This is a genomic window from Bordetella ansorpii (assembly GCF_900078705.1).
Lineage (GTDB): Bacteria > Pseudomonadota > Gammaproteobacteria > Burkholderiales > Burkholderiaceae_B > Bordetella > Bordetella ansorpii_A.
Map to the genome: position 1 here is coordinate 221,543 of NZ_FKIF01000002.1, position 112,467 is coordinate 334,009.

103 protein-coding genes, 2 tRNA genes, 2 pseudogenes and 1 riboswitch (2 of these 108 only partly in view) are annotated in these 112,467 nt (G+C 67.7%); of the genes and pseudogenes, 46 read left to right on the forward strand and 61 right to left on the reverse strand.

From position 1 onward, the window contains the following. From A6745_RS04685 to A6745_RS04700, 4 genes are all read left to right on the forward strand, one after another. A protein-coding gene (locus tag A6745_RS04685; RefSeq protein WP_066124302.1) for a cytochrome c1 crosses the window boundary here: on the forward strand, window positions 1-566 show its 3' portion. It extends 283 nt beyond the left edge of the window; 566 of the gene's 849 nt are visible here — the last part of the coding sequence; the start codon falls outside the window, past its left edge; the stop codon is at window positions 564-566. A 161-nt stretch (window positions 567-727) separates the two neighbouring features. Further along, entirely contained in the window at window positions 728-1,339 is a 612-nt protein-coding gene (locus A6745_RS04690) for a glutathione S-transferase N-terminal domain-containing protein (RefSeq protein ID WP_066124305.1), read from the forward strand. A 1-nt stretch (window position 1,340) separates the two neighbouring features. Next, entirely contained in the window at window positions 1,341-1,829 is a 489-nt protein-coding gene (locus tag A6745_RS04695; protein WP_066124310.1) for a ClpXP protease specificity-enhancing factor, read from the forward strand. Between the two features lie 90 nt (window positions 1,830-1,919). Then, window positions 1,920-1,995, forward strand: a tRNA-Thr gene (locus tag A6745_RS04700). Window positions 1,996-2,123: 128 nt separating this feature from the next. On the opposite strand, the pseudogene A6745_RS04705 reads toward A6745_RS04700, so the two are convergent. Beyond that, window positions 2,124-2,417: pseudogene (locus A6745_RS04705) on the reverse strand (IS630 family transposase); the annotation flags it as partial. 14 nt (window positions 2,418-2,431) lie between these two features. Here A6745_RS04705 and A6745_RS04710 point away from each other — a divergent pair. Continuing rightward, window positions 2,432-2,833, forward strand: a complete 402-nt coding sequence (locus A6745_RS04710; RefSeq protein WP_066124314.1) for a Sir2 family NAD-dependent protein deacetylase — start codon at window positions 2,432-2,434, stop codon at window positions 2,831-2,833. 27 nt (window positions 2,834-2,860) lie between these two features. Further along, the gene (locus A6745_RS27640) at window positions 2,861-3,337 is read left to right on the forward strand and encodes a type II toxin-antitoxin system RelE/ParE family toxin (protein WP_082852891.1); all 477 of its coding nucleotides are present in this window, start codon (window positions 2,861-2,863) and stop codon (window positions 3,335-3,337) included. Here the strand turns inward: A6745_RS27640 and A6745_RS04715 are convergent. After that, window positions 3,273-4,148 (reverse strand): LysR substrate-binding domain-containing protein, encoded by an 876-nt coding sequence (locus tag A6745_RS04715; RefSeq protein WP_066124316.1) that lies wholly within the window; start codon window positions 4,146-4,148, stop codon window positions 3,273-3,275. The genes A6745_RS27640 and A6745_RS04715 overlap by 65 nt on opposite strands. A gap of 201 nt (window positions 4,149-4,349) precedes the next feature. Between A6745_RS04715 and A6745_RS04720 the strand changes: the two genes are divergently transcribed. From A6745_RS04720 to A6745_RS04745, 6 genes are all read left to right on the forward strand, one after another. Beyond that, window positions 4,350-6,044, forward strand: a complete 1,695-nt coding sequence (locus tag A6745_RS04720) for an acyl-CoA dehydrogenase family protein (protein ID WP_066124318.1) — start codon at window positions 4,350-4,352, stop codon at window positions 6,042-6,044. A 139-nt stretch (window positions 6,045-6,183) separates the two neighbouring features. Continuing rightward, on the forward strand, window positions 6,184-7,167 hold the full coding sequence (locus A6745_RS04725; protein ID WP_066124320.1) for a Bug family tripartite tricarboxylate transporter substrate binding protein: 984 nt from the start codon (window positions 6,184-6,186) through the stop codon (window positions 7,165-7,167). A 10-nt stretch (window positions 7,168-7,177) separates the two neighbouring features. After that, the gene (locus tag A6745_RS04730; protein WP_066124322.1) at window positions 7,178-8,320 is read left to right on the forward strand and encodes a CaiB/BaiF CoA transferase family protein; all 1,143 of its coding nucleotides are present in this window, start codon (window positions 7,178-7,180) and stop codon (window positions 8,318-8,320) included. A gap of 91 nt (window positions 8,321-8,411) precedes the next feature. Continuing rightward, window positions 8,412-8,487: transfer RNA gene (locus A6745_RS04735), tRNA-Asn, on the forward strand. A 172-nt stretch (window positions 8,488-8,659) separates the two neighbouring features. Further along, window positions 8,660-9,052 carry a YkvA family protein gene (locus tag A6745_RS04740; protein WP_066124324.1) on the forward strand — a complete coding sequence of 131 codons (393 nt, stop codon included), beginning with the start codon at window positions 8,660-8,662 and terminating at the stop codon, window positions 9,050-9,052. Then, the gene (locus tag A6745_RS04745; protein WP_066124326.1) at window positions 9,039-10,484 is read left to right on the forward strand and encodes a DUF2868 domain-containing protein; all 1,446 of its coding nucleotides are present in this window, start codon (window positions 9,039-9,041) and stop codon (window positions 10,482-10,484) included. The genes A6745_RS04740 and A6745_RS04745 overlap by 14 nt, the downstream gene beginning before the upstream one ends. A gap of 85 nt (window positions 10,485-10,569) precedes the next feature. Here the strand turns inward: A6745_RS04745 and A6745_RS04750 are convergent, their stop codons facing one another. Beyond that, window positions 10,570-11,349 (reverse strand): AraC family transcriptional regulator, encoded by a 780-nt coding sequence (locus tag A6745_RS04750; protein ID WP_066124328.1) that lies wholly within the window; start codon window positions 11,347-11,349, stop codon window positions 10,570-10,572. 97 nt (window positions 11,350-11,446) lie between these two features. On the opposite strand from A6745_RS04750, the gene A6745_RS04755 reads away from it, so the two are divergent. Both A6745_RS04755 and A6745_RS04760 read left to right on the forward strand, forming a co-directional pair. Further along, window positions 11,447-11,713: a hypothetical protein gene (locus tag A6745_RS04755; RefSeq protein WP_066124330.1), complete on the forward strand. Its 267-nt coding sequence runs from the start codon at window positions 11,447-11,449 to the stop codon at window positions 11,711-11,713. A gap of 55 nt (window positions 11,714-11,768) precedes the next feature. Beyond that, window positions 11,769-12,542 carry a helix-turn-helix domain-containing protein gene (locus A6745_RS04760; RefSeq protein ID WP_066124332.1) on the forward strand — a complete coding sequence of 258 codons (774 nt, stop codon included), beginning with the start codon at window positions 11,769-11,771 and terminating at the stop codon, window positions 12,540-12,542. A 169-nt stretch (window positions 12,543-12,711) separates the two neighbouring features. On the opposite strand, the gene hemF is transcribed toward A6745_RS04760, so the two are convergent. From hemF to A6745_RS04775, 3 genes are all read right to left on the reverse strand, one after another. Continuing rightward, window positions 12,712-13,632, reverse strand: coding sequence for an oxygen-dependent coproporphyrinogen oxidase (gene hemF, locus A6745_RS04765; RefSeq protein ID WP_066125752.1), 921 nt, complete (start codon window positions 13,630-13,632; stop codon window positions 12,712-12,714). A gap of 61 nt (window positions 13,633-13,693) precedes the next feature. Then, window positions 13,694-14,758: a fatty acid desaturase gene (locus A6745_RS04770; protein WP_082852893.1), complete on the reverse strand. Its 1,065-nt coding sequence runs from the start codon at window positions 14,756-14,758 to the stop codon at window positions 13,694-13,696. Between the two features lie 12 nt (window positions 14,759-14,770). Next, entirely contained in the window at window positions 14,771-15,382 is a 612-nt protein-coding gene (locus tag A6745_RS04775; RefSeq protein WP_066124334.1) for an OmpW/AlkL family protein, read from the reverse strand. Window positions 15,383-15,492: 110 nt separating this feature from the next. Between A6745_RS04775 and A6745_RS04780 the strand changes: the two genes are divergently transcribed. The 9 genes from A6745_RS04780 (at window position 15,493) to A6745_RS04820 (ending at window position 27,300) form a co-directional block, all read left to right on the forward strand. Beyond that, complete coding sequence (locus A6745_RS04780) at window positions 15,493-16,890, forward strand: GTPase/DUF3482 domain-containing protein (RefSeq protein ID WP_066124336.1); 1,398 nt, start codon at window positions 15,493-15,495, stop codon at window positions 16,888-16,890. A gap of 183 nt (window positions 16,891-17,073) precedes the next feature. After that, a complete protein-coding gene (locus tag A6745_RS04785; RefSeq protein ID WP_066124338.1) occupies window positions 17,074-18,675 on the forward strand; it encodes an ABC transporter substrate-binding protein in 1,602 nt (533 codons plus the stop codon). Window positions 18,676-18,769: 94 nt separating this feature from the next. Then, a complete protein-coding gene (locus A6745_RS04790; RefSeq protein ID WP_066124340.1) occupies window positions 18,770-19,741 on the forward strand; it encodes an ABC transporter permease in 972 nt (323 codons plus the stop codon). Window positions 19,742-19,751: 10 nt separating this feature from the next. Continuing rightward, window positions 19,752-20,672, forward strand: a complete 921-nt coding sequence (locus A6745_RS04795; protein ID WP_066124342.1) for an ABC transporter permease — start codon at window positions 19,752-19,754, stop codon at window positions 20,670-20,672. A 10-nt stretch (window positions 20,673-20,682) separates the two neighbouring features. Further along, window positions 20,683-22,440 carry a dipeptide ABC transporter ATP-binding protein gene (locus A6745_RS04800; RefSeq protein ID WP_066124344.1) on the forward strand — a complete coding sequence of 586 codons (1,758 nt, stop codon included), beginning with the start codon at window positions 20,683-20,685 and terminating at the stop codon, window positions 22,438-22,440. A gap of 222 nt (window positions 22,441-22,662) precedes the next feature. After that, complete coding sequence (locus tag A6745_RS04805; protein ID WP_197488093.1) at window positions 22,663-24,207, forward strand: DEAD/DEAH box helicase; 1,545 nt, start codon at window positions 22,663-22,665, stop codon at window positions 24,205-24,207. 34 nt (window positions 24,208-24,241) lie between these two features. After that, complete coding sequence (locus A6745_RS04810; protein WP_066124347.1) at window positions 24,242-24,871, forward strand: LysE family transporter; 630 nt, start codon at window positions 24,242-24,244, stop codon at window positions 24,869-24,871. A 60-nt stretch (window positions 24,872-24,931) separates the two neighbouring features. Beyond that, window positions 24,932-26,539, forward strand: coding sequence for a peptide chain release factor 3 (locus A6745_RS04815; RefSeq protein WP_066124349.1), 1,608 nt, complete (start codon window positions 24,932-24,934; stop codon window positions 26,537-26,539). A gap of 29 nt (window positions 26,540-26,568) precedes the next feature. Further along, window positions 26,569-27,300: a hypothetical protein gene (locus A6745_RS04820; protein WP_066124352.1), complete on the forward strand. Its 732-nt coding sequence runs from the start codon at window positions 26,569-26,571 to the stop codon at window positions 27,298-27,300. Between the two features lie 124 nt (window positions 27,301-27,424). On the opposite strand, the gene bfr is transcribed toward A6745_RS04820, so the two are convergent. Next, window positions 27,425-27,901 carry a bacterioferritin gene (gene bfr, locus A6745_RS04825; protein WP_066124354.1) on the reverse strand — a complete coding sequence of 159 codons (477 nt, stop codon included), beginning with the start codon at window positions 27,899-27,901 and terminating at the stop codon, window positions 27,425-27,427. A gap of 429 nt (window positions 27,902-28,330) precedes the next feature. Further along, the gene (locus A6745_RS04830; RefSeq protein ID WP_082852894.1) at window positions 28,331-29,248 is read right to left on the reverse strand and encodes a DMT family transporter; all 918 of its coding nucleotides are present in this window, start codon (window positions 29,246-29,248) and stop codon (window positions 28,331-28,333) included. A 131-nt stretch (window positions 29,249-29,379) separates the two neighbouring features. Between A6745_RS04830 and A6745_RS04835 the strand changes: the two genes are divergently transcribed. Beyond that, window positions 29,380-30,306 (forward strand): LysR substrate-binding domain-containing protein, encoded by a 927-nt coding sequence (locus A6745_RS04835; protein ID WP_066124359.1) that lies wholly within the window; start codon window positions 29,380-29,382, stop codon window positions 30,304-30,306. 45 nt (window positions 30,307-30,351) lie between these two features. Here the strand turns inward: A6745_RS04835 and A6745_RS04840 are convergent, their stop codons facing one another. The 4 genes from A6745_RS04840 to rpoN all read right to left on the reverse strand — a co-directional run bounded on the left by A6745_RS04840 (window position 30,352) and on the right by rpoN (window position 33,537). Continuing rightward, the gene (locus tag A6745_RS04840; protein WP_066124360.1) at window positions 30,352-30,630 is read right to left on the reverse strand and encodes a (2Fe-2S)-binding protein; all 279 of its coding nucleotides are present in this window, start codon (window positions 30,628-30,630) and stop codon (window positions 30,352-30,354) included. Between the two features lie 124 nt (window positions 30,631-30,754). Then, on the reverse strand, window positions 30,755-31,159 hold the full coding sequence (locus tag A6745_RS04845; protein WP_197488094.1) for a VOC family protein: 405 nt from the start codon (window positions 31,157-31,159) through the stop codon (window positions 30,755-30,757). Window positions 31,160-31,366: 207 nt separating this feature from the next. After that, window positions 31,367-31,978: a TetR/AcrR family transcriptional regulator gene (locus A6745_RS04850; protein ID WP_066124362.1), complete on the reverse strand. Its 612-nt coding sequence runs from the start codon at window positions 31,976-31,978 to the stop codon at window positions 31,367-31,369. A gap of 134 nt (window positions 31,979-32,112) precedes the next feature. Further along, window positions 32,113-33,537, reverse strand: a complete 1,425-nt coding sequence (rpoN, locus tag A6745_RS04855) for an RNA polymerase factor sigma-54 (protein WP_456236468.1) — start codon at window positions 33,535-33,537, stop codon at window positions 32,113-32,115. 16 nt (window positions 33,538-33,553) lie between these two features. Between rpoN and A6745_RS04860 the strand changes: the two genes are divergently transcribed. Together A6745_RS04860 and leuA are read left to right on the forward strand one after the other, a co-directional pair. Next, on the forward strand, window positions 33,554-34,180 hold the full coding sequence (locus A6745_RS04860; RefSeq protein ID WP_231885908.1) for a hypothetical protein: 627 nt from the start codon (window positions 33,554-33,556) through the stop codon (window positions 34,178-34,180). A 379-nt stretch (window positions 34,181-34,559) separates the two neighbouring features. Continuing rightward, on the forward strand, window positions 34,560-36,266 hold the full coding sequence (gene leuA, locus A6745_RS04865; protein ID WP_066124367.1) for a 2-isopropylmalate synthase: 1,707 nt from the start codon (window positions 34,560-34,562) through the stop codon (window positions 36,264-36,266). A gap of 202 nt (window positions 36,267-36,468) precedes the next feature. Here leuA and A6745_RS04870 read toward each other — a convergent pair whose 3' ends face one another. Then, complete coding sequence (locus tag A6745_RS04870) at window positions 36,469-36,849, reverse strand: tautomerase family protein (protein ID WP_066124369.1); 381 nt, start codon at window positions 36,847-36,849, stop codon at window positions 36,469-36,471. A gap of 81 nt (window positions 36,850-36,930) precedes the next feature. Between A6745_RS04870 and A6745_RS04875 the strand changes: the two genes are divergently transcribed. Beyond that, the gene (locus A6745_RS04875) at window positions 36,931-37,788 is read left to right on the forward strand and encodes a LysR family transcriptional regulator (protein ID WP_066124371.1); all 858 of its coding nucleotides are present in this window, start codon (window positions 36,931-36,933) and stop codon (window positions 37,786-37,788) included. 168 nt (window positions 37,789-37,956) lie between these two features. Here the strand turns inward: A6745_RS04875 and A6745_RS04880 are convergent, their stop codons facing one another. The 4 genes from A6745_RS04880 to A6745_RS04895 all read right to left on the reverse strand — a co-directional run bounded on the left by A6745_RS04880 (window position 37,957) and on the right by A6745_RS04895 (window position 43,371). Further along, on the reverse strand, window positions 37,957-39,390 hold the full coding sequence (locus A6745_RS04880) for an aldehyde dehydrogenase family protein (RefSeq protein ID WP_066124373.1): 1,434 nt from the start codon (window positions 39,388-39,390) through the stop codon (window positions 37,957-37,959). A 185-nt stretch (window positions 39,391-39,575) separates the two neighbouring features. Beyond that, complete coding sequence (locus tag A6745_RS04885) at window positions 39,576-40,355, reverse strand: SDR family oxidoreductase (RefSeq protein WP_066124375.1); 780 nt, start codon at window positions 40,353-40,355, stop codon at window positions 39,576-39,578. Window positions 40,356-40,394: 39 nt separating this feature from the next. Further along, window positions 40,395-40,613, reverse strand: coding sequence for a 2-hydroxymuconate tautomerase (locus tag A6745_RS04890; protein WP_066124376.1), 219 nt, complete (start codon window positions 40,611-40,613; stop codon window positions 40,395-40,397). A gap of 91 nt (window positions 40,614-40,704) precedes the next feature. Next, complete coding sequence (locus tag A6745_RS04895) at window positions 40,705-43,371, reverse strand: DNA topoisomerase III (RefSeq protein ID WP_066124378.1); 2,667 nt, start codon at window positions 43,369-43,371, stop codon at window positions 40,705-40,707. A gap of 63 nt (window positions 43,372-43,434) precedes the next feature. Between A6745_RS04895 and A6745_RS04900 the strand changes: the two genes are divergently transcribed. Then, on the forward strand, window positions 43,435-46,059 hold the full coding sequence (locus A6745_RS04900) for a GDYXXLXY domain-containing protein (RefSeq protein WP_066124380.1): 2,625 nt from the start codon (window positions 43,435-43,437) through the stop codon (window positions 46,057-46,059). 54 nt (window positions 46,060-46,113) lie between these two features. Here the strand turns inward: A6745_RS04900 and gluQRS are convergent, their stop codons facing one another. From gluQRS to A6745_RS04920, 4 genes are all read right to left on the reverse strand, one after another. Further along, on the reverse strand, window positions 46,114-46,995 hold the full coding sequence (gene gluQRS, locus A6745_RS04905) for a tRNA glutamyl-Q(34) synthetase GluQRS (protein WP_231885909.1): 882 nt from the start codon (window positions 46,993-46,995) through the stop codon (window positions 46,114-46,116). Between the two features lie 57 nt (window positions 46,996-47,052). Next, window positions 47,053-47,514, reverse strand: coding sequence for a DUF494 family protein (locus A6745_RS04910; protein ID WP_066124383.1), 462 nt, complete (start codon window positions 47,512-47,514; stop codon window positions 47,053-47,055). A gap of 179 nt (window positions 47,515-47,693) precedes the next feature. Beyond that, entirely contained in the window at window positions 47,694-49,718 is a 2,025-nt protein-coding gene (locus tag A6745_RS04915; RefSeq protein ID WP_066124385.1) for a TRAP transporter permease, read from the reverse strand. A gap of 99 nt (window positions 49,719-49,817) precedes the next feature. Beyond that, window positions 49,818-50,780: a TAXI family TRAP transporter solute-binding subunit gene (locus A6745_RS04920; protein ID WP_066124387.1), complete on the reverse strand. Its 963-nt coding sequence runs from the start codon at window positions 50,778-50,780 to the stop codon at window positions 49,818-49,820. Between the two features lie 290 nt (window positions 50,781-51,070). On the opposite strand from A6745_RS04920, the gene A6745_RS04925 reads away from it, so the two are divergent. Then, window positions 51,071-52,222, forward strand: coding sequence for a DSD1 family PLP-dependent enzyme (locus A6745_RS04925; protein WP_066124389.1), 1,152 nt, complete (start codon window positions 51,071-51,073; stop codon window positions 52,220-52,222). A gap of 99 nt (window positions 52,223-52,321) precedes the next feature. Further along, on the forward strand, window positions 52,322-53,509 hold the full coding sequence (locus A6745_RS04930) for an acetylornithine transaminase (RefSeq protein ID WP_066124390.1): 1,188 nt from the start codon (window positions 52,322-52,324) through the stop codon (window positions 53,507-53,509). A gap of 271 nt (window positions 53,510-53,780) precedes the next feature. Here A6745_RS04930 and A6745_RS04935 read toward each other — a convergent pair whose 3' ends face one another. Further along, window positions 53,781-54,563, reverse strand: coding sequence for an NAD(P)H-dependent oxidoreductase (locus A6745_RS04935; RefSeq protein WP_066124392.1), 783 nt, complete (start codon window positions 54,561-54,563; stop codon window positions 53,781-53,783). An 86-nt stretch (window positions 54,564-54,649) separates the two neighbouring features. Here A6745_RS04935 and A6745_RS04940 point away from each other — a divergent pair, with 86 nt between their 5' ends. Continuing rightward, window positions 54,650-55,552, forward strand: a complete 903-nt coding sequence (locus A6745_RS04940) for a LysR family transcriptional regulator (protein ID WP_066124394.1) — start codon at window positions 54,650-54,652, stop codon at window positions 55,550-55,552. Between the two features lie 21 nt (window positions 55,553-55,573). On the opposite strand, the gene A6745_RS04945 is transcribed toward A6745_RS04940, so the two are convergent. From A6745_RS04945 to A6745_RS04970, 6 genes and pseudogenes are all read right to left on the reverse strand, one after another. Continuing rightward, window positions 55,574-56,812: an MFS transporter gene (locus A6745_RS04945; protein WP_066124397.1), complete on the reverse strand. Its 1,239-nt coding sequence runs from the start codon at window positions 56,810-56,812 to the stop codon at window positions 55,574-55,576. 141 nt (window positions 56,813-56,953) lie between these two features. Continuing rightward, window positions 56,954-58,969, reverse strand: a complete 2,016-nt coding sequence (locus A6745_RS04950) for an acetyl/propionyl/methylcrotonyl-CoA carboxylase subunit alpha (RefSeq protein ID WP_066125759.1) — start codon at window positions 58,967-58,969, stop codon at window positions 56,954-56,956. 160 nt (window positions 58,970-59,129) lie between these two features. Next, a complete protein-coding gene (locus A6745_RS04955; protein ID WP_066124399.1) occupies window positions 59,130-60,737 on the reverse strand; it encodes a carboxyl transferase domain-containing protein in 1,608 nt (535 codons plus the stop codon). 383 nt (window positions 60,738-61,120) lie between these two features. After that, window positions 61,121-62,304: pseudogene (locus A6745_RS04960) on the reverse strand (acetyl-CoA C-acetyltransferase). 131 nt (window positions 62,305-62,435) lie between these two features. Then, window positions 62,436-63,614 carry an isovaleryl-CoA dehydrogenase gene (locus A6745_RS04965; RefSeq protein WP_066124401.1) on the reverse strand — a complete coding sequence of 393 codons (1,179 nt, stop codon included), beginning with the start codon at window positions 63,612-63,614 and terminating at the stop codon, window positions 62,436-62,438. A gap of 174 nt (window positions 63,615-63,788) precedes the next feature. Further along, window positions 63,789-64,178, reverse strand: a complete 390-nt coding sequence (locus A6745_RS04970; protein ID WP_066124403.1) for a MerR family transcriptional regulator — start codon at window positions 64,176-64,178, stop codon at window positions 63,789-63,791. A gap of 84 nt (window positions 64,179-64,262) precedes the next feature. Between A6745_RS04970 and A6745_RS04975 the strand changes: the two genes are divergently transcribed. Continuing rightward, window positions 64,263-65,324, forward strand: a complete 1,062-nt coding sequence (locus tag A6745_RS04975) for an MBL fold metallo-hydrolase (protein ID WP_066124405.1) — start codon at window positions 64,263-64,265, stop codon at window positions 65,322-65,324. Between the two features lie 12 nt (window positions 65,325-65,336). Here the strand turns inward: A6745_RS04975 and A6745_RS04980 are convergent, their stop codons facing one another. Then, entirely contained in the window at window positions 65,337-65,963 is a 627-nt protein-coding gene (locus A6745_RS04980; protein ID WP_066124407.1) for a LysE family translocator, read from the reverse strand. 140 nt (window positions 65,964-66,103) lie between these two features. Here A6745_RS04980 and metC point away from each other — a divergent pair, with 140 nt between their 5' ends. After that, window positions 66,104-67,300: a cystathionine beta-lyase gene (gene metC / locus A6745_RS04985; RefSeq protein WP_066124409.1), complete on the forward strand. Its 1,197-nt coding sequence runs from the start codon at window positions 66,104-66,106 to the stop codon at window positions 67,298-67,300. Window positions 67,301-67,401: 101 nt separating this feature from the next. Here metC and A6745_RS04990 read toward each other — a convergent pair whose 3' ends face one another. The 5 genes from A6745_RS04990 to A6745_RS05010 form a co-directional block, all read right to left on the reverse strand. Further along, complete coding sequence (locus tag A6745_RS04990; RefSeq protein ID WP_066124411.1) at window positions 67,402-68,040, reverse strand: thiol:disulfide interchange protein DsbA/DsbL; 639 nt, start codon at window positions 68,038-68,040, stop codon at window positions 67,402-67,404. A gap of 68 nt (window positions 68,041-68,108) precedes the next feature. Next, a complete protein-coding gene (locus A6745_RS04995; RefSeq protein ID WP_066124413.1) occupies window positions 68,109-68,813 on the reverse strand; it encodes an SPOR domain-containing protein in 705 nt (234 codons plus the stop codon). A gap of 9 nt (window positions 68,814-68,822) precedes the next feature. Further along, the gene (argS, locus tag A6745_RS05000; RefSeq protein WP_066124415.1) at window positions 68,823-70,520 is read right to left on the reverse strand and encodes an arginine--tRNA ligase; all 1,698 of its coding nucleotides are present in this window, start codon (window positions 70,518-70,520) and stop codon (window positions 68,823-68,825) included. A gap of 350 nt (window positions 70,521-70,870) precedes the next feature. Continuing rightward, window positions 70,871-71,833 (reverse strand): tripartite tricarboxylate transporter substrate binding protein, encoded by a 963-nt coding sequence (locus tag A6745_RS05005; RefSeq protein ID WP_231885910.1) that lies wholly within the window; start codon window positions 71,831-71,833, stop codon window positions 70,871-70,873. Window positions 71,834-71,894: 61 nt separating this feature from the next. Beyond that, entirely contained in the window at window positions 71,895-72,749 is an 855-nt protein-coding gene (locus A6745_RS05010; RefSeq protein ID WP_066125761.1) for a TauD/TfdA dioxygenase family protein, read from the reverse strand. A gap of 135 nt (window positions 72,750-72,884) precedes the next feature. Here A6745_RS05010 and A6745_RS05015 point away from each other — a divergent pair, with 135 nt between their 5' ends. From A6745_RS05015 to A6745_RS05025, 3 genes are all read left to right on the forward strand, one after another. Beyond that, on the forward strand, window positions 72,885-73,688 hold the full coding sequence (locus tag A6745_RS05015) for an IclR family transcriptional regulator (RefSeq protein ID WP_066124420.1): 804 nt from the start codon (window positions 72,885-72,887) through the stop codon (window positions 73,686-73,688). 85 nt (window positions 73,689-73,773) lie between these two features. Next, a complete protein-coding gene (locus tag A6745_RS05020; protein WP_066124422.1) occupies window positions 73,774-74,124 on the forward strand; it encodes a DUF1840 domain-containing protein in 351 nt (116 codons plus the stop codon). 127 nt (window positions 74,125-74,251) lie between these two features. After that, on the forward strand, window positions 74,252-74,569 hold the full coding sequence (locus A6745_RS05025) for a hypothetical protein (RefSeq protein ID WP_066124425.1): 318 nt from the start codon (window positions 74,252-74,254) through the stop codon (window positions 74,567-74,569). Window positions 74,570-74,685: 116 nt separating this feature from the next. On the opposite strand, the gene A6745_RS05030 is transcribed toward A6745_RS05025, so the two are convergent. From A6745_RS05030 to A6745_RS05075, 10 genes are all read right to left on the reverse strand, one after another. Continuing rightward, complete coding sequence (locus A6745_RS05030) at window positions 74,686-75,486, reverse strand: carbohydrate ABC transporter permease (protein WP_066124426.1); 801 nt, start codon at window positions 75,484-75,486, stop codon at window positions 74,686-74,688. Next, the gene (locus A6745_RS05035; protein ID WP_066125764.1) at window positions 75,483-76,346 is read right to left on the reverse strand and encodes a carbohydrate ABC transporter permease; all 864 of its coding nucleotides are present in this window, start codon (window positions 76,344-76,346) and stop codon (window positions 75,483-75,485) included. The genes A6745_RS05030 and A6745_RS05035 overlap by 4 nt, the downstream gene beginning before the upstream one ends. An 87-nt stretch (window positions 76,347-76,433) precedes the next feature. Continuing rightward, window positions 76,434-77,729 carry an ABC transporter substrate-binding protein gene (locus tag A6745_RS05040; protein WP_066124428.1) on the reverse strand — a complete coding sequence of 432 codons (1,296 nt, stop codon included), beginning with the start codon at window positions 77,727-77,729 and terminating at the stop codon, window positions 76,434-76,436. Between the two features lie 51 nt (window positions 77,730-77,780). Further along, complete coding sequence (locus A6745_RS05045) at window positions 77,781-78,818, reverse strand: ABC transporter ATP-binding protein (RefSeq protein WP_066124429.1); 1,038 nt, start codon at window positions 78,816-78,818, stop codon at window positions 77,781-77,783. Between the two features lie 142 nt (window positions 78,819-78,960). After that, complete coding sequence (locus A6745_RS05050; protein ID WP_066124430.1) at window positions 78,961-79,782, reverse strand: phosphodiesterase; 822 nt, start codon at window positions 79,780-79,782, stop codon at window positions 78,961-78,963. Between the two features lie 15 nt (window positions 79,783-79,797). Beyond that, entirely contained in the window at window positions 79,798-80,781 is a 984-nt protein-coding gene (locus A6745_RS05055) for an ABC transporter ATP-binding protein (protein ID WP_066124432.1), read from the reverse strand. Further along, the gene (locus tag A6745_RS05060; protein WP_066125766.1) at window positions 80,778-81,611 is read right to left on the reverse strand and encodes an ABC transporter permease; all 834 of its coding nucleotides are present in this window, start codon (window positions 81,609-81,611) and stop codon (window positions 80,778-80,780) included. Before A6745_RS05060 ends, A6745_RS05055 begins: the two co-directional genes overlap by 4 nt. 4 nt (window positions 81,612-81,615) lie before the next feature. After that, entirely contained in the window at window positions 81,616-82,428 is an 813-nt protein-coding gene (locus A6745_RS05065; protein ID WP_082852895.1) for an ABC transporter permease, read from the reverse strand. A gap of 56 nt (window positions 82,429-82,484) precedes the next feature. Further along, window positions 82,485-83,495 carry an ABC transporter substrate-binding protein gene (locus A6745_RS05070; protein ID WP_066124435.1) on the reverse strand — a complete coding sequence of 337 codons (1,011 nt, stop codon included), beginning with the start codon at window positions 83,493-83,495 and terminating at the stop codon, window positions 82,485-82,487. Between the two features lie 2 nt (window positions 83,496-83,497). After that, on the reverse strand, window positions 83,498-84,535 hold the full coding sequence (locus tag A6745_RS05075) for a LacI family DNA-binding transcriptional regulator (protein ID WP_066124437.1): 1,038 nt from the start codon (window positions 84,533-84,535) through the stop codon (window positions 83,498-83,500). Window positions 84,536-84,791: 256 nt separating this feature from the next. Between A6745_RS05075 and A6745_RS05080 the strand changes: the two genes are divergently transcribed. Then, window positions 84,792-86,090, forward strand: coding sequence for an amidase (locus A6745_RS05080; RefSeq protein WP_066124438.1), 1,299 nt, complete (start codon window positions 84,792-84,794; stop codon window positions 86,088-86,090). Between the two features lie 38 nt (window positions 86,091-86,128). On the opposite strand, the gene ilvB is transcribed toward A6745_RS05080, so the two are convergent. Further along, entirely contained in the window at window positions 86,129-87,946 is a 1,818-nt protein-coding gene (gene ilvB / locus A6745_RS05085; RefSeq protein WP_156513286.1) for a biosynthetic-type acetolactate synthase large subunit, read from the reverse strand. Window positions 87,947-88,039: 93 nt separating this feature from the next. On the opposite strand from ilvB, the gene A6745_RS05090 reads away from it, so the two are divergent. Further along, a complete protein-coding gene (locus A6745_RS05090; RefSeq protein WP_066124440.1) occupies window positions 88,040-88,516 on the forward strand; it encodes an Lrp/AsnC family transcriptional regulator in 477 nt (158 codons plus the stop codon). Window positions 88,517-88,522: 6 nt separating this feature from the next. On the opposite strand, the gene A6745_RS05095 is transcribed toward A6745_RS05090, so the two are convergent. Next, window positions 88,523-89,443 (reverse strand): bestrophin family protein, encoded by a 921-nt coding sequence (locus A6745_RS05095; protein WP_066124441.1) that lies wholly within the window; start codon window positions 89,441-89,443, stop codon window positions 88,523-88,525. A 120-nt stretch (window positions 89,444-89,563) separates the two neighbouring features. Between A6745_RS05095 and A6745_RS05100 the strand changes: the two genes are divergently transcribed. Both A6745_RS05100 and ribB read left to right on the forward strand, forming a co-directional pair. Then, window positions 89,564-90,061: an SET domain-containing protein gene (locus A6745_RS05100; protein WP_066124443.1), complete on the forward strand. Its 498-nt coding sequence runs from the start codon at window positions 89,564-89,566 to the stop codon at window positions 90,059-90,061. Between the two features lie 111 nt (window positions 90,062-90,172). After that, window positions 90,173-90,325: riboswitch (FMN riboswitch) on the forward strand. 106 nt (window positions 90,326-90,431) lie between these two features. Further along, window positions 90,432-91,133 (forward strand): 3,4-dihydroxy-2-butanone-4-phosphate synthase, encoded by a 702-nt coding sequence (gene ribB / locus A6745_RS05105; RefSeq protein WP_066124445.1) that lies wholly within the window; start codon window positions 90,432-90,434, stop codon window positions 91,131-91,133. An 88-nt stretch (window positions 91,134-91,221) separates the two neighbouring features. Here ribB and A6745_RS05110 read toward each other — a convergent pair whose 3' ends face one another. The 4 genes from A6745_RS05110 to A6745_RS05125 form a co-directional block, all read right to left on the reverse strand. Further along, window positions 91,222-92,268, reverse strand: coding sequence for a sensor domain-containing diguanylate cyclase (locus A6745_RS05110; RefSeq protein WP_066124449.1), 1,047 nt, complete (start codon window positions 92,266-92,268; stop codon window positions 91,222-91,224). Window positions 92,269-92,415: 147 nt separating this feature from the next. Then, window positions 92,416-92,916 (reverse strand): nucleoside 2-deoxyribosyltransferase, encoded by a 501-nt coding sequence (locus A6745_RS05115; protein WP_066124451.1) that lies wholly within the window; start codon window positions 92,914-92,916, stop codon window positions 92,416-92,418. Further along, complete coding sequence (gene panE, locus A6745_RS05120) at window positions 92,913-93,854, reverse strand: 2-dehydropantoate 2-reductase (protein ID WP_066124452.1); 942 nt, start codon at window positions 93,852-93,854, stop codon at window positions 92,913-92,915. Before panE ends, A6745_RS05115 begins: the two co-directional genes overlap by 4 nt. Before the next feature lie 46 nt (window positions 93,855-93,900). Next, window positions 93,901-94,848, reverse strand: coding sequence for a VTT domain-containing protein (locus tag A6745_RS05125; protein ID WP_066124453.1), 948 nt, complete (start codon window positions 94,846-94,848; stop codon window positions 93,901-93,903). A 310-nt stretch (window positions 94,849-95,158) separates the two neighbouring features. On the opposite strand from A6745_RS05125, the gene A6745_RS05130 reads away from it, so the two are divergent. The 5 genes from A6745_RS05130 to A6745_RS05150 are packed head-to-tail and all read left to right on the forward strand — an operon-like array spanning window position 95,159 to window position 101,064. After that, on the forward strand, window positions 95,159-96,190 hold the full coding sequence (locus A6745_RS05130) for a BMP family protein (RefSeq protein WP_066124455.1): 1,032 nt from the start codon (window positions 95,159-95,161) through the stop codon (window positions 96,188-96,190). Beyond that, window positions 96,187-97,734, forward strand: a complete 1,548-nt coding sequence (locus A6745_RS05135; protein WP_066124457.1) for an ABC transporter ATP-binding protein — start codon at window positions 96,187-96,189, stop codon at window positions 97,732-97,734. Before A6745_RS05130 ends, A6745_RS05135 begins: the two co-directional genes overlap by 4 nt. Beyond that, window positions 97,734-98,804, forward strand: a complete 1,071-nt coding sequence (locus A6745_RS05140; protein ID WP_082852964.1) for an ABC transporter permease — start codon at window positions 97,734-97,736, stop codon at window positions 98,802-98,804. Before A6745_RS05135 ends, A6745_RS05140 begins: the two co-directional genes overlap by 1 nt. A gap of 10 nt (window positions 98,805-98,814) precedes the next feature. After that, on the forward strand, window positions 98,815-99,765 hold the full coding sequence (locus A6745_RS05145; protein ID WP_066124462.1) for an ABC transporter permease: 951 nt from the start codon (window positions 98,815-98,817) through the stop codon (window positions 99,763-99,765). A gap of 18 nt (window positions 99,766-99,783) precedes the next feature. Further along, window positions 99,784-101,064 carry an amidohydrolase family protein gene (locus A6745_RS05150; RefSeq protein WP_066124464.1) on the forward strand — a complete coding sequence of 427 codons (1,281 nt, stop codon included), beginning with the start codon at window positions 99,784-99,786 and terminating at the stop codon, window positions 101,062-101,064. 106 nt (window positions 101,065-101,170) lie between these two features. Here A6745_RS05150 and A6745_RS29210 read toward each other — a convergent pair whose 3' ends face one another. From A6745_RS29210 to A6745_RS05160, 3 genes are all read right to left on the reverse strand, one after another. Beyond that, complete coding sequence (locus tag A6745_RS29210) at window positions 101,171-101,722, reverse strand: hypothetical protein (RefSeq protein ID WP_231885939.1); 552 nt, start codon at window positions 101,720-101,722, stop codon at window positions 101,171-101,173. Further along, window positions 101,604-102,188, reverse strand: a complete 585-nt coding sequence (locus A6745_RS29215) for a hypothetical protein (protein WP_231885952.1) — start codon at window positions 102,186-102,188, stop codon at window positions 101,604-101,606. The genes A6745_RS29210 and A6745_RS29215 overlap by 119 nt, the downstream gene beginning before the upstream one ends. Window positions 102,189-102,266: 78 nt before the next feature. Beyond that, on the reverse strand, window positions 102,267-103,187 hold the full coding sequence (locus A6745_RS05160) for a LysR family transcriptional regulator (protein ID WP_066124466.1): 921 nt from the start codon (window positions 103,185-103,187) through the stop codon (window positions 102,267-102,269). Between the two features lie 219 nt (window positions 103,188-103,406). Here A6745_RS05160 and A6745_RS05165 point away from each other — a divergent pair, with 219 nt between their 5' ends. Further along, complete coding sequence (locus A6745_RS05165; RefSeq protein WP_066124467.1) at window positions 103,407-104,339, forward strand: dihydrodipicolinate synthase family protein; 933 nt, start codon at window positions 103,407-103,409, stop codon at window positions 104,337-104,339. Window positions 104,340-104,629: 290 nt separating this feature from the next. On the opposite strand, the gene A6745_RS05170 is transcribed toward A6745_RS05165, so the two are convergent. The 8 genes from A6745_RS05170 to A6745_RS05205 form a co-directional block, all read right to left on the reverse strand. After that, entirely contained in the window at window positions 104,630-106,177 is a 1,548-nt protein-coding gene (locus A6745_RS05170; RefSeq protein ID WP_066125771.1) for a UxaA family hydrolase, read from the reverse strand. Between the two features lie 75 nt (window positions 106,178-106,252). Beyond that, window positions 106,253-107,260 carry a Bug family tripartite tricarboxylate transporter substrate binding protein gene (locus A6745_RS05175; RefSeq protein WP_066124470.1) on the reverse strand — a complete coding sequence of 336 codons (1,008 nt, stop codon included), beginning with the start codon at window positions 107,258-107,260 and terminating at the stop codon, window positions 106,253-106,255. A gap of 240 nt (window positions 107,261-107,500) precedes the next feature. Further along, window positions 107,501-107,860: a RidA family protein gene (locus A6745_RS05180; RefSeq protein ID WP_066124472.1), complete on the reverse strand. Its 360-nt coding sequence runs from the start codon at window positions 107,858-107,860 to the stop codon at window positions 107,501-107,503. Next, on the reverse strand, window positions 107,853-109,031 hold the full coding sequence (locus tag A6745_RS05185) for an NAD(P)/FAD-dependent oxidoreductase (protein WP_066124473.1): 1,179 nt from the start codon (window positions 109,029-109,031) through the stop codon (window positions 107,853-107,855). The genes A6745_RS05180 and A6745_RS05185 overlap by 8 nt, the downstream gene beginning before the upstream one ends. 1 nt (window position 109,032) lies before the next feature. Continuing rightward, window positions 109,033-110,469 (reverse strand): FAD/NAD(P)-dependent oxidoreductase, encoded by a 1,437-nt coding sequence (locus A6745_RS05190; protein ID WP_156513322.1) that lies wholly within the window; start codon window positions 110,467-110,469, stop codon window positions 109,033-109,035. A gap of 59 nt (window positions 110,470-110,528) precedes the next feature. Next, a complete protein-coding gene (locus A6745_RS05195) occupies window positions 110,529-110,837 on the reverse strand; it encodes a (2Fe-2S)-binding protein (protein ID WP_066124475.1) in 309 nt (102 codons plus the stop codon). Continuing rightward, complete coding sequence (locus A6745_RS05200; protein ID WP_066124477.1) at window positions 110,821-111,981, reverse strand: NAD(P)/FAD-dependent oxidoreductase; 1,161 nt, start codon at window positions 111,979-111,981, stop codon at window positions 110,821-110,823. Before A6745_RS05200 ends, A6745_RS05195 begins: the two co-directional genes overlap by 17 nt. Beyond that, a protein-coding gene (locus tag A6745_RS05205) for an ABC transporter permease (RefSeq protein ID WP_066124481.1) crosses the window boundary here: on the reverse strand, window positions 111,981-112,467 show its 3' portion. Its footprint extends 314 nt past the window's final position; only the last 487 of its 801 coding nucleotides appear in the window; its start codon lies beyond the right edge, outside the window; the stop codon is at window positions 111,981-111,983. The genes A6745_RS05200 and A6745_RS05205 overlap by 1 nt, the downstream gene beginning before the upstream one ends.

Below are 112,467 nucleotides of genomic sequence, written 5' to 3' on the forward strand. Positions count from 1 at the left end.
CGCCGGCGGACGCCAAGCGCTGGTTCGGCACCACGCCGCCCGACCTGTCCGTCATCGCCCGCGCCAAGTCGATCAACGCCGGCCCCACGGGCGCCGACTACATCTATACCTACTTGCGCACCTTCTACCGGGACAGCAGCAAGGCCAGCGGCTGGAACAACCTGGTCTTCCCCAACGTGGGCATGCCACACGTGCTGTGGGAGCGCCAGGGCCCGCGCGAACTGACCACCGTGGCCATGCACGAGACCGAGGGCAAGGACGGCGCCCACGCCTGGGAACGCGTCACCACCGTGTACGATGCGCAGGGCTTCGCCACCGCCAAGGCCGAGCCCGTGGCCGATTTCCACGGCCATGCCAGCGTCGAGACCCGTTTCAAGTCCCTCAACCCAGCCCAGGCGGCCGCCTACGACCGGGACATGGCGGACCTGACCGGTTTCATGTCCTGGATGGCCGAACCGGCCCAACGGCAGCGCCGCGAACTGGGGGTCTGGGTGCTGCTTTTCCTGGGCGTTTTCTTCGTGATCGCGTGGCGTTTGAACGCGTCCTACTGGAAACACGTACGCTAAATCTGCTAAAACATCCGGTTTGGCACAATTCGGCGCCGCCCCGCCGGGGCTCGCGCCGCCGGATCGACTGGGGAAAACCCTTCTCCAAGCCTGGAATTCCGGGCCAGCGACCGCTAGACTAGGCCGCTGGCCTTTCGCTTTTCATACAAGGACTTACCACCATGATGGTGCTCTACTCCGGGACCACGTGCCCCTTTTCGCAACGCTGCCGCTTCGTGCTTTTCGAAAAGGGCATGGATTTCGAGATCCGGGACATCGACCTGTACAACAAGCCCGAGGACATCTCGGTCATGAACCCGTACGGCCAGGTGCCCATCCTGGTCGAGCGCGATCTGGTCCTGTACGAGTCGAACATCATCAACGAGTATATCGACGAGCGCTTCCCGCACCCGCAACTGATGCCGGCCGATCCGGTCATGCGCGCGCGCACCCGCCTGTTCCTGTACAACTTCGAGAAAGAGCTGTTCGTCCACGTCTCGGCGCTGGAAGACCGCTCGGCCAAGCCCGACGACAAGAAGATGGTCGTCGCCCGCCAGAACATCCGCGACCGCCTGGCCCAGCTCGCCCCCATGCTGCTGAAGAACAAGTACATGCTGGGCGAAGAGTTCTCGATGCTGGACGTGGCCGTGGCGCCGCTGCTGTGGCGCCTGGACCACTACGGCATCGAACTGCCGAAGAACGCCGCCCCCATCCAGAAGTACGCCGAGCGCATCTTCTCGCGTCCGGCCTACATCGAAGCGCTGACCCCGTCCGAAAAGGTCATGCGTCGCTGATATGGGCGAAACGTCGACCAAACCCTACCTGATCCGGGCGTTGCACGAATGGTGCACCGACAACGGCTACACCCCGTACCTCACCGTCCAGGTCGATGCGCATACGCTGGTTCCGCTGGCGCACGTGCGCGACGGCCAGATCACACTGAACGTGGGCACGCTGGCCACGAACAAGCTGGTGCTGGGCAACGAGTTCATCGAGTTCCAGGCCCGCTTCAGCGGCGTCACGGAAAACGTGCTGGTGCCGGTCTCGAACGTCAGCGCGATCTATGCGCGCGAGACGGGCGCCGGCATGGGCTTCGAGGTGCAGCCGTACGAGCCGTCCGAGGCAGCGGCCGGGGAAGAAGACACGGGGGCGGCGTCGGCATCCGCCTCGGCAGCCCTGTCGTCGGTGCCGCAGTCCGACGCGACGGCCGTGCAGGCTTCCGATGACGATACGCCCGACGGCGACGAGCCCAACAAGCGCCCGCGCCTGACGATCGTGAAGTGACCGCTGGATGACACCGCCGCCGCATGACTGCGGTGGCGTGTTTCCCATACAATGCAGTCCCCTCGCCGCGTGCAATGCGTGGCGGGTAGTGCCGGTGTAGCTCAGTTGGTAGAGCAGCTCACTTGTAATGAGAAGGTCGAGGGTTCGATTCCTTTCACCGGCACCACTTTAGTGTCCACTGAAGTCCAGGACAGCACATCAAACCCGCACCAGCTATGGCTATGCGGGTTTTTTATCGTCCAACAGAGTCTCAGACAGTCTATTCCCAGATACCGACACCTAGTGTCCCGTCTGTCTAATGTAGTCATGCGTACGCCGCTCGATTTGCCCAGGCCGCAACGCCAGCATGGGTTGAGTGCGATCCAGCGCCTGGATCTGCGTCTTCTCATCGACCGAGAGCACGACCGCGTTGTCCGGCGGGTTCATGTACAGACCCACGACATCGACCACCTTCTCGGCAAAGTCAGGGTCGTTGCTGATCTTGAAGTTTTGCAGCCGATGCGGCTTCAGGTCGGCTGCCTGCCAGACCTGCCGCACCTGGTGGATGGTGGTGCCGGCGTACCGGGCCATGAGCCGCAGGCTCCAATGGGCATCGCCTGGCCTTGTACCGCAACACCGAACCGCATGACGGCTTCGGCATCCTGCGGCGCTGGATCGAAGCCAGCCCATTGGGCGGGGCAGTCTTCACCAGCAACGTCGATGGGCACTTCCAAAAGGCCGGCTTCGACGAGGGACTGCTGCTGGAATGCCACGGCTCAATCCATCATCTGCAATGCCAGGCGCGATGCCCCTCCGGCATCTGGTCGGCACAGACCGTCCAGCCCGATGTGGACCTCGACCACTGCTTGCTGCGCGGCCTGCCACCCAGTTGTCCGCACTGCGGCGGGCTTGCCCGGCCAAGCATCCTGATGTTCGATGCATGGATTGACCCGACTGCCTCCCTCAAGAATCCGGCAATAAAAAGCAGACTTTGCCCCGAAGCGTTTGACATCAGCATTGCCTAAACGTAAACAAAGTGTTTACAACAGACCATGATCTTGTCATTCCAGCACCGGGGACTGAAACGGTTCTTCGACACAGGTAGCGTGGCGGGCAGCCCACCCCATCATGCCGACAAGCTGCGGGAACTACTGACCGCGCTGAATGCCGCCAATACCCCTGCCGACTTGGCCCGCCCGAGCTGGCGCTATCACATGCTGACTGGCAAGCAGAAGGGCTTTGCGTCACTGACGGTCAACGGCAATTGGCACCTCATCTTCCGCTGGCAGGGACAGGACCTGTGCGATACCGTCGCCGCCATCCCCACCATCGCCCGCATCCCCGGCTTGTGCCGGCCAGCCGCACGGGCACGATTCGAACGAGGTGCGCGCTCGCCCCGTGCAGACCGAATCCGATGCGAACGTCCGGTCGGGCACGCCATGATGCCTTGGGCCATTCGCCCATTCAGCACGCGGGGAAGGCGTCCAGCAGGCGCTCGACCATGGCCTTGTCGGCATCGCGCCGGCTGACGCCATAGGATTCGGACCGGGCGGACCCTCCCGCCAACGGCCGGAATACGGCCCCGCCCAGCGCCGAGCGTTCCAGCGCCTTGGGCACCAGGGCCACGCCCAGCCCCTGGGACACCAACGACACCACGGCCAGCCAGTGCCGAACCTCGTGCCGCACGTCCGGCCGGAACCCCGCTTCGGCACAGATCGACAGGACCCTGTCGTGATAATCCGGCGACACGCTGTGTGCGAACAGCACCAGCGGTTCAGAGGCGAGGTCGGCGGGTTTCACCGAGCGCCTGCCCGCCAGGCGATGCTTTTCGGGCAGGCAACACACGAACGGTTCGGACAGCAACAGCCGGCTTTCCAGTCCGTCCGGCAGGCGGCTGGTGTGCACGAATCCCACGTCCAGGCGATCCTGCATCAGTTCGGTGATCTGCTCACCGGAATTCAGTTCCGTCAGCGTGATCCGCACCCCCGGATAACGCGCCTGGAAGCTGCGCAGCGCCTGGGGCAGGCCCCGGTACAGCATTGCCCCCACGAAGCCGATGCGCAGTCGCCCGGCCAGTCCCGCCGCCGCATCTCGCGCCCCCAGCGCCGCCTCTTCGGCCTGCGCCAGAATCTTGCGTGCGGAGGCCCGCAGTGCGCGGCCCGCGGCCGTCAGCCGCACTTCCTTGTTGTTGCGCTCGAACAGCCGCGCGCCGACGCTGTCTTCCAACTGCTTGATGGCCACCGACAGCGGCGGCTGCGAGATCGACAGACGAGCCGCGGCCCGGCCGAAGTGCAGCTCTTCGGCCAGCGCGGAAAAGTAGCGCAGGTGGCGCAGTTCCATCGGCAGGACTCCAGGAGAGTGGCGCGACGCATGGCGAAAGCGCCCGCGGCGGGCCGGTGCGGAACGCCATGAAATCGGGCCTGGCCGGCCCCAACGATTCGCCAAACAGATCGTACAAAACTAAATCAATATTGGATACCTATCATCCGCATCCCTAGAATGACCGGAAAAAGCAGTCATAAGCCATAAGGAGACCACGGCATGTCCGACACCGCCCCGCACCCCGTGCCCGATCGCCGCGGCGAGAACTTCTACACCACCGACCGCGAACTGCGGCAACTGCTGCCGCTGTACCTGCCGGCCGACCTGCTGGCGCACATGACGCCGCACCTGGCCCGGCTGGGCGAGCTGGCGGGCGGGCACCTGGACAAACTGGCCAGCACGGCCGACCACCATCCGCCCACGCTGCAGTACCGGTCGCGCAGCGGCCTGGACGAGCAGCGCGTACTGAAGCATCCCGCGTACGTCGAGATGGAGCGGCTGGCCTTCAGCGAGTTCGGCCTGGGCGCGATGTCGCATCGCGAAGAAACGCTGGGCTGGCGCGGCAAGATGCCGCCCGCCGTGAAGTACGCGCTGACGTTCCTGTTCGTGCAGTCGGAATTCGGCCTGTGCTGCCCGGTGTCGATGACGGATTCGCTGACGCGCACGCTGCGCAAGTTCGGCGACCCCGAACTGGTCAAGCGCTATCTGCCGCGCCTGACCTCGCTGGATTTCGACGAACTGGCCCAGGGCGCCATGTTCATGACCGAGCAGGGCGCGGGGTCGGACATCGCCACCACGGCCACCGAAGCGCGCCGCGATGCGGACGGCAACTGGCGGCTGTACGGAGACAAGTGGTTCTGCTCGAATCCCGACGCCGAGTTCGCGATGGTGCTGGCCCGTCCCGACGATGCGCCGGCGGGCATGAAAGGCATCTCGCTGTTCCTGCTGCCGCGCCATCTGGATGACGGCAGCGTCAACGCCTATCGCATCATCCGCCTGAAGGACAAACTGGGCACGCGCTCGATGGCCAGCGGCGAGATCCGCCTGGAAGGCGCGGTGGCCTATCTGGTGGGCGAACCGGGCCGGGGCTTCGTGCAGATGGCCGACATGGTCAACAACTCGCGCCTGTCGAACGGCGTGCGCGCGGCGGGCCTGATGCGGCGCGCCGTCGCCGAAGCGGAATTCGTGGCGCGCGAGCGCCGCGCCTTCGGCAAGCCGCTGCAAGATATGCCGCTGATGCGCCGCCAGTTGGACAAGCTGCGCGTGCCCGCCGAGCAGGCGCGCACGATGGTGTTCCAGACGGCGCAGGCGCTGGCGCGCTCGGACGCCGGCGAACCCGACGCGTATGCGCTGCTGCGCATCCTGACGCCGCTGATCAAGTTCCGCGCCTGCCGCGATGCGCGCAAGGTGACGGGCGACGCGATGGAAGTGCGCGGCGGCTGCGGCTACATCGAGGAATGGAGCGATCCGCGCCTGCTGCGCGACGCGCATCTGGGCTCGATCTGGGAAGGCACCAGCAACATCGTGGCGCTGGACGTGATCCGCGCGATCAAGCGCGAAGGCTCGCTGCCGGTGCTGCGCGCGCATCTGGCCGGGCTGCTCGATGACGCCGATCTGGCGCCAGCGTTCACGCAGGCGCTGCGCGGCGCACTGGATGGCGCCAGCGCCCTGGCCGAGACGGCGGCGCGTGAAGGCGGCGATGCACTGGCCCGCCAGGCCGCATCGGCGCTTTATCACTGCACCAGCAGCATCGCGATGGCGTGGGAGGCCTCGCGCACCGGCTCGGCCGACCGGCTGCGCTGGGCACAGCTGACGCTGTGCCATCGCGTGCTGCCGCGCGATCCGTTGCAGCCGGACGATCTGCCCGAAGCCTGGACGAGCGGCACGCCGCAATCCGCGCAGAGCCTCGCCTGACATCCGCATGGCGATGCCGGCGCCTGCAGAGCCGCCGGCATCGCCGTGAACCACCGTTTTACCCACCACCAGAACAGCATCGCGACGCGCCGGCCCATCGGCCCGCGCGGCCTGCGACATGCACAAAGGAGACAACCCCATGCACAAGCGAATCTTCCTGTCCGCGCTGGCCGCGGCCCTCGTATCCGCCGCGGCGGCGCCGCTGGCGCAGGCCGCCGAAGCGTTTCCGTCCAAGCCGCTGATGCTGGTGGTTCCCTACCCGCCCGGCGGCCCCACCGATGCGATGGCCCGCACGCTGGCGGCCGAGATCTCGAATTTCATCAGCCAGCCCATGATCGTGGAGAACCGCGCGGGCGCCAATGGCAACATCGGCGCCGAGTACGTGGCGCGCGCCACGCCCGACGGCTATACGCTGATGTTCGGCACCTCCGGCCCGCTTGCCATCAACAGCAGCCTGTACAGCAACCTGAACTACGACCCGGTCAAGAGCTACACCCCGGTGGTGAACGTGGGCTACCTGCCCAACATCCTGCTGGTGAACCCCAGCGTGCCGGCCAAGACGGTGCCCGGACTCGTGGCCTACTCGAAATCGCATCCGGGCAAGCTGACGTTCGCCTCTTCGGGCAGCGGCGCGTCGTCGCACCTGGCGGGCGTGATGTTCAACGGCATCGCGGGCACGGACATCCTGCACGTACCGTACAAGGGCACGGGGCCCGCCCTGACCGACCTGCTGGGCGGCCACGTCACCATGAGCTTCACCGACGTGCTGACGGCCAAGCCCTATGTGGAGAACGGCAGGCTGCGCGCGCTGGGCGTGACCACCGCCAAACGATCGCAGGCGCTGCCCGACGTGCCCACGGTGGCCGAACAGGGCTATGCCGGCTACGACGTCAGCGTGTTCTTCGGCATCGTGGCCCCGGCCGGTACGCCCGACGACCGCGTGCAGGTGCTGAACAAGGCCTTCGTGCAGGCCCTGAACTCCGACAAAGTGAAAGCGCTGTTCGCCGCGCAAGGCCTGGAATCCGCCGCGGACCACAGCCCGCAGGCGCTGGGCAGGTTCATCGCGCAGGAGAAGGCCAAGTGGAAAACGGTGGTCGAGAAGTCGGGCGCGCAAGTCAACTGAGGAACACGGCATGAGCAGTGCAATCAACATGGGCTCGCTGGCCGGGCTGCGCGTGCTGGACCTGTCGCGCATCCTGGGCGGCCCTTATTGCGGGCAGATCCTGGGCGATCACGGCGCCGACGTGCTGAAGGTCGAACCGCCGCAGGGCGACGACACCCGCACGTGGGGGCCGCCGTTTCGCGACGGGGTGGCATCCTACTACTTCGGTTTGAACCGCAACAAGCGCGTGCAGCACCTGGACCTGACGACCGGGCCCGACCGCGAGCGCCTGCTCGAACTGATCGGCCAGGCCGACGTGCTGCTGGAGAACTTCAAGATCGGCACCATGGAACGCTGGGGCCTGGGCTACGAGACGCTGTCGCAGCGCTTTCCACGCCTGATCTGGTGCCGTGTGTCGGGCTTCGGCGCCGATGGCCCCCTGGGCGCGCTGCCGGGCTACGACGCGGCCATCCAGGCGATGAGCGGCCTCATGAGCGTCAACGGCGAAGCCGGTGGAGAGCCCCTGCGCGTGGGGCTGCCGGTGGTGGACATGGTGACGGGGCTGAACGCCGTGATCGGCATCCTGCTGGCCTTGAATGAACGGCAACGCAGCGGACAGGGGCAGTTCGTCGAGGCCGCGCTGTACGACAGCGGCCTGTCGCTGCTGCATCCGCATGCGGCCAACTGGTTCATGGACGGACGCGAGCCTGCGCGCACGGGCAATGCGCATCCCAACATTTATCCGTACGACACGTTCCGCACGGGCACCGAGCCGCTGTTCCTGGCGGTGGGCAACGACCGCCAGTTCGCCAGCCTGTGCGGCGTGCTGGGCCAGCCGGCGCTGGCGCGGGACGAGCGCTTCATCAGCGCGGGCGGGCGGTCGACGAACCGGACCGCGCTGAAGGCCGCGCTGGAAGCCGCGCTGGCGGACTTCGAGGCCGAGAGCCTGGTGCGGCAGTTGATGGCCGCCAACGTGCCGGCCGCGCCTGTCCTGCCCGTGGACGCCGCGCTGAACCATCCCCACACGGCGCACCGCGAGATGGTGGTCGAGATGGGCGAGCACTATCGCGGCCTGGCATCGCCCGTGAAACTGGGCCGCACGCCGGCCACCTACCGGCACGCCCCGCTGACGCCAGGCCAGGATTTCGATCCGCTGCCCGAGGAATCCGTGTGACGCGAAGACAACAAAGCGACTTCGGGAAGTTCTGAAATCCGGACGCGCATGCACACCTTCGTTTTTTCGTGCATAATCGCGGTCCTCTTGATCCCTGATAGCTCAGTCGGTAGAGCGACGGACTGTTAATCCGCAGGTCACTGGTTCGAATCCAGTTCGGGGAGCCAAAGCATTCAGCAAGAACGACGGCCTTCTGGTGGCGACACCATTTGGCCGTTTTTCTTTTGCCCGCCGCGGCGGCTCGCGGCAGGGGAACGTCCCCGGCATCCGGCACTCCAATAGGCATCTACAATAGTAGGCCGCCCAAGCGGCGCCGCCGTTCTGCCAGGAATGCCCATCATGCCGCCTGTCGACACCGCCTCGTACGAAAACGCTTATTCCGAGCGCCGTTTCTGGCGCAAGCTGGGCGGCCAGGCCTCTGCCGCCGGACGCCAGGCGCTGGAGAAGGCGCTGTGGCTGTACTACGCCGCGCAAAGCCCGGACACGCCCAAATGGGCGCGCCGCACCATCTACGGCGCCCTGGGCTATTTCGTGCTGCCGCTGGATGCCATTCCCGATTTCGCGCCGCTGGTGGGCTATACGGACGACCTGACCGTGATGGCCGCGGCGCTCACCGCCGTGGCCTTCGCCATCGACGACAAGGTCAAGCAACGCGCCAACGACACGCTGGCGCGCTGGATGGGCGGCAAGCCTCTCCCCGAGGGCGCTGTCCATAAAGATGCCGCCATCTGACGCAGTCCGGCCAGCAGAAGTCCTGGCTGACGAAGCCCGACAGGAAGAAGGCACCGCCTCGCACTGGCTGGCCGAGGCCGTCCGGCTGCGCGAGGCGCACTGGGGCCCGCTGGAAGATGCCGACGCCGTGCGACAGGCCCGCCTGGCGGGTGGCACGCTGACCTCCCGCATCCTGCTGCGCGCGCGCCTGCTGGCGCGCCGCGAAGGCCTGGACGCGCTGGTGGGCCGCTGGCGCCAGGGCGCGGCCCTCACCTTCATCCTGCTGGTGCTGGCCACCCTGCTGGCCGGCGCCGGCGCCGCGCTGGGCGCCCTGGGTGACGGTAGCCGTCCCGTCAACGTGCTGTGGGCCGCCGGCGCGCTGCTGGGCCTGCATGCGCTGATGTTCGTGCTGTGGGCAAGCACTTTCGCGATCCGCCGGAGCGGCGCCACCGGCTTGGGCCGGCTGTGGCTGTGGACAACCCGAAAGCTGGCGCGCGGCCCCGACTCCGCACTGGTGCCGCAGGCGCTGTTGAACCTGCTGGCCCGCGCGGGCGCGCTGCGCTGGCTGTTCGGCGCGGTCAGCCACCTGCTGTGGCTGGCGGCGCTGTGCGCCGCGCTGGCCGTGCTGCTGGCCATGCTGTCCACCGCCAGCTACCGCTTCGTCTGGGCCACCACGCTGCTGCAGCCCGAGGCCTTCGTGGGCCTGGTGGCCGGGCTGGGATGGCTGCCGGCCCAGTTCGGCTTTGCCGCGCCAGATCCGGCCGTGGTGCGGGCCAGCGATGGCATGCAGGCCCTGCCCGCCGGCGCGCAGGCGCAATGGGCCGTGTGGCTGCTGGGCCAGGTGGTGTGCTACGGCATCGTGCCGCGCCTGCTGGCGGGCCTGGGCTGCGTCATCATGGCCGCCCGCGCGCTGCGCCGCCTGCGCATCGACACCCAACTGCCGGGCTACACGGCCCTGCGGGACCGCCTGCGGCCGCCCACCGAATCCATCGGCCTGGATCGACCCTCCGGGCCGTTGCGCACGCCGGCCGTGGTCGCCGCGCAGGCCTTGCCCGATCTGTCCGGCCAGGCGGTGCTGGCCGGCGTCGAACTGCCGCCCGGCTCGCCATGGCCGCCGGCCGCGCTGCCCGCGCAGGCCCACGACGCCGGCATCCTGGACACGCGCGAGCAGCGCAACGCCCTGCTGGACACGCTGGCGCGCACGGCCGCGCCCCGCCTGCTGCTGGCCTGCGATGCGCACCAGACCCCCGACCGGGGCACGCTGGCGCTGATCGCGGACCTGTCCGGCAAGGCCGCTCGGACGCGCGTCTGGCTGTCGGCCGGCTTCAATGAAAACGCGGGCATGGACCGCTCGGCCACCTGGCGCGCTCGCCTCCAGGAAGCAGGATTGCCGCCCGATGCCATCGTGGCCGACGCCGACGCCCCGCTGACCTGGCTGGAGACCACCCACTGACGGCGGCGTGGACGCGCGGGGCATGGCCCCCCTGGCCAGGACTGGCGTGCGTCGCGCCGGCATGGCACTGAAGCCCGCTACGGAGTCAGAGTCCCGGGTAGCGCCCCGGCGTCGTGCCGAAGGTACGCCGGAACAATGCGATGAACGCGCTGACGCTCTCGTAGCCCAGGTCCAGCGCCACGGCGGTCACGGCGTTGCCCGCCGCCAGCAGCTCCAGGGCGCGCAGCAGGCGCACGCGCTGGCGCCATGCCGTAAAACTGAATCCGGTCTCGCTGACGAACCGCCGCATCAGGGTGCGCGGGGCCAGGCCGGCCCATTGCGCCCAATCCCCCAGCGGGCGCGCGTCATCGGGAGCATCGCACAAGGCTTGCGCGATCCGCCGCAGGCGGGCATCGCGCGGCATGGGCAGGCCCAGCGCCTCATGCGGCAAGGTGCGGATCTCGTCGAGCACCACACCCCCCAGCCGGTGCTGCGCCGCATCCAGTGCATCGCTGCCCGCGGGCCAGGCCGCCACGCGGACGACGGCTTCGCGCAACAGGCCCGAAACCGCGAGAATGCAGGGCGCCTGGGGCAGGCCGCCGCACGCGTGCGGCGCCACATAGACGCTCCACCCCGCGAACGGCCCGTGCGAACGCAGGCCGTGGGCCACGTCCGGCGGAATCCATACGGCATGCGTGGCCGGCACGACCCACTGGCCATCGCCCGCCGCCACCGACAGCAGACCGCGTGTCGCGCCCAGCAACTGGCCCCGTGCGTGATGGTGAGAGGCAGTAATGCGCGGCACGCCTTCCTGCCAAAGCGCGGCCACGATGAAGGGGCCACCGGTGGCTGAAGCCTGCCCGGACGTGATGGCGGGAACCTGCATGAATGGCATATTCGAGCTATTGAATGGCCTTTATAGCGCAGCCAGGCCAAACGGATCCGCCTAAAGTGGCAGTCATCACTTATCCACAGGCCCCCTCATGCGCGCCGAAGACCTCCTCCCCGATCACGCCAACCACGTCGAACGCGACGGCGTCGCCATCCGCAAGGGCAGCGTCGGCGCGTTTCTCATCAACGCTCGCGCCTGGAGCGATCCCGGCACGAGCGCCACCGATCGCAAGGCAGCGCAACGCGATATCCTGGAAGCGCTGCCCGCATTACGCGCGCTGGGCCTGTTCGACGTCCTGTCCATTGCCGACCCCGCCCTGCGCCGCCTGGTCGACGAGCAAGAAAAACAACAGTCCTGAGGACGAAATCGCCAAACCTTGCTCTGGATCAAATACCCCTACTATAAATAGGGGTATGATGGTGACGACTCAGCGCCCGACACAGGCTTTCGCCATGCTTCCCCTGACCCTCTCCTCTTGCCCTGGCGCCGCCCCGCGGTCGGCCGATCCCGTTGCGTGCTCGAACTGCGCGCTGCGCGACGTCTGCATGCCCGATGACCTGACGCCGGCGGACTTCGAGCGCCTGGACGCGCTGGTCTGCGCCTCGCGCAAGGTCTCGCGCGGCGAGACGCTGTACCGCCAGGGCGATGCCTTCCGCAACCTGTACGCGATCAAGGCCGGCGCCTTCAAGACGGTGGTCACGCTGCGCGACGGCCGCGAACAGATCACGGGCTTTCACATCGCGGGCGAGCCGCTGGGCCTGGACGGCATCCACGCCAGCGAGCACACCGCCGACGCCGTGGCGCTGGAAGACGGCATGCTGTGCATCATCCCCTACGGCCGCCTGGAACGCCTGTGCGGCGAGATGCGCGCCATGCAGCGCCACCTGCATCGCCTGATGAGCGGCGAAATCGTGCGCGCCTCGCAACTGATGGCCTTGCTGGGCAGCATGCGAGCCGAGGAACGCGTATCGGCCTTCCTGCTCAACCTCTCGCAACGGCTGCGCGCGGTGCGCCATGCCGACATGGAATTCAAGCTGCGCATGTCGCGCGAAGAGATCGGCAGCTACCTCGGCATGAAGCTGGAAACCGTCAGCCGCATGCTGTCGCGCTTCCAGGACGAGAAGCTGATCGAGGTGCGCGGCAAGCTGATCCGCATCCTCGACGCGGACCGGCTGCAGCGCGTCTGAGCGCGTGGCGCCGCATCGACGAAACGGGTCAGGTCCCGGCGCCGCAAGCGGTGTGCGCCAGAGCACGGAGAAGCCGCGGCGCTGCTGGCCTTCCCGTTATCCAGGCAGGCCCGGGACACGGTGAAGAAGACCGGACTGGGCCCGATCTCCCCGCCCGGAACCCGCGCGCTCAGCGCCCGCCTACCAGCCAGTCGCGCCGCACCAGGAAGTCGGCGTACAGGCGCGCCTCGGCCGAGTCCGGCTCGGGCTGCCAGGCATAGCGCCACGTGGCGGAGGGCGGCATCGACATCAGGATCGACTCGGTGCGCCCGCCGCTTTGCAGGCCGAACAGCGTGCCGCGGTCCAGCACCAGGTTGAACTCGACGTACCGGCCACGCCGGTAGGCCTGGAAGTCGCGTTCGCGCTGGCCATACGGCGTGTCGCGGCGCAGTTTGGCAATGGGCAGGTACGCTCCCAGGAATGCATCGCCCACGCTGCGCACCATGGCGAAGTCGTCGTCGAAACCCAGTTCGCAGAAGTCGTCGAAGAAGATGCCGCCGACGCCGCGCGGTTCGCCACGATGCGGAAGATAGAAATAGTCGTCGCACCACAGCTTGAAGCTGCGGTAGAGATCCGCGCCGTACGGCAGCAAGGCATCGCGGCAGGCGCGGTGGAAATGCCGCGCATCGTCCTCGAAGCCATAGTGCGGCGTCAGGTCCATGCCGCCGCCGAACCACCACACCGCAGGATGGCCCTTGGCTTGCGCGCAGAACAGCCGCACGTTCATGTGCACCGTCGGGCAGTATGGATTGCGCGGATGCAGCACCAGCGACACGCCCATGGCCTCGAAGGCGCGGCCGGCCAGGTGCGAACGGCCCGCGCTGGCCGAGGGCGGCAGCGCATCGCCATGCACGTGCGAAAAATTCACGCCGCCGCGCTCGAAGAACTGGCCGTCCTCGATCACGCACGAGCGGCCCTGGCCACGCAGGGCCTCGCCCGCCGGACGCGCCCATTCGTCGACCTCGAAACGCTCGCCGTCGAATTCGGAAAGCGCGGCGACGATGCGTTGCTGCAGGTCGACCAGATAGCCGCGCACGGCCAGCACGTCGATCGTCTCGTTCGCGGTGCTGTCGAAGGGAGTGATGCGCCGGCTCGCCGCGTGGTAAGCCTGTTCAGGTAGTGGGAATGCCATGGAAGTCGGTCCATTGATGAGTACGAAGGTCGTACAGCTTGCAGCGCCGGGCGGTGTCCAGGTACCAGCGCAGCGAGAAGGGCTGGATGACGATGCGGTCCGGCAGCATGTGCTCCAGCGTGCGCTGTGCCGTGCCCAGGCGGTACAGCGGAATGCTCATGTCCACGTGATGCGCGGTGTGCTCCATGATGTGATGCAGCATGGCGCCGAACCGCCAAGGGAAAGTCAGGTGCACGGTGGTGGAGACGAAGGGCTGCGCCTGGCCCCACGCCGTGCGGTCGTCGTACCAGCCCACGCGCACGTGCGTATGATGGGCGTACAGCACGAACCCCACCAACGAGCACCACACGCAGAACGGCAGCGCCACGGCCAGGGCCAGCATCAACGGCACGGACTGGTCCGTCGCCACCGCCACCCAGCACACCAGGCCGATCACGACCGCGCCGAACGCCGCGACCAGCAGGCAATCGCGCAGGAACACCGGACGCCGCGTGGGCATCGACGCCCGGCTGGGAAAGAACAGCCGCCGCCACCAGATCTCGATGCCGTAATACAGCCCCGGCGCCCAACCGCTGCGATAGATGCGTTCCATCCATCGGCGCGGCCGCGACAGCGCGTCGAACTCGGCCTGCGTCAGCGGCGCCCAGACGAAGTCGAAGCCCTTCAGGTTGGTATAGCCGTGGTGCACCACGTTGTGCCCCACTTCCCACAGGCTGTAGGGCGTGAGCGACGGCAGGAAGGCGATACGGCCCACCCACCGGTTCAGGCGGCGCGACGGCGTCAGGCTCTGATGGCAGGCATCATGGGCAATGATGAAGAGGCGGCCGATGACCAGGCCCGCGGCAACCCCGCAGAGAAGTTTCACCATCACGCTGCCGGCCAGCACCACGCCGGCCAGCGCGGCCGCCAGCATCGCGTAGTCGAGCATCAGCAACAGCACCGGATATGCGTAGGAGCGCGTCACCAGTGGCGCCAGCCGGTCGCGCAGCACCTTTCGATGCGGCAACGGGGCGTCCGGCGGAATCGGATCGCAGGAATGCTTCATCACGAATCGACCTCAGAAGCGCCGGCCGATGCCCACGCCGACCAGCCACGGGTCGATCTTCAGCGTGCCGAGCGACGCGCCGGCCAGCGAGGCGTCGGTACGGATCCACAGCTTCTTCACGTCCACGTTCATGAACCAGTCGTCGTCCAGGCCGATGTCCATACCGAGCTGCAGCGCGGGACCGAAGCTGTCGCGGTCGATGCGCACGCGCTGCCCTCCCGCGGACAGGCTGTTGTCATAGAAACGCGTGTAGTTGATGCCCGCGCCCACGTACGGACGGAACTGGCCGTCCGGATTGAAGTGATATTGCAGCGTCAGCGTGGGCGGAAGCAGGCTGACCTTGCCCAGGCTGCCCGCGTTGGAGGTCACGCGGTGGCGCGTGACGCCCAGGATCAGTTCCGCGCCGATGTGGTCCGTGAACATGTAGGTCAGGTCCAGTTCGGGCACGGTCGACTGCTTGACACCCACGTCCAGCGCCGACAAGGTATTGTTGGTCGACGCGTCCGGCGCGATGTGCAGGGCACGCAGACGGACCAGGACGTCGCCTTCGGCGGCCAGGGTATTGCCGCCGGCCAAAGCCAACAGGGCGGCGACGCAGGCTATTCTGATGCTCTTCATGTTCATGATTACGCTCTCGTTGAGGATGCAGCCATCATTCCACCGGCGCCCATGCGGCGCCTTGCGGCAGATCAAGTTTTCCGCGCGCGGCCGGCGCGCGCGCCCGGACGTCCGCCATGGCTGAGGCGCAGTTGAAGATCGCGGTGGTGGGCCACACCAACACCGGCAAGACCTCGCTGCTGCGCACGCTGACGCGCGATCCCGCGTTCGGGCAGGTGGCCGATGCGCCGGGCACCACGCGCCACGTCGAGGGGGTGCGTCTGGCCGCGGGCGAGGACGCCACGGTCGAGTGGTACGACACCCCGGGCATGGAAGACAGCATCGCGCTGCTGGAGTACCTGGAGCGCCTGGACGAGCCGGGCCAGCGGCGGGACGGCCCGGCCCGCGTGCACCGTTTCCTGGATTCTCCCGAAGCAAAAGGCCGCTTCGAGCAGGAGGCGCGCGTGCTGGCCAAGCTGCTGGACTGCGACGCGGCGCTGTACGTCATCGACGCGCGCGATCCTGTGCTGGGCAAGCATCGCGACGAACTGGCGCTGCTGGCCGCCTGCGGCAGGCCGCTGCTGCCGGTGCTGAACTTCGTGCAGGCGCCCGCGCACCGCGCCCAGGGCTGGCGCGACGCCATGTCGCGCCTGGGCCTGCATGCCGTGCTGGAGTTCGACACGGTGGCGCCGCCCCTGGACGGCGAAGCGCGCCTGTATGGACGCCTGGCCATGCTGCTGCACCAGCATGCGGACCTGCTCGAGCGCATCGCCAAGACCCTGTCGCAACAGCGCCAGCAGCGCCGCATGGATGCCTGCCGCGTATCGGCCGACCTGCTGATCGATGCCGCCGCCTTGCGGCTGACGGTCGCCGGTGAACCCGATGCCGTGGCCGCAGCCACGGACACCTTGCGCGAGCAGGTGCGCCTGCGCGAACAGGCCGCTTCGCAGGCGCTGCTGGCCCTGTACAACTTCCGTCCCGGCGACTACGCCGCCGACACGCTGCCGCTATCCGGCGAACGCTGGCGCATGGACCTGTTCCATCCCCAGGCCCTGAAGGACATGGGCGTGCGGCTGGGCGTGGGCGCCGCCGCGGGCGCCATGGCCGGCGCGGCGGTGGACCTGGCGGTGGGGGGACTGAGCCTGGGCGCGGGCATGCTGCTGGGCGCGGCCGCCGGCGGCGTGTGGCAAGGCGTAGGCCAGCTCGGCCAGCGCATGGCCGGCCGGCTGCGCGGCCATCGTGAACTCAGCGTCGACGACGCCGTGCTGCGCCTGCTGGCGCTTCGGCAGCGGCAGCTCATCCAGGCGCTGGAACGCCGTGGCCATGCGGCGCGCGAACCGGTGCGCCTGGACCAGCCCGCCGACGAAGCGTGGCGCCGCGCGGCCTTGCCCGACGCCATCGCGGAGGCACGCAGCCGGCCCGCGTGGTCCGCGCTGAATGAGCATCACGAAGACGACGAGCGCCGCAAGCTGAAGCTGGCCGAACTCGCCCGGCACATGGCGCGGGACATGGAGCAGGCCGCGCCAACCGAGTGATAACCCCAATCCAAATTGATTGATGCTTAAACGTAAGATGCGACGTACACCGGAGCGGCCTGCCAGGCCGGGCCTCCGGATTTGCTGGATGAGCCAAGCCCCGTCCTGATGAACGCGATCGGGGAAACGGGGCCCTGTCAGTTCTGACGCGCCATCGCGCGCACCGTACGGAGCACTAGGGCTATGCGCATCACACCCGCAGTAAAGATCTCGGCATTGGCCCTGGCCTTCGCGGCCTCGGCATTCGCATCGGGCGTCGACGCCCGTACGCTGCGCTGGGCCTATCAGGGCGACGCCACGTCGCTGGACCCGATGGCGCTGAACGAAACCTTCACGCTGGGCTTCCAGGGCAACATCTACGAAACGCTGGCCGGCTATGACGGCAACCTGAAACTGGTGCCCGTGCTGGCCGAAAGCTGGACTAACCCCGAGCCCACCAAGTGGATCTTCAAGCTGCGCCAGGGCGTCAAGTTCCATGACGGCTCTCCGTTCACCGCCGACGACGTCATCTTCTCGTGGAAGCGCAGCCTGACGCCGGGCTCGGACATGAAAGGCTACGGCGCCAAGGCCAAGGAAGTGCGCAAGATCGACGACTACACCGTCGAGGTCATCACGCCCACGCCCAATCCCATCCTGCCGCGCGAGTGGTCCTTCCTGTACATGATGAGCAAGTCGTGGGCCGAGAAGAACAACGCCACGGAAGCCACCAACGTCAAGGGCGGGCAGGGCAACTACGCCAACCTGCACGCCAACGGCACCGGCCCCTTCATGCTGGTCGAGCGCCAGCCCGACGTGAAGACGGTGTTGAAGCGCTTCCCCGGCTACTGGGACAAGAAGGTCAAGACCAACGTCGACGAAGTCATCTTCCAGCCCATCGCGCAGGAAGCCACGCGCGTGGCCGCGCTGATCTCGGGCGAGATGGACATCGTGCAGCCGGTGCCCGTGCAGGACTGGCAGCGCCTGGAAGACGCCCCCGGCGTGAAGCCGCTGACCGCCCCCGAGGCGCGCGCCATCTTCATCGGCATGGACCAGGCGCGCGACGAACTGCTGTACTCCGACGTGAAGGGCAAGAACCCCTTCAAGGATCCCAAGGTGCGCGAGGCCGTGGTGCTGGCGGTGGACACCGCCGCCATCAACGCCAAGATCATGCGCGGCGCGGCCAAGCCGCTGGGCTCGCTGGTGGCCACCTCCATCAACGGCTACGCCGATTCGTACGGCGCCCCGATCAAGCCCGATCCCGAACGCGCCAAGAAGCTGCTGGCCGAAGCCGGCTATCCCAAGGGCTTCACGGTGACGCTGGACTGCCCCAATGACCGCTACGTCAATGACGAGAAGGTCTGCCAGGCCGTGGCCGGCATGCTGGCGCGCGTGGGCATCAAGATCAACCTGCTGGCGCAGAGCAAGTCCAAGTACTTCGCCAAGGTGCTGCTGCAGGCCGGCAACGAGACCAGCATGTACATGCTGGGCTGGACGCCCAGTTCCACCGACGCCCACAACGTGCTGCTGAATCTGGCGGCCTGCCGCGACTCGAAGACCGCCAGCGGCCAGTTCAACCTGGGCGGCTACTGCAACAAGGAAGTCGACGCGCTGACCGCCAAGGTCGGCACCGAGACCGACCAGGCCAAGCGCAACGAGATGATCAAGCAGGCCTTCGAGATCGTGCGCAAGGACTTCGGCTATCTGCCGCTGCACCAGCAGCCCATGTCGTGGGGCGTGAAGGACAACATCCAGGTCATCCAGCGCGCCGACGACGTGCTCGACCTGCGCAACGTCGTGATGCCCTGACGCCGCGTTCGCGCGCAGCGGCCGGCGCGCCGCCGCGCGCGGGTGACTTCTTCAACCCGCGCCCTGCGGCGCACGGCCCCGAGGCCCTCCGCACATGCTTTCCTTCATCGCGCGACGACTGCTGCAGTCGCTGATCGTCATGCTGGTGGTCGCGCTGATCGCCTTCTCGATGTTCCGCTACGTGGGCGATCCCATCGCCGGCATGGTGGGCCAGGACACCACGCAAGCCCAGCGCGCCCAGCTGCGCGCCGACCTGGGGCTGAACGATCCCTTTCCCGTGCAGTTCGCCCGCTTCGTGGGCGACGCGCTCGAAGGCGACTTCGGCATCTCGTATCGCCAGCGACGGCCCGTGAGCGAACTGATCGAAGAACGCCTGCCCGCCACGCTGGAACTGTCCTTCGTCTCGGCCCTGATGGCGCTGGCCTTCGGCATTCCCATGGGCATCTACACCGCGTTGCGCCGCCGCGGCGTGTTGGCCAAGACCTTCATGGCGCTATCGCTGGCGGGCATTTCCCTGCCCACCTTCCTGATCGGCATCCTGCTGATCCTGGTGTTCGGCGTGCAACTGCGCTGGCTGCCCAGCTTCGGGCGCGGCGAGGTGATCGCGATTGGCGGATGGACCACGGGCCTGCTGACACCATCCGGCCTGGCCGCGCTGGTCATGCCGGCCATCACGCTGGCGCTGTTCCAGATGACGCTGATCATGCGGCTGGTGCGCGCCGAGATGCTGGAAGTGCTGCGCACCGACTTCATCAAGTTCGCCCGCGCGCGCGGCCTGCCCGAGCGGCTGATCAATTTCCGCCACGCGCTGAAGAACACCATGGTGCCCGTCATCACCATCACCGGCCTGCAGCTGGGATCGATCATCGCTTTCTCCATCATCACCGAGACCGTGTTCCAGTGGCCGGGCATGGGCCTGCTGTTCATCCAGGCCATCGGCGCCGTGGACATCCCGGTGATGGCCGCGTACCTCGTGCTGATCGCCTTGTTCTTCGTATTGATCAACCTGATCGTGGACCTGCTGTACTTTGCCGTCGACCCGCGACTGCGCGTGCAGAGCCGTTAAAAGGACGCGCATGAGCCTCACCCTGCTGTTTTCCCGCGCCGCCGACAGTGACCTCTGGTACAGCTTCCGGCGCTCGCCCGGCGCGATCGTGTCGGCCGTGGTCACTTTAGTGATCGTGGCCGGCGCCGTGCTGGCGCCCTTCGTGGCGCCGCACAATCCGTTCGACCTGGCCTCGCTGAGCATCATGGATGCGAATACCCCGCCCTCATGGAACGCCGAGGGCAACGCCGCCTTCCTGCTGGGCACCGACGACCAGGGCCGCGACGTGTTCTCGGCCATCCTGTACGGCGCGCGCGTCTCGCTGACGGTGGGCGTGGCCTCGGTGCTGTTCGCCATGGTGCTGGGCGTATCGCTGGGCCTGATCAGCGGCTATGCCGGCGGCCGCGTCGACAGCCTCATCATGCGTATCGCCGACGTGCAGCTGTCGTTCCCGGCCATCCTGATCGCGCTGCTGATCGACGGCGTGGCCCGCGGCCTGCTGCCGCGCGACATGCACGACCAATTGGCGATGTACGTGCTGATCTTCGCCATCGGCATCTCGGGCTGGGTGCAGTACGCGCGCACGGTTCGGGGCTCCACGCTGGTCGAGCGCAACAAGGAATACGTGCAGGCCGCCAGGCTGATCGGCATCGGCCCCTTCACCATCCTGCGCCGCCATATCCTGCCCAACGTGATGGGGCCGGTGCTGGTGATCGCCACCATCCACCTGGCCGTGGCCATCATCACCGAGGCCACGCTGTCGTTCCTGGGCGTCGGCGTGCCGCCCACCGCGCCCTCGCTGGGCACGCTGATCCGCATCGGCAACAGCTACCTGTTCTCGGGCATGTGGTGGATCTCGATCTTTCCCGGCGTGGCGCTGGTGGCCCTGGTGCTGTCGGTGAACCTGCTGGGCGACTGGCTGCGCGACGCGCTCAACCCCAAGCTGCGCTGAGGACGACGCCATGGCCTTGCTAGACATCGACGCCATCCGCATCGAGTTCCCCAGCCGCCGCGGCAATCACGTCGCGGTGGACGGCATCTCGCTATCGCTGGAACCCGGCGAAATCCTCGGCGTGGTGGGAGAGTCCGGCGCGGGCAAATCCACCATCGGCAACGCCGTCATCGGCCTGCTGGAGGCGCCCGGCAAGCTGACCGACGGCCAGGTGCGCCTGGAAGGCCAGCGCATCGACGCGTTGCCGCCGCACGAACAGCGCAAGGTGCGTGGCCGCCGTATCGGCATGATCTTCCAGGATCCGCTGACCTCGCTCGACCCCTTGCAGACCGTGGAAAGCCAACTGGTCGAGACCATGCAGGTGCACCTGGGCGTGTCGCCGGCCGATGGCCGCCGCCGCGCCGTCGCGCTGTTGCAGCAGGTAGGCATCGACAATCCCGAGCTGCGCGTGAAACAGTACCCGCACCAGTTCTCGGGCGGCATGCGGCAGCGCGTGGTGATCGCGCTGGCGCTGTGCTGCGAGCCCGAAGTCATCATCGCCGACGAGCCCACCACCGCGCTGGATGTTTCCATCCAGGCACAGATCCTCGACCTGCTGCGCAAACTATGCAAAGAGAAGCAGGTGGGCATGATCATCATCACGCACGACATGGGCGTGATCGCGGACGTGACCGACCGCGTCGCGGTGCTGTACCGCGGCCGCCTGGTCGAACAGGGGCCCACTGCCAAAATCCTCGGCGATCCCGACCACCCCTACACGCGCAGCCTGATCTCGGCCGTGCCCCGGCCCGACGTGAAACTGCGGCGCTTTCCGCTGGTGACCTACATCGAGGACGTGCGCACGCCCGCCGCCCCGCTGGACATCGCCACGCACTGGCTGGGCCAGAAGCGGGATTTCGGCGCCTCGCAGGGCGGCGTACCGCTGGTGCGGGCGCAAGGCCTGGGCATGCGCTTCGTGCTGCGCAACGCGTTTCTCAAGCGCAACCGCCGCACGCTCGATGCCGTCAAGCAGGTGGACCTGTCCATCGCCGAGGGCGAGGTGTTCGGCCTGGTGGGCGAATCGGGGTCGGGCAAGTCGACGGTGGCGCGGCTGATCTCGGGCCTGTACACCCCCAGCAGCGGCTCGGTCACTTTCGCCGGCACCAACCTGACGGCGCTACGCGGCGAGAAGGCCCTGAATCCATTCCGCCGCCAGATCCAGATGGTGTTCCAGGATCCGTATTCCTCGGTGAACCCGCGCATGCGGGTGCTGGACATCGTGGCCGAGCCCATCCGCTTCCACAAACTGGCCGACAGCGAAGCCCAGGCACGCCGCATCGTGGCCGACCTGCTGGACGTGGTCGGCCTGGGCGCACAGGCCGCGCAGCGCTATCCCCACGAGTTCTCCGGCGGCCAGCGCCAACGTATCTGCATCGCCCGCGCGCTGGCCACCCGGCCGCGCTTCCTGATCTGCGACGAACCCACCTCCGCGCTGGACGTCTCCATCCAGGCGCAGATCCTGAATCTGCTGAAAGACCTGCAGGAGCAACTGCGGCTGACCATGCTGTTCATCAGCCACGACCTGCCCGTGATCCGCCAGATGTGCGACCGCGTCGGGGTGATGCGGCACGGACAGTTGCTGGAAGTGGCGGATACCGAGACGCTGTTCCGCACCCCGCGGCACGAATACTCGAAGCATCTGCTGGGTTTGATGCCGAAACTGCAGGTGATGTCGCGGCAGGGGTTGGAGATCGAGGCGGGTGGACAGGCGCAAGAAGTTGCCTTCTAGCGACACCTGGTTGCACACGTGACACCATTACGTCACTAAAGGATCAGCTACAATGCGCCGCGTGCTATCCCAATCAGCACGCCGCCACAGGCGCAATCTCGCCGCCTGTGCCGGGGCTCCCGCCGCCTCATAACCCCGGCGGGTCCAGCCCCCTTTCTCCTCACTTGCATGCCTGGATTGGTGTCGCTCCCCCTGAGCGACAGGCTTGCCGCTGGAGTTGTCTTGACTACCACTGTTTCCTTCGCCGACCTCGGACTGGTCGATTCGCTGTTGCGCGCGATCACCGAGACCGGCTACACCGCGCCCACCCCCATTCAGGCACAGGCCATTCCGCAGGTGCTCAAGGGTGGCGACCTGCTGGCCGCCGCGCAGACCGGCACCGGCAAGACCGCCGGTTTCACGCTGCCCATCCTGCAGCGCCTGTCGCAGACCAAGCCCGCGCTGAAGAAGCCCGGCCGGCCGCGTTGCCTGATCCTGACGCCCACCCGCGAGCTGACCGCCCAGGTCGCCGAATCGGTACAGACCTACGGTAAGTACACCGGCCTGTCGGCCATGGTGATGTTCGGCGGCGTCAACATCAACCCGCAGATCAGCGCACTGAAGAAGCCGCTGGACATCCTGGTGGCCACGCCCGGCCGCCTGCTGGACCACGCCGGCCAACGCACGATCGACCTGTCGGGCGTCGAGATCCTGGTGCTGGACGAAGCCGACCGCATGCTGGACATGGGCTTCATCCGCGACATCCGCAAGGTGCTGGCCCTGCTGCCGAAGCAACGCCAGAACCTGCTGTTCTCGGCCACGTTCTCCGACGAGATCCGTACACTGGCCCGCGGCGTGCTGCACGATCCGGGCGAAGTCTCGGTCACGCCGCGCAACACCGCCACCGAACTGGTCACGCAGACCGTGCACACCGTGGCCCAGTCGCACAAGCGCGACCTGGTCAGCCACCTGATCCAGGAAAACGGCTGGCACCAGGTGCTGGTGTTCACGCGCACCAAGCACGGCGCCAACCGCCTGGCCGAAAAGCTGGTGAAGGACGGCCTGTCGGCCGCCGCGATCCACGGCAACAAGAGCCAATCGGCCCGTACCCGCGCGCTGTCGGGCTTCAAGGACGGCAGCGTCGCCGTGCTGGTGGCCACCGACATCGCCGCCCGGGGCCTGGACATCGACCAGTTGCCGCTGGTGATCAACTTCGAACTGCCGAACGTCCCCGAGGACTATGTGCACCGCATCGGCCGTACCGGCCGCGCGGGCGCCACCGGCTCGGCGATCTCGCTGGTCGACGACAGCGAAATCAAGCTGCTGAAGGCCATCGAGCGCCTGATCAGCAAGACGATCGAGCGCAAGCCCGTGGCCGGCTGGGTGCCACCCGCGCGCAGCGCCGCCGATGAGCCCGAGGACGACCGCGACGACGACGACCGCCCGCGCGGCGGCGGCCGCCGCCAGGGTCAGGCCGCCGGCAATCGGGGCGGCAATGGCGGCGGACGCAGCAGCCAGGGCAATGGCGGCCGCGCCGGCCAAGGCAATGCCGGCCGTCCGGGCCAGGGCAATGCCGGTGGCCGCGGCCAAGGCAGCAGCAACGGCGCGGGCCGCCCGCAGCAGCCGGCCCGCGCCGCGCAGCCGCGCGGCGGCGATCGCCAGGCCTCCGGCGAACGCCGTGACGGCGGCCGTGCCCAGGGATCGCCGCGTCCCGAGGGCGGCGCCCCGCGCAACGGCGGTTCCCGCCAGGGCGGCAACCCGCGTGCGGGCGTGCTGCTGGGCAAGTAAACTAGCCGATCCTCCACGCCACCCATCCTGGATCATGCCGCTGTCGACCTGGTTGACCTTCTTCGTCGCTTCCTGGGCCATTTCCTTCTCGCCCGGCGCCGGGGCCATCTCGGCCATGTCGTCGGGACTGAAGTACGGCTTCGCGCGCGGCTACTGGAACACGGTCGGCCTGATCATGGGCATCCTGATCCAGTTCATGATCGTGGCGGTGGGACTGGGCGCGTTGCTGGCCACGTCCGAAACCGCCTTCGCGGTGGTGAAGTACCTGGGCGTGGCCTACCTGATCTACCTGGGCATCCGCCAGATCCGCACAGACGCCGCCCCCGTGGCGGTCGACGGCGGCGATCCCGGCCGGTCCTCGATCCGCGAGCTGATCGTGCGCGGCATGCTCATCAACATCACCAACCCCAAGGGCACGGTGTTCCTGATGGCCGTGGTGCCGCAGTTCGTCGATCCCGCGCTGTCGCTGACGCCGCAGTACCTGGCGATCGCCGGCACGCTGGCTTTCACCGACCTGGTGGCCATGGGCGTCTACACGCTGCTGGCCGCCAAGGTGCTGCGCCTGTTGCGCAGCGCCAGCCACATCCGCCTGATGAACCGGGTGTTCGGCTCGCTGTTCATCCTGGCCGGCGTCGTGCTGGCCACGTTCCGCCGCCATACGTGAGCGCGCCGGGCCGCCCCAAGGGCGGACACCGCAAGGCGCCGCTTGTAACCCCCCCGCATCATGACCATCACCCAAGAAGTCGCCCGGCGACGCACGTTCGCCATCATTTCCCACCCGGACGCGGGCAAGACCACGCTGACCGAGAAGCTGCTGCTGTTCGCAGGCGCCATCCAGATCGCCGGCAGCGTGAAGGCCCGCAAGGCCTCGCGCCACGCCTCGTCCGACTGGATGGAAATCGAAAAGCAGCGCGGCATCTCGGTGGCCTCGTCCGTGATGCAGATGGAATACCGCGACTGCGTCATCAACCTGCTGGACACCCCGGGCCACCAGGACTTCTCCGAAGACACGTACCGCGTGCTGACCGCCGTGGACGCGGCGCTGATGGTGATCGACGCCGCCAACGGCGTCGAACCGCAGACCATCCGCCTGCTGCAGGTCTGCCGCGCGCGCAACACGCCGATCATCACGTTCATCAACAAGATGGACCGTGAAGTCCGCGAGCCGCTGGAGCTGCTGTCCGAGATCGAATCGCACATCGGCATGGACGCGGTGCCGTTCTCGTGGCCGGTCGGGATGGGCAAGGCCTTCGGCGGCGTGTTCGACATCCGCCGCGACCGCATGCGCCTGTTCCGTCCGGGCCAGGAACGCCGGTCGGACGACGACGACATCATCGAAGGCCTGAAGAACCCCGAGATCGCCCAGCGCTTCGGCGCCGCCTTCGAGCAGGCCAGCGGCGAGATCGACCTGATCACCGAGGCCTCGCCCGCCTTCGACCGCGATGCCTTCCTGGCGGGCAAGCAGACGCCGGTGTTCTTCGGCTCGGCCATCAACAACTTCGGCGTGCAGGAAGTGCTGGACGCCCTGGTCGAACAGGCCCCCCCGCCAGGCGCCCGCGTGGCCCTGGAGCGCACCGTGCAGCCCGAAGAGCCCAAATTCACGGGGGTGGTCTTCAAGGTGCAGGCCAACATGGACCCGGCGCACCGCGACCGCGTGGCGTTCGTGCGCGTCAGCTCGGGCCGCTTCGAGCGCGGCATGCGCCTGAAGGTGGCGCGCAACAACAAGGAAATGCGGCCCAACAACGTGGTGTCGTTCCTGTCCCAGCGCCGCGAACTGCTGGACGAGGCCTATGCCGGGGACGTCATCGGCATCCCCAACCACGGCGTGCTGCAATTAGGGGACGTGTTGACCGAAGGCGAGTCGCTGCGCTTTACCGGCCTGCCGTTCTTCGCCCCCGAACTCTTCCAGGCGGTCGAGGTCAAAGATCCTCTGCGCACCAAGCAATTGCGCATCGGCCTCACGCAACTGGGCGAAGAGGGCGCCATCCAGGTGTTCCGCCCCGAGGCGGCCGGCGGCGCGCTGCTGCTGGGCGCGGTCGGCCAGCTGCAGTTCGAAGTGGTGGCCCACCGCTTGAAGGCGGAGTACGGCGTGGACGCCCGGATGATGCCCTCGCGCTATAACATGGCGCGCTGGATCACCTCGGACGACCCCAAGGCGTTGCGCAAGTTCATGGATGCCAATGCTGCCCATATCGCCTATGATGTCGTCGATGCGGTGGCCTTCCTGAGCGGTTCCGCGGCCCAGCTGCGGGTAGCCGAAGAGCTGTATCCAAACGTTAAATTTCACGCCATGCGCGAGCATGGCGGCAAGGTCTTCGCAGACAAGGTCTAGCCTGCCCAGGCAGGCGATAGAGGGTATCAATGTCGTGGCGTGTATTGTTCGCGGTGCTTCTGCTGGCGGTCGGCGCGGCCGCCTTCGGAGGCATCCAACTGGGTGACTGGCTGGTGGCGCATGCTCCGCAGGCCACGCCCGCTCCCGGGCAGGAAGAAACCGAGGCCTCCCAGCAACCCGTGCTGGATGCCAATGGCCGTCCCTATGTGGCGCAGCCTCCGCAGCCGCGCGTGGATGGCTCCCTGGGCGTTCCCGACAAGCCCGCGGGCACCGAGTGGACCATTCCCACCGTGTCGCTGTTCGACACCGTCACCGATCCGTCGGTGCAGATCTCGCGCACCAACGTCTCCCAGGAAGAAGCCCGCCAACTGGCCGCCAACTCCGACGTGCCGCTGCCCACCGGCGGCTCCGACGTCACCACGCTGGATCTTCAGTCGCTGGGTAACCAGGGCGCCGGCATACAGCCCACCGCGCAGCAACCGCAACAGGCGTCCGCCCCGATCCGGCCCGCGCCCGGCGTCTCCCTCGGCCAGCAGTCCATGGGCCAGGCCTCGCAGCCCATGGCCATGGGGCAACCGGCCCAGCCGGCCGTGCCGCAGAACAATCCGGGCAACTGGCAGGATTCCCTGCGCCGTGAACTGGCCCAATGTTCGAACCAGGGCTTCTTCGAGCGCCCCACCTGCTCCTGGAACGCCCGCAACAAGTATTGCGCGCCCAATCGCGCATGGGGCGCCATTCCCGAGTGCCCGCAGCGGCCGTAGGCCGCCACACAGCCTGGCCCCCGCCTTTGCGCGGTCCGATTCAGACAAAAAGGGCGTGGAGACATCTCTCCACGCCCTTTTTTCCGGCCCCGCGCCCCATGCGAGGCGCCGGAAATGCAACGGCTCAGCTGGCCACTTCCATCTGGCTTTGCAGGTAGTTCTGCAGGCCGACCTGGTCGATCAGGCCGATCTGGGTTTCCAGATAGTCGATGTGCTCTTCGGTGTCGTCCAGGATGTCCTGGAACAGATCGCGCGAGACGTAGTCACGCACCGATTCGCAGTAGGCGATGGCGTCTTTCACGGTGGCCTGGGCAGCCGTTTCCAGCTTCAGGTCACAGGCCAGCAGTTCCGGCACGTCCTCGCCGATCAGCAGCTTGTGCAGGTCTTGCAGGTTGGGCAGGCCGTCGAGCATGAAGATGCGTTCGATCAGGCGGTCGGCGTGCTTCATCTCGCCGATGGATTCTTCGTACTCATGCTTGCCGAGCTTGTTCAAGCCCCAGTGGTTCAGCATGCGCGCATGCAGGAAGTACTGGTTGATGGCAGTCAGTTCGTTGGTGAGCTGCTTGTTCAGGAACTGGATGACTGTCTTATCGCCTTTCATGATGAACTCCTTGTATTCATGCGCATGCCCATGGACACGACGCCGACGTCATGCGAATGGACGAAGGCTAACACTGCACAAAGGGCCGCGCCTACCCTTTGCCCGCATTTGGTAAACGGCTTTGCGAGTGCAATAAGGAAACGGGAACCGAATGAGAATGAGTATGCGTGCGTGACAGCCCGCATCCGCGAGCACGGCTGCACGCGGGCTTGCGAGGCATGCGCGCCCTGGTTCTGCCAGGCATATCCGGTCATGTCGGCCCGGATATGCCGCGCTGGCCGTCCGATAAAGCGCGTGACATGACCGTGGCTGCGCTGTTGGCGTTCGGCAACAAAACAGGGGACGTGTCGGTCGCCCCCACGCCGGGGTGGCCGCAGGGCGGTCCGTCTGGACATCCGACGGCCCCGCGAGGCCGCCCGTCCCCGCGACTCAGGCCTGGCGCGTCGCCAGCCAGATGCCGAACGCGATCGGCACGATGCCCGCCATGTCCAGCCACGACACCGGCTCGCCCAGCACTGCCCAGCCGAACAGCAGGCCCAGCGGCGGCATCAGGAAATGCAGCGCGCTGGCCGAGGTGGCGCTGTTGCGGCTGAGGATCGTGAACCACAAGGCATAGCTGCCCATCGACACCGGCACGATGGTGTAGGCCATGCTCCAGAACAGGCTGGGGGTCAGGTGCACCTGGTCGAGCGACTCGTAGTGCAGCGCGAACGGCAACAGCACCAGCGACGCGGCCAACGACTGCACGGCCGTCGCGCTCCAAAGGCTGGCGCGCGGCTTCAGGCGCTTGTACGCCAGCGTGCCCGCCACCAGGCCCAGCAAGCCCATCACCACGTGCAGCGTGCCCTGCAGGTCTTCATGCATGCCGACCAGGCGCGAGCGCAGCACCAGCATCACGCCCAGCAATCCCAGGCATAGGCCCAGCAGCTTGCGCCAGCCGAGTTTCTCGCCCAGCACCGGCCCGGCCAGCAGGCCGATCAGCAGGGGATTGGTGCTGATCAGCACGGCGGTGAAGGCGGACGACACCGTCGCCATGCCGCTCCAGCTGAACCCCAGGTAGAAGGCGTTGTTCAAGACGCCCAACCCCGCAAGGCACAGCAGTTCGGCATACGGAATCCGGCGCAGTCCGCCCGTGAGGGCGGACATGCCCAGCATCAGCACGCCCGCGATCAGAAAGCGCACGGTCAATAGCATCAGCGGCGGACAGTCGTGCAAGGCGACCTTGGCGGACGCGAAGGCCGAGCTCCAGAGCAGGCAGAACAGCGCAATGGAACCCCATGGGGTGGGCCGCTGGCCCGCGGACATGGCAACGGCGGCTGGGGCAGGCATCGCGAGGGTGGATTTCATGGAAACGGTTCGGAAAGAAATGTGCCGGCCCGGCAGCGACCGAATCGGGGGATTCTGCGCCGCCCTCCATCCATTGACAAATTCTTTATTCAGATTAAAAGTATTTGAAAAACCACTGGATTTTGATCGTCATGGACCTCGACCTGCTGCATAGTTTCGTCTCTGTCGTGGACGCCGGCGGCTTCACGCGGGCTGGCGAGCGCGTGCACCGCACGCAATCCACCGTCAGCCAACAGATCCGCAAGCTTGAAGCAGCGCTGGGTTGCGAGCTGTTCGTGCGCGAAGGCCGCCAAGTGCGCCTGACGGAGGACGGCGAGCGGCTGCTGGGCTACGCCCGCCGCATGTTGGCCTTGTCCACCGAAATCCGCGAGGCGGTCAGCGGAACGCGGGGGGTGGAAATGGTGCGGGTGGGCGTGCCGGACGATTTCGCCGTGGAGCGCATGACGGCGCTGGTGGCGGGCTTTTCCCGCGCGCATCCCGCCGTACGCGTGACGATGCGCTGCGATCTCAGCGCCATGTTGTCGCGCAGCCTGGAACGCGGCGAGCTGGATCTGGCGCTGTTCAAGCGCGAGCCTGGCGCCGGCGACTGCCTGGCCGCCTGGCCCGAACGCCTGACCTGGCTGGGCAGCCGCGACTGGCCGATGCACGCCTTGCCGGACCCGGTGCCGCTGGTGACGTTTCCGCAAGGCTGCCTGTATCGCAACCGCGCCGTCCATGCCCTGGAAAGCGCGGGCCGGCGTTGGCGCATCGCCTACGAAAGCCCGCACATGGGCGGCATCCAGGCGGCGCTGGAAGGCGGCCTGGGCGTCTCGCTGATGGACCGGCGCTGTCTCACGCCCGCCATGCGGGCCTACGACGAGCTGCTGCCTCGCGCCGCGCCCAGCGAACTCGCGCTATGCCTGAGCCCGGCCGCGTCCAGCGCCGCGCGCGGCCTGGCAAGGCGGATGCGGGATTTCTGCGACGAGGTCGTATCGCTGACGCGCGCGGCGGACGCGACGACGCCCCGCCCGGCGGCGGCGGACGATATTCGACAGGAAAAAGGGAAGGCTGCCGCTTGAACGGGACGTTGCGCGGCGATGCGGCCCGACCCGGACCAGGGACGATCAGGCGGCCTGGCTGACGGCGCCGGTGTTGGCGGCCGGCTGGTCGTTCTCGACCCGGACCGTGGGCATGTTCACCGGAGCCGGCATGGCGATCGTGCGCACCTCGCAGACGGTGGAGCCGCGGCCCCCCGGCAGGTATTCGAGCGCGGTGGCGGCGCAGCAACCGCAGCACGAGGCGACACCCAGTTCGAATTGCAGATCGCCAAGCGACGTGGCGCCCGCGTCGACACAGGCGCGGACTTGACGTTCGGTGACAGCGTTGCAGACACAAATATACATGAGAATAATTATCGTCCTTTATCCTGGCGTGCGCAAGTGTTGCGCAACGGCAGGGTGGCGCGGCGGCAACGGAGGCCCAGGGCGACGCGGCGTACGTGGCAGGCCCGTACGCCGCCCAAGGGGCTCAGTTGTCGAAAGTCCCGCGATACTCGGCCGCAACGTCGGCGCGTGTGTTGAATTCGAACATCACGCCACCGGGCGCGCGGCAGAAGAAGCGCGAACCGCGGCCGTTGTTGAAGACGTCGGACACCATCTCGACGCCTTCGGCCTTGAAGCGCGCATACAGCGTCTGCACCGCTTCGGCGTCGGGCAGTTCGAAGCCGCCATGGAAGTTCGTGGGCCAGGCGGGCTTGGCCTCGACGTGCTCGATCACGACGTCAAAGCCGGGCCGCTTCAGGATGTAGGACTTGTCCCAAGTCCCGTCGACGGCAAAGCCCAGGTAATTCTCGAAGAACCGCGCCGTGGCGGTTGCGTCGGAGGAGGGAAAGCTCAGGTGATTGAGCTTCATGGCGGTAGTCAGTTCGGTCATCGTAGCCTCGCTATCGGGGATCGGGCATGGCGTCCCGCCATGCGCTGCGATGACGTCAGAATATAAGCAAAAGCTCACATTCAACTACTCGCATCGGGTGATGGCCATGGCATTGCCACGCGGGCCCCGCGAGCAGGCGATTTCGCGGCATGGCGCGCATCGAGGCCGATGCCGGTTGCTCGCATTCGGGCTTCTGAACCGCTGTTTTCAGGCCGCGTCCACGCGCGCCAGATAGCCGAAGACGGCCGCGCCGATACGGCGTTCCAGATCCGCCACATCACGTTCCCCGCGCTCGCCCGCCGCATCGGTCATGGCGCGGATGATGGCGGACACGTCGCTTGCCGCGACCTCGGGCCGTGCACAACGGCGCCTGGCCCGCTGGATGCAGGTGACCAGCAGGGCATGGAATGCCTGGGGCTTGTCCACCTCGCCGCGCAGCGCGGGCCGCGCCTCTTCGGCGTCCAGCAGGCGGGCCAGCATGGGGCGCTGCAACTGTTGGCGCACGGCGGCCCCGATCAGGTATTCCAATGCCGCGCGGCCCCCGCGTTGCGCCAGGGCGCCACGCGCGTCGTCGTAGAAGCGCGCGGTCTCGCGTTCGATCAGGGCGACCGTCAGCGCGTCCTTGCCCGGAAAATACTGGTACAGCGAACCGATGCTGACGCCCGCGCGCCTGGCCACCGCGTTGGTGTTGAAGCCTTCCAGTCCTTCCGCTTCCAGCACCTGCGCGGCCGCCTCGACGATGGCGGCCACGGTCTCCAGCGAACGGGTCTGCGTCGGCGCCTTGCGGGGCCTCAACGGCTTGGCGCTGTCCTGGCTCATGGATGTTCCGCGCGGCTCAGCGCAGCCTGGCGCCCGGCGGCACGTCGCGATCCGGCCCGCACAGCGCGGCCTTGGCGAAGTCGTCCCATGAAATCGGCGTGGTCATGATGGGGTTCCCGCGTGAGGCTGAGGGATCAGCGCGCGGCCGCCTGCGCCTTGCGCACCGCCGCCGGCGCGATGCGCAGTGCTTCGCGGTACTTGGCGACCGTGCGGCGCGCGATGACGATGCCCTGGCCGGCCAGGCGCTCCATGATCTGGCTGTCGGACAGCGGCTTGGCGCGGTTCTCGCCGGCCACCATCTGGCGGATGTGCTCCTGCACCGCGGTGGCCGATGCGGAATCGCCGCTGTCGGTGGCCACGCCCGTGCCGAAGAATCGCTTGAGCTCCATCGTGCCGTACGGCGTCAGCATGAACTTCTGCGTGGTGGCGCGCGAGATGGTGGATTCGTGCAAACCGAGTTCGCCCGCGATGTCCTTCAGGATGAGCGGCCGCATGGCGGCCGGTCCCTGGCTGAAGAAGGCCGCCTGATGGACCACGATGGCCTGCGACACGCGCAGGATGGTGTCGAAGCGCTGCTCGACGTTGCGGATCATCCAGCGCGCCTGCTGCAGCTGCGCGTGCAGGCCCGCATGGTTGGACTCGCGCTGGTTGCCCAGCATCTGCGCGTACAGCCCGTTGATCTGCAGGCGCGGCACCACCGCGCTGTTGAGCACCGCCTGCCAGCCTTGCCGGGTCTTGCGCACGATGACGTCGGGGATGGCGTAGTCGGCCGCGGGCACCGTCCAGGCGCGGCCGGGCCGCGGATCGAGCCGCTGGATCAGCGTGCAGGCCGCGCGCTGCGTGGCTTCGTCGCAACGCAGGGCCTCGCGCAATCGCGCGGGGTTGCCGCTGGCCAGCAACGGCAGGTGCTGCGCGCAGATCAGCCGCGCGGCGGCCAGCACGTCGGGATTCGCGGCTTCCGGCAGGCGCGATACGTCGGGATGGCGCAACTGCAGCACCAGGCAATCGGCGGTGTCGCGCGCGCCCACGCCGGGCGGATCGAACGATTGCAGCAGCGTCAGCGCCGCGCGCAGTTCGTCCAGGTCGACCTCGAGCTCTTCGGGCAACCAGGTCAGGATTTCCTCCAGCGGCGAGCCCAGGTAGCCGTTCTCGTCCAGTTCGTCGATCAGCAGCGCGGCTAGCGCGGCATCGCGCGGCCCCGCCCGCGTCAGGATCAACTGGCCCAGCAGATGTTCGCGCAATGTGTCCGTTCGGGCCGTCTGCGGCGTATCGCTGTCGTCGTCGGGATACACGCCGCCGGAGCCCGGCATCTCTTCGATGCGCAGTTCGGTGTCGGGCTGATTGTCGTCGTTCTCGACCGAGGCCTCGCGCTGCGGATCGGCGGCGTCGGCCTGATCGGCCGTTTCATCGCGCTCCAGCAAGGGGTTCTCGGACAGGGCCTGGGAAATCTCCTGTTCCAGCTCCAACGACGACAGCTGCAACAGTCGGATCGACTGTTGCAGTTGAGGGGTCAGTGTCAGATGCTGACCGGGACGGAGTTCTAAAGCTGGACGAGTCATAGGTACAATATTTTGCATGATGAATCCCACTTCGCCCGAACGCATTCGCCAAGACAGCCGCATCGTTGGCCAAACCCTGGTGAAACTCGCGATTCCTCGCCTGGTCGTCCGGGCCCTGGTCATCGTCATCGCCGCCATCCTCTGGCTCTACGTGTCGTCCAAGCTGCTGGGGGTGGGCCGTTCGATCAACTTCGACAGCCTGCACTCGCTGGGGCAACAAACCGTAGACCTGCTGACCAGGATCAATCCCTATGCCTGGTGGGGCGTGGTGGCCATCTGGTCGCTCATCGTCTTCTTCCTGCTGCGCTCGTGGATCTACGCGGACATGGCCTCGGCGCGCGCCCGCCCGCTGGACGCCAACACGCTGGCCAGCCTGCGCGCCTCGCTGTGCGACGAATCCATCGACGTGCTGCGCTGGGTCTGGGGCGATCGCGAAGAGCCGTTCACAGTGGGCGACCTGCAACGCACGCACCAGGAACTGCGCCGCAATCGTATCGGCAAGATCGCGCTGGTGCGAGAACAATCTGCCATTCTGGACCGTGGCGACGCTCCGGCCGCCGCGTCCGCGCCGGCCCCCGCCATTGCGCCCACGCCGGCCGCGCCGCGGCAATATACTGAACCTACCATCGGCCCATTCCGATAGGCGGGTTCAATTGCGCCTGTGCGCAAAATATGTTTGACTACGGATTATGGCCTTTGTTTGCACCCCCTCCGCAATTGCCACCGAGCGCAACGACGCCTCGGTCGCAGGCCCGCGCGCAACCTCCGCGCGCCTACTGGCGCTATCGCTACACCTACCGATCGGTTGCCGGGCCTAGGGCCCCAAGTGGTAGCTCGGCAGCCTGGGTCAGCCCCTCCCCGACCCGACACGCCTGCCACGCGTCCATCCGTTTTTCTTTGCACGTTCCCGGATTTGAAACCGAATCCGGCCAGACTTCCGGCTTGAAGCCAGAGACCGCGCCCTCCGCCGCCGACCTGTTCGCGCGGACGGGCCCCGGATTCCCCCATACCGAGGTGTACCGATGATGCTCGCCAACCCTGCCGCCAAATACGTACCGTTCCGCCCGTTCGCCCAGGATTTCGCCGACCGCACCTGGCCCAGCCGCCGCATCACCACCCCGCCGATCTGGATGAGCACCGACCTGCGCGACGGCAACCAGTCGCTGATCGAGCCCATGAGCATCGAGCGCAAGCTGCGCTTCTTCGAACAACTCGTGAAGATCGGCTTCAAGGAAATCGAGGTGGGCTTTCCCTCGGCCTCGCAGACCGATTTCGATTTCGTGCGCATGCTGATCGAGGAAAAGCGCATCCCCGACGACGTGACCATCATCGTGCTGACGCAATCGCGCGAAGACCTGATCACCCGCACGGTGGAATCGGCGGCCGGCGCCAGGTGCGCCATCGTCCATCTGTACAACGCCGTGGCGCCCGCGTTCCGCAAGATCGTCTTCAACATGAGCCAGGACGAGATCAAGAACATCGCGGTGACCGGCACGCGCCTGATCAAGCAGGAGATGGCCAAGTACCCGCAGACGAAGTGGCGCTACCAGTACTCGCCCGAGGTGTTCAGCACCACCGAGCCCGAATTCGCGCTGGCCGTGTCCAACGCCGTGGCCGAGGAATGGAACGCCACGCCGCAGGACAAGATGGTGCTGAACCTGCCGGCCACCATCGAGGCCACCACGCCCAACATGTACGCCGACCAGATCGAATGGATGCACCGCAACCTGGCGCGCCGCGACAGCATCATCCTGAGCGTGCACCCGCACAATGACCGCGGCACCGCCGTGGCCGCCGCCGAATTCGCCGTGATGGCCGGCGCCGACCGCATCGAAGGCTGCCTGTTCGGCAGCGGCGAGCGCACCGGCAACGTCGACCTCGTCACCCTGGCGCTGAACCTGTACACGCAGGGCGTGCATCCCGGCCTGGACTTCTCGGACATCGACGAAGTGCGCCGCTGTGCCGAGTACTGCAACCAGTTGCCCGTGCATCCGCGCCACCCCTACGCGGGCGACCTGGTGTTCACGGCCTTCTCGGGCTCGCACCAGGACGCCATCAAGAAAGGCTTCGCGCAACAGAAATCCGACGCCGTCTGGGAAGTGCCCTATCTGCCGATCGACCCGGCCGACCTGGGCCGCAGCTACGACGCCGTGATCCGCGTGAACAGCCAGTCGGGCAAGGGCGGCGTGTCGTACCTGCTCGAACAGGAGCACGGCCTGGTGCTGCCGCGCCGCCTGCAGATCGAATTCAGCCGCGCCATCCAGCGCGTGACCGACGAGACCGGCCGTGAAGTCACCGCCGAAGACGTCTACACGATCTTCGACCAGGAATACCTGCAGCAGCACGCTCCGTGGAAGCTGATCCGCCACCGTATCGACGGCGACCCCAGCGCCGGCGAAGGCAAGCAATTCGCCATCACGGCCGAACTGGAATACGACGGCGAGCGCCGCACGGTCACCGGCAGCGGCGACGGCGCCATCTCGGCTTTCGTGGCCGCGCTGGACGTGCCGGTCCGCATCATGGACTACCACGAGCACTCGATCGGCACCGGCACCGATACCCGCGCCGCCAGCTACGTCGAAATGCGCGTGGGCGACTCGCCCACCGGTTTCGGCGTGGGCATCGACCGCGACATCGTCACCGCGTCGTTCCGCGCCGTGCTGAGCGCGGTGAACCGCCATCTGGCTACCGGCGCCAGCGTAAACGCCGAAGAGGCCGTGGCGGCCTGATACGGGCGTCTGGCGGCCCGTCTCGCGGACTGCCTTGCCGATGAAGGGCCATGTGCCGGCCCATGAAGACAAAACCCGCCGCAGCGGGTTTTGTCATTTCAGCGTGGCCCCCGCAACCGGGCGCCATGGGGTGATGCCGAACCGAAGGACCGCCGCGCTTCAGGCCCCGGGGACGACGGCACCGCCTTCTTGAAACATCGCGTCAGGCGTATTGCGCGAGGCCATTGCCGAGAGACCAGTTTTCTTTCCGGACCTCGACGAGGCTCACGAATACGTCTTCCGGCCGCATGCCTGGCGCTTCGCCCAAAATCTGCGCGATCCGCTGGAACAGGGCTTTCTTCTGTTCGACAGTGCGAGTGTCGTTCGCGGTAATCTGGATGAACACGAGATCGTCGCTGCGCGCCACGCCGAGATACGTCGCGCCGTAGCGGAAATTCGCGGCGTCGTGCTCGGTCAAGACCATGAACTGGTTATCTTCGGGAACGTCGAAGGTTTCGTGCATGGCGCGATGGACGCCATCGAAAATGGCCTGCCGGTAAGTGTCGGTCTTGCCCGTGCGTAGAGAGATGTGAACGAGAGGCATGATGCTCCTCCAGGTGATGGGACTTTCATGCTATCCATTCCGATATGCTATGCGGGTGAATTTCAGCGATAAGCAATTGAAATGACAGAACCCTCCCTGGACCTGGATGCCGTCAAGGCCTTCGTCCGCATTGCCGAATTTGGAAGTTTCACGCGCGCCGCCGAATCCTTGGGGACGACGCAGGCCGCCATGAGTTTGAAGCTGAAGCGGCTCGAAGACCGGCTGGGTTTCCGGCTCATCGAACGGACGCCCCGATACGTGGAGCTTTCGGCGCGAGGCACGGCCTTCCTGGTGCACGCTCGCGAACTCCTCTCGGTCCACGACCGTGCGCTCTGCGCCGTTGCCGGCGCCAGGCAGCGCCTGACCATCGGCATCAGCGACCACGTCGCGGGACCGGAACTGCCCGCGCTGATCGCACGCATGAACGCACAGGACCCGCAACTGCTGATCGAGATCCGGATCGGGTCGTCGAATGATCTCCTGCAGAGCTTCGACCGCCGGGAACTGGATACGGTATTGGTGCGCCTGCATGCCGGGCGAAGCGACGGCGAGGTCGTGGTCGAGGAGAGATTCGGCTGGTTTGCCGCGCCGGGCTGGCAGCATTCCGCGGCGGAGCCCTTGCCCCTGGCCACCATGGCCGAACCCTGCGGCGTGCGCGCGATGGCAGAGCAAATGTTGGATGAAGCCGGCATACCCTGGGCCGAAGTATTCGTGGGCGGCGGCGTCATGGCGGTCGCCTCGGCGGTCATGGCGGGGCTCGGCGTTGCCGCATTGTCCGCGCGCATGGTGCCGTTCGGCGCCGTGGACGTGGGTCCCAGGCTCGGGCTTCCCACATTGCCGCGACTGCCTGTCCTGCTGCACACCCGCATCAGGAATGGCCGAGCCAGCGATGCGCTTGCCGCGCTTTCAGCGGCATTCAAGAGCGCGGTGCGGAACTGACCCGAACCCGAAGCCGGTATGTGAGGCATGCGTTCTCGACGTGTTGGCGCATGCCGCCCGGCCACATTCGTGGTGTACAGGAAAGACCGATCCACCGCCTGCTGAACCCCACCTGCACGGACCGGACCTCAGCCTTGCCGGCCCGATCAACCCGAGCGGCGGTCCACATCAATCGTGCTTGATCGAAATCGTCTTCAGCACGGTAAATCCATACAGCGCCTCGAAGCCCTTTTCTCGGCCGTGGCCGCTGGCCTTCACGCCGCCGAACGGCAGTTCGATGCCGCCGCCCGCGCCGTAGTTGTTGATGAAGACCTGGCCGCTGCGCACCTTGCGGGCCAGGCGCAACTGGCGCGCGCCGTCGCGGGTCCAGATGCTGGCCACCAGCCCGTAGTCGGTGGCGTTGGCGATGCGCACGGCGTCGGCCTCGTCATCGAAAGGCATGGCCGACAGCACGGGGCCGAAAATCTCTTCCTGGCCCAGGCGATGGTCCACCGGCACGTCGCGCAGCAGCGTGGGAGCCTGGTAGAAGCCCTCGGGCGGCGCGCCATCCACCACGGCGCCGCGCGCCACGGTGGCAATGCGGTCCTGTTCGGCAGCCTTCAGGAAGCCCTGCACGCGCTCGAGCTGGGTCTTGCGGATCAGCGGGCCGCAATCCAGGTCCATCGTGGCCGGACCCGCCCGCAATTTGGCGAAGGCGGCGCCCAGGCGCTCCAGCACGGCCTCATACGAGCCGCGCTGCACCAGCAGGCGGCTGCCGGCCGAGCAGGTCTGGCCGGCGTTCTGCACGATGGCATTGACCACAACGGGCAACAGCGCATCGACGTCGGCGTCGTCGAAGACGATCTGCGGCGACTTGCCGCCCAGTTCCAGCGTCACGGGCACGTGACGCTCGGCCGCGGCCTGCGTGACCAGCGCGCCGATGCGCGGCGAGCCGGTGAACGAAATGTGATCGATACCCGGATGGCGCGTCAACGCATCGCCGGCCTCATGGCCATAGCCGGTGACGATGTTCAACGCCCCCGCCGGAAAACCCGCCTGCGCCGCCAGCTCGGCCACGCGCAGCAGCGACAGGCAGGCGTCCTCGGCGGGCTTGACCACGCACGCATTGCCCGCGGCCAGCGCGCCGCCGACGCTGCGGCCGAAAATCTGCATCGGATAGTTCCACGGCACCACGTGGCCCGTCACGCCGTGCGGCTCGCGTAGCGTCAGCACCGTGTAGCCCTGGGTGTAAGGCAGCGTCTGGCCGTGCAGCTTGTCGGCCGCGCCGCCATAGAACTCGAAGTAGCGCGCCAGGGCCGTGACGTCGGCGCGCGCCTGCCTGGTGGGCTTGCCGCAATCGCGCGATTCGATCTCGGCCAGTTCGTCGAAATGGTCCAGCACTGTCACCGACAGCTTCAACAGCAGGCGGCCGCGTTCGGCGGCGCTCAGGCGGCCCCAGGCGCCCTCGTAGGCGCGGCGCGCGGCCTGCACGGCCGCGTCGATGTCGGCGGCGTTGCCGCGCGCGATGCTGTCGAATTCCTGGCCCGAGGACGGGTCGATGACGGGGATACGCTCACCCGACGAGCCCTGCGCCGGCCGATTGTCGATGAAGTGCTGTCTCATAACCACCTCCGATAGATATGCTTGGGGAAGGCCACGTCCTCTTGATGGGATGCTTGCCGCGGACATGCCGCCACGCCATGAGCCCCGGCGGCATGCAAGGGGGAACGAGCGCGGGCCGGCACGAAATGCGCCTGATGGCGCGATGGGCCGATATCCATGGCCCACACGCCAGTGTAAACACGTCTTCAGAACTGGATGGACAAGCCCCCGTCCACGACCAGGACGTGCCCATTCACGTAAGACGCCGCGGAGGACGCCAGGAACACGGCGGCCCCGGCGATCTCCTCGGGCTGTCCCCAGCGGCGCATGGGATTGCGCGCGGCCACCACCGGCCCGACAGCGGGGTCGGCCACCATGGCGGCATTGGTCTCGGTGGCGAAAGTGCCGGGCGCGATGGCGTTGCTGGTGATGCCCAGCGGGGCATACTCCATGGCCAGCGCCCGCATCATGCCCGTCATGCCCTGCTTGGCGGCGGGATACACGGCATCGCCCGCACGCGCCAGCTCACCCACCACCGAGGTGATGGCGATCAAGCGGCCATGCCGGTGGCGCACCATGCGTTCGGCGGCCAGCTTGGACAGCACCATGCCCGCCACCAGGTCGGTGTCGATCAGCGCGCGGATTTCGGCGGGCGCCATGGCCTGCAGGGTCTTGCGGTTGCGAGCCCCCACGTTGTTGACCAGCACGTCGAGCCGCCCGAATTCGGCATCGATGCGGGAGAAGGCGGCCTCGACGGCGGCGTCGTCGGCAACGTCGAACGGCAGCGCCGAAGCGGCCAGGCCGTCGGCGCGCAGCGCCTGCACGGCCTGGCCGACGGCCTGCACGTCGCGGCCGTTGATCAGGACGTGCGCGCCACAGCCCGCCATGGCGCGCGCGATGCACAGGCCCAGCCCGCGGGCCGAACCGGTGACCAGCGCGATCTGGCCGGCCAGCGAAAACTGTTGCAGGAACGATGAGGCAGTCATGCGGCGACACTCACGTCAAGACGCAGCGCGGCACGCCGGTCAGCGCGAGGCCGATGGCAGTGGCGGCGCGGCGTTGCGGCGCGAGACCAGCGTGCCGGCGGTCGCCCAGTTCTGCGGCGCGACGTCATCGAACACCACGAACACGCTTTGCGGATTGGCGCCGGCATGCTCGACCAGCGCCTGCGTCACCGACGCGGCGATGGCGGCCTTCTGGTCTTCGGTACGGCCTTCCAGGATTTCGATACGGACGTAAGGCATGGAGATTCCTTGTTCGGAGAAAGCGACGGGCTCGGAAGCCCAACCCTGGCGCGTGGCTCGCGCACGCGCCAGGTCCGGGCGGATCGGAAGATCAACCCGCGGTCTTGGCGGCCTTCTTGGCAACCGCCTTCTTCACCGCCGTTTTCTTGGCGGCGGTCTTGGTCGCGGTTTTCCTGGCGGCCGTTTTCGTGGCCGTCTTGGCGGGCGCGGTCTTGGCCGCCGCCTTCTTGGCGGCCGTCTTGGCCGGTGCGCCTTCCGACGCCGCCGCGGCCTTGGCCGACTTCGCCGGCGCGCGGCCCGGCTTCTCGGGACGCGGCTCGAACTCGAAGCCCACCTTGCCGTCGGGCTGGCGCACCAGGAACGCCTTGAACTTGCGGTTGGTGCGGCTGGACACGAAGCCGTCCAGCAGGTCGGTGCGGCCATTGGCCAGCAGCTTTTCCATCTGCTCGCGCGAGATTTCCTGCTGCAGGATCACCTTGCCCGAACGGAAGTCGCAGGTCTTGGACGGACCGACCGACTTCTCGCAGACGTAGCTCATGCCATGCTCGAACACGCGCGACTGGCACTTGGGGCACGGACCCACCGGCGTGTGGCCGGAGAAATCCACTTCCTCGCCGTCGTCGTCATCGCTCTGGCCGAAGTCGAACTCGAGCTTGTCCTCGTCGCTGATGCGCAGGATGGCCGCGAACGGACGGCCCATCTTGCTGATGAAGCCCTGCAGCGGACCGATCTCGCGCTTGGCCAGCAGCTCTTCGACTTCCGGCAGCTCGAAGGTGCGGCCGCCCGGATGCTTGCTGATCGAGAAGTCGCACTGCGTGCACGCATAGCGGCGGTAGTTCTCTTTCACGACGCCGCGGCACTTGGGGCAGGGCGTGGCCAGGGTGGCGTAATCGCCAGGCACCGTGTCGCGCTCGTATTCCTTGGCGCGCTTGACGATCACCTGGGTCATCTGCGCGATCTCGCGCATGAAGGCCTCGCGGCCCAGGCCCCCCTGTTCGATCTGCTTGAGCTTGTGCTCCCATTCGCCGGTCAGCTCCGGCGACGTCAGTTCGGTCACGTCCAGGCCGGCCAGCAGCGTCATCAGCTGGCGCGCCTTGGCGGTGGGCACCAGGTCGCGGCCCTCGCGGCGCAGGTAGACCTCGTTCAGCAGGCCTTCGATGATGGCCGCGCGCGTGGCCGGCGTGCCCAGGCCACGCTCGGACATGGCCTCGCGCAGCTCCTCGTCGTCGACCAGCTTGCCGGCGCCTTCCATGGCCGACAGCAGCGTGGCTTCGTTGTAGCGTGGCGGCGGCTTGGTCGCCAGGCCCACCGCGTCGACCGCCTCGGTGCGCACGGTCTCGCCGTCGGCCACGGGCACCAGGTTGGCGTCCTCGCCCTGGGCTTCCTTGCCATACACGGCGAGCCAGCCCGGCGACACCAGCACCTTGCCCTCGGTCTTGAAGCGGTGGCCCTGCACTTGGGTCATGCGCGTGGTGACGCGGAACTCGGCGGACGGGAAGAACACCGCCAGGAAACGCTTGAGCACCAGGTCGTACAGCTTGCCCTCGGCTTCGCTCAGGTCGCGCGGCACCTGCAGGGTGGGGATGATGGCGAAGTGATCCGACACCTTCTTGTTGTCGAAGATGCGGCGGTTGGACTTGACCCAGTCGTTCTTCACCACCGTGGCGGCGTGCCGCGACAGCCCGCCCACCGCGGCGGAATCGCCCTGCGCCAGCACCGACATGGTCTGGCGCACGGTGCCGATGTAGTCCTCGGGCAAATAACGCGAATCGGTACGCGGATAGGTCAGGGCCTTGTGGCGTTCGTACAGTGTCTGCGCCAGGGCCAGCGTGGTCTTGGCCGAGAAGCCGAAACGGCCGTTGGCCTCGCGTTGCAGCGAAGTCAGGTCGTACAGCGCGGGCGAGGCCTGCGTCGAGGGCTTGGACTCCTCGGTGACGCTGCCCGGCTGCTCGCGGCAGGCCGCCACCACGCTCTGCGCGGCGGCCTGCGACCACAGGCGCGACTCGCGACGCTCGGGATCGCGGTCGTCCTTCTTGAAATCCGGGTCGATCCAGCGGCCCTGGTACAGGCCGGCGGCCGCCACGAAGGTGGCGTGCACTTCCCAGTAGTCGCGCGACACGAAGCGGCGGATGCGCTCTTCGCGTTCGTGCACGATGGCCAGGGTCGGCGTCTGCACGCGGCCCACCGGGGTCTTGAAGAAGCCGCCGTCCTTGCTGTTGAAGGCGGTCATGGCGCGCGTGCCGTTGATGCCCACCAGCCAGTCGGCCTCGGCGCGCGAGCGCGCGGCGGCCTCCAGCGGCTTCAACTGGACGTCGTCGCGCAGGTTCTGGAACGCGTCGCGGATCGCCTGCTGCGTCATCGACTGCAGCCACAGCCGCTGGACGGGCTTGTTCACGCCAGCGTACTGGATGATGTAGCGGAAGATCAGCTCACCCTCCCGGCCCGCGTCACAGGCATTGATCAGGGCGGTGACATCCTTGCGCTTGGCCAGGCGCACCAGCAGCTTCAGGCGCTCGGACGAGCGCTTGTCCGTCGGGCCGAGTTCGAACGCCGGCGGAATCACCGGCAGGTGCGCGAAGCTCCATTTGCCTTTCACGGGATCGTTGGGGGCGACCAAGCCGAGCAGATGCCCGATACTGGAAGCGAGCACGTAACGTTCGCTTTCAAAATAGTCGCCCTCCCGCGCGAAGCCTCCAAGGGCGCGTGATATATCCAGGGCTACCGAGGGCTTCTCGGCAATAATCAGCGTTTTGCTCATGAGTATCCAGTGGCGGCAGTCCCGCCTCGATTAGCGCGGATGATAAGAGGGGAGATTCAGGGCATGCAAGTCGGGGGTCATTCGCCAGCGGGATCGGAATTGCACACTTGGCGCCAATTCCTGGCTCGCGCGACCCTGGGATTGGGGGTCCTGCTGCTGGGCAGCGGCGTGATTTGCGGGGTCGCGGCCAACTGGCCGGCGCTGGACAAGACCGAGCGTTTCGTTGGCGCCCAGGCCCTGCTGGCGCTGTGCGCGCTGGCCGCCGCGGGCATCGGACTGCGCCTGCGCGCCGATGCCGATTCGCGGCGCCACATCGCGGGCGCGGCGCTGGCATTGGCCGGCCTGCTGCTGGGCGCCCTGCTCGCCCTCGTGGGTCAAACATACCAAACGGGCGCCGACACCTGGGAATTGTTTGCCCTCTGGGCCTTGCTGCTGCTGCCCTGGGCGCTGGTGGCGGCCAGCCAGCCGGTCTGGCTGCTTTGGGTGCTGGTCGTGAACGTCGCCGCCGCGCTGTGGCTGGGCGAGCACCTGTTCGTGTGGTGGGTGGCATTCGCGGGGCCCGGTTTCCCGAGTCTGGTGATGGCAGGACTGAACCTGCTGATGTTGACCGGCTGGGAACTGGCCGCGCGCCGTTGGCGCGCCGGCACCCGGGTCGGGCCCCGCGTGCTGGCCATCCTGGCGGTGGGCGTGCTGGTGCTGGCCCTGCTCGTGGGCGACATCATCCTGGGCCTGGGCAGCTACACCGGCATCGCCTGGATCATCGTCACCCTGATCCTGGGCCTGTATTACCTTCGCGGGCGGCGCGATCTGGTCATCCTGGCCATGCTGGCCGCCGGGGCCATCCTCGTGTCGCTGCGGGGGGTCGGAGAATGGCTGCTGCGGCTGGAGCCCGGCATCTGGGCGGTCCTGCCGCTGGCCGCGCTGCTGATGGCCGAGGCCGTGTGGGCCGCGCGCTGGCTGCGCAAACTGGCCGCGCAAAGCCCATCCCGGCGGATGGCCGATCCCGGGCCCGAAGGCGCCTCGGCGGGCAATGCGGTCGATCCCGCCGACGCCGGCGCCCCCGTCATCGGGCTGGCGGGCAGCGCCACCCTGGCACGGGCCGAGACGCCCTGGTACATCTACGGCCTGCTGGGCCTGAGCGCCTGGCTGGCGACACTGCTGCTGTTGCTGTTCCTGGCCGTGTCCGGCGTGATCGGCTCGCCGGAGATGGCGGGACTGGCCGGCCTGGCCCTGTGCACGGCCAGCATCGCAGCCTTGCGCAACGCCAGCGGGGCGTTCTGGCGCCAGTGCGCCACCGCGATGGGCTTCACCGGGCAACTCCTGATCGCGTATGGCCTGTACGACCTGTCCTCCGCCTACGGCACCTGGCTGATCGTGCTGGCGACGGGTATCGTCGTCTATGCCCTGGCTCCCGACGCGCTGCTGCGGTTTCTCAGCGGCTGGATGATGGCCCTGGCCGGCGCCTGCCTGGTCTGGCGGTTCATGTGGCCCAACCTGGCCACCAACGTCGACCTGATCGACGCCATGATGGACTACGACGTGGCCATCTCTTCCATCATCTGGCAACCGGTCGCGGTGCTGGGCGCCTGGACGGCCGCCGCGGCCTTCTGGATCGGGCACCGCCTGGCGCCGCCCCGCCAACGCAAGCTGGACCCGCTGGGCTGGTCGACCGCCATCGCCGTGCAAAGCCTGGTATGGCTGTCTGGCGGCGTGGCGGCCACGAACCTGTTCGCGCTCTGGTCGGCGCGGCCCGCCACCGCCGCGCTCAGCCTGGCCGGCGCCCTGCTGCCGGCCGTGGCCGCGGCCCTGGTGCTGGGCGCGCGCCGCGCGGCGCTGACGCCCGCGCTGGTCTGGACAGTGCCCCTGGCGCTGCTGGTGCTGGCGCTGTTCTGGCTGCCCAGCCCGGGCATCGCCTTCGCGCTGGCATGGATGCTGCTGGGGGCCGGCCTGAACAAGCCGCGCCTGACCATTTTCGGCGTGCTGGCGTTGCTGTCCTACCTGCTGATCTATTACTACCAGTTGGAAGTGCCGCTGCTGCGGAAGGCCGGCTGGCTCGCCACGGCCGGCGTCATGATGTTCCTGCTGCGCGGCATGGTGTGGCTGGTGCCGCGCGTGATGCGCACGGCGACGGCCGCGCCTTGCGTACCTGGCCGCGCCACCGCCGCCCAGCGCTGGCGCGCGGCGGGCGTGCTGGCCGGGCTGCTGCTGGCGCTGGCGGTGGCCAATACCACGATCTGGCAGCGCGAGACCCTGCTGGCCTCGGGCCGCGTGGCCATCCTGGAACTGGCGCCTGTCGATCCGCGCTCGCTGATGCAGGGCGACTACATGGCGCTGCGCTTCGCGGCGGGCAATGCCGTCAACCGGCTGCTGGACCAGGACCCGAGCCACCTGGGACCGGATGACAGCCCCTTCGTGCGCACCGAGGGCTATCTGGTGCTGGCGCCCGACGAACAGGGCGTGGCGCAGGCCGTGCGGCTGCAGGAGCGCGCGGAGCCGCGAACCGGCAACGAACTGGTGTTGCGCTACCGCGTGCGGCCCGAGGGCGTGCGCATCGTCACCAACGCCTATTTCTTCCCCGAGGGACAGGCCGGGCATTACGCGACGGCGCGCTATGGCGAGATCCGCGTGGATGACAGCGGCACGGGCCTGCTGGTTCGGATGCTGGACGAGAAGCGTCAGCCGCTGTAGGGGGGCAGCGTGCCCGCCCCGCTTTTCCTGGAGGTGCGGGTAAGGCGGCAGTGCTCAGGCCAGCGGAAAGCGCCGCGCCCAGCGTGCCGTCGCTTCGGCCAGGAAGGCCGGCACGTCCGCGGCGTCGAACCCCTCGAAGCCCAGATCGCGCCAGGCCCGGCCCAGCGTCTGCAACGGCTGCGTGGTATCCAGCGCCGCCGCGCCGTTCTGCTTGGACAGCTTCATGCCGCTGTCCGGATCCACGATCAGCGGCACGTGCATCACACGCGGCACGGGCAGGCCCAGCAGGCGCGCCAACACGCGCTGCCGCGCGGTGGAACTGAGCAGATCGGCGCCCCGCACCACATCGGTCACCCCTTGGGCGCCGTCGTCCACCACCACGGCCAGCTGATAGGCCCACAGGCCGTCCGCGCGCCGCAGGGTGAAGTCCCCCACGGCCTGCGCCACGTCCTGCTGCTGGGGGCCCAACCAGCGATCCTGGAAGGATTCCGTGCCCGACGGCACCCGAACGCGCCAAGCGCGCGCCCGGCGGCCCGGCGCCAGGCCATGGCGACAAGTGCCGGGATAGGGCCGTTCGCCATCGGCGCCGGCCTCGCCCCCGCGCAGTTGCGAGTCGGCGATTTCGCGCCGGGTACAGCCGCAGCCATAGATCAGCCCGCGCGCGGCAAGGTCATCGAACGCCTGCTGATACGCCGGACCGCGCCAGGATTGCCACATGACATCGCCGTCCCAGCGCAGCCCCAGGGCGCGCAACTGATCCATGATGCGGTCGGCGGCGCCCTGGACGGTGCGCGGGGTATCGACGTCCTCGATGCGCAGCAGCCAGCGGCCGTGCCGGGCGCGGGCGTCCAGCCAACTGCCCAGCGCGGCCACCAGCGAACCCGCGTGCAGCGGCCCGCTGGGACTGGGAGCGAAGCGGCCGATGTACGTCGTCAAGGGAATGAATGAGGGACGAGCCCCGTTTGCGAGGCCCGGAAATCCGTGCGGCGGGGCCTAGTGCAGAAGGCGGCGGCCGCCTTCGTCTTCGAGCAATTCTTCGAGCACCAGATTGTCGATTTCGGCCTCCTGGCTCCAGAGCACCATCAGCGCGATGATCTTGATACGCGACAACGGCACGGGCGTTTCGGGCGAGGCCAGCGCACGATCGATGACGATCTCGCGCAGCGGAGCCGGAAGCACGCCAGCGGATTCCAGGAAGGTGATGAAACCGATGGATTCGGTGCCGAGTTGCCGATACTCGGAATCGGTGTAGATGCGAACGCCGCTGCTGGGGACCTGCGCCAGTTCGACGCAACGCTCGGTGGTTTCGGCCAGGCCGTAGAGCCAACCCAAGGCGTCGTCGATGTCTTCGTGCTCGAACCCGGCGGCGGCGAGCCGCTTTGCCAACACGTCGGCCGCAGGACAGGCTTGCGGCGTGTAATAGTTTTCGAACAGATAAACCAGGATATCGAACATATAGCGGCCAAGTGGCCGTTTGCCCAGTCGGCCCGCATATCGGCAAACCAGCAAACGTAAATTTACTTTACGCTGATTTGCCCCATGGGGCAACTTGGTCCCACGTCCAGGTGGCCCTGGCCATCCGGGCGCGGAAACGGGGTTCGTCGCATCGACGCCACAGCCGTGTCCGGTCCCCCTCAGCCGGGCGCGGCCCCTCGCTGGGCACGGGCTTGCACCACCTGATTGACCAAGGCGGGAGCGGCGACCGCCAGCCCCAGCAGTCCGCTGGCCAGTCCCGGGGCGATGGTCAACAATGCGCCCACCGCGCACAGCAGGCGCTCCCAGGCCTTCATGCCGACCAGCATGTAGCGCGAGAAGGCCGCGGACAGCAGCACCAGGCCGATCATGCAGCCGGTCAGTGTCACCCAGAACTCATAGGGGGAGAACCCCTTCACGGAAATGAGCAGCGACGGTGAAAACACGAAGACGAACGGCACGATCAGTTTGGTGATGCCCAGGCGAAAGGCGGTGTTGCCGGTCCGGAAGGGATCGCTGCCCGCCATGCCGGCGGCGGCATAGGCCGCCAGGGCCACCGGCGGCGTGATGTCGGCCAGGATGCCGAAATAGAAGACGAAGAAATGGGCCGCGATCGGTTGCACACCCAACTGCACCAGCGTGGGCGCCGCCACCGTCACCATGATCAGGTAGTTGGCCGTGGTGGGCACCCCGCATCCCATCACGATGCACACCAGCCCGGTCATGCACAGCGCGGCCGCCAGCGTCAGGGCCTGGGTGCTGGCCAGCGCCTCGGGGATCACGGCGCCGGCGCCCGCGGCCAGCCATTGCGCCGTCGAGATCACGATGAAGGAAATCTTGAACCCCACGCCGGTCAGCGTCACCACGCCGATGATCAGGCCCACCGTGCCGGCCGCTGCGCCGACGGCCAGCGCATACTTGGCGCCGGTCTCGAATGCCTCGTACAGGTCGCGCCAGCGCAGGCGCTGATGAGGATTGAACCATCCGACCAGGATGCAGCCCGTGATGCCGCAGAACGCCGCCAGATACGGCGTGCGCCCGCTGGCCAGCACGCCGACCAGCAGCAGCAGCGGGATCAGGGTCGGCCACCGCTGGCGGAAGGACTCGCGCAGGCGAGGCATTTCCTCGGCGGTCAGGCCTCGCAGGCCCTCGCGCCTGGCCTCGAAGTGCACCTGCATGAACATGCCGAAGAAATACAGCAGCGCGGGAAAGATGCCCGCGATGGCGATCTGCTGATACGGGATGCCCAGGAATTCGATCATCAGGAAAGCGGCCGCGCCCATGATGGGCGGCGTGATCTGGCCGCCGGTGCTGGACGCCGCTTCGACGCCCGCGGCGAAGTGGCGCGGATAGCCCACGCGGATCATGGCGGGAATGGTCAGCGACCCGACCGTGACGGCGTTGGCCACGGACGACCCCGACAGCATGCCGAACATGGCCGAACCGAAGACCGACACCTTGGCCGGCCCGCCGGCGTAGCGTCCGGCGATGGTCGAGGCCGTATCCAGGAACAGCTGGCCCAGGCCGATGCGCGTGGCCAGCACGCCGAACAACACGAAATGGAACACATAGGTGGCCACCACGCCGACCGCCACCCCATAGACACCCTGGCTGGTCAGGTACATGTGGTTGACGATCTGCGCCCAGCTGTTGCCCGCGTGCTGCAGCAGGCCGGGAAACACGCGCCCGAAAGCGGCATAGGCCAGGAAGACCATCGCGATGATGGGCAGCGGCCAGCCCATGGCGCGCCGCGTGCCTTCCAGCAGCCCGACGATCAGGATCGACCCCATCGCGACGTCCAGCGGCAACGGATTGCCGACGCGATAGGCCAGGTCTTCGAAGATGTACGGAATATAGAGCACCGTCAGCGCCAGCAGGGCGGCGATCAGCCAGTCATACAGCGGCACGCCGCCCGGCGCGTACCAGGCCGGGCGCGGCTCGCGGCGGTAATGCGCCTTGCTGAACCCGAACACCAGGAAGATCAGGCTGAGCACGAAGGCCAGGTGTACGCCGCGATGCGTGGCCTCGCGCAGCAGGCCGAAACCCGCGGTGTAGTAATGGAACAGCGACAGCGCCACCAGCAGCAGCGAGACGATCCATGCGGCCGTTTTGCCCAAGGGGCGGAAGCGGATCTCGGAGTCGTAGGTTTCCGCCAGTTGCTGGGTCTTTTCGTGATCGATCTGCATGGCCTGGGGCACTCGGTGAGAATGCACGAAGACGCGGCGCGCCGGCCCCTCGACGGGGCGGCGCGCGCGGGAGAAACGCCTAATGCCTGGCGTCGGCGCTTATTTCAGCAGCCCGGCTTCCTTGTAGAACTTCTCGGCGCCCGGGTGGAACGGGATGCCCGCGCCCTTGACCGCGTTCTGCAGCGTGATGAGCTTGCCCTTGGCATGGCCGCTGTCCAGCGTCTTGCGCGTGGCGTCGCTGTACAGCTTCTTGGTCAGCTCATAGACGACGGCTTCGGGCTGCTTGTCGGAGGTGACCATCTGCGCATTGACGGAAATCGTCTTCGCCTCGGCCACGCCCTGATAGGTATTGGCCGGGATCACGTCGGGGGTGAAGAACTGCTGTTCGCCACGCAGCTTGTCGATCTCGGGACCGACCAGGGACACCAGTTCGATGCCGCCGCCACTGGAGGCCAGTTCGGCGATGGCGCCGGCCGGCGCGCCGCCCACGAAGAAGAAGGCATCCAGGCTGCCATCGCGCATCTTGTCGCCGGCCTGGTTGGGCTTGAGGTATTCGGCCTTCACATCCTTGTCGGCCATGCCGTAGGCCGCCAGGATCAGGCGCACGTCGACCAGGGTGCCCGAGCCGGGTTCGTCCATGGACACGCGCTTGCCACGCAGGTCTGCCACCGATTTGATGCCCGAGCCCTTGCGGACCACCAGATGGATGCTCTCCGGATACAGGGTGGCGATCAGCCGCAGGCCCTGTGCCTTGGGCTTGCCTTCGAACGTGCCGGTGCCGCTATAGGCCCAGTAGGCCACGTCGGACTGCGTGAAACCGGCTTCGAGCGATCCGCCCAGGATGCCGTTGATGTTGGCGACCGAACCGTTGCTGGCCACCGCGGTGGCGACCAGCTTGCCCGGTTCGGAAATCGAGTTGGCGATCATCCCGCCCACGGGGTAATAGGTCCCCGCGGTGCCGCCCGTACCGATGCGGAAGAACTGCTGGGCGTGCGCCGAGGTGGCCGCGCCCGTGATGGCCAATGCGACGGCCAGGGTCTTGATCCAGCGATTGAGCTTCATGGCTTCTCCGTAGTAATAAGGCACGACCTTGCCTGCCGTCCCTCCCAGGACAGGAAGCACACGCACGACGCGTGCGGCGTGAAAGCTGTTTCACGGTCCGCCCAGGCCGGGCCGCTCCAAAAACAACCCGTTTGGAACAAACGCCAGATATGCTGCGCTGGGAAACCTTTCTTTCCGCTTTCTTTGGGTAAATTCTTACACGGGGTCCGGCGTGCGCCAATGCTCGCGGGGCTATGGTTTACCTGGGGCGGGCTAACCCGCGCCTTCATACATATACTCCAAGAGGAAAAATGGGTTCATCCGACACTCCCACCTGCCCGGACGGCACGCCCTATCTGCCGCCCCCCGTCCTGCCCGGCCAACCCCTGGCCAGCGTGGACACACCGGCCCTGGCGATCGACCTGGACGCCTTCGAGGCCAATCTGAGAACCATGCAGGACTGGGCCGACCAGCACGGCGTCGCCCTGCGGCCCCACGCCAAGGCGCATAAATGCCCGCAGGTGTCGCTGCGCCAGCTGGCGCTCGGCGCGCGCGGCATCTGCTGCCAGAAAGTCAGCGAAACGCTGCCCTTCATCGCCGCGGGCATCCTCGACATCCATATCAGCAACCAGGTGGTCGGGCCGGCCAAGCTGGCGCTGCTGGGCCGCCTCGCACCCAACGCCATGCTCAGCGTATGCGTGGACCATCCCGGCAACGTCGACGCGCTGTCCGCCGCCATGGTGCAGGCGGGCGCGCACCTGACGGTGCTGGTCGAGGTGGACGTGGGCCAGGGGCGCTGCGGCGTGGCCGACAGCGGTCAGGCGGTGGCGCTGGCCCAGCGCATCCAGGCCGCACCGGGGCTGACCTTCGGCGGCCTGCAGGCCTATCACGGCACGGTGCAGCACCTGCGCACCCGCGCCGAACGGGCAGCGGTGTGCGCCCAGGCGGCCGAACGCGCCGCGGCGTTCGCCCAGGCGCTGCGCGACGCGGGCATCGTCTGCGAACGCATCACCGGCGGCGGCACGGGCAGCGCCGAGTTCGATGCGGCAAGCGGCATCTACACCGAGCTGCAAGCAGGCTCCTATGCCTTCATGGACGGCGACTACGGCGCCAACGACTGGGATGGCGCCATGGCGTTCCGCCACAGCCTGTTCCTGATGTCCACGGTGATGAGCACCGCCAAGCCCGGCCGCGCCGTGCTGGACGCCGGCCTGAAGTCCACCACCATCGAGTGCGGGCTGCCGTCGGTGTACGAACGCCCCGACCTGAAATACATCGCGGCCAACGACGAGCACGGCGTGGTGACGGTGCGGGAAGGCGACGGCCCCGCGCTGGGCGAGGTGCTGAAACTGGTGCCGTCGCACGTCGATCCGACCTTCAACCTGCACGATGAACTGGTGGCGTACCGCGGCGGCATGGTGGCCGAGATCTGGCCCATCGCGGCGCGCGGGCTGAGCCGCTAAGCCCTCGCCGCGCAGATCCGGCCCCGGCGGTCACGAAAGGATCGCCGGCCGGTGCTACATTTCCAGTTTTCCCCAGTTTCCCCCTTGTCAGGAACCGCCATGGACTTCAGCCAGTTCAACGTCAACGCCCTCATGGAGATCACCTCCCGCCCCGAACTGGTGTTCGTGCGAGGCCAGGGATCGTGGCTGGAAGACCATAACGGCAAGCGATATCTCGACTTCGTGCAGGGCTGGGCCGTGAACACGCTGGGCCACTGCGCGCCCGAGATGCGCCGCGCCCTGATCGACCAGTCCGAGAAGCTGATGAACCCGTCGCCGGCGTTCTACAACCAGCCTTCGATCGACCTGGCCACGCGCCTGACCGGCGCCTCGTGTTTCGACCGCGTGTTCTTCGCCAACAGCGGCGCCGAGGCCAACGAAGGCGCCATCAAGCTGGCGCGTAAATGGGGCCAGGTACACCGCGACGGCGCCTACAAGATCATCACCATGGATCACGGCTTCCATGGCCGCACCCTGGCCACCATGTCGGCCTCGGGCAAGCCGGGCTGGGACAAGATGTTCGCGCCGCAGGTCGAGGGCTTCCCCAAGGCCACGCTGAACGACCTGGACTCGGTGCGCGCGCTGATCGACGACAAGACCGTCGCCATCATGCTCGAGCCCGTGCAGGGCGAGGCCGGCGTGTTCCCCGCCACGAAGGAATTCATGCAGGGCCTGCGCAAGCTGGCCGACGAACACAGGATGCTGCTGATCGTCGACGAAGTGCAGACCGGCATGGGCCGCACCGGCACGATGTTCGCGTACCAGCAGTTCGACGTGGTGCCCGACATCATGACGCTGGCCAAGGGCATCGGCGGCGGCGTGCCGCTGGCCGCGCTGCTGGCCCGCCAGGAAGTGTGCGTGTTCGCCTACGGCGACCAGGGCGGCACCTACAACGGCAATCCGCTGATGGCCGCCGTGGGCGTGGCCGTGTACGACACGCTGACCTCGCCGGGCTTCATGGAAACGCTGGCCGCGCGCACCCGGCAGCTGTCCGAGGGCCTGCTGGCCCTGTCGGCGAAGTGGGGCATGAAGGGCGAACGCGGCATGGGCCTGCTGCGCGCCCTGCTGCTGGACCGCGACGACGGCCCGGCCATCGTCGATGCCGCCCGCAACCTGCCGGAAGGCCTGCTGCTGAACGCCCCGCGTGCCAACCTGCTGCGCTTCATGCCGGCGCTGAACGTCACCGAAGCCGAAGTGACGCGCATGCTGGAGCAATTGGACACGGTGATCGCGGCGGTTCGCAAGTAAAGCCGGGCCGACCCGCCCAAAGAAGCGCCATGCTGTTCATTCAGCATGGCGCTTTTTATTTGTAGGACTGCCCTGGTAATCCGCTCGGTGGATCGTTCGATGCATGAAGCGGGCTTAGCGTGCGCGATCACTGGCCCGCAGAGACCACGCGTTGAGATCGCCCCAGTGGCCTTGGGCCCTGTAAACCTGGGACCAAAATAAGGCCCCGCCAGCCTCTTGCGTAAAACCATCCACCGCTTCCTGGAAGATCGCCGCACACGAGGAGCCGCGCTCAGTGCCCGGCCAGATGGACGTCCAACCCCGTCGCATCCGGCGCCAATCCCGGCTTGAGCGTCAGGTCCGGAATCGAATAATCGCCCCCGTTCTGCTTGCGGAACGGGATGGGCGCCGCGGTGAAGAGCGTGTCCAAGCGCCGGCCCAGGGCATCGCGCACCTCCGCATAGTTGCCCTCGCCGATCTTGCCGGTGCGATAGATCACGTGTGGCGGCAGCACGTCGAACCCGGGATAGAACAGCACGCCATGTTGAATGGGGAACAGCAGATGGTCGATCAGGCCGTTCACGCCTCTCGGGCCGTAATGCGGCGCCCATCCTCCCGCCGACACCACCAGCATGGCGCGCTTGCCCGCCAAGGTGCCCTCGCCATAGCGGTCGCCCCAATGCATGTCCGAATGCTCGCCGACGCCATAGGCGAAACCGTATGCATACACACGGTCGACCCAGCCCTTCATGATGGCCGGCATCGAAAACCACCACAACGGAAACTGCAGGATGACGGCATCGGCCCAGCGCAGCTTGTCCTGCTCGCGCGCGATGTCGGCGCTCTGGGTGCCGCGCTGGAAGGCGATGCGCGAGTCTTCGGAAGGGTGGAAGCGCGCGCCCGGCTCACTGGCGGTGTTGTCGCCGGCATCCACTTCCGCCTTCCATTTCATTGCGTACAGGTCGGACACCTGCACGGCGTGGCCCGCTTCCCGCAGATGCCGCACGGTGTAGTCGCGCAACGAACCGTTCAACGAACGGGGCTCGGGGTGGGCGTAGACCAGCAGTACGTTCATGATGTGTGCTCCAGAGTGCTCATGGACACACGATAGGTTTCGACGGCTTATAGTGGAAATGAATTATCCGGATATCAGGTATTGCCTTGGACAATTTCCTCAGACGCATCGATCTCAACTTGCTGGTGACGCTGGACGCCTTGCTGGCGGAGCACCACGTCACCCGCGCGGCTGAACGGCTGCATCTGGCGCAGCCCACCGTCAGCGTGCAACTGGCCAGGCTGCGCGAACTGTTCGGCGATCCGCTGCTGCTGCCCGGACCGCGCGGCATGCGGCCAACGGCCAGGGCCGATGAATTGCGTGGCCCCTTGCGCCTGGCCTTGCAGGCACTGGGCCAGGCGGTGGCGCCGTCTGCGCCGTTCGACCCCGAGGGCGCCACCGATACGTGGCGGCTGTCGATGTCGGATTACGGCGAGGCCAATATCCTGTTGCCCGCGCTGGCAGACCTGCGCGCCGCCGCGCCCGGAACGCGACTGGCCATCCTGGACCTGCAACCGCCCCTGATCGCACGGCAGCTGGAGCAGGGCGAGGCCGACCTGGTGTTTCACATCGTCGGCGAATCGCCGGAGGGACTGCGCAGCCGCCCCCTGTTCAAGGAACGCTACGTGCTGGCCTGCCGCGTCGATCATCCCCGGCTGAGGCGGCGGCCCACGCTGGCGCAGTACTGCAAGCTGGAGCATGTGGTCGTGTCGCCGGACGGTGGAGGTTTCCATGGCCCCACCGATACCGTGCTGGCAAAGCTGGGAATGACGCGCCATACGGCGCTGTCGGTGCCGAATTTCCTGATCGTCGGCCAGGTGCTGGCGGCCACCGACATGGTGGCGATGATGCCGTCACGGCTGGTGCGGGCCAATCCCGCGTTGCGCGAAGTGGCGCCGCCGGTGGAGGTGCCGGGCTATGAAATGCTGATGCTGTGGCACGAGCGCAAGCATCGGGATCCCGGCCTGCAGTGGCTGCGCGAACATATCGTGGCGGCCATCGGACGTTGATCGCCTCACATCCCGGTCGCATTACTTGCCGCCATGCAGCGACTTCAGCTTCCGCAGTTCCGGAAACAGCCACATCCACAGCGCCGCCACGGCAACGGTGCCGAAACCGCCCACCACCACGGCGGGCACGGCGCCCATCCACGCCGCGCTCAGGCCGGCGCGGAATTCGCCCAATTGGTTCGACGTGCCGATGAACAGCGTGTTGACCGCGCTGACGCGGCCCAGCATCTCGTCGGGCGTATTCAGCTGCACCAGCGATGAGCGTACGACCACGCTGATGGCATCCGAGGCGCCCAGCAGCACCAGCGCCGCCACCGACAACGGGATGGACGTGGAGAAGCCGAACACCACCGTGGCCAGCCCGAACAGCATCAGCGCGCCGAACAGCATCGGGCCGACGCGCTCGCCCAGCACGTTGTAGCGCGCCAGCATCAGGGCCATCAGCACGGCGCCGCAGGCCGGCGCGGCGCGCAATGCGCCCAAGGCCCATGGCCCGGCCTGCAGGATGTCCTTGGCATAGATGGGCAAGAGCGCCACGGCGCCGCCCAGCAGCACGGCGAACAGGTCCAGCGACAACGTGCCCAGCAACACGCGGCGCTGGAAGATGAAGGTGATGCCGGCGAACAGCGTGCGCAGCGTGGTGACTTCGCGGCGCGGCGGCGCGCGCTCGACGACCATGGTGATCATGCAGACGAACGAGACCAGGTACATGGCCGCGGCCAGGCAATAGATCCAGCCCGCGCCCAGGCCGTAGCCCACGCCGCCCAGCGTGGGGCCGGCAATCATCGCCACCTGGTTCGACGAGGTCGACATGGCGGTGGCGCGGGGGATCCAGGCGCGCGGCACGATGGCCGGCAGCAGGGTGGGCAGGGTGGGCGCCTCGAAGGCGCGCGCCGAACTGATCAGCACGATCATGGCGTACAGCAGCGTCCGGCCACCGACGCCGTACAAGGCCACCGACGCCAGCACCAGGGCGGCCACGGCCTCGATGACCATGCAGGTGGCCACGATCCTGCGCCGGTCGTAGCGGTCGGCCACGTGGCCGACGGCCAGCGTCAGCACGGCCATGGGCAGGAACTGCGCCAGCCCGATCAGGCCCAGGTCCAGCGCGTTGCCGGTCAGTTCGTAGACCTGCCATCCCAATGCCACGGAGACGATCTGGAAGGATAGCGAGGCGCCGAAGCGGCCGGCCAGGAAATGCAGGAAGGCAGGCCGCGACAACGGACTGGGGGAATCGGCGAGAGCAGGATCGGCGGACATGGAATGGCGCACAGGGCGCACGGACGGCGCCGGGAAGCGGAGATTCTAGCCATGCCCTGCTGACATCGGACTAACGCGGATGTAACCCGCGCGGGTAAGCCACGGATGACGATCCATCGATACAACCCGCGGCTTGCCCAATCAGCCCTGCGCGGCCTCCAGCGCCACCAGTTCGGCGCCTTCGGCCACCTGGTCGCCCACGCTGTAGAAGACCTCGCGCACCTCGCCATCGGCGGGCGCCGAGATCGTGTGCTCCATCTTCATGGCTTCCATCACCAGCAGCGGCTGACCCTTCTTGACGGCATCGCCGGCCTGAACGCCAATCGAGATGATCTTGCCCGGCATCGGCGCGGTCAGGCCGCCGCCATGGCCCTGCTCATCGTCGCCCGCGTGACGCAGCGCGTCATGGCGTTCGAGCACGTGCACGGTGTCGCCGCGGAAGACATGGAACTGGTCGCCGTGGGCCACCACGGTGCCGCCCACTTCACGGCCATCCAGCACGATGCGCAGCGCATAGGCGTTCGCATCTCGGGACTCCACGCGCCAGGACCAGGCCCGCGCCCCCGCGCCGCAATCGATCGTCCAGCCGTCCGCCTGGCGCGTCGCGGCCACCTTGCGCATCTGGCCGCCGTCCGCCCAGTCCAGTTGCTGCGGCAGGCGTCCGCCCACCCGCCAGCCATCGCGCGCGTCCCACGGATCCGCCGCAGCCTCCGAGGCATGACCCATGCCCTGCCGCGTCAGCCAGGCCGCGCTGGCCAACGCCAGGGTATCCACATCGGCCGGTTGCGGGGCGGGCAGCAGCGTGGCGCGGCGCCGCTCGATCAGCCCGGTATCCAGGTCGGCCGCGGCGAAGGCTTCGTCGCGCATCAGGCGGCCCAGGAAAGCCGCGTTGGTCTGCACGCCCACCACGCGCGTCTGCGCCAGCGCCCGCAGCATGCGCAGGCGCGCCTGGTCGCGGTCGGCGCCATGCACGATCAACTTGGCGATCATGGGATCGTAGAAGGGCGTGATGGCGTCGCCGGCACGCACGCCGCCATCGACACGGACATCGCCATTGACGAAGGCCGCATGGGTGGGCAATTCCAGGTGCGTCAGCGTGCCGATGGAAGGCAGGAAGCCGTTGTCGGGATTTTCGGCATACAGGCGTGCCTCGATGGCGTGGCCCGTGATGCGCAGGTCCTGCTGGCGCGCCGGCAGCGGCTGGCCCGCGGCCACGCGCAACTGCCATTCCACCAGATCGTGTCCCGTGATCAGTTCGGTGACGGGATGCTCGACCTGCAGGCGGGTATTCATCTCCATGAAGTAGAAACGGCCGTCGGGCTCGGCGATGAACTCGACCGTGCCCGCGCCCACATAGCCCACCGCGCGCGCGGCGGCCACGGCGGCGTCGCCCATGGCGCGGCGGCGCTCTTGCGTCATGCCGGGCGCGGGCGCTTCCTCGATCACCTTCTGGTGACGGCGCTGCACCGAGCAGTCGCGTTCGAACAGATAGACGCATTCGCCATGCGTGTCGGCGAACACCTGGATCTCGATGTGGCGCGGCTTCTGCAGATAGCGTTCGATCAGCACACGGTCGTCGCCGAAGCTGGAAGCGGCCTCGCGCCGGCACGACGCCAGCGCATCGGCGAACGCGGCCGAACTCTCGACCACGCGCATGCCCTTGCCGCCGCCGCCGGCGCTGGCCTTGATCAGCACGGGATAACCGATGGCGTCGGCCTGCGCTTGCAGGAAGACCGCGTCCTGGTTGTCGCCGTGATAGCCCGGCACCAGCGGCACGCCGGCTTTCTCCATCAGCGTCTTGGCGGCCGACTTGCTGCCCATGGCGGCGATGGCCTCGGCGGGCGGGCCCACGAAGGTCATGCCGGCCTGCGCCACCGCGCGGGCGAAGTCCTCGTTCTCCGACAGGAAGCCGTAGCCGGGATGGATGGCCTGCGCGCCGGTGTCGCGCGCGGCCTGCAGGATGACGTCGGCGCGCAGATAACTGGCGCGCGGCTCGGGACCGCCGATGCGCACGGCCATGTCGCAGGCCGCCACGTGGCGCGCCTGGGCGTCGGCGTCGGAATAGACCGCCACGGTGCGGATGCCCAGGCGGCGGGCGGTTGCGGCGACGCGGCAGGCGATTTCGCCACGGTTGGCGATCAGCAGGGTATCGAACAGGTTGCTCATGGGGCGGGTCCGAAAAGAAGTCGTTCTACAGCGGCGGAGCCTCATCCGGATACCGGCGGGACCTTGTTTTGGGGGCCGCCGATGCCGGTCCTCGGAAGGGACGGAATGAGGATTTGCTTGGCACGGCAAGCGCGTGAAGGGCTGGCCTGTCCTACATGCGGAACACGCCGAAGCGCGTGTCCTCGATCGGCGCGTTCAACGCCGCGGACAGTCCCAAGCCCAGCACGCGCCGCGTATCGGCGGGCGTGATGATGCCGTCGTCCCACAGGCGCGCCGTGGCGTAGTACGGATGGCCTTCGCGCTCGTACTGCTCGCGGATCGGCGCCTTGAAGGCTTCCTCTTCCTCGGCCGTCCACTGGCCGCCCTTGGCCTCGATGCCCTCGCGGCGCACCGTGGCCAGCACGCTGGCCGCCTGCTCGCCGCCCATCACCGAGATGCGCGCGTTGGGCCACATGAACAAGAGCCGCGGCGAATACGCCCGGCCGCACATGCCGTAGTTGCCCGCGCCGAACGAGCCGCCGATCAGCACCGTGAACTTGGGCACGGCCGCGGTCGCCACCGCCGTCACCATCTTGGCGCCGTGGCGCGCGATGCCTTCGTTCTCGTACTTGCGGCCCACCATGAAGCCCGTGATGTTCTGCAGGAACACCAGTGGAATCTTGCGCTGCGCGCACAGTTCGATGAAGTGCGCGCCTTTCTGCGCCGATTCGGAAAACAGGATGCCGTTGTTGGCCACGATGCCGACCGGCATGCCGTGGATGTGCGCGAAGCCCGTGACCAGCGTGGCGCCGAAGCGCGCCTTGAATTCGTCGAACTCGGAGCCATCCACGATGCGCGCGATGACTTCGCGCACGTCGTAGGGCTTGCGCGTATCGGCCGGAATGATGCCGTTGAGTTCGGCCGGGTCGTAGCGCGGCTCGCGCACGGCCTGCAGGGCCAGCGACTGCGGCTTGGCCAGATTGAGCCGCGCCACCGCGCCGCGCGCCAACTGCAAGGCATGCAGGTCATTCGCGGCCAGATGGTCGACCACGCCCGACAGGCGCGTATGCACGTCGCCGCCGCCCAGGTCTTCCGCGCTGACGATCTCGCCCGTGGCCGCGCGCACCAGCGGCGGCCCGCCCAGGAAGATCGTGCCCTGGTCGCGCACGATGATGGACTCGTCGCTCATGGCGGGCACATACGCCCCGCCCGCCGTGCACGACCCCATCACCACCGCGATCTGCGCGATGCCCTGCGCCGACATGTTGGCCTGGTTGAAGAAGATGCGGCCGAAGTGATCGCGATCCGGAAACACGTCATCCTGGCGCGGCAGGTTGGCCCCCCCCGAATCCACCAGATACACGCAGGGCAGGCGATTCTGCGCGGCCACTTCCTGCGCGCGCAGATGCTTCTTCACCGTCAGCGGATAGTACGTACCGCCCTTGACCGTCGCATCGTTGCAGACGATCACGCACTCCTGCCCGGAGATACGCCCGATGCCCGTGATGATGCCAGCGCCCGGCGCCTCGCCGTCGTACATGCCATGCGCGGCCAGCGGCGACAGTTCAAGGAACGCACTGCCCGGGTCCACCAGACGCTCGACCCGCTCACGCGGCAACAGCTTGCCCCGCGCCGTATGCTTGGCGCGCGCCGCCTCGCTGCCACCCAGGGCGGTCCGCGCCATCTGCGTGGACAGATCATCCAGTTGCGCCTGCATGGCGTGCGCGTTGTCGGTGAACTCCTGCGAACGCGGGTTGATGCGGGATTCGATAATCGGCATATCGCTTTGTCTCTGTTGTCACGCTCGCGCGGCGTGGGTTGCGCGGTGCTTTTTTCTTTCTTTTGTACTGGCTTGTGTTGCTGGTCTCAGTGTGGGTTCTTGAGACGTCCTTCATGCGCCTTCGGCCATCGCGCCGGCCAAGTCGTCGGGCTCGGGCGCGCCATCAGGCGCCTTCGGCCGCTACGCGGCTTCCCCTCCTTCAATTGGCCGTCACGATGGCCGAAGGCGCATGAAGGACTCAAAGCAATGCTGGTTCTCACATCCCTTTCAATCCAGGGGTGGGGGGATGGGGTGCAGTGACGGACATTGCACTGGTGCGGCATCGTTGCGGCGGGGTAGGCCGCCCCGCCGCAACGATGCGACTCAAGAACTCAGATACCCGCTCAAACCATCTCGATAGCCATGGCCACCGCTTCGCCGCCGCCGATGCAAAGCGTGGCGACGCCCTTCTTGCCGCCGGTCTTGCGCAGGGCGCCGACCAGGGTGGCGACCAGGCGGGCGCCCGAGGCGCCGATCGGGTGGCCCAGGGCGGTGGCGCCGCCATGCACGTTCACCTTGTCGTGGGGCAGGTCGAAGTCCTTCATGGCGGCCATGGTGACCACCGCGAAGGCTTCGTTGATTTCGTACAGGTCGACGTCGGCGGGCGTCCAGCCGGTCTTGGCGTACAGGTTCTTCAGCGCGCCGACCGGCGCGGTCGTGAACCATTGCGGTTCTTGCGAGTGCTGCGTGTGAGCCACGATGCGGGCCAGCGGCGTGCAGCCCAGCTTCTTCGCGGTCGATTCGCGCATCAGCACCATGGCGGCGGCGCCGTCGGAGATCGACGAGGCGTTCGCGGCGGTGACCGTGCCATCCTTCTTGAAGGCGGGCTTGAGCGTCGGGATCTTCTCGGGCATCGCCTTGGCGGGGGCTTCGTCGGCATCGATCACCGTGTCGCCCTTCTTGCCGGCCACCGTGACCGGCGCGATTTCCCACTTGAACGAACCGTCTTCGGTGGCGGCGCGCGCGCGCGCCGCAGCGATTCCAGCGAGAAGGCGTCCTGCGCCTCGCGGGTGAATTCGTATTTGGTGGCGCAGTCTTCGGCGAACACGCCCATGGCGGTGCCGCGCGAGTAGGCGTCTTCCAGGCCGTCCAGCGCCATGTGGTCGTACACCGTGGCGTGGCCGTAGCGGTAACCCTGGCGGCCCTTGAGCATCAGGTAGGGCGCGTTGCTCATGCTTTCCTGGCCTCCGGCGACGACCACGTCGGCCGTGCCGGCCAGCAGCAGGTCGTGGCCGAACATCGCGGCCTTCAGGCCCGAGCCGCACACCTTGTGGATGGTCGTGCACGACACGCCCAGCGGCAGGCCGGCGCCCAGCGCGGCCTGGCGGGCCGGCGCCTGGCCCTGGCCGGCTTGCAGCACGTTGCCCATGATGACTTCGTTGACCTGCTCCGGCTTCAGGCCGGCGCGTTCGACGGCGGCCTTGATGGCGACGGAACCCAGCTCATGGGCGGCCAGGCCGGACAGGCTGCCCAGCATGCCGCCCATGGGCGTGCGGGCGACGGAAACGATAACGACGGGATCGGACATGATGAAGCTCCTGGGAATCGGGACGAAGCGGGCGCCGGCGCGGCACGGCCCGGGCGCTGCCGCCTGAAGGTAATCGTAAGGGATAAATTCATTCAGCCGCAGGGGTGGCGTCCACGGGCGGACGCGCGCCCTCAGGCCGTTTCGTTGAACAGCTCCCGGCCGATCAGCATGCGGCGGATCTCGCTGGTGCCGGCGCCGATCTCGTACAGCTTGGCATCGCGCCACAGGCGGCCCACCGGGTACTCGTTGATATAGCCGTTGCCACCCAGGATCTGCACGCCTTCGCCGGCCATCCAGGTGGCCTTCTCGGCGGTGTACAGAATAAGGGCTGCGCAATCCTTGCGCACCTGGCGCACGTGCTCGCGGCCCAGGCTGTCCAGGTTCTTGCCCACGGCGTAGCAGAAAGCGCGGCTGGCCTGCAGCACGGCATACATATCGGCGATCTTGCCCTGGATCAGTTGGAACTGGCCGATGGCCTGGCCGAACTGCTTGCGGTCGTGGATATAGGGCACGGCCACGTCCATCACGGCCTGCATGATGCCCAGCGGCCCGCCCGACAGCACGGCGCGCTCGTAGTCCAGGCCGCTCATCAGCACCTTCACGCCGCCGTTGACTTCGCCCAGCACGTTCTCGGCGGGCACCTCGCAATCCTGGAACACCAGTTCGCCGGTGTGGCTGCCGCGCATGCCCAGCTTGTCCAGCTTCTGCGCCACCGAGAACCCCTTGAAGCCTTTCTCGACCAGGAAAGCGGTGATGCCGCGCTGGTGGGCCTCGGGATCGGTCTTGGCGTAGACCACCAGGGTATCCGCGTCGGGGCCGTTGGTGATCCACATCTTGGTGCCGTTCAGCACGTAGCGGTCGCCCTTCTTCTCGGCGCGCAGCCGCATGCTGACCACGTCGGAGCCGGCGCCCGGCTCGCTCATCGCCAGCGCGCCCACGTGCTCGCCCGACACCAGCCTGGGCAGGTAGCGCGCCTTCTGGTCGTCGTTGCCGTTACGGAAGATCTGGTTCACGCAAAGGTTGGAGTGCGCGCCGTAGGACAGGCCCACCGAGGCGCTGGCGCGGCTGATCTCTTCCATCACCACCATGTGGGCCAGGTAGCCCAGGCCGGTGCCGCCGTACGCTTCGCTGACCGTCATGCCCAGCACGCCCAGGTCGCCGAACTTGCGCCACAGGTCCATCGGGAACTGGTCGGTGCGATCCACCTCGGCGGCGCGCGGGGCGATCTCTTCCTGTGCGAACGCGCGCACGGCGTTGCGCAGCATGTCCAGATCTTCGCCCAGATCGAAACTGAGGCCGGGAATATCCATGGTCGTCTCCGTGACAGTAGGCACTTACTTTTATGGTGTGCTTCGTAGTCGCCGACACGTCGTGGCCGGCTGCGCCATCATGCGCGCCGCTGGCGTGCGGAGCAATGATGCAGTGCAACTATAACGTTTACGTAAACGTAAAGTAGACAGGGAAAACCCGTAACCCACCGCGCGTCAGGGAATCACCCTGCCGTGCGCCAGCAGCTCGCGGCAGTTGATCTCCTGGTTCTCGATTTCCTGCAGGGTCTCGTCGATGTCGCGGCGCTGCTGCTCCAACTGGGCGCGATGGCGGGCCAGCACGTTCAGGTACTCGCGCAACTGCGAGGCCGTGTCGACCGGGCTTTCGTACATGTCGATCAAGGCCCGGATCTCGGACAGTTGCAGGCCCAGCCGCTTGCCGCGCAGCGCCAGCTTCAGCCGGGTGCGGTCGCGCGTGCCGTAGACGCGGTTGCGCCCGTCGCGCGCCGGACTGACGATGCCCTGGTCTTCGTAGAAGCGGATCGTGCGGGGCGTGATGGCGAACTCGCGGGCGAGATCGGAAATGGTCCAGGTTGACGGCGGCATGCGATGTATGGCAGTTTACGTAAACGTAAATTATGCTGGCCGGCCTGCCCCGTCAAGCCGCCGCTTTCACGCAGGCCCCCGCAGATGAATCCCAACGAACATCAACTCCAGTATCCCTGGGGCGACGCGCAACCCGAAGCCGGCGCCTCGCAAACCGTGGCCGACGGCGTCAAATGGATCCGCATGCCGTTGCCGTTCGCGCTGGACCACATCAACCTCTGGCTGCTGCGCGACGAGATCGACGGCCGCCAGGGCTGGACCATCGTCGATTGCGGCATCTCGCGCGAGGAAGTGAAGACGCTCTGGAACCAGGTGTTCGAATCGCAGCTGGAGGGCCTGCCGGTGCTGCGCGTCATCGTCACCCACATGCATCCCGACCACGTCGGCCTGGCCGACTGGCTGTGCGAGCGCTGGAACGCGCCGCTGTGGATGAGCATGACCGACTACGTCACCGCCTGCCTATGGTGTTCGGATAAAAGCGGCTCGGGGCCCAACGGCGAGGCCGCGGTGCGCCACTTCGCCCGCCACGGGATGACCGATCCGGATTCGCTGGAGCAGATCCGCCAGCGCACGGGCTATTACATCAACCTGGTGCCGTCCATGCCACGCCGCTACGTGCGCCTGCTGCACGGCGACACGGTGCGCATCGGCGGCAACCCATGGCAGGTCATCGTGGGCTACGGCCACGCGCCCGAGCACGTGTCGCTGTACAGCGACGCCCTGCGCGTGCTGATCTCCGGCGACATGGTGCTGCCGCGCATTTCCACCAACGTCAGCGTATTCGCGTACGAACCCGAAGCGAATCCGCTGCCGCTGTATCTGAATTCACTGGACCGCTATGAAGGGCTGCCGGGCGACACGCTGGTGCTGCCCTCGCATGGCCGTCCGTTCAAGGGCCTGCACGAGCGCATCGCGCAGCAGCACAGCCACCACGCCGACCGCCTGGCCGAAGTGCTGGAAGCCTGCGCCACGCCGCAGTCGACTTCCGACATCGTGCCGGTGCTGTTCCGCCGCAAGCTGGACCTGCACCAGATGACCTTCGCCATGGGCGAGGCGCTGGCGCACCTGCATGCCTTGTATTTCGAGGGCAAGCTGACGCGCGCGCAGGGCCAGGACGGGATCGTGCGGTTTACCGCGGCGGCTTAGGGCCCGTTGACACTAACGGCTGGACGCCACCAGCCGCAGCGCCAATCCCACGAATACCACCGCCGCCAGGCGGTTCAACACGCGCTGCGCCAGGGGCGAGCGCTGCAGCAGTTCGCCGAATGCGCCCGAGAAGAACGCGATGGCGCTGAACACCAACAGCGCCGCCACCATGAAGGCCACGCCGAGCTCGACGATCTGCAGGGCCAGCGGGCCGGCATCGGGCTGCGTGAACTGCGGCAGGAAAGCGAAGAAGAACAGCAGCACCTTGGGATTGGTCAGGCTCATGAAGACGCCGCGCCGGTACAGCGCCAGCGACGACATGCGCTCGGGCCGGTCCACGCCGCTGGCGCCCACCGGCGCGCGCCACGCGCCCCAGGCCAGATAGGCCAGGTATGCCGCCCCCGCCAGTTTCAAGACCGTGAAGGCCACGGGCGACGCGGCAACGATCCCCGCCAACCCCACCGCCACCGCGGCCGTATGGCCCAGCACGCCGGTGCACAGGCCCAGCACCACCATCATGCCCGCGCCGCGCCCCCACATGGCGGATTGCACCAGCACGAACAGGTTGTCCGGCCCGGGCGCCAGGGCCAGCAGTACGGCGATACCGAAGAAGGCGATGAGGGCGTCCAGGGGAAGCATGCGGGTCTCCGTTTTTTCCGGGCGCCCGCGATGCAGCGGATCGCGGGCAATGCCGCCGATGATACGGGAAGCCCGGCCCGCCGGGCGGGGGGTATAAGATTGGCCCAGCCATCTCTTTCCGAACCTTGCCGCATCGCTCCATGTCCTCAGACTCCAGCAAGCACATCGATACCGTCCTGCAGCACACCGGCACTGCCCGCTTCGATCCCGACACCGGCGTGGCGCCCGTCAATCAGCCGCCCGTCCGCGCCAGCACCGTGCGCTTCCGCGACCTGAGCGCGCTGGAAAACGCCTACCGCCGCAAGGCCGCGGGCGAGCGCGCCATCACCTATGGCCGCGCCGGCATGGACACGCACCTGGCGCTGGAAAGCATCTTCAACGAACTGGAAGGCGGCACGCATTGCTACCTGTCCTCGTCGGGCATGGCCAGCAACACGCTGGTGTTCATGGCCCTGCTGTCGGCGGGCGACCACGCGCTGGTGGCCGACTGCGTGTACGGCCCCGTACGCGAGCTGCACGACGCGGTGCTGTCGCGCCTGGGTATCGAGATCACGTATTTCTCGCCCGATGCCGACCTGGAAACGCTGGTGCGGCCCAACACGCGGCTGCTGTATGCCGAGTCGCCGGGCTCGCTGCTGTTCCAGATGATGGACATGCCCGCGCTGGCCGCCTTCGCCAGGAAGCACGAACTGGTGCTGGCCACCGACAACACCTGGGGCTCGGGCTACGTGTACCGCCCGCTGGAACTGGGCGCGCATGTCTCGGTGATCGCCGGCACGAAGTACGTGGGCGGCCACTCCGACCTGATGCTGGGCGCGGTGGTGACCCGTGACGACGAGATCGCCCGCCGCCTGGGCGGCACGCAATACGCGATGGGCTATTCGGTCAGCGCGGACGACGTCTGGCTGGCGCTGCGCGGCGTACGCACCATGCCGATCCGCATGGCGCAGCATGCCAAACACGCCATGGCCGTCTGCGAATGGCTGGCCACGCGGCCCGAGGTGTCCCGCATCTACCATCCGGCGTGGCCGCAGGACCCGGGCCACGCGCTGTGGCAGCGCGACGCCACGGGCTCGAACGGCATGCTGGCCGTCTCGCTGAAGCTGTCGCCCACGGCCGCGCGCCGTTTCGTCGAGGCGCTGACGCTGTTCGGCATCGGCTTCTCTTGGGGCGGCTTCGAAAGCCTGGTGCAACTGGTGTCGCCAAAGGATCTGGCGACCCATGCCTATTGGCAGGAAGGCGAGCTGGCGGCGGTGCGGCTGCACATCGGCCTGGAGGATCCGCGCGATGTGATTGCGGACCTGGAGCAGGCGTTGCGCAAGGCCGCAGAGTCGTAAACCCTGCCATGCCGCCGATGCACCTGCGCATCGGCGCCCGCCATGAAAAAGGAGCGCACCGAGCGCTCCTTTTTGTCTGGCGGGCCCGAGGACGCGCCGAATCAGCGGTTACCGGCGCGCGCCAGCGGGATCAGCTTGTCCACTTCCTTCAGCGCGCCATCGTAGCTGTTGCCGGCCATCACGGGCGAGGTCAGGAACTTGCCGCCCACGGTGAACGACGGGGTGCCGTCGATCTGCGAGGCCTGGCTCAGTTGGTCGGCGCGCTGCACCTGGCTGGTGACGCTGAACGAGTCGAACACGGATTCGAACTTGGCGCGGTCCACGCCTTGCGAGGCCACCCACTCGGCGATGGCCGACTTGGTGAACAGGCGCTTCTTCTCGACGTGGATGGCATTGAAGACCTTGGGGTGCAGGTCGGCGCGGTCCATGGCCTGCAGCGTGTAGTACAGCTGCTGCAGCGGCTTCATGCCGGCGTTGAAGGCGATCGGCACCTGCTTGACGACCACGTCCTGCGGCGCCTTCTTGGCCCATTCCTCGACCATGGGCTCCATGGCGGCGCAGTGCGGGCAGGTGTAGGCGAAGTACTCGACGACCTCGATCTTGCCCGGGGTGTCGGACGGCAGGGCCGGGGTGAGGACCTTGTAGGCCTGCGTGCCCTGGGCCTGGCTGGCCGGGGCGAAGAAGCTCATGGCGGCCAGCGCGGCGGCGGCGACGAAACGGGTGAAGGTCTTGGACTGCATCAGTCTTCTTCCTGAGATAAATGAGATGAGTGACAGACTGCGGACGAGGCGGGGAAGTTCCGTGGCGCCTATTGCTGGCGCACCACGGTCGACTCGATCTTGTTCTCGCCCAACCGGCTGCGCGCGCGGTTCATGTCGTCCAGCTTGGCGAAGGGGCCGACCCGCACGCGGTTGATCTGCGAGCCATTGCTTTCGGCGCGCTGGACGGACACCGGCATTCCCAGCAGCAGGATGCGGGCGCGCAGCGCCTCGGCGTCCTGCTGGCCGCGGAAAGCGCCGGCCTGGAGATAGTAGTTGCCCGAAGGTTGCGCCGCGGCAGGTTTGGCGGTAGACGGCGCCGCGGCGGCCGGCTTGGCCGCCGGGGCCGCGGGCTTGGCTGCCGGCGCGGCGGGCGCGGCCTGTGTCTGCGCCTGGCCGCTGGACGGCAGCGTGGCGATCAGCGCGCCCAGGTCATCCGGCGGACCGGACGGCTTGCCGGGCTGCACGCCCGGCAGCGGCGCCGACGGCGCGTCGGCCGTGGGGCCGGTGGGCGTATTGCCCGCCGGGCCATCGCGGCCATACAGGGCCTTGTTGGGATCGTCCACCTGGCGCGGGTCCGCGGCCTTGCCGGTGTCGTTCTGGCGGGTGGCGCGATCGACGAAGGGCATGGGCGCGTTCGTGACGTAGAACGCGACCACGGCGGCGACGATCAGGCCGATCAACAGCCCCGCCAGCACGCCGTACATCATGCTGCCGCCCTCGCCGGAACGGCTGGATTTGCGCTTGGTGGCCATGTCGCCCCGTTACTCGCCGCGATCCAGGCGGTCGGGCGCGGTCACGCCCAACAGGGCCAGGCCGTTGGCCAGCACCTGGCGCGTGGCGTCGGCCAGGCGCAGGCGCGCCAGCCGCAGCGCCTGATCGTCGACCAGCATGCGCTCAGCGCCATACCAGCCATGCAGGTCGGCGGCGCAGTCGCGCAACCAGAACGCAATGTGGTGCGGAGCCAGTTCCTGCGCGGCCAGGTTCACCACCTGCGGGAATTCGGCCAGGCGCTGCATCAGCGCGAACTCGGTCGGCGCGACCAGCAGCGTGGTGTCGGCCGCGGCGATGGCCGAGGCCTCGGCGCCGGAGTTGGCCGTGACGGTGCGGATGCGGGCGTGCGCGTACTGGATGTAATAGACCGGGTTCTCGTCGCTCTTGGACAGGGCCAGGTCGATGTCGAACACGAATTCGGTATCGGCGCGGCGCTGCGCCAGGAAGAAACGCACCGCGTCGCGGCCCACCCATTCGATCAGGTCGCGCATGGTGACGTAGCTGCCGGCGCGCTTGGAGATCTTCACCTCTTCGCCGCCGCGCATCACCTTGACCATCTTGTGCAGCACGTAGGAGGGGAAGTCCTTCGGGATGCCCGCTTCCAGGCCCTGCAGGCCGGCGCGCACGCGGGCCACGGTGCCGTGGTGGTCGCTGCCCTGGATGTTGACGGCGTGGTGGAAGCCGCGCTCCCATTTGGCCTTGTGATAGGCGACATCGGGCACGAAATACGTATATCCGCCTTCGCGCTTGCGCATCACGCGGTCTTTGTCGTCGCCGGTGCCCAGCTCGGTGGTGCGCAGCCACAGCGCGCCTTCCTGCTCATAGGTGTGGCCGCCGGCGATGAGCGCATTGACGGTTTCCTCGACGCGGCCCGACGTGTACAGCGAGCTTTCCAGGTAGTAGTTGTCGAACGACAGGCCGAAGGCCTGCAGATCCAGGTCTTGCTCGCGGCGCAGGTAGGCCACGGCGAACTGCCGGATGTCGTCCAGGTTGTCGACGTCGCCGCTGGCCTTGACCGGGTCGCCGTCGGAGGCCTGCACGGTGGCGCCGGCCTGGAAGTCGCGGGCGATGTCGACGATGTAGTCGCCCTTGTAGCCATCGGCGGGCCAGTCGGCGGCATCGGTCTCGATGCCGCGCGCGCGGGCCTGCACACTGATGGCGAGGTTCTCGATCTGGTTGCCGGCGTCGTTGTAGTAGAACTCGCGCGTGACGTCATGGCCGCTGGCGTCGAACAGGCGGCAGATGGCATCGCCCAGGGCAGCCTGGCGGGCGTGGCCGACGTGCAGCGGGCCGGTGGGATTGGCCGACACGAATTCGACCAGCACCTTCTCGTTGCTGCGCGGGGCGCGCCCGTACTGGCCGGCCTGCTGGGCCACCACGGCGATCACGGCCTGGCGCGCCGCGGCGGTCAGGCGGAAATTGAGGAAGCCAGGGCCGGCGATCTCGGCCGTCTCGATCAGGTCGCGCGCCTGCGGCTCGGCCAGCAGCGCGTCGACGATCTGCTGCGCCAGCTCGCGCGGGTTGCGGCGGGCGGGCTTGGCCAGTTGCATGGCCACGTTGCAGGCGATGTCGCCGTGCGCCGCGACCTTCGGCCGCTCCAGCTGCACGTTGGGCCGGGCGTCGGGCAGGACGCGCGCGACCGCGGCCTGGATCAGGGAAACGAGTTGTTGTTGTTGCTCGATGAGCATGGATGACCGGAGAAATGAGTCAGTGAAGGCACGTACGCCGCGGGGACGTACTCGCATGCCCGGGGCCTGGGCCGAGGCGCGCCGGGGGCCGGCGCGGCACAGGGGGGCGGCGGACCGGCGAAACCGCCTAGATCATAGCGTGAATTGATGTCGCGAGCCGGCAGGCCGCGACACGGCCCGGGCCGAGCCGGGCGTGAAGGGACGGATCCCGTAGGGCGGCATTCCGGTGGCGGCCGCCACGGCGGTGGCCGCGCGGGCCGGCCACCGTCCGGCGAAAAGACCCGGCCTGGCGCGCGGTCCCACCGCGATCGGCCCGGCTGCCGCGCCGGCGACGGCCGCCGGCGGCTGATTCACTCCGCCTGGATGCCGCTGCGCAGCACCACGGGGCGCCATTTCTCGATCTCGGCGCGCAGGAACCGGTCAAACGCGTCCGGCGTGGACGCCACGGGCGTCATGCCCAGTTCGGACAGCCTGGCGCGCATCGCGGGCGTTGCCAGCACGGCCGCCGTGTTGTCGCGGATGTCCGCCAGCACCGCCTGGGGCGTGCCCGCCGGCGCGATCAGCCCGAACATGCTGCCGACCTCGAAGCCCTTGAACGTCTCGGCCACCGTGGGAATGTCCGGGTAGGCCGGATCGCGCTGCGGCGAGGCCAGCGCGATGATCTTCAGCCGTCCGCTCTTGACCAGCGGCAACGCGGACTGCAGCACGTCGAACATGATGTCCACTTGCCCGCCGATCAGGTCGGTCTGGGCCGGGCTGCTGCCCTTGTAAGGCACGTGCACGATATCCACGGCGGCCACGTTCTTGAACAGCTCGCCCGCCAGGTGCGTGGAGGTGCCCGCGCCGGGCGAAGCATAGGACAGCTTGCCAGGCTGCTTGCGGGCCATGTCCACCAGTTGGCCCACGGTGCTGAATGGCGCGTCGGCCCGGGCCACCAGCACCAGCTTGGAGTCCACCAGCTGTGTCACGCCGGCCAGGTCGCGCAGCGTGTCATAGGACATGCTGCGGCGGACCAGCGGATTGATGGTGAACGCACTGTTCACGATGCCGATGGTCTGTCCGTCCGCGGCAGCCTTCGCCACCTGGTCGGCCCCGATCATGGTTCCCGCGCCGGGCTTGTTCTCGACGATGACGGGTTGCTTCCATCTGGCCTGCAACCCTTCGGCCAGCAGGCGCGCCAAGGTATCGGTGGGCCCGCCAGGCGGGAACGGCACGATCAGGCGCACGGGCCCGCCGGGATAGGCCTGTGCGGACTGCACACAGGCCGCAAAGACCGCCAGGGCGCACAGCGCCGCGCTCAGAATGCGTTTCACGATGTCTCCTGCGCCGCTATGCGGCTTGTTCTGTGGGGTGCTGCAAAAAAAAGGGGCAGGCTCACGCGTCCAGCGTGGTGGTGCGGCGCAGTTCCCGGCGGACCGAGAGGTCGAAGGCGCGGCCGCGGTGCAACGTGCTGCGGTTGTCCCAAATCACCAGGTCCCCGGGCTGCCACACATGGCGATAGACGAAACGGGGCTGCGTGGCGTGTTCCAGCAGATCCATCAGCAGAAGACGGCCCTCCGCCAGCGACAGCTCCATCACGCGGCAGGCGTGCGCACCGATGAACAGCAGTTCGCGCCCGCTGCCCGCATGCCGGCGCACCAACGGCCATACGGCCGAAGGAATGGCGCGGCGCTGTTCTTCGGTGTAGTCGGTATCGCCCAGCAGGAAACGGGAATGCAGCGCGTAGTGCTCGGCAGACAGGCCCGCCAGCCGCTGCTTCCGCGGCTCGGGCAACGCGTCGTAGGCGGCCCGCATGTCCGCGAACTCGGTTTCCCCGCCCTCGGCCGGCAGCACCACCGCGTGCAGCATCGAATAACGCGCGGCGGGCGCCTGGAACGAGCTGTCGCTGTGCCAGAGTTGATTGGCGAGGTTGCCCACGATCTTGCGGTGATTGCGGTCCGCCACCTGGCCGTCCTCGGCCACGTTGGAGATATCCAGCAACTCATCGTACTGCAGGCGCGTCGCCGATTTGGACGCTTTTTTGAAACCCAGGTCCAATTCTCCAAATGTTCGCGCGAAACGCAACTGTTGGTCCGGTGTCAGCGCCTGGTCGCGGAAGACCAGCACCGCGTGTTCATCCATGGCGCGGTCGATGCTGGCGATCTGCTCGCCGTCCAACGGCTGCCCCAGATCGATTCCCGCTGCCCGGGCGGCAAAGCCCGCCAGAATGGGCGTCAGCGTCAATCCCATGTCATCCTCCATTTAATGAAACTACGTTTTATTATATTTAATTGCTACTGAAAAAAGTGCGCCATTCGCCTAAGGGGATTCCCGTAAAATGAAACCTCCAGGCCATCCGGCCGATTTCATGTATCGGAAATCCCCATGCAAGACACCCCGTCCGGCGCCGAATTGGCGGAAGGCGAAGTCAGCGCCCTGGCACGCGGCCTGGCGGTCCTGCGTTTCATCGGCGGCCAGGACACCGCTTCCACGCTCAAGGACATCTCCGAAGGCACGGGCATTCCGAAGGCCACCACGTTGCGCCTGGTCGGCACCTTGACGGCGGCCGGGCTGCTGCGCCGTCCGCCGGGATCGGAGCGCTATGCACTGGGGCCAGGCGTGATGGCGCTGAGCCACGCCTATTTGTCCCGCATCGATCTGCGCGCCGAAGCGCGCGGGCCAATGCGCGCCTTCGCCGAAGCGGCCGGCGTCACGGTGCACCTGGGTACGCGGGACCGCCTGGAGATGGTGCTGCTGGAATCCGTGCGGCCGACCTCGGCCGCCATCGTCATGCGCATCGGCATCGGTGCCCGGTTGGGGCTGGCCACCTCCGCCTCGGGCCGCGCCTACCTGGCCGGCCTGCCGGAAGAAGCGCGCCACCGCCTGATCGACAGCCTGCGGGTTGGCCTGGACGACCGCTGGCCCATGCTCGCGGGGCCGCTGCAGCAGGCGCTGGCGCAATACCAGGAGGTGGGGTACGTCGCCTCGTTCGGCGAATGGCACCCCGACGTGAACGCCGTAGCCACGCCGCTGGTGATGCCGGACGGCGAGATCTATGCGCTGAATTGCGGGGGACCTGCCTTCAAGCTGCCGCCCGAGGTGCTATGCAACAGCGTGGCGCCGCGCCTGCTCGAATGCGCCCGTTCCATCATGGAAACTGTGGGAGGCATGCCTGCCTCCACCGCCTGAGCGCGCGCGCCAAGGGCGCAGGGTGGCAGCCCCGCACGGCCTGAGGTAGTGTACGGAATTGCCCCCTATTTCAGGAGAAGACGACATGCTGGTCACTTTCCATTCCAAGGCCGTTGCCGACGTCCTGATGCGCAGCGGCGACGCGGGCCCGCTGCTGAACGCCGCCGGCAAGCCGGTCGGCGACCCGATTCCCGAACGCGGCGTCTTCACCCGCGACCAGTTGCCGGCCGCCATCGCCGGCCTGGAACGCGCCATCCAGGCCGACAGCGGCCATGGCGATCCTCAGGACGACGACAACGATCCGGACAAGCCGCCGGTCAACCCCATCGACCAGCCCGTGGCGCTGCGCAACCGCGCATTTCCGCTGTTGGACATGATGCGCAAGTCGCTGGAGGCCGGCGAAGACATCACCTGGCAGACGTCGCGGGGGTGGTGAATCGCGCATGAGGCATGGCGGACCCGCATGAAGAATGGGGCGCAGCAATGTCGCAGGCCTGACATTCGACATAATCGTTTTGCCTCATACTTTCCTTCCCTGAAACCACGCCGCCCAGGAGCCAGCCATGCGCAGCGACGTTACCGTGATCTTCGACGCCAGCCATTCGGTCGACCTGTCCGTCGACATCGACCCGTCCCCACAACGCGCCACCCAGGCGCGTGACTGGTTCGAGGGCGCCTGGGAAACGCTGGGCTGCGAACCGCTGCGCCCCAGCGGCAAGGTGCTGCTGCTGGACAAGATCATGGGCGTGGCCGACGCGCTGGGCTACGACACGCTGAAGAACGACGAAAAGGAATCGCGCGAATTCGCCGAACAGGCGGCGCTGGCGCTGGGCAAAGCTCGAATCACCGTGGATCTGCCGGGCCTGACCGTCGGATACTGAAATATCCGCCGGCCACAGCGGACGATTCGGGAAAGCGCGGCCAGATCGTATTCGTACGTCGCGGCACGCAGGCCGAGCGGTTCTCATGGAACTGCGAAGCGCTATCGGTGCGCCTCCTACCGTATCCCCGCCCGCATGAACGACTGCACGAACTGCCGCTGGAATAGCAGGAACGCCACCAGCAGCGGTGCGGCGGACAGCAGCGTGGCCGCCGTGATCACCGACCAGTCGATGCCCTGGTCGGATGACGAGAACACCTGCAAGCCCACCGTCAGCGGGCGCGATTCGACCGAGTTGGTGATGATCAGCGGCCACAGGAAGTTGTTCCAGTGGTAGCTGACCGACACCAGGCCATAGGCCACGTACATCGGCCGCGCCAGCGGCATATACACCTTCCACAGGATCTGCAGCGGCCCCGCGCCCTCGACGCGCGCCGCGTCTTCCAGTTCGCGCGGCACGGTCTTGAAGGTCTGCCGCATCAGGAAAATGCCGAAGGCCGACGCGAAGTACGGCAGGCCGATGGCGAACACGGTGTCGCGCACGCCCATCAGCGTCATGGTGCGGTAGTTCTCGACCAGCAGCGCATCGGGCATCACCATCAGCTGCACCAGCACCAGCAGGAACAAGGTGTCGCGGCCCCGGAAGGTGAAGCGCGCGAAGGCGTAGGCGGCCAGCGTGCACAGCACGAACTGCGCGCCCGTCACCATGGTGACCAGCAAGAAGGTGTTCAGGAAGTACCGCGCGAAGGGCGCCGAGTGCCAGGCGCGCTCGAAGTTCTCCAGGGTCAGCGGCGCCAGCAGGTCGAAGCGCGTGGCATAGGCCGCCGGATGAAAGGCCGCCCAGGCGGCATAGGCCAGCGGCAGGATCCACAACAGGCCCAGCAACCAGGCGCCCACGGTATCGAGCGTGCGGTTCATTGATAGTGCGTCCTGCGGTCGAGCCAGCGGAACTTGGCCAGCGTCACCAGGGCCAGCACGCCGAGCAGCACGACCGTCAGCGCGGCGGCGTAGGCCGTATCCCAGAAACTGAAGCCCACCTGGTAGATGTAGTAGAGCAGCAGCGTGCTGGCGTTGTCGGGACCGCCGCGCGTCATCACCACCACGTGGTCGACCATGCGCACCGCGTTGATCAGCGCATTCACCAGCACGAACAGCGTGGTGGGCATCAGCAGCGGCCACAGCACGCGGCGGAAGTACTGCCAGCGCGACGCGCCCTCGAGCAGCGCGGCTTCGCGCAATGCCGGCGACATGGATTGCAGCGCCGCCAGGTAAAAGATCATGAAGAAGCCAGCCTCTTTCCACACGGTGACCAGCATCAGCGCGGGCAAGGCGGTGCCGCGGTTGCCCAGCCAGTTGGGGCCGGGCATGCCGAACGCCTGCATCACCTGCGCGATCAGGCCGTATTGCGGCGTGTAGAAGAACAGCCAGATGTTGGCCACGGCCACCATGGGCAGCACGGTGGGCGTGAAGTAGGCCATGCGCAGGAAGCCTCGTCCCGCCAGCTTGCGGTCGACCCACAGCGCCATCGCCAGCGCCACGCCGATGGACACCGGCACGGTCACCAGCGCGAACCACAGGTTGTTCCACAGCGCCTGCCAGAAGACCGGGTCATCGCGCAGCGCCGCGTAGTTGTCCAGGCCCACGAAGCGGGCCGGACGATTGGCCTTGGGCGTGCTGAAGAAGCTGTGCCAGACAGTGGCCAGCGCGGGGTAATGCGTGAAGGCGGCCAACAGCACGAGGGAGGGCAGCAGCATCAGCCAGGCGTACACCTGGGCCATGCCGCCGCCCACGCGCGAGCGCGAGCCTGCCCGGCCCGGGGCCGCGACGTCTGCAGGCGGGCGCATCGCCATGACCGGGCCCGCGCCTTACTTGTACGGGCGCAGGATGCGCTCGGCTTCGCGTTGGGCGTCGGTCAGCGCCTGTTTGGGCGTCTTGGCGCCGGTCAGCGCGGCCTGCAGCGCATCGTTCAGCACCTTGGTCACGCGCTGGTTCTCGTGCGTGGAGAACTCGGCCACGCTGACGGCCAACTGGTCGCGCGCGACTTCGGCGGCCGGCACTTCCTTGACGTACTGCTTCATCTTGTCGGTCTGCCAGGCGGCCGGCGTGACGGCGACGTAGCCGGTGGCGATGCTCCAGTCGGCGGCGCGCTCGGGCGTGGTGGCCCACTTCACGAACTTGATCGCGGCCTGCTGCTGGGCCGGGGTGGCCTTCTTGAACACGTAGAAGTTGCCGCCCCCCGTGGGGCTGCCGCCGCGCTTGTTCCTGGGCATCATCGCCACGCCATACGGGAACTTGGCGTTGCTGCGGATGTTGGTCAGGTTGCCCGTGGTGGTCCAGACGATGGCGGCTTTCTTATCCAGGAAGTCCTTGGGCGTGGTGCCCCAGTCGGTGGTGCCCTTGGGCATCACGCCGTGCTTGTAGGCCAGGTCATGCCAGAACTCGGCGGCCTCGATCACGCCCGGCTTGTCCAGGTAGACCTCGTTGCCCGCTTCGTTCATCAGGATGGCGTCGTTGGGCGTGGTCAGCGCCTGGAACAGCCAGTAGGCGAATGCGCCGCCCGAGGGGATCTCGATGCCCCATTGCGTGACATTGCCCGAGGCATCCTTCTTGGTCAGCTTGCCAGCGACCTCGACCAGTTCCTTCCAGGTGGCGGGCGCACGCTCGGGGTCCAGGCCCGCCTCTTTGAAGAGTTCCTTGTTGTAGTACATGACGATGGTGGAGCGCTGGAACGGCACGCCCCACACGTGGCCACCGGTGCGGCTGTTCTGCATGAAGGCGTCGTAGAAGCCGCCCAGCCACTTCTTGTCTTCTTCCGTCTTGGCCACGGAGTCGATCGGCACGATGGCGTCTTCGTCGATCAGCGTGAACATGTCGGTGGACAGCAGCACGGCCAGCTGCGGCGGCGTGCCGCCCTTCTGCGCCGTCAGGGCCTTGGCCACCGAGTCCTGGTACGAGCCAGCGTATACGGGCTTGATGCGGATGTCCGGGTTCTCGCGGTTGAACTGCTCGGCCATGCCGTCGACGATCTTGGTGACGGGGCCGCCGACCGCGACGGGGTAATAGAACTCGACTTCGACCGGCGACTGCTGCGCCTGCGCGGGCAGCGCCAGCGCGCCATAGGCCAGCGCGGCGGCCAGGGTCTTCAATACGATGCGTCGCATGGGGTTTTTCCTTTCCGTTTCCGTGAGGTTCGCCGTGCGCGGGCGAGAGGTTCAGACTGCGGGTGCCGCCGCGTCGGCGGCGAAGAAATGCTGGTGCCGCGGATCCCACGCCAGGCCCACGCGCTGGCCGCGGCGCAGCTCGGGGTGCCCGGCCATGCGCACGGCCGCCAGGCAAGCGCCGAGGCGGCATTGCACGATGGAGTCCGCGCCGAAGTATTCGATGCCCTCGACCGTGGCCGAGACGCCGTCTTCATGCAGGCGCAGGTGCTCGGGGCGCACGCCCAGGGTGTCCCTGTCCGGCGGCACGCCGGCCAGCGCGGGCCCATGCGTGCCCGAGATGACGGGCTGGCCATGCAGCAGGGCCAGCGGGATCAGGTTCATGGGCGGCGTACCGATGAAGCGCGCGGCGAACGGCGTGGCGGGCCGGGCATACAGGCCCGCGGGCGTATCCTGTTGCTCGATGCGGCCGGCGCGCATCAGCACGACCTGGTCGGCCATGCTCATGGCCTCGGTCTGGTCGTGCGTGACATAGACCATGGTGATGCCGAGCTCGCGCTGCAGATTGCGGATCTCGCGGCGCATTTCGTGGCGCAGCTGGGCGTCCAGGTTGGACAGGGGCTCGTCCATCAGGCACACGGGGGCCTCTGAAATCACGGCGCGCCCCAATGCCACGCGCTGCTGCTGGCCGCCCGACAATTGCGCGGGCCGGCGGTCCAGCAGCGCCTGCAGGCCCAGCAAGCCGGCCACGCGTTCGACGCGGCGCGGAAAATCCTTGGCGGGCTCGCGGCGCACGCGCAGGCCGAACAGCAGGTTCTCGCGCACCGTCAGGTGCGGGAACAGCGCGTAGGTCTGGAACACCATGGAAATGCGGCGTTCCGCCGGCGCCATGCGGGTGACGTCACGGCCGCCGATGAGAATACGGCCCGAGGTGGGCTCGTCCAACCCGGCGATCATGCGCAGCGTGGTCGACTTGCCGCAGCCCGACGGCCCCAGCAATGCCGTGAAGCTGCCCGCGGGCGCGCTGAAGCCGACCCCGTCGACGGCGGCCGTATCGGCATATCGCTTGGTAAGACTTTCGAGGACGAGCATGGGATTTTTCTTCTGAACGCGGCCAGGGCCTGTCACCCCTGAAAGGCCACGAATGAAATCCTTTTCATTTTGGCCAGCGAACATGACCGAGCGATGTCAGCACCCGGCCTGCCGCAGGCAAGCGACAGGCTGCGAGCAGGCGTCACTCGTCGATCAGTTCGCCGCCTTCATGGAAGGGGAACGGACCCGGGTAATCGCCGATGTAGGCATGGTGAGTGACCAGCGCGCCATTGCGCCATTCGTGCAGATGGAAGCCCGGGGGCTCCATGCGGAAGGCCGAGGGGCCCGCCGGCCGCAGATCCAGCGCCACCTGGTGCGCGGTGCTGGGCGCGGTGGAAGCCACGGTACCGGCATAGCGGCGGAAGATCGTGCGGTGCAGATGGCCGCACATGATGCGCTCGACGTTGTCGTGCTGGCGGACGATGGCTTCGAAGCGCTCGGCGCCGGACAGCAAGCCGATGGCATCCATGTGGCCGATGCCGGTGATGAACGGCGGATGATGCATCACGATGACGGTGGGACGTTCCGGCTGCTCGGCCAGGCGCTCGGCCAGCCAATCCAGGCGGCGCTCACAGAGCGCGCCGTGGCTTTGCATCGGCACCACCGTATCCAGCACGACGATGCGCAGCGGATAGTCTTCCACCGTGTACTGCACGAAACCGTCCACGCCGCCCAGGTAGGTGTGGCTGTCGAACACGCTCTGCAGTTCGGCGCGCGCGTCGTGGTTGCCCGGCAACAGGTAGTACGGCGCGGCCAGGCGGTCGAGCATGGCCTTCAGATGCAGGTATTCGGCGGCACGGCCGAAGTCGGTCAGGTCGCCGCTGATCATCACCACGTCGGGCGCGGGATCCAGCGCATTGAGGGCCGACACGGCGGGCGGCAGGAACTGGTCGGTCTCCACGATGCGATAGGCCTTCTGGCCGGGCATGCGGATATGCAGGTCGGTGATTTGCGCAATAAGCATCTCGCGCTCCATGGGTCAGTGAATGATCAACTGCACGCTGACGGTCTGTCCGGGTTGGTAGGCGCAGTCGGGCTGGGCGGCCACGGCGAAGCGCTGGCCATCCTCCAGGCCGATCTCGTAGCGCACCGAGCCGCCCAGGAAGAAGCGGGCCAGCACCTGGGCCTGCAGGGCCCCGGGATGCGGCGGACGCAGCACGGCCTGGTGGGGCCGGAAGGAGATGGTCTCTTCGCCCGCGACCAGCATGCTCCCCTGCGTGCCCGCCTGCAAGCGGCACAGGGTACCCAGGAAATCGGCGACGAATTCGGTATCGGGCCGGCGGTACAGCGCCTCGGGCGTGCCGATCTGCTCGAGCCTGCCCGCCGACATCACCGCGATGCGGCCGCCCAGCATCATGGCCTCGTCCTGGTCGTGCGTGACGATCAGCGTGGTGATGCCCAGTTCACGCAGCATCTGCGACAGCTCCACGCGCAGGTGCTCGCGCAGCTTGGCGTCCAGCGCGGTCAGCGGCTCGTCCAGCAGCAGCACGCGCGGCTCGATGGCCAGCGCGCGCGCCAGCGCGACGCGTTGCCGCTGGCCGCCGGACAGCTGCGTGACCGCGCGACCGGCGTGCTCGCGCATGCGCACCAGGCCCAGCATCTCGGCCACGCGGCGCTGACGAGTGGCGGCGTCCTGCCCGCGCACGCGCAGGCCATAGCCCACGTTGTCGGCCACCGTCATGTTGGGAAACAGTGCGTAGTTCTGGAACACCACGCCCACGCCGCGCGCCTCGGGCGGCTGTGCCGTGACGTCCTCGTCGCCAAACAGGATACGGCCGCCCGCGTCGGGACGCTCCAGGCCGCACACCATGCGCAGCAGCGTGGTCTTGCCGCAACCCGAAGGCCCCAGCAAGGCCAGGATTTCGCCGCCGGGCACGTGCAGGTCCAGCGGGTGCAGGGCGCGGGCGCCATCCGGCCAGGTCTTGGCGCATTGCGCCACGGTGATGGATACGGTCTTGCTCATTCGGGGGATCCGGGTCGGGCGGCGCGCCGCGCGCGCCGTTGGCCATGCCCGGCCAGCCATTGCAGGCCGACCAGCAGGGGCATCAGCATCAGCAGGAATACCAGCGTGTACGCCGACGCGATTTCCAGCCGCATCGAGGCGTAGCTGTCGGCCAGGCCGACGGGCAGGGTCTTGGTCAGCGGCGTATGCAGCAGCCAGGTCAGGTTGAATTCACCGATGGACAGCGTCAGCACGGTGAGGCCGCCGGTGACGATGCCCGGCGCGGCGTTCGGCACCACGATCGTCAGGAAGCGGCGCAGGCGGGACGCGCCCAGCGTGGCCGCGGCCTCGTCCAGCACGGCCAGGCCAGCGCCCGACATGCTGGCGCGCGCCGCGCGCACCATGAAGGGCAGCGTGAACAGCACGTGCCCGATCACGATGAAGGCCGTGCTGCCGCGCAGGCCCGGCAAGGTGCCCCACGACACGATCAACGCCAGCGCCGAGGCCAGGCCCGGCACCGCCACGGGCAGCGTCAGCAGTTCTTCGAGCGCGCGCGCCACGCGGCCGCGATACAGCGTCAGCACCCACGCGGCGGGCACGCCGGCCAGCGTGCAGACGATCAGCGTGGATACCGCCACCGCCAGCGAGCGCCAGATGGTGTCGGCGTACAGATCCCACACCTGCGCCACCCAGCGCAGCGTGAAGCCGCTGGACAGGCCGACGAAGTAGTTGCGCGTCAGGCCCGCCAGGATGGACAGCACCACCGGGCCGATGAGGAACGCGGCAACGGCCAGCGTCACGGCAAGCCCCAGCCGCATGTCCGTTCTGGAATGCAATGTCGTCGTGGTCATGGCGTCATCCCGCCGCGCCGGCACGCGTGCCGGCCAGGCTGTGCGCAACATACAGCACCACCCACGTCACCAGGCCCAGCACGATGGACAGCGCCGCGGCCACGGGGATGTTGGCGTAGTTGGTGAACTCGTTGTAGATCGTCAGCGGCAGCACGTCGATGCGCGTGCCCAGCGTGAACACCGTGCCGAACGCGCCCATGCTGGTGGCGAAGCTCATCGCGCCGGCGCCGATCAGCGCGGGCGACAGCGCGGGCAGCTCGACGTCGACGAAGCGGCGCCACGGCGACGCGCCCAGCGTGCGCGCGGCTTCCAGCAGCGTGGTGTCGATCTGCTCGGCGGCGGCCGACACCATGCCGATGGTGCGAGGCAACGAGAAATACAGATACCCCAGGAACAGCCCGCCCATGCCATAGGCGAACACCACGGGCCCGGCGCCGAACCACTCGGACACGGCGCCGAACAGGCCCTGGCGGCCCGCCAGCAGGATGATCAGGAAGCCGACCACCACACCGGGAAACGCCAGTGGAAACGCCAGCAGCGCCAGCAGCGCGCGGCGCCCGGGAAACTGGCGATGCCAGGCCAGGAAGCGGCCCACGGGCAGCGACACCAGCAACGTAGCCAGCGTGGCGCCCAGGGACAGCGCCGCAGTGTTGAACAGGCTGCGCCAATACCGCGGACTGGTCAGCACCGTGACGTAGGCCGAGTGGCCATCGACCGTGCGGCCGCCGGCCAGCGCCAGGCCGGCCATCGGCAGCAGCCAGAACGCCAGGAACAGCGCCGCGGCGGGCGCAGCGAAAAGAATCCAACCGCGGCGCACGTCAGCTCCGGCCAGCCATGGGAATGCGCGCGCGCGATTGCGGAGCCGGCGTCACGTCAGTTGACCTCTTTGGTATAGCGCTCGGAGAATGCGCGCTGCACCGAGGCCATCTCGGCATAATCCACCGTGCCGGCGCGGGCGTACTCCGAGGCCGGCAGGAATTTCTTCTGGGCCTCGGCCGAGATGGTCTCGGGACGCACGGGACGCAGGAAAGCATTGGCCCAGATCGCCTGGCCCTGGTCCGACAGCGTGAAGTCCAGCACCTTGCGGCCGTTGTCGGCATGCGGGGCATTGGCCACCAGGCTCATCGTGTAGGGCACGGCGATCGTGCCTTCGGCCGGGATCACGAACGCCACGTTGGAGGCATCTTTGTACTTGGCGCGGTAGGCGTTGAAATCGTAGTCGATCAGGATCGGGATTTCGCCGGACAGCACGCGCGCATAGGCGGTCTGCTTGGGCACGATGGGACTGTTGGCCTGCATCTTCTTGAACCAGGCAATGCCCGGATCGAAGTTCTGCAGCGTGCCGCCCAGGGCGCGGTTCACGGCCACGGCGCCCACGTAGCCCACGAAGGCCGAGGCGGGATCGAGATAGCCGACCATGCCGCGGTATTCGGGCTTGGTCAGGTCGGCCCACGACTTCGGCACCGGCTTGCCCTTGAGCGCGTCCACGTTCACCATGAAGCCCAGCGTGCCGGAATGAATGGCGAACCACTTGCCGGCCGGGTCTTTCATGCCGTCGGGGATGCGGTCCCAGTTGGCGGGCTTGTAGGCCTGGATCAGGCCATCCTTGCCGGCCTGGATGCCGAAGGTGACGCCGTAGTAGACGACGTCGGCCACGGGATTGGCGCGTTCGGCGGCCATCGAGGCCAGCGCCTGGCCCGAGTTCTTGTTGTCGGGCGGCACGGTGATGCCGGTGGCCTTCTTGATGGCCTGGATCTGCGTGGCCCAGTCGGCCCATTCGGGCGGACAGTTGTAGCAGACGGCGTTCTGCGCCTGCGCGGCGCCGGCGCCGATGGCCAGCGCGGCCAGCGTGCCGCGCAACAGGGCGTTCAGTATGCGTTTCATGATCAGGGCTTCCTGGTAGTACGCGTGGAAGAAGCGGGAGCGGCAACGGTGCCCCCGGGGAGAATGCGATGCGGCAGCCGCACGGACGGGATGCCGGTGCCGTCGAGCAACGCCAGCAGGTGTGCGCAGGCAGTGGCGCCGATCTGGCGGCTGGGCTGCTCGACCGACGTCAGCGGCGGCACCATCAGCGCGCCTATGGCCACGCCGTCGAAGCCACAGACGGAAACGTCGCCAGGGACGCGCAGCCCCATGCCGACCAGATGGGCGATGACCGAGGTGGCCAGCAGATCGTTGGAACAGAACAGCGCGGTGGGCGCCTTGGCGCCCTTCAGCGCATCGCGCAGCACGTCGGCGCTGGCGGCCGTGTGCGCCGGCATGACCAGGTGTCCCAGGGGTTCGAGATCATGCTGGCGCGCGGCGGCACGGGCGCCTTCCAGGCGGCGGCGCGCCCGGTCGGAAGCGGCCAGCGGACCGGTGACGATGGCGATGCGGCGATGGCCCAGCGAGGCCAGCAACGCGACCATCTCGCGGGCGGCAGCGCGGTTGTCCACCGATACGAAGGGATGGGCGGTGGATTCGTTGTAGGCCAGCACGTGCGGCATGCGCGCGTCCTGCAGCGCGGCCAGCGTGGCATTGCGCGTGGGCGTGCCCACGGTCAGGATCAGGCCGTCGACCTGATGGTCGATCAGCTCTTGCACGACATGCGATTCGACGGCCGGCGCGTAGCCCGTGGTGGCCACCATGACGCTGTAGCCGGCCTGCCGGGCATGCTGCTCGGCGCCTTCGAAACAATCGGCGAACACCGGGTTGGTCAGCGTGGGCAGCAGCAGGCCGATGGTGCGGGTGCTGCCGGCGCGCAGGCTGCGGCCGACCCGGTTGGGGCGGAAACCGTCTTCGCGCGCAATGGCCTCGATGCGCGCCAGCGTGTCGGGCTTGAGCAGCTCGGGCTGGTTGAACGCGCGCGACACCGTGGCCGGTGAGACGCCCGCCTTGCGGGCCACTTCGACGATGGAAGGACGATGGGGAGCTTTGCGGTTCACGGCGGCGGCTTCTTTGAAAACGTTTTCAAATTTAAATCCGCCGCGTGACAGCCTGATGTCACGACTGCAGGCACACCGGATACGGCACTTGCTCCACCCAGGTGTCTGGCAGGGGGCATTATCGCCTCGTGGGGTTGGCGCAACAGCGATGTTGCTTCTACACTGCGGACATATTTGGTCAAAAGGCCGGCCCATGGAACGAATTTCCAGTTGCTGATGCCATAAAGAAAGAAAACACTCGTTGGGGAAAAACGGGATGTCGACCGTACTGAACAAACTGGGCGCGCTCGAGGCCGCTCGATTACTCAACCGCCGGGAATTGAGCGCCGAGCAGTTGATACGCGCCTGCCTGGCGCGCATCGAGCAGCGCGAGCCCCAATTGCAGGCCTGGGCCACCCTGGATGCCGAGGCTGCCATCGCGCGGGCGAAGGTCCTGGACCGCGGTCCGGTGCGCGGCGTGCTGCACGGCCTGCCGCTGGGCGTGAAAGACATCTTCGACACCCACGATCTGCCCACCCGGTATGGATCGAGCATCTACGAGCGCCACCAGCCCGATGCCGACGCGGCCTGTGTGGCGCTGTGCCGCGACGCGGGCGTCGTGGTGCCCGGCAAGACCGTCACCACCGAATTCGCCACCTACACCCCCGGTCCCACCCACAATCCGCGCAACCTGGCCTATACGCCGGGCGGCTCGTCCAGCGGCTCGGCCGCCGCGGTCGGCGACGACATGGTGCCCCTGGCGCTGGGCACGCAGACGGCCGGCTCCATCATCCGGCCGGCCGCGTACTGCGGCATCGTGGGTTTCAAGCCCAGCTTCGGGCGCGTGCCGCGCGCCGGCATGAAGAACCTGGCCGACTCGCTCGACACCATTGGCGGCTTCGCTCGCTCGGTCGAGGACGTGGGCCTGCTGGCCTCGGTGCTGATGCGCGATCCGCGCCTGCTGAAGCTGGACTACGACGGCAAACCGCGCATCGGCATGTTCCGGTCGCAACAATGGCGCCACACCCAGCCCGAAAGCCGCATCGCCTTCGAACACGCCGCGCGCGTGCTGTCGGCGGCTGGCGCGCACGTGCAAGAGATGCCCATGCCCGTTGAGGACTGCATGGTGGTGCAGCTACACGCGGACATCATGTCCTTCGAGGCCTCGATGTCGCTGGCCTACGAGCGCCATACTCATGGCGTGCAGCTCAGCATGAAGCTGCAGGCCGTGCTGGATGCCGGCGCCGGCATCTCGACCGAGCGCTACCTGACGCTGCGCCAGCATGCCGCGCGCCTGAGCGCGCGCACCGACGCCTGGTTCGACGACTACGACATCCTGCTGGCGCCCAGCGCCGCCGGCGAGGCGCCCTTCTTCGAGCAGGGCACGGGCGACCCGCAGTTCTGCCGGGGCTGGACGCTGGCCGGCGTGCCCACCGTGCACCTGCCTTTCGCGCACGGGCCGCAGGGCTTGCCCGTCGGCCTGCAGGCCGTTGGGCGCGCCAACGACGACCACCGCCTGCTGTCCATCGCCAACTGGGTGCAGGCCCTGCTGGCCGAACACCCGCCCGAGATGTAGGCCCGGCCGATATCGGACTCACATCGCGCTGCGTTTTTTCAGGCCGAGGACTCCTCGTACCAGACCCCTTCGGCCAACATCATGCGATGGTGGCCCTGCCCCGCGGGCATCATCGGAAAGCAGTTCTCCTGCGCCTGCACCACCACGTCCAGGAAGAACGGACCGTCGTAGGCCAGGCATTGCGCCAGCGCGGCATCCAATTCGGAAGGATGCTCGACGCGCGCGGCGCCCCAGCCGAACGCCTTGGCCAGCGCCACGAAATCCGGCAAAGCCTCGTTGTAGCTGTGGCTGTAGCGGCCGCCGTGGATCAGTTCCTGCCACTGGCGCACCATGCCCATGTAGCCGTTGTTGCACAGCACCACCTTGACGGGCGCGCGGTGCTGGATGGCGGTGGACAATTCCTGGATGTTCATCAGTACCGACGCATCGCCGCTGACGCACGCCACGGTACGGCCGGGATACGCGATCTGCGCGCCGATGGCGGCGGGCACCCCGTAGCCCATGGTGCCGGCGCCGCCGGAGGTCAGCCAGCGGTTGGGAAGGTCGAAGCGCAGGTATTGCGCGGCCCACATCTGGTGCTGGCCCACGTCGGTCGAGACGATGGCGTCGCGGCCTTCCAGCGCGGCGTTCAGGCGCTGCATCAGGTGCTGCGGCAGGATGGCCTTGACGCTGGGCGTGAAATCCAGGCAGCGGCGCGCGCGCCAGGCCTCGATGCGGCGCCACCAGGCGTCCAGCCGGCCGGCGGGCAAGGCCGGCAGGCCGGCCGACAGCGCCTGCAGCATCGGCAGCGCGTCACCCACCAGGGCCACGTCCACCCGCACCACCTTGTTGATCGAGGTGGGATCGATGTCGATGTGGATCTTGCGCGCGTGCGGGCAGAACTCGGCCAGCTTGCCGGTGATGCGGTCGTCGAAGCGCGCGCCCACGCATACCACCAAGTCGGCCTCGTGCATGGCCAGGTTGGCTTCCAGCGTGCCATGCATGCCCAGCATGCCCACGAACCGCGGGTCGGAGGCCGGAAAGGCGCCCAGGCCCATCAGCGTCAGCGTGCAGGGCGCGCCGCTGGCGCGCACCAGGGCGGTGAAGGCCGCGCAGGCTTGCGGCCCCGCGTTCACCAGGCCGCCGCCGCCGTAGAACACGGGACGTTCGGCCTGTTCGATCAGCGCCAGCGCGCGGCGCAGCGCGCCCTGCGGCAGGCGGCCGGCATTCTTGCCGACGTGCCGGCGCGCGCGCAACTGCGCCTCGGCGCGGCGCTGCATGGCGGCCTCCGAGTCCGCGCAGCCGGGCTCTGGCACGGCCAGTTGCACGTCCTTGGGCAGGTCCACCAGCACCGGGCCCGGCCGGCCCTCGCGGGTCAATGTGAAGGCGCGCGCGACCACCGAGGCGACTTCACCGGCGCAATGCACCTGCGTATTCCACTTGGTGACCGAGCGCGAGATACCCAGCGCATCGCATTCCTGGAAGGCATCGGTGCCGATGGCAGACGTGGCCACCTGGCCGCTGATGCACAGCACGGGAATCGAGTCGCACATGGCGTCCAGCAGGCCCGAGGTGGTGTTGGCCATGCCGGGACCCGACGTGACGAACACCACGCCCGGACGGCCGGTGCTGCGCGCATAGCCTTCGGCCGCATGCACGGCGGCCTGCTCGTGGCGCACCAGCACGTGGCGCAGGCGCGGCTCGGCGTGCAGCGCATCGTACAGCGGCAACACGGCGCCGCCGGGATAACCGAAGACGGTGTCGACGCCACAGGCAATCAGGGTGTCCAGCAGGATCTGCGCACCGTTGCGGGGCTGTTCGGTGGCGTCCAGGACGGCAAGGGCGGAAGTGGAGAGACGATCGTTCATGTTGACCATCTTAGGGCCAGATGAGAAGAATTTTTATCTTATTTTCTGTACCAGCAGCCAGACTGCAGTAAATTCTTCCTCGATTCGTCGGAAATGAAGAAAATGACTCTGGACAAATTCGACCTGGCGATACTGAAGGCCTTGCAGGACAACGCGCGCGCCAGCCTGAACGACATCGGCGCCCTGGTCGGCCTGTCGCCCACGCCCTGCTGGAACCGCATCAAGCGCATGGAAAAAGAGGGCGTGATCCGCGGCTATACCGTGGACATCGACCCGGCCAAGCTTGGCTACACGGACACCGTCATCGTGCACGTCACGCTGGAAAGCCACAGCGAAGAGACGCTGTATGAATTCGGCCGCGCGCTGTCCGACATTCCGGAAGTGCTGGAGGCCTTTCTGGTGTCGGGCGACTACGACTATTACATCCGGATCGCGGTGCGCGACACGCGCGACTACGAACGGCTGCTGCGCGAGCGGCTCTACCGCATTCCGGGCATCCGGCACAGCAAGTCGGGGTTCGTGCTGCGCAGCCTGAAAGAGACGCGGCTGCCGCTGATGGCGCCGCCGCCGGCCGGATAGGCCGGTTTACATCAGCACGTGATCGACCGGCTTGAGCGGTTCGGGCAGGGGCTGCACGCCCAGGCCGTCGAGCAGGTCGATCTCGATGGTGCGGGCCATGGCCTGCAGGGGCAGGTCGTTGTCGGCCATGCCAAAAGGTTCCTCCAGCTCGTCGCCCAGGGCGTCCAGGCCGAAGAAGGTGTAGGCCACGATCACCACGGCCAACGGGGTCAGCAGGTCCAGCGCCCCCACCAGCCCGAACGGCAGCAGCAGGCAGAACAGCCAGGCCGTGCGATGCAGCAGCAACGAGTAGGCGAACGGCGGCGGCGTGTTCTGGATACGCTCGCAGGCGGCCTGCACGCCCGCGCAGGCGCCCACGCGCAGCACCAGGCCTTGATAGACCACGTCGCTGATCACGCCACGGCGCATGCAGTCGGCCAGGTCGGCGTTGATGGCGCGCAAGAGGGCATCCGGCACGTTGCGCCGGCCCGTACAGCTCTCGATATCCGAGGTATCCAGCCAGGGCCGCGCGGCGGTCAGCACGTCGACGTCGCCCCGCAGGCGCGCGGCCAGGCCGTGGGCATAGGCGATCAGGCGGCGCACCAGGCGTGCCTGCAATTCGGGCTCGGGATGCGCCAGCACCGCGGCGGACTCGCGCGCCAGGCTGCGCGCCTGCACGATCAGTTCGCCCCACTGGCGGCGGCCTTCCCACCAACGGTCATAGCAGACGTTGTTGCGAAAACCCATGAATACCGACAGCGCCAGGCCGAACAGCGAGAACGGCACCGCGCTCAGGTGGCCCGGATCGAACCAGCCGCGCGAATGCACCCAGCCGATCACACAGGACAGCACCAGGATGCACAACAGCTTGGGCAGGATGATGGGAATGATCGATCCGCGCTTGATGAAGAGCAGGCCCAGTGCGGAGGGACGCGGACGGACGATCATGATGTGAGCAAAGCGGCACGGCGAATCGATGGCGGGAACTATACGCCTGTGGCGGGGCAATGGCGCGATACGCGCGCCGATATAATGGCGCTCGCCTACGCCCATCGCACTCCGCCCCCCATGACCTCCGACATCGCCAAACCGTGGTACGCCGTGCGCAGCTCCAAGCTGCATGGCAACGGCGTCTTCGCCGCCCGCAAGATTCCCGCCGGCACGCGCATCATCGAATACGGCGGCCGCCGCATCACCCCGGAAGAGGCCGATCGCCGGCATCCCACCAATCCCGACGATCCGTTCCACACGTTCTTCTTCGCGATCAGCTCGGGCAAGGTCATCGACGGCGGCGACAACGGCAACGACGCACGCTGGATCAACCACGCCTGCGCCCCCAACTGCGAGGCGCAGGAGAGCGCCGGCGGCAAGCGCGTCTACATCGTGGCGCTGCGCGACATCAAGCGCGGCGAAGAACTGTTCTACGACTACGGCCTGGTCATGGACGGCCGCATCACCAAGAAGCTGAAGGACGGCTACCGCTGCCTGTGCGGGGCGGCCACCTGCCGCGGCACCATGCTGGCGCTGCCCGAAAAGAAGAAGAAAAAGCAACCCGCAGCCGCTTGACACCGCCAGGTGCCCGGCACGAAGCCGCCCCGCAGGCATCCATCCAACCGCCGGCAATCCCGCCCTCGGCAGGCGTACAATTCCCGCACGGTCGCAATCCTGCGGCCCGCAGTACGTCTTCAGGGCGGGGCGAAATTCCCCACCGGCGGTATGCCGCGCAATGCGGCGAGCCCGCGAGCGCCCGTGGTCTTTCCGATCACGGGGTCAGCAGATCTGGTGCGATGCCAGGGCCGACGGTCACAGTCCGGATGAAAGAAGATGTGCCGGCACGCCATCCACGGCAAGGACGCCCCGCGTCCGTGCCGCGCATGGCGTACGGCTGTCCACAGCCCTGAAACGTTCTTCGCCACTTTTTCGCGAGAGCGTTTCAATGTCCTCTACCGTTGCTTCCCCCGCCGTTTCCCCCCTGTACGCGCAGCCCTTCGCCATGCGGCTGGCGCGCGCCTTGCAACACCTGCGCATCGGCCGTCCCATCATCCTGATGGACGACGCCGACCGCGAGAACGAAGCCGACCTGATCGTCGCCGCCGACAGGCTCACCGTGCCCGTGATGGCGCAGCTGATCCGTGACGGCAGCGGCATCGTATGCCTGTGCCTGCCGGGCGAAACGCTCGACAACCTGGGCCTGCCGCCCATGGTCAGCCACAACGGCGCGCGCCACGGCACCGCCTTCACCGTGTCCATCGAGGCACGCGAAGGCGTCAGCACCGGCGTCTCGGCGGCCGACCGCGTCACCACCATCCGCGCGGCCATCGCGCCGCAGGCACGGCGCACCGACCTGGTCAGCCCGGGCCACGTGTTCCCGTTGCGCGCGCAGCCGGGCGGCGTGCTGACGCGCCGCGGCCATACCGAAGGGTCGGTCGACCTGGCCGGGCTGGCCGGCCTGCGCCCCGCGGGCGTGCTGTGCGAACTGATGAACCCCGACGGCACGATGATGCGCGGCGCATCGCTGGAACGCTATGCGGCCATGCACGGCCTGGTGGCGCTGCACATCGCCGAACTGGCCGGCCATCTGCGCGCGCGCGCCGAGGCGGCCGACAATACGCGGGCCGCCGAAACCGCGGCGGCCTGATCGCGAACGCGCGCCGGCAAGGGCGCAGGCGCGCGATTCCGGTCATTCCCTGCTGATTGCATGGCACGGACGGGCGGCCCGCCAAGGTTCAGTCCATTGCCGCCGCAAGCTGCACGCGGTTGCGCCCGGCGCCCTTGGCTTCGTACAGGGCCGCGTCCGCGCTGATGAATATCTTGTCCAGGCCGATCTCCGGCTTCAGCACGAGCACCGCGCCTATGCTGGCGGTGATGGACAGTTCCCCCTGAAGATGCCTGATGCGGGCGGCGCCCAGGGCGACCCGGAAGCGCTCGAGCGCCGCCAGCAGGTTCGCCTCGTTGACGTCCTGCATCAGGACGCAGAACTCTTCTCCCCCGAAGCGCGCCACCAGGTCCCCTTCCCGGAAGAACTCGCTGAGCATCTTGCCGAGAGAGACCAGCACCAGGTCTCCGACGTCGTGGCCGTGGGTATCGTTGATGCGCTTGAAGTGATCGATGTCGATGACGGCGAACCCCAGCGTCGCCTTGCGCCGGCTCCAGTCCCGGCATCGCATCCGGAAACGGTCGGTGAACGCCCGCCGGTTCATGATCCGGGTAAGCGGGTCCGTCTCGGAGATGTGCGTCAGTCTCTCGACCTGGCGATGGACGCGCACCAGGGTCGCGATCCACATCGCCAGGACTTCGAGCTTGCGCTGGTCCTGTGCGCAGAAGGCGTCCGGTCGCCGGCGCGCGACATTGAGCGTGCCGTAACAATGGCTGCCGCTGGTCAGCGGCGCATCCAGGCACGATCCCAGCCCGCTGGACGCCAGAATCAGGCAATCCCGGTCTGTCGAGGAGGCAAGACCATTGCAGATTTCGGCATGCGCCTTGCGGAAAACCCGGCCGACCATCGTGCCCTTTATCGGGATCAGCGTATCGATGTCGATGGCCCGCTTGTCCTCCAGGGCGACCAGGCGCAGATGGGCGGTGTCGGAAGGCAAGGCGATGGACACCCGGTCCGCATCGAACATCTGCCTGAACCACCTGGCGACGACCTGCAATATCTCGTCGATCGATTCGGCCGCCGCGAGTTCGTCAATGAAATCCACAGGCATGTACAGCGACAGTTGCCTGTTGCGGGCAGCCGTGCGGGCATCCGCGATATACCCTGGTATCTTCATGCTCGTCCCCAACTGCCACAGCCTCCTATGGACGCTGTGTACAACGCCGTTCTATCGAATCCTAGCCCTGCGTGAGCGTTTTTCGTGTGAAAAACCGCGGACTTTGCGTTTCTTTAAACGACGCCGGCCGGCGGACGCCATGGGCGTTCATCGCGAGCGGGCCATCTCACGCAGGCATTGGGCCGCGTCGCCCACCACGATGCGGGCGCTGCACGCCAGCATCAGGTTCATGTTCAGGCCGAAGTCCTCGACGGTATAGCCCTGTGCGTCCACCGTGCGCGCCGGATCCGCGGGGTCGGCGCCCACGCCCACCTGCTTGAGCAGGGGCTCGGCCTGGTCGGTGTAGCCCCACACCGGCTTGCCCAGCGCCACGGCATACCCCACCTCGAATGCCGTGCCGGAATCGGGTTCGGCGCCGCGGAACGGAGCCAGGTTGGCCATGACCACGTCGGCCTGGCGTATCAGCGCCGTGTTCTGGCGATAGATCCATTCGGCCAGCGCGCGGCCCGTCATGCCGGCGGGCGCGGCGTTGTCCAGGGGAAACAGGCCTTGGTGGCCATGCTGGCGGCATAGCGCCTTCAGGCGTTCGCCATGCGCCACGGCATCGGCCAGGAACACGTCGAAGCCGGCCAGATAGATACGCGTCATGGCGTTACCGATTGCGCGGCGGCGCGGCGCGCCTGGTAGACCTGCAGGTGGATGTTGGCCACGCGCAGATACGGCACGTCCACGCCCGCCACGTCGGCGCGGCGGACCATGTCGCCGACCAGGTGATCGCCCTCGACACGGCCGCCCTGGCTCAGGTCGCGGAACATCGAGGCGGTGAGCGACGACGCCGGATCGGTCTGCGACTTCAGCGCGGCCGCATCGGCTTCGGGGCGCACGGGATGGCCGTTGGCGGCCGACACGGCCTGGCTTTCGCGCAACAGGGCGCGCATGAAGGCCTCGCCGCCGTCGGACGACACGATCTGGCCGATCGTGCCGCGCATCAGGCAGGTCGCGGCGGCCAGCGTGGTCAGCCCGACGTATTTCTCCCAGATGTCCTGGTAGATGTCGTCGCTGAGGCGGTGCGTGTAGTTGACGCCGGCCAGCGCCTGCTCGATGGCCACGCAGCGCGCGCTGCGCGCTTCGCCCGCGCGTTCGCCATAGACCAGGTTGGCATGCTTGCCCATGTGCACGACCTCGCCTTCGGGGCCCATGGTGGCCACGATCTGGCACAGGCCCCCCAGCACGCGGTGCGCGCCGAACGCCGCATCCAGCGCCTCGTACTGGCGCATGCCGTTCAGGATGGGCAGCACGACGGTGTTCTCGCCCACGGCGGGACGGATCGCCTCGATGGCGCTGTACAGGTCATAGGCCTTGCAGCTGAGCATCACCACGTCGTAGGGGCCGCCCACGTCGCCGGCCACGGCCAGTTGCGGGGCCAGCGTGGCGTCGCCCAGCGGGCTCTTGATGCGCAGGCCGTCGCGGCGCAGTTTCCCGGCGCGCGCCTCGCGCACCAGGAAGGTCACGTCCACGCCAGCTTCCGCCGCGCGTCCGCCGAAGTATCCACCGGTGCCGCCGGCGCCCAAGACCAACATCCGCATTGCATTCTCCGAGATGACGCGGCCGCCTGCCGGGCCGCGCCCGTCATTATGCGCCGTAAGCGGCGGGCGCCATCTCCGGATTCTCACGGGCCGCACGTTCCCACGCCTCGTAGCCGCCGGCCAGCGCCCAGATATGGGTGAAACCCGCGGCATGCAGCCGCGCGGCCAGGCGGGCGGCAGAGATCTCGTTGGGGCACGAGCAATAGACCACGATCTGGCCGGGGACCTCGTCCAGGGGCAGATCGGCCAGCCGCACGTTGGTGTCGGCCAGCAGGGCGCCGGGAATGCGCGGCATCTTGTCCGACAGGCCGGCCCGCACGTCGATGACCACGGGCGTGCGGCCTTCGGCCTGCCAGCGCAGCAATTCGTGGGCGGACAGGCGCGGCACGCGTTTCAGCGTGTGCACCAGCAACAGCCGCCGCAGCGCGCGCACGGCCACGTACAGCGCCAGCGCCAGGCCGAGCAGCAGCAGGCCGTACAGGCCATAGCGGTCCAGCACGTCCAGGATGTCGCTGATCACGTCCTTGAACAGCGCGCCGGCCGCCACGCCCAGGCCCGCCCAGAGCATGGAACCGGCCAGGTCGTAGGCCAGGAACCGCCGGAAGGGCGTGCCGGTCAGCCCGGCCATGATGGTGGACAGCGCCCCCGCGCCCGGCAGGAACTTCGCCACCAGCAACGAGCGCACGCCCACGCGCAGATACAGCTTCTGCGAGGTGCGGATGCAGGAATCCTGCGACAGCGACACCTTGCACGCCAGGCCCAGCAGGCGGCCGCCATAACGCTGTCCGGCCATGTACCACGCGCTGTCGGCCAGCACGCAGGCCAGCGTCGCCAGCAGCCACGCCGCGATCCAGCCGCTCACGCCCTTGGCCAGCGCGCCGGCGGCCACCAGCATGGGAAAGGCGGGAATGGGCAGGCCGGCCTGTTCGGCCAGCACGTTGAAGAAGACCAGCCAGCCGCCGTAGTGCTGCAGCAGGGTTTGGATGTCTGGCATGCGCGGAAAAAGTGGCGTTTGGAATGGACTCGCATTCTAGGCCCCGCCCCGGCCTGCGGGACATAAGCCCTTGGTATGGGAACGGGTACGGCGCGCCACATGCACCAGCACACGCACCTTATTGGTGCGGAACCGCCTGACGATGGGGCATGGACAGGCGTATCATTCCCCGCCGCGGTGCGCCCGGCCCCGCATCGCGGCATTCCCCGCGGGCGGGCGGCGCCCCGCCGATGGCATGCAACTTGCTTTTCATCGGAACGGGCCATGCGCCCGCTTTCCCATTGAACGTCCCTTCTCGGAGCCCCCTTCCATGACTTCCCGGTTCTCCTTTTCCGCGTCCGGATCCGCCCGCCGCGCCCTGCTCAAACTGGGCCTGGCCGCCGGTCTCGCCCTGACGGCATCCGCCGTACACGCGCAGGCGGCGCCGGCCAAAGTGAAGGTGGCCGCGGTCTACACCGTGCCGGTCGAGCAGCAGTGGGTGTCCCGTATCCACAAGGCGCTGAACGCGGCCAAGGAGCGCGGCGAGATCGACTATTCCTTCTCCGAGAACGTCAGCAACGCCGACTACGAGCGCGTGGTGCGCCAGTACGCCGAGCAGGGGAACAAGTTCATCGTGGGCGAAGCCTTCGCCGTCGAATCCGCCGCGCGCAAGGTCGCCAGGGACTACCCCGGCACGGCCTTCCTGATGGGCTCGTCGGGCAAGCCGCAGGCGCCCAACTTCTCGGTGTTCGACAACTACATCCAGGAACCGGCATATCTCACCGGCATGATCGCCGGCGGCATGACCAAGTCGCATCGCATCGGCCTGGTGGGCGGCTATCCCATCCCCGAGGTCAACCGCCTGATGCAGGCCTTCATGGCCGGCGCCAAGGAAATCGATCCGCAGGTCGAGTTCACCGTCAGCTTCATCGGTTCGTGGTTCGATCCCCCGAAGGCCAAGGAAGCCGCCTTCGCCATGATCGACAAGGGCGCCGACGTGCTGTACGCCGAGCGCTTCGGGGTGTCGGATGCCGCGAAGGAGCGCGGCAAGCTGGCCATCGGCAACGTGGTCAACACGCAGCAGCAGTATCCGGAAACCGTCGTGGCCTCGGCCCTGTGGAACATGGAGCCCACCATCACGCAGGCGCTCTCCCAGGTGAAGGCCGGCACGTTCAAGGCCGAAGACTATGGCCAGTACTCGCTGATGAAGTTCAAGGGCTCCGAACTGGCGCCGCTGGGCACGTTCGAAGGCAAGGTGCCCGCTGACCTGATGGCCAAGGTGGCCGCCAGGCAGAAGGCCATCCTGGACGGCAGCTTCACGGTCAAGGTCGTGGACAGCGAACCCAAGTCGACCGCCAAATGACGCAGCCGTCCGCCGCGCTGCGCCTGACGGGCATCACCAAGCGCTTCGGCAGCCTGACCGCCAACGACGACGTGTCGCTGACGCTGGCGCCGGGCCAGGTGCTGGCCCTGCTGGGCGAGAACGGCGCGGGCAAATCCACGCTGGTTTCCATCCTGTTCGGCCATTACGTGGCCGACGCGGGCAGTATCGAAGTCTTCGGCCAGCCCCTGCCGCCGGGCCGGCCCGACGCGGCGCTGGCCGCGGGCGTCGGCATGGTGCACCAGCACTTCACGCTGGCCGACAACATGACGGTGCTGGACAACGTGATGGTCGGCACCGAGCCGCTGTGGCGCCTGGCCTCGGCCCGGCGCCAGGCGCGCGCGCGGCTGGCCGAGCTGGGCTCGCGCTTCGGCCTGTCGGTGTCGCCGGATGCGCGCGTCGGCACGCTGTCGGTGGGCGAAAAGCAGCGCGTCGAGATCCTGAAGGCCCTGTACCGCGGCGCGCGCGTCCTCATCCTCGACGAACCCACCGCGGTGCTCACGCCGCAGGAATCGCAGGCGCTGTTCGCCACGCTGCGCGAGTTCGTGGCGCAAGGCCTGGCCGTCATCTTCATCTCGCACAAGCTGGACGAGGTGATGGCCGTGTCGCAGCGCGTGGCCGTGCTGCGCCAGGGCAAGCTGGTGGCCCAGCGCGATACCGCCGACACCAACGCGGCCGAACTGGCCGAGCTGATGGTGGGCCGCAAGGTCGTGCTGCCGCGCGCCGAGGGCGCCACGCCGTCGCAGCAGGCCGCCCCCGTGATCACGCTGTCGCAGGTCGGCGTGCGCGAATCGCGCGATGCCGTGCCGCTGCTGCATCCGCTGGACCTGACCATCCACGCGCACGAGATCGTCGCCGTGGCGGGCGTGGCCGGCAACGGCCAGCAGGCGCTGGTGTCGCTGCTGACCGGCCTGCGCCAACCGTCGGAGGGCACCATCCGGCTGGGCGCGGAGCACGCGCTGGCGCCGTCGTCGCCAGCGGGCTGGACGGTCGCGGGTGTGGGCCGCATCCCCGAAGACCGCCACCATGAAGGCGTGATCGGCGACAACCCCGTGTGGGAAAACGCCATCGTCGAAGACCTGCACGATCCGCGCTACGCCCGCTGGGGCCTGGTGCGCGCGCGCGCCGGCCGCCAGCATGCCCAGGCCCTGGCCAGGCGCTTCGACGTGCGCGCCGCCTCGCTGGACGTGCGCACGCGCAGCCTGTCGGGCGGCAACATGCAGAAGCTGGTGCTGGGCCGCGCGCTGCTGCGCGAGCCGCGCTTCATCGTCGCCGACCAGCCCACCTGGGGCCTGGACATCGGCGCGGTCGCGTACGTGCGCGAGCAGTTGCTGGCCGCACGCACGCGCGGCGCCGGCATTCTGCTGGTCTCCGAAGACCTGGAAGAGATATTCGCGCTGGCCGACCGTATCGCGGTGCTGTGCGGCGGCAAGCTGGTGGACGTACGGCCCACGTCGCAATGGACGCCGGCCACGGTCGGCCTGGCCATGACGGGCGCGCCCTCGAAGGAAAACACCCTGCAATGATGAAGTGGACCCTGGAACGCCGCGCCGACCCGAGCCGGCTGGCGCAGGCCATCGCGCCGCTGGCCGCCGTGGCCTGCACCCTGCTGGTGGGCATGCTGCTGGTCGCCTGGGCCGGCGCGCCCGTCGGCCAGACCTATACGCTGCTGTTCGACGGCGCCTTCGGCTCGCGCTTCGCGCTGTCCGAGACCCTGACGCGCGCCACGCCGCTGATGCTGACCGGCCTGGCCTGCGCCGTGGCGTTCCGCGCGCGGCTGTTCAACATCGGCGCCGAAGGCCAGCTCTACATGGGCGCGCTGGCGGCCGTGGCGGTGGGCGGCATGCATGGCGGCGCCGCCTTCGACCTGCCCACGCCCGTGCTGTTCGCCGGCATGATGGCCGCGGCCGCGCTGGCCGGCGCCCTCCTGCTGCTGATTCCCGCGCTGCTGAAATCGCGCTTCGGCGTCGATGAGGTGGTGACCACGCTGCTGGGCAACTTCATCGTGCTGCTGTTCGTGTCGATGATGCTGGACGGCCCGATGAAAGACCCCATGGCGATGGGCTGGCCGCAATCGGTCGCGCTGGACGGCAGCCTGGAACTGGGCAAGCTGATCGAGCGCACGCGCGCGCATACCGGCCTGTTGTGGGCCGTCGGCCTGGCCGTGGGCCTGTGGCTGGTCAACCGCTACACCGTGTTCGGCTTCCACATGCGGTCGGTGGGCGCCAACGCGCACGCCTCGCGCTTCCTGGGCCTGCCGGTGCAGCGCGTGATGCTGTGCACCGCCATGCTGTCGGGCGCGCTGGCCGGCCTGGCGGGCGCCATCGAGGTCGCGGGCCGCACCGGCTACGTCACGCTGGATATGTCGCCGGGCTACGGCTACACGGGCGTGGTGGTGGCCATGCTGGCGGGCCTGCATCCCATCGGCGTGGTGGCGGCCAGCATCTTCGTGGCCGGCATGCTGGTGGGCGCGGACAGCATGAGCCGCGCCGTGGCCGTGCCCAACTACATCGCCGACGTCATCGTCGCCGTCGCGCTGCTGGCCATGCTGGTGGCGACGCTGTTCGCGCAGTACCGCGTGCGCCGCGTACGCTGAGGAAACCGAGATGGAATGGATAGACCTGCTGGGCTCCGCGGCATTCTGGGTGGCCGTGCTGCGGCTGGCCACGCCGCTGATCCTGGGCACGCTGGGCGTGTTGCTGTGCGAACGCGCCGGCGTGCTGAACCTGGGCATCGAGGGCATCATGGTGGCCGGCGCCTTCAGCGGCTGGCTGGTGGTGTACCTGGGCGCGCCGCTGTACGTGGGCCTGCTGGCCGCCGCCGCCGCGGGCGCCGTGTTCGGCCTGCTGCACGCGGGCCTGACCGTGGGCCTGGGACTGTCGCAGCACGTATCGGGCCTGGGCGTCACCATGCTGGCCACCAGCCTGAGCTACTTCGCCTATCGCGTCACGTTTCCCAGCGTGAACACGCCGCCCACCATCCAGCCCTTCGCCGAGATGAAGTTCCTGGCGGACATCCCGCTGGTCGGCCCCACGCTGGCCGGCCAGACGCCGATGACGCTGATCGCGCTGGCCGCCGTGCCGCTGGTGGCGTGGGGGCTGAACCGCACGCCGCTGGGCCTGGCCATCCGCATGGTGGGCGAGAACCCCGCCGCCGCCGAAGGCCAGGGCCTGTCGGTGACGAAGCTGCGCACCGGCGCCATCGTGGCGGGCTCGGCGCTGATGGGCCTGGCCGGCAGCTTCCTGACGCTGGCCGCCTTCAACGCCTTCTTCTTCAACATGGTCAACGGCCGCGGCTGGATCTGCGTGGCGCTGGTGGTGTTCGCCTCGTGGCGGCCCGGCAAGGCGCTGCTGGGCGCGCTGGTGTTCGCCTTCTTCGACGCGCTGCAGCTGCGCCTGCAGCAGGGCGCCACGTCGCTGCCGGGCCTGCCCGAACTGCCGTATCAGGTGTACCTGATGCTGCCTTATATTCTTTCCATCCTCGCCCTGGTGGTGATGGCGCGCCGCGCCGCCTACCCGCAGGCGCTGATGAAGCCCTATCGCAAGGGCGAACGCTGATCCTCGAGGTGCCGCTTCATGTTTGACCTGCTCATTACCCGCTGCACGTTGCCCGACGGGCGCGGTCCCGTGGACGTCGGTGTCGTCGATGGCCGCATCGCCGCCATCGAGCCTGCCTTGCAAGGCCCTGCTGGCCAGACCGTTGACGCCGCCGGCCAACTGCTGTCGCAGCCCTTCGTCGACGCGCACTTCCACATGGACTCGACGCTGTCGTACGGCATGCCGCGCGTCAACCAGTCGGGCACGCTGCTCGAAGGCATCGCGCTGTGGGGCGAACTCAAGCCGCTGCTGACCCAGGAAGCCCTGGTCGAGCGCGCGCTGGCCTACTGCGACTGGGCCGTGGGCCGGGGCCTGCTGGCCATCCGCTCGCACGTGGACGTGTGCGATCCGCGCCTGCTGGCCACGGAAGCGCTGCTGCACGTGCGCGAACGCGTCAAGCCCTACCTCGACCTGCAACTGGTCGCCTTCCCGCAGGACGGCGTGCTGCGTTCGCCGGGCGCGCTGCAGAACCTGAAGCGCGCGCTGGACATGGGCGTGGACGTGGTGGGGGGCATCCCGCATTTCGAGCGCACCATGGCCGACGGCGCCGAGTCCGTGCGCATCCTGTGCGAACTGGCCGCCGAACGCGGCCTGCGCGTGGACATGCACTGCGACGAAACCGACGATCCCCTGTCGCGCCACATCGAGTCGCTGGCCTATCAGGCGCAGCGCCTGGGACTGCAAGGCCGCGTCACCGGCTCGCACCTGACGTCCATGCACTCGATGGACAACTACTATGTGTCCAAGCTGATCCCGCTGATCCGCGAGGCAGGCGTCGCCGCCATCGCCAATCCGCTGATCAACATCACCATCCAGGGCCGCCACGACACCTATCCCAAGCGCCGCGGCATGACGCGCGTGCCCGAACTGCTGGCGGCCGGCGTGCCGGTGGCGTTCGGCCACGATTGCGTGATGGACCCCTGGTACAGCCTGGGCTCGGGCGACATGCTGGAAGTCGCGCACATGGGCCTGCACGTGGCGCAGATGACGGGCCGCGATGCCATGCACGCCTGTTTCCAGGCGGTGACGTCCACGCCCGCGGCCATCCTGGGCCTGGATGAAACGGGCCTGGAAGTGGGCAAGCGCGCGGACATGGTGCTGCTGCAGGCCGGCGATCCGGTCGAAGCGGTGCGCCTGGGCGCGACGCGTTTGAAGGTGTGGCGTGGGGGCAAGCTGATTGCCGAGACCCCGCCGGCCACGGCGACGCTGCATCTGGAAGGACGGCCGGGGTCGGTGGATTACCGTATGGGGCGGCCCTGACATCCACCAGACAGGCGTGGATGACCGGGAAATCTTCGAGAAAAACTCACGAGATTCGAAAAAAACTCATTTTTTGCAGTTTTCTCTAATTTCTCCCAGAAAAAACTCATTTTTGATCATCATCGGTGGCGTCGTTGATCACTGAGTGACCAAAAGCCTGCTGCACAACGAGTTCGATCCGATCCATGACGTTAGCGGGAAGATGGCTGTATTGCTTGCGCCGATGGCCGGACAATCGTCCATGATGCGATTGCGCCATCCGGATGAGCGCGGACAGATCTTTCCGAGGAAGATCGAATTCCTGATCCAACTGCGCGAAAGCCTGGTCGTATCCAGCCAGCCAAGCCAATTCGCTGGGAATCTCCTCTTCCACGGCGTGCCGGATCATGCGGTGAAGAAACGCCACTTCACGGCTCGCATCAAAGAAGCGGTAAGCACTGCTTCCGGGATGGGCGCGGATGATCGGGTCAGGCTCGGCCCGAACGTAATCCCACAACCGGGTCACTGGCTGCGAGAAGCCTTGCAAAACGCCCAAATAGTCAGGAATGTGCTTCTGGATTACCGCTGAGACGGGCACCACGGTGGCGCCAGGCAACAACCCGGAATTCGCCAGCACGTGATGAATGAAGAAGCGGTGTAGCCGACCATTGCCATCCAGAAACGGATGCAGATACACGAAGCCCATTGTTGTTCACGCGGAATTTTCGGTCCCGCATGGGTTGCTGCGCCGTGACGTAATCATCCTCGGGAAAAAGCGCGACATACCCTGCTGTGGGGGAAGCCTCAATGACCATGGCATTCCCGGTCAACCACTCCCACAAATGACATGCCTTTCTCAAGGTCGCACTGTTCGGCGAATCCCGTAAGCGATCAGCCAATTGCGCAGGTTCGCGCCATTGCGTGAACAACGCGTCGACGACTTCGAGATTCACGCCCTCATGACGCAAGGCGAAGTCCAGATGCCCCGCTATTGAGTCCTCAATGGCAACACCACGTGGAAAGACGATTTGATCAGCCGTGCCCATTCGTCGGTTGACTGATCCACTGATGAAGGCACGCTTTATCAACGGACGCACACGAAGCCCGAGACGCTCAATCAGCTGTGCATAGCCCACGGTTTGCATGAAGGACTCGAAATTTTTTCAGCGTTATCGAATTTTTCTCATTCTAGGGATGAAATTCGATGAAAACTCGAAATTCACTCATTTTTGATGCGAAGGCGCCTGTATATCTCCCGGCGCATGCGCCCCCGCATCGCTCATCGCCGCCTCGGTCGCTTCCACGAAGGCCTCCGACAGCGTCGCATGCGGCGTCTGCGTGGCCCAGATCACCCCCATGCGGCGCACCGGCGCCGTATCGGGCAACGGCACGCGCGCGATGCCGATGCTGTCCAGCCAGTCCGGCGCCCAATCCGGCACCAACGACACGCCCAGCCCTTCGCGCACCATGCTGGCGATGGCCATCAACCCATCGATCTCCAGGCGTTCATGCGGCCGGATGCCGTGCTGGCGCAGGTAGCGATCAGCCATGCGCCCGCCCCACGCCGCGCGATCATAGCGGATGAAGGGTTGCTGCGACATCAACTGATGCGCGTCGTTGGTGGCGACGTCGGGATGCGCCAGTACCACCAAGGGTTCTTCGACGATCGTGCGCCATCCATACCCCTTGGGCAACGCGAACTGCGGTTGCACGATAAAAGCCACGTCCACGTGTCCACCGACAGTACGGTGATACAGGTGACTGGACGTGCCTGGTTCCACATACACGCTCAGTGAGGGATAGCGGCGATACAGCCGCGTGAGCACGGGCGGCATCACGCCGGTCAGCGCCGACACCGACACCCCCACGCGCAATTCGCCCAGCGGCGCGTCGTCACTGGCGCTGGCCCGCAGGTCGCGCACGTCACGCAGCACCAGGCGCGCGCGTTCCAGCATGCGCAAACCCGCCTCGGTAGGCTTTACGTGACGCCCGGCGCGACGCAGCAGCGGCGTGCCCAGATCCTGCTCCAGCGCGCGCACGCGCGCCGCGATGGCCGCGGGCGTCAGATCGAGCCGGCGCGCGGCCTCGGCCAGCGAGCCTGCCTCGACCACCGACACAAAACTCTGCAGGAACTGTGTGTCCATGGATGTCTTCCTCCTGGTGCGCGAACCGGTGAATACGCCGGCCCGGCACGCACGCCTGGCCGGCTCACCTGTCCGGCATTCTCGTTGCAGCGCAACGAGACACCAATAATCCTATGTTCTGAAAGCTGTACAAACAGCTTTTCGCGCAAGCACACATGGTGCCAGAATCGAAGTCTGCAGCGGCCCCGCGCCGCCGTCATTGTCATGGAGACTGTCGCAATGCCCCATTCCGCAGGTCTTTCCGGCGTCTTCTCGCCGGTCCTCACCCCGTTCGACGCCCAGGGCCGCCCCAGCACCGAACGCTTCGTCAAGCATTGCCGCTGGCTGCGCGGACAGGACGTGGGCCTGGCGGTGTTCGGCACCAACTCCGAAGCCAACTCCCTTGCCGTCGGCGAGAAGCAGAAGCTGCTGGCCGCGTTGCTCGAAGCGGGCGTCGAACCCTCGGCGCTGATGCCCGGCACCGGCGCCTGCGCGCTGCCCGACGCCATCGAACTCACCCGCACCGCGGTGCAGGCCGGTTGCGCCGGCGTGCTGGTGCTGCCGCCGTTCTACTACAAGGGCGTCAGCGACGAAGGCCTGTTCCGCTACTTCGCGGGCCTGATCGAAGGCGTGGCCGACGAGCGCCTGCGCATCTTCCTTTATCACATCCCCCCGGTGGCCCAGGTGCCCATCAGCCTGGACCTGATCGACCGCCTGCTCGACCGCTATCCCGGCATCGTGGCCGGCGTGAAGGACAGCTCGGGCGACTGGGCCAACACCTCGGCCATGCTGGAGCGCCACGCCCCGCGCGGCTTCCAGGTGTTCGCGGGCAGCGAAGTGTTCCTGCTGCGCACGCTGCGCGGCGGCGGCGCGGGCTGCATCACCGCCACCGGCAACGTCAATCCCGGCCCCATCGTGGACCTGTTCAAGCACTGGCAGGACGCCGATGCCGACCAGCGCCAGGCCGGCCTGGACACCACGCGCGCCATCTTCCAGCGCTATCCCATGATCCCCGCCATGAAGGCCGCCATCGCGTGGCAATCGGGCGATGCCGATTGGCGCCACGTGCGCGCGCCGCTGGTCGAACTGGAAAAGAGCCAGGCGGACGCCCTGTGCGCCGAGCTGGAGAAATCGGGCTTCAGCATGCCCAACGCGAAGTCGCTGGCGGCATAACGCCCACGCGGCAAGACAAGAAGCCCGATCCAGCGCTCAAGCTGGATCGGGCTTTGTCATATCAGGCCAGACTCCATTCGGGCCTAGCCTTTGACTGGGTTGCACGCGTACCCAATCGGTGCATGAAACACTATTAACGATGCCAAGAAGCAGGTCGGCATCGCCGTCGAATTGCGCAACTGCAAGCCGCAGGCGTACCGGAGAAGTCGCGCCCGCAGCGCGAAAGCGCGAGGACGAGACTTCGCAGGTGCGCCTGTGGCGTCAGAAGAACACGCCTCGCCGCCAGCCAATCAGCTGGTCACCCCGATATTCCAAGGCACGAACTCATGATCCCCCAAGCCCAGCTCTTCGCTGCGCGTCGTCCCGCCTGACGCCACCCGCAGGATCTCTTCGAACACCTGCTGCCCCATCTCCGCCATGGTCGCCGTGCCATCCAGCACCTGCCCGCAGTTCACGTCCATGTCCTCGGTCAGCCGCTCGTACATCGGCGTGTTGGTTGCCAGCTTGATCGACGGCACCGGCTTGGCGCCGAACATCGATCCCCGTCCCGTGGTGAAGCAGATGAGGTTCGCCCCGCCCGCGATCTGCCCCGTGGCCGACACCGGATCGAACCCCGGCGTATCCATGAACACGAAACCGGCCTGGCGCACCGGCTCGGCGTAGCGGTAGACCTCCATCAGTCCCGTCGTGCCGCCCTTCATCGACGACCCCAGCGACTTCTCGAAAATGTTCGCCAGGCCGCCCATCTGGTTGCCCGGACTGACCTTGCCGTTGATCTGCACGTCGCGGCCCGGCGAATACTCGTCCTTCCACCAGCGGATGCGGCTGACCAGCTTCTCGCCCACTTCACGGCTTTGCGCGCGCGAGGTCAGCGTGTGCTCGACGCCGTAGATCTCCGGCGTTTCGGACAGGATGGCCGTGCCGCCATGGCGCACCAGGATGTCCATCGCCGCCCCCAACGCGGGGTTCGCGGTGATCGACGAAAACCCGTCCGATCCGCCGCATTGCAGGCCGATCTTCAGATGCCGCGCGGACACCGTCTCGCGCCGCACGTCGTTGGCGGCCGGCAGCAATTCACGCACCGCCGCCACCCCCGCCTCGATGGTCTTGCGGGTGCCTCCGGTTTCCTGCATCACGAACGTGCGGATGCGCTCACCGGCCTGCAGGCCCTGGTCCTTCAGCAACGCATCCAGCTGGTTGCGCTCGCAGCCCAGGCCCACGATCAGCACGCCCGCGAAGTTCGCATGGCAGGCATAGCCGCCGATGGTCCGGCGCAGCAGGTCCATCGGCTCGCCGGACATCTCCATGCCGCAGCCCAGGCCGTGGCTCAGCGCCACCACGCCGTCCACGTTGGGAAACTGCTTCATCACCTCGGGCGTGAAGGCTTCGGCGATGCGGTGCACCACCGTGGCCGAACAGTTCACCGTCGACAGGATGCCCACGTAGTTGCGCGTGCCCACCTGGCCATTGGCGCGCACGATGCCCTGGAACGTGGCCTGCTCGGCCTCGGGCAGCAGGGCCGTGGGCACGTAGTCGCGGCCATGCGCGTAGTCGCGGTCGAACTCGCGGAACTCGGTGTTGTGCGAGTGCACGTAGGTGCCGGCCGGGATGTCGCTGGCGGCAAAGCCGATACAGACGTTGTATTTCAGGATGGGTTCGCCCTGGCGCAGATCGCGCGCCGCGATCTTGTGGCCCGCCGGCACCTGGCTGCGCGAGGTGAAGCCCTCGCCGGGCACGTCGGTGCCGATGCCCACGGGCACGCGCGCCACCACGATGTTGTCGGACGGATGCAGGCGGATGATGGGGCCGCTGGCCCGTTTTGCGGATTGATCGATCATGATGATGACGGCCTGTTCGATACGGAGAAAGCCTTGCGTGCCGGATGCAAGCGCCTGCACGCAAGGCGGCAGGGATCACTCGGGACGAATACCCAGGTCGCGGATGGTCGTTGCCCAGCGCGGCACTTCCTGCTCGATGAAGGACGAGAACTTGTCCGGATCGCTGCCGACCACGGTAAAGCCCTGCTCGGCCAGCTTGTCGCGCGTGGCGTTGTCCTGCAGCGAGGTCTGCACGGCGCCGTACAGCTTGTCGACGACGGGCCTGGGCGTGCCGGCCGGCGCGAAGATGCCGTACCACGTCAGCACCTCGAAGCCGCCGTAGCCCGACTCGGCCATGGTCGGCAGGTCGCCGGCCTTGGGATCGCGTTTCAGGCTGGTCACCGCCAGCGCGCGCAACTGGCCCGACTTCACGTAGGGCATGGCCACGGGCAGGTTGGCGAACATGAAGGGCACCTGGCCGCCCAGCACGTCGGTGATGGCGGGCGCCTCGCCCTTGTACGGCACGTGCGTCACGGGCGTCTTCAGGCGGTGCGAATACAGCTCGCCCGCGATGTGCTGCGGACCGCCCTGGCCGGACGAGGCATAGGTGGTGCCGCCATCGCCCGACTCGCGGATCTGCGCGTCCAGCTCGGCCACGGTCTTGGCCCGCACCAGCCTGGGATTGACCACCAGCACCAGCGGCATCGACACCATCATCGTGACCGGCGTGAAATCCTTGGACGGACTGAAGGGCAGTTGCGGATACAGCGAGGGCGCCACCAGCATGGTCGATTGCGAGCCCAGGAACAGCGAGTAGCCGTCCGGCTTGGAACGCGCCACGTTGTCGGCCGCGATGGTGCCGGTGGCGCCGGGGCGGTTCTCGACCACGACCTGCTGGCCCAGCGCCCGCGAGGCGCGGGCACCGATCAGGCGGGCCACCACGTCGGCGCCGCCGCCCGGTGCAAAGCCCACCACCAGGCGCAGGGGACGTTCAGGAAAGGCGTCCTGGGCGCTCGCCTGCGTGGCGGCGCCCAGCATGAGTGCCAGCGTACAGGAGGCGAGGGCGAGCCGGCCCAGCAGGGGCCGCGGCGGCAGGGTGAACATGGTTGTCTCCGGATTTGTAGGTATGGGTGTGCCGTCCGGGCGGCATGGGCAACCCGGACGGCCAAGGCCATTCTGGCCGCGTGACTGCACCGGTACAAGTACGCTTGGGCAGGTTCAGAAGATAAGTTTTTTATGTTCCCGGCATCACAAGTGCAAACGCCGCCCCGAAGGGCGGCGTGTCAGGCCATCCGCCGGGGCGGCCCGGCCTGGCCCGGCAGGCGCCCAGGCGAAACGGAACGGTCAGGCCGGCTTGCGGGCCGCCGTCACGATGATCTCCACCAGCAGGTCGGGCGCGGCCAGCTTGGCCTCGCACGTGGCGCGCGTGGGCATCGCGTCCTTGGGCGCCCACTCGGCCCACACCGCGTTCATGCCATCGAAGTCGCGGTCGATGTCCTTCAGCCAGATCTGCACCTGCAGCATGCGCGACTTGTCGGTGCCGGCCTGCGCCAGATAGGTGTCGATCTTGGCCAGCACGTCGCGCGTCTGCGCCTCGATGCCGCCCTCGTCGCGGGAGGTCACGCCCGCCACGTACACGGTGTCGCCGTGGATCACGATGCGGCTGAGTTTGGCGTTGGAATCCATGCGCACGATGTCATTCATGCCGTACTGCTCCTGAGAGTGAATGCGGTCTCTGCGGACCGGAAGGATGACCGGCGCGCGCGAAGCGCCCGATGCTGAAGGGTTCGATGGGCAAGCTGGCCGCGCCCTGCGTCACCAGCTCGCTCAGCAGTTGGCCCACGATCGGCCCCAGTTCGAAGCCGTGGGCGGAAAAACCGAAGGCATGAAAGGCGTGCTCGCGGCGCAGGCTCGGGCCGATGACGGGAATCTCGTCGGGCATGCAGGCCTCGATGCCGGCCCAGCCACGATTGACCACCGCGCCTTCCATGTGCGGGAACATGTCGCACACCGTGCGCGCGCCTTCGCCCAGCGAACGGAAGTCCAGTTCCGTCCATTCGCTATCGCGATCCACCCACGCGCGCCGCCCTCCGCCGATCAGCACGGTGCCGTTGCCGCGCTGCTTGAACGACAGTGGGCGTGCAGTGCCGATGACGACCGGATCCAGAAAATGCGGCATGCGCAGCGTCACCAGCATCATCGGACTGATGGCCTGCAAGGGCACGGGTTCATCCCACTGCTGCGCCACGCGGTCGGCCCACGCCCCCGCGCAGTTGATCAACGTGGGCGCGGTGCAGGTGCCCGCGTCGGTCGTCACGATCCATTGCGCGCCTTCGCGGCGCGTCTCGTGCACGCGCACGCCTTCCATGAAGCGCGCGCCCAGGCTGGCTGCCTTGCGGCGAAACGCCAGCGTGGTGCGATAGGGATCGGCCGCGGCGTCGCCCCGCGCGATGACGCCGCCGCGCACCGTCGGCGCGATGCGCGGAATCATGGCGCGCAGTTCGTCCGCGGTTATCCATTCCTCATGCGTGTAGCCGTGCGCGTGCATCGTCCGCAGGCGCTCGCGCAAGGTCGCTTCGTCGGCCTCGTCCTCGGCCACGCGCACCTGGCCATGCTGCTCGAAACCGCAGTCGTCGTCGACGAGATCGCCGATGCCATACCAAAGCTCGCGCGAGGCCAGCGCCAGCGGGATCTCGGCCAGATGCCGGGCCAGCGTGCGCACACCGCCCGCGTTCACGCCGGACGCATGCCGGCCGACGTAGTTCTTCTCGATGACCAGCACGGACACGCCCGCGCGCGCCAGGTGCAGCGCGGCCGAGCTGCCATGCAGCCCGCCGCCCACGACGATCACCTCGGCGCTGCGCGATGCGTCCATGTCACTTCTTCAGGCGGATCACGGCCTGGCGGGACGCGTCGGTCTGCGGCAAGGTGGCCAGTTCGCCCAGCGTCAACGGCTTGGTCGGGAAGCGCAGGCGGTAATAGCCCACCTCGCTGACCGGCACGCCGCGTTCGTCGGCGATCAGCTCGCTGACGGTCAGGCCGCAGAAGCGGCCCTGGCAAGGCCCCATGCCGCAGCGCAGGAAGGCCTTCATCTGGTTGGGACCCGAACAGCCCAGGGCCACCGTGTCACGCACCTGCTGCGCGGTGACTTCCTCGCAGCGGCACACGATGGTGTCGCCGGTCGGACGGCGATAGGCATCCGGCGCCTTGTACAGCGTGTCGAAGAAGGCCCGGCCGCGCGTGGCGCGCGCCAGCGCCTGGCGATGCGGCACGGCCTCGCGGTCGCGCCGCGCGGCGTCGATGCGGCCCAGCGCCTTCGCGGCATTCAGCGCGGCGATACGGCCGCGATGCTCGGCGGCCAATGCGCCCGCGATGCCCGCGCCGTCGCCCGCGATGCCGATGTCGGCCACCGAGGTCGCGCCCCATTCGTCCACCTTGGGCTGCCAGCAGTCCAGGGCCTCGTTCCACTCGTGCTCGGCGCCCACGGCGCGCGACAGGTTCACGTTGGGCACGACGCCCTGATGCAGCATCAACTGCTCGGCGGTCCGCTCGTGCTGGCGCCCGCCCGCCGTATAGCACACCGATTGCAGCTTGCCGCTGCCCACGGCCTGCAGGCCGCGCACGTCCTTGACGATGGGCACCGCGGCCTTCACCGCGCGCATCAGCTTCAGGCCCTTGCCCAGATACGGCGAGCGCAGGAAATCCCATGCGTGCGGCAGCGCCTGCGCCATGCGGCCGGCGGGCACGGTCTCCAGCAGCGCATCGATCCTGGCGCCGGCATTCAGGTACTGCCAGGCCACCAGGTACAGCAACGGGCCGCAGCCGGCCAGCACGGCGGGGCCGCTGGGCACCAGGCCCGCCGATTTCAGCAGGATCTGCGCCGCACCAGCGGTGATCACGCCGGGCAGCGTCCAGCCCGGAATGGGGAAGGGACGCTCCTGCGCGCCAGTGGCCAGCAGGATGTAGCGGGCCTCGACCATGCGGGCTTGCCCGCTTACCGAATACGCCACCTCGAAGCCCTGGGCGGGCGCCTCGGCCGTCATGCGCGACACTGCCCACACCGTGGCGCCGGGTTCGTAGCGCGCGCCGCTGGCGCGGAACGGTTCGACCAGGCTGGCGCCATGCCAGTAATCCTCGCCCAGGATGCGCTGGTCGGAAACAGGCGTCGTGGTGATGGCGCGGTAGATCTGGCCGCCCGGCGCGGGCTGCTCGTCCAGCAGCAGCGTGTCCACGCCCAGCCTGGCCGCCGTGGCGGCGGCCGCCATGCCGGCGGGGCCGGCGCCGATCACCAGCAGTTCGCAACGAGACGGGATCAATGGGCCGCCTTCATGCTGCGCACTCCGGTCTTCGCCCTTGGAGCGGTCCGGCGGGCTCATGAACGCACCTCGCGCGCGCCACGCTGGCGCTCGATCCGCATGCCTTCGCGCACCAGCGTCATGCACGCCTGGCGGTTGGGCTGGCCATCGATGATGACCAGGCAGTCATAGCAGACGCCCATCATGCAGTACGGGCCGCGCGGCACCTCGCCCACGGCCGTGTCGCGGCAGTCGGCGTGGCCGGCGGCGAACAACGCGGCGGCGACGCTGTCGCCTTGGCGGCAGCCGAGTTCGGCGCCGTCGACGGTGATGCGCACCGGCGTGCGGGCAGCCTGGTCCGCGGCCGCATCAAGCCTCTTGAACATGAAACCTCCGGGTGGAAAACGGCGCCATGTCGTCGGCCAGCGAACCGGCGGCGATCATGGGAGCAAGTTTGAGCGCATGGGCCGCGGCCAGCGTGACGCCGCTGTGGCAGGTGGCCACAAACGCGCCCGGACAGGTCTCGGACTGCTCATAAATCGGGAAACCGTCGCGCGACATCACGCGCAGCGCGGCCCACGACCGCACGACGCGCACGTCTCGCAGCGCCGGCAGGGTGCGCAGCGCGCGGTCGGCCAGCGTGCCCAGCACGTTCAGGCCGGCGATCTCGTCGGCGTAGCCGGCTTCTTCCTGCGAATCGCCGATCAGCCACGACCCTTCGTCCATCTGGCGCAGCGTGCTCAGCGGCAGCTTCAGCACGGGCCGGGTGCGCTCCAGCACGATGATCTGGCCGCGCTGCGGCCGAACCGGCAGGTCCATGCCGATCTGCTTGCCCAGCTCGGGATTGCCCAGGCCGCTGGCCAGCACGATCTGGCGGGCGCGCAAGGCGCCTTGCGGCGTGTCGACGTGGAACACCCCATCGGCGCGGCGGATGGACGTGCACTTGCGGCGCGGCAGGTAGTCGACACGGTCGCGCTTGAAGGCGGCGTGCAGCGCGCGCAGCAGCTTCAGCGGATTGGCGATGCCGTCCACCGAGGTCAGGCTGGCGCCGCGCACGTCCGGACCGATGCCGGGCATGACGTCGGCCAGTTCCTGGCGGTCCAGCATCTTCCATTCGTACTGCGGCATGCCCGGCTGCGCCTGCAGCTTGGTCATGAACGCGATGCGCGCCTCGAACTCTTCCTCCGACAACACCGGATGCAGGCCGCCGTTCTGCTCCAGCCGCACGTCCACGCCGGTCTTGTCCAGCAGCTCGGCCGCCAGTTGGGGCCACAGCGCGGCGGAGTTCATCGTCCACGAGCCATAGCGCGGCAGGCCCATGCCCTTGCTCTGCACCCACACCAGGCCGAAGTTGCCGCGCGAGGCGCGAAACGCCGTATCGCCTTCGTCCAACACCGCCACGCGCTCGACCGAGCGGCGCAGGCCGTAGGCGATGGCCGAGCCGACCAGGCCGCCGCCTATCACCACGGCATCGTAGACACCGCCCTGCGGCGCCGCGCCTCCCGAAGAGGGCACCGTCTGCTGATTCATTACCGTCCTTTTCCGACAAACAGCTTTTCCAGACCGATCACGCGGTCCAGGATGAAAATCGCGATCGCCGTCGCATAGATCAGCACCGCCGACACGGCCGTCACCAGCGGATCGATGGTGTCCTCGATGTGCAGGAAGATGCGCACCGGCAGGGTGGTGGTGGACGGCGAGGCGACGAAGATCGACATCGTCAGCTCGTCGAAGCTGGTGATGAAGGCGATCACCCAGCCGCTGATCACGCCCGGCAGCACCATGGGCAGCACCACGCGCCGGAAGGCGACCCAGCCGGACGCGCCCAACGACAGCGCCGCGCGCTCCAGCGCGGGATCGATGCCCGTGGCCGAGGCCAGCACCAGCCGCAATGCGTACGGCATGATGAGGATGACGTGCGCGATCACCAGCCCGAAGTACGTGCCCACCAGCCCGACCGTGGTGAAGAACTTCAGGAACGCCAGGCCCAGCACGACGTGCGGGATCATCAGTGGC

What these genes read in the sequence shown, in the direction of transcription:
- A6745_RS04690 (WP_066124305.1), top strand. Translation starts at nt 728, where the DNA reads ATGATGGTGCTCTACTCCGGGACCACGTGCCCCTTTTCGCAACGCTGC.
- A6745_RS04695 (WP_066124310.1), top strand. Translation starts at nt 1,341, where the DNA reads ATGGGCGAAACGTCGACCAAACCCTACCTGATCCGGGCGTTGCACGAA.
- A6745_RS27640 (WP_082852891.1), top strand. Translation starts at nt 2,861, where the DNA reads ATGATCTTGTCATTCCAGCACCGGGGACTGAAACGGTTCTTCGACACA.
- A6745_RS04715 (WP_066124316.1), bottom strand. Translation starts at nt 4,148, where the DNA reads ATGGAACTGCGCCACCTGCGCTACTTTTCCGCGCTGGCCGAAGAGCTG.
- A6745_RS04720 (WP_066124318.1), top strand. Translation starts at nt 4,350, where the DNA reads ATGTCCGACACCGCCCCGCACCCCGTGCCCGATCGCCGCGGCGAGAAC.
- A6745_RS04725 (WP_066124320.1), top strand. Translation starts at nt 6,184, where the DNA reads ATGCACAAGCGAATCTTCCTGTCCGCGCTGGCCGCGGCCCTCGTATCC.
- A6745_RS04730 (WP_066124322.1), top strand. Translation starts at nt 7,178, where the DNA reads ATGAGCAGTGCAATCAACATGGGCTCGCTGGCCGGGCTGCGCGTGCTG.
- A6745_RS04740 (WP_066124324.1), top strand. Translation starts at nt 8,660, where the DNA reads ATGCCGCCTGTCGACACCGCCTCGTACGAAAACGCTTATTCCGAGCGC.
- A6745_RS04745 (WP_066124326.1), top strand. Translation starts at nt 9,039, where the DNA reads ATGCCGCCATCTGACGCAGTCCGGCCAGCAGAAGTCCTGGCTGACGAA.
- A6745_RS04750 (WP_066124328.1), bottom strand. Translation starts at nt 11,349, where the DNA reads ATGCAGGTTCCCGCCATCACGTCCGGGCAGGCTTCAGCCACCGGTGGC.
- A6745_RS04755 (WP_066124330.1), top strand. Translation starts at nt 11,447, where the DNA reads ATGCGCGCCGAAGACCTCCTCCCCGATCACGCCAACCACGTCGAACGC.
- A6745_RS04760 (WP_066124332.1), top strand. Translation starts at nt 11,769, where the DNA reads ATGATGGTGACGACTCAGCGCCCGACACAGGCTTTCGCCATGCTTCCC.
- A6745_RS04770 (WP_082852893.1), bottom strand. Translation starts at nt 14,758, where the DNA reads ATGAAGCATTCCTGCGATCCGATTCCGCCGGACGCCCCGTTGCCGCAT.
- A6745_RS04775 (WP_066124334.1), bottom strand. Translation starts at nt 15,382, where the DNA reads ATGAACATGAAGAGCATCAGAATAGCCTGCGTCGCCGCCCTGTTGGCT.
- A6745_RS04780 (WP_066124336.1), top strand. Translation starts at nt 15,493, where the DNA reads ATGGCTGAGGCGCAGTTGAAGATCGCGGTGGTGGGCCACACCAACACC.
- A6745_RS04785 (WP_066124338.1), top strand. Translation starts at nt 17,074, where the DNA reads ATGCGCATCACACCCGCAGTAAAGATCTCGGCATTGGCCCTGGCCTTC.
- A6745_RS04790 (WP_066124340.1), top strand. Translation starts at nt 18,770, where the DNA reads ATGCTTTCCTTCATCGCGCGACGACTGCTGCAGTCGCTGATCGTCATG.
- A6745_RS04795 (WP_066124342.1), top strand. Translation starts at nt 19,752, where the DNA reads ATGAGCCTCACCCTGCTGTTTTCCCGCGCCGCCGACAGTGACCTCTGG.
- A6745_RS04800 (WP_066124344.1), top strand. Translation starts at nt 20,683, where the DNA reads ATGGCCTTGCTAGACATCGACGCCATCCGCATCGAGTTCCCCAGCCGC.
- A6745_RS04810 (WP_066124347.1), top strand. Translation starts at nt 24,242, where the DNA reads ATGCCGCTGTCGACCTGGTTGACCTTCTTCGTCGCTTCCTGGGCCATT.
- A6745_RS04815 (WP_066124349.1), top strand. Translation starts at nt 24,932, where the DNA reads ATGACCATCACCCAAGAAGTCGCCCGGCGACGCACGTTCGCCATCATT.
- A6745_RS04820 (WP_066124352.1), top strand. Translation starts at nt 26,569, where the DNA reads ATGTCGTGGCGTGTATTGTTCGCGGTGCTTCTGCTGGCGGTCGGCGCG.
- bfr (WP_066124354.1), bottom strand. Translation starts at nt 27,901, where the DNA reads ATGAAAGGCGATAAGACAGTCATCCAGTTCCTGAACAAGCAGCTCACC.
- A6745_RS04830 (WP_082852894.1), bottom strand. Translation starts at nt 29,248, where the DNA reads ATGAAATCCACCCTCGCGATGCCTGCCCCAGCCGCCGTTGCCATGTCC.
- A6745_RS04835 (WP_066124359.1), top strand. Translation starts at nt 29,380, where the DNA reads ATGGACCTCGACCTGCTGCATAGTTTCGTCTCTGTCGTGGACGCCGGC.
- A6745_RS04840 (WP_066124360.1), bottom strand. Translation starts at nt 30,630, where the DNA reads ATGTATATTTGTGTCTGCAACGCTGTCACCGAACGTCAAGTCCGCGCC.
- A6745_RS04845 (WP_197488094.1), bottom strand. Translation starts at nt 31,159, where the DNA reads ATGACCGAACTGACTACCGCCATGAAGCTCAATCACCTGAGCTTTCCC.
- A6745_RS04850 (WP_066124362.1), bottom strand. Translation starts at nt 31,978, where the DNA reads ATGAGCCAGGACAGCGCCAAGCCGTTGAGGCCCCGCAAGGCGCCGACG.
- rpoN (WP_456236468.1), bottom strand. Translation starts at nt 33,537, where the DNA reads ATGACTCGTCCAGCTTTAGAACTCCGTCCCGGTCAGCATCTGACACTG.
- A6745_RS04860 (WP_231885908.1), top strand. Translation starts at nt 33,554, where the DNA reads ATGATGAATCCCACTTCGCCCGAACGCATTCGCCAAGACAGCCGCATC.
- leuA (WP_066124367.1), top strand. Translation starts at nt 34,560, where the DNA reads ATGATGCTCGCCAACCCTGCCGCCAAATACGTACCGTTCCGCCCGTTC.
- A6745_RS04870 (WP_066124369.1), bottom strand. Translation starts at nt 36,849, where the DNA reads ATGCCTCTCGTTCACATCTCTCTACGCACGGGCAAGACCGACACTTAC.
- A6745_RS04875 (WP_066124371.1), top strand. Translation starts at nt 36,931, where the DNA reads ATGACAGAACCCTCCCTGGACCTGGATGCCGTCAAGGCCTTCGTCCGC.
- A6745_RS04880 (WP_066124373.1), bottom strand. Translation starts at nt 39,390, where the DNA reads ATGAGACAGCACTTCATCGACAATCGGCCGGCGCAGGGCTCGTCGGGT.
- A6745_RS04885 (WP_066124375.1), bottom strand. Translation starts at nt 40,355, where the DNA reads ATGACTGCCTCATCGTTCCTGCAACAGTTTTCGCTGGCCGGCCAGATC.
- A6745_RS04890 (WP_066124376.1), bottom strand. Translation starts at nt 40,613, where the DNA reads ATGCCTTACGTCCGTATCGAAATCCTGGAAGGCCGTACCGAAGACCAG.
- A6745_RS04895 (WP_066124378.1), bottom strand. Translation starts at nt 43,371, where the DNA reads ATGAGCAAAACGCTGATTATTGCCGAGAAGCCCTCGGTAGCCCTGGAT.
- A6745_RS04900 (WP_066124380.1), top strand. Translation starts at nt 43,435, where the DNA reads ATGCAAGTCGGGGGTCATTCGCCAGCGGGATCGGAATTGCACACTTGG.
- A6745_RS04910 (WP_066124383.1), bottom strand. Translation starts at nt 47,514, where the DNA reads ATGTTCGATATCCTGGTTTATCTGTTCGAAAACTATTACACGCCGCAA.
- A6745_RS04915 (WP_066124385.1), bottom strand. Translation starts at nt 49,718, where the DNA reads ATGCAGATCGATCACGAAAAGACCCAGCAACTGGCGGAAACCTACGAC.
- A6745_RS04920 (WP_066124387.1), bottom strand. Translation starts at nt 50,780, where the DNA reads ATGAAGCTCAATCGCTGGATCAAGACCCTGGCCGTCGCATTGGCCATC.
- A6745_RS04925 (WP_066124389.1), top strand. Translation starts at nt 51,071, where the DNA reads ATGGGTTCATCCGACACTCCCACCTGCCCGGACGGCACGCCCTATCTG.
- A6745_RS04930 (WP_066124390.1), top strand. Translation starts at nt 52,322, where the DNA reads ATGGACTTCAGCCAGTTCAACGTCAACGCCCTCATGGAGATCACCTCC.
- A6745_RS04935 (WP_066124392.1), bottom strand. Translation starts at nt 54,563, where the DNA reads ATGAACGTACTGCTGGTCTACGCCCACCCCGAGCCCCGTTCGTTGAAC.
- A6745_RS04945 (WP_066124397.1), bottom strand. Translation starts at nt 56,812, where the DNA reads ATGTCCGCCGATCCTGCTCTCGCCGATTCCCCCAGTCCGTTGTCGCGG.
- A6745_RS04955 (WP_066124399.1), bottom strand. Translation starts at nt 60,737, where the DNA reads ATGCCGATTATCGAATCCCGCATCAACCCGCGTTCGCAGGAGTTCACC.
- A6745_RS04965 (WP_066124401.1), bottom strand. Translation starts at nt 63,614, where the DNA reads ATGGATATTCCCGGCCTCAGTTTCGATCTGGGCGAAGATCTGGACATG.
- A6745_RS04970 (WP_066124403.1), bottom strand. Translation starts at nt 64,178, where the DNA reads ATGCCGCCGTCAACCTGGACCATTTCCGATCTCGCCCGCGAGTTCGCC.
- A6745_RS04975 (WP_066124405.1), top strand. Translation starts at nt 64,263, where the DNA reads ATGAATCCCAACGAACATCAACTCCAGTATCCCTGGGGCGACGCGCAA.
- A6745_RS04980 (WP_066124407.1), bottom strand. Translation starts at nt 65,963, where the DNA reads ATGCTTCCCCTGGACGCCCTCATCGCCTTCTTCGGTATCGCCGTACTG.
- metC (WP_066124409.1), top strand. Translation starts at nt 66,104, where the DNA reads ATGTCCTCAGACTCCAGCAAGCACATCGATACCGTCCTGCAGCACACC.
- A6745_RS04990 (WP_066124411.1), bottom strand. Translation starts at nt 68,040, where the DNA reads ATGCAGTCCAAGACCTTCACCCGTTTCGTCGCCGCCGCCGCGCTGGCC.
- A6745_RS04995 (WP_066124413.1), bottom strand. Translation starts at nt 68,813, where the DNA reads ATGGCCACCAAGCGCAAATCCAGCCGTTCCGGCGAGGGCGGCAGCATG.
- argS (WP_066124415.1), bottom strand. Translation starts at nt 70,520, where the DNA reads ATGCTCATCGAGCAACAACAACAACTCGTTTCCCTGATCCAGGCCGCG.
- A6745_RS05010 (WP_066125761.1), bottom strand. Translation starts at nt 72,749, where the DNA reads ATGGGATTGACGCTGACGCCCATTCTGGCGGGCTTTGCCGCCCGGGCA.
- A6745_RS05015 (WP_066124420.1), top strand. Translation starts at nt 72,885, where the DNA reads ATGCAAGACACCCCGTCCGGCGCCGAATTGGCGGAAGGCGAAGTCAGC.
- A6745_RS05020 (WP_066124422.1), top strand. Translation starts at nt 73,774, where the DNA reads ATGCTGGTCACTTTCCATTCCAAGGCCGTTGCCGACGTCCTGATGCGC.
- A6745_RS05025 (WP_066124425.1), top strand. Translation starts at nt 74,252, where the DNA reads ATGCGCAGCGACGTTACCGTGATCTTCGACGCCAGCCATTCGGTCGAC.
- A6745_RS05030 (WP_066124426.1), bottom strand. Translation starts at nt 75,486, where the DNA reads ATGAACCGCACGCTCGATACCGTGGGCGCCTGGTTGCTGGGCCTGTTG.
- A6745_RS05035 (WP_066125764.1), bottom strand. Translation starts at nt 76,346, where the DNA reads ATGGCCCAGGTGTACGCCTGGCTGATGCTGCTGCCCTCCCTCGTGCTG.
- A6745_RS05040 (WP_066124428.1), bottom strand. Translation starts at nt 77,729, where the DNA reads ATGCGACGCATCGTATTGAAGACCCTGGCCGCCGCGCTGGCCTATGGC.
- A6745_RS05045 (WP_066124429.1), bottom strand. Translation starts at nt 78,818, where the DNA reads ATGCTCGTCCTCGAAAGTCTTACCAAGCGATATGCCGATACGGCCGCC.
- A6745_RS05050 (WP_066124430.1), bottom strand. Translation starts at nt 79,782, where the DNA reads ATGCTTATTGCGCAAATCACCGACCTGCATATCCGCATGCCCGGCCAG.
- A6745_RS05055 (WP_066124432.1), bottom strand. Translation starts at nt 80,781, where the DNA reads ATGAGCAAGACCGTATCCATCACCGTGGCGCAATGCGCCAAGACCTGG.
- A6745_RS05060 (WP_066125766.1), bottom strand. Translation starts at nt 81,611, where the DNA reads ATGACCACGACGACATTGCATTCCAGAACGGACATGCGGCTGGGGCTT.
- A6745_RS05070 (WP_066124435.1), bottom strand. Translation starts at nt 83,495, where the DNA reads ATGAAACGCATACTGAACGCCCTGTTGCGCGGCACGCTGGCCGCGCTG.
- A6745_RS05080 (WP_066124438.1), top strand. Translation starts at nt 84,792, where the DNA reads ATGTCGACCGTACTGAACAAACTGGGCGCGCTCGAGGCCGCTCGATTA.
- ilvB (WP_156513286.1), bottom strand. Translation starts at nt 87,946, where the DNA reads ATGGTCAACATGAACGATCGTCTCTCCACTTCCGCCCTTGCCGTCCTG.
- A6745_RS05090 (WP_066124440.1), top strand. Translation starts at nt 88,040, where the DNA reads ATGACTCTGGACAAATTCGACCTGGCGATACTGAAGGCCTTGCAGGAC.
- A6745_RS05095 (WP_066124441.1), bottom strand. Translation starts at nt 89,443, where the DNA reads ATGATCGTCCGTCCGCGTCCCTCCGCACTGGGCCTGCTCTTCATCAAG.
- A6745_RS05100 (WP_066124443.1), top strand. Translation starts at nt 89,564, where the DNA reads ATGACCTCCGACATCGCCAAACCGTGGTACGCCGTGCGCAGCTCCAAG.
- ribB (WP_066124445.1), top strand. Translation starts at nt 90,432, where the DNA reads ATGTCCTCTACCGTTGCTTCCCCCGCCGTTTCCCCCCTGTACGCGCAG.
- A6745_RS05110 (WP_066124449.1), bottom strand. Translation starts at nt 92,268, where the DNA reads ATGAAGATACCAGGGTATATCGCGGATGCCCGCACGGCTGCCCGCAAC.
- A6745_RS05115 (WP_066124451.1), bottom strand. Translation starts at nt 92,916, where the DNA reads ATGACGCGTATCTATCTGGCCGGCTTCGACGTGTTCCTGGCCGATGCC.
- panE (WP_066124452.1), bottom strand. Translation starts at nt 93,854, where the DNA reads ATGCGGATGTTGGTCTTGGGCGCCGGCGGCACCGGTGGATACTTCGGC.
- A6745_RS05125 (WP_066124453.1), bottom strand. Translation starts at nt 94,848, where the DNA reads ATGCCAGACATCCAAACCCTGCTGCAGCACTACGGCGGCTGGCTGGTC.
- A6745_RS05130 (WP_066124455.1), top strand. Translation starts at nt 95,159, where the DNA reads ATGACTTCCCGGTTCTCCTTTTCCGCGTCCGGATCCGCCCGCCGCGCC.
- A6745_RS05135 (WP_066124457.1), top strand. Translation starts at nt 96,187, where the DNA reads ATGACGCAGCCGTCCGCCGCGCTGCGCCTGACGGGCATCACCAAGCGC.
- A6745_RS05140 (WP_082852964.1), top strand. Translation starts at nt 97,734, where the DNA reads ATGAAGTGGACCCTGGAACGCCGCGCCGACCCGAGCCGGCTGGCGCAG.
- A6745_RS05145 (WP_066124462.1), top strand. Translation starts at nt 98,815, where the DNA reads ATGGAATGGATAGACCTGCTGGGCTCCGCGGCATTCTGGGTGGCCGTG.
- A6745_RS05150 (WP_066124464.1), top strand. Translation starts at nt 99,784, where the DNA reads ATGTTTGACCTGCTCATTACCCGCTGCACGTTGCCCGACGGGCGCGGT.
- A6745_RS29215 (WP_231885952.1), bottom strand. Translation starts at nt 102,188, where the DNA reads ATGCAAACCGTGGGCTATGCACAGCTGATTGAGCGTCTCGGGCTTCGT.
- A6745_RS05160 (WP_066124466.1), bottom strand. Translation starts at nt 103,187, where the DNA reads ATGGACACACAGTTCCTGCAGAGTTTTGTGTCGGTGGTCGAGGCAGGC.
- A6745_RS05165 (WP_066124467.1), top strand. Translation starts at nt 103,407, where the DNA reads ATGCCCCATTCCGCAGGTCTTTCCGGCGTCTTCTCGCCGGTCCTCACC.
- A6745_RS05170 (WP_066125771.1), bottom strand. Translation starts at nt 106,177, where the DNA reads ATGATCGATCAATCCGCAAAACGGGCCAGCGGCCCCATCATCCGCCTG.
- A6745_RS05175 (WP_066124470.1), bottom strand. Translation starts at nt 107,260, where the DNA reads ATGTTCACCCTGCCGCCGCGGCCCCTGCTGGGCCGGCTCGCCCTCGCC.
- A6745_RS05180 (WP_066124472.1), bottom strand. Translation starts at nt 107,860, where the DNA reads ATGAATGACATCGTGCGCATGGATTCCAACGCCAAACTCAGCCGCATC.
- A6745_RS05185 (WP_066124473.1), bottom strand. Translation starts at nt 109,031, where the DNA reads ATGGACGCATCGCGCAGCGCCGAGGTGATCGTCGTGGGCGGCGGGCTG.
- A6745_RS05195 (WP_066124475.1), bottom strand. Translation starts at nt 110,837, where the DNA reads ATGTTCAAGAGGCTTGATGCGGCCGCGGACCAGGCTGCCCGCACGCCG.
- A6745_RS05200 (WP_066124477.1), bottom strand. Translation starts at nt 111,981, where the DNA reads ATGAATCAGCAGACGGTGCCCTCTTCGGGAGGCGCGGCGCCGCAGGGC.